Below are 115,343 nucleotides of genomic sequence, written 5' to 3' on the forward strand. Positions count from 1 at the left end.
ACGAATGCTCGTGCCTTGCATGCTTCTAATTATAATACAAAATAGGTTGTTTGGCTAAATTTAAATACTTAGCCTAAGAAACACTGGCTTTTATTATTCAGCAGCAGCGACTGTTTTGCTGTTTGCAACAAGGAAGTCGATTGCTTTGTTAATTTTAAGATCGCCTTTAAGACCTTCTAGGCTACCAAGTGCTTTTTTGATATTCTCTACATCCATTTTGTACATTTCAGCCATTTTTTCAATCTCAGCATTCACATCTTCTTCTGTTACTTCGATGTTTTCAGCTTTAACGATTGCATCAAGAGTTAGGCTTACACGAACTTGGTTTTTCGCTTCTTCTAACATTTGTCCTTTAAGAGCTTCTTCATCTTGTCCTGAGAACTGGAAGTATAACTCCATGTTCAAGCCTTGAGATTGAAGACGTTGTTCGAAGTCTTTCATCATGCGATCTACTTCGTTATTTACCATAACTTCTGGAATATCAACTTCCACGTTTGCAGACGCTTTTTCGATCACTGCGTCACGAATTGCGTTTTCTGCTTGGTGTTTTTTGTCATGCTCAAGGTTTTTCTTTGTTTTTTCTTTCAATTCAGCAAGTGTTTCAACTTCATCATCGACATCTTTAGCGAATTCGTCATCTAATTGAGGAAGTTCTTTTGTTTTGATTTCGTGTAATTTCACTTTGAATACAGCAGGTTTACCTGCAAGCTCAGCAGCATGGTATTCTTCAGGGAAAGATACTTCGACATCTTTTTCAGCTCCTGTTTCAAGACCAACTAATTGCTCTTCGAAACCAGGAATGAAACTATTAGATCCAAGCTCTAATGTATAGTTTTCAGATGCTCCGCCTTCAAATAATTCACCATCAACGGATCCTTCGAAGTCGATCACAACTGTGTCACCATCAGCTGCTTGTCCTTCTTCTTTTACTACTAGCTCAGCTTGACGTTCTTGAAGAGCTTTGATTTCGTTATCAACATCTTCGTCTGTTACTTCAGCGTTGAATGCTTCTACTTCAAGACCTTTGTATTCACCTAATTTAACTTCAGGTGCAACTGTTACACTCGCTTTGAAAATAAGGTTTTGGCCTTTTTCCATTTGTTCAATGTCAATTTCAGGACGATCAACAGGGTTGATTCCTGCTTCTTCAACTGCATTTGCATATGCATCTGGAAGAATGATATCAAGTGCATCTTGGTAAAGAGATTCTACACCGAATCTTTTTTCGAACATTTGACGAGGCATTTTTCCTTTACGGAAGCCTGGTACGTTTACTTGTTTTACAACTTTTTTGAACGCAGCGTCTAAACCTTCATTAACAGTAGCAACTTCTACTTCAACAGTTAATACGCCTTGATTACCTTCTTGTTTTTCCCATTTTACAGACATGTGTTTCCCTCCAAAAATCTATATACTAAAATGAATAAGCAATGGATGAATCTGCTATGCTATTCCTAACAAGCATCACCATACCCTGATTAAGCTAGGGCTCTGTTCGTTTCATAACAAAACGAGACATTACAACCCCTACATTATAACACAGGTTCCCTTCGTTTCAACAGCAATACATTAAATATTCCCATAAGAAAATTCTTCAATTGTATTAATTTGTAGGATTATTTCGTGCACAGAATCCGGACTTACTCCATATTGAACGGCTCTTTTATTGACGGTATTATCACCGGTTTGATACATCTCTGCCATAGTATGATAGGCGCAAGCCCAAATTGGAAAGGTGCTCGCATCCGGTGCAATTGGATACATGATAAATTGCTGCCTTTCTATGAGAGATGTAGCCATAGCCAATAATGATGGATTCTCTTGTTCTAATTGTCTTTCTACGAGGGATGTAACCGTTTTGAAAAAATCCGTATCTTTCATAGGTGGTATTTCTGTTGGAATGATGTCAATCTCTTTTTTGAGCTTTGTTACCCGTATTTTTTTATCATATTCCTGTTCTTGTAGAATGTGGAGTAATAGCGTCTTCAAAAAAGGATGTGCCGCAACGTCTAGCAGAAATTTCTGAACAGATGGCATAAAAACACGAATATTCGCTTCTGACAATCGACTGATATTCCTAAAAATTTCTTCGTCGGATTTTCCAACAAACCATTCGTCATCATAAAACTCTGCTTCCGTTCGTTTCTCTTCTTCGATTTCAGCAGACATATCTTCATTCTCTTCTAAAACTCTAGTACTAAACGCAAGCATATTTTTAAAGTGGTCAATTTTATCATGGGGTACTTGATTATCATCTAACAAAGCCTCGATTGTTATCACCATTTCTTCATGCTCGTTAAGTTGGAGTAAAACCATTAAATAGATACTGACGATCTGAAAATAGTCGCCAATTCCTTTATGTAGCACTTCTTTACACAAATCCCGTGCTTCTAGATAGCGTCCCATTTCGACAAAAGAAACGATTAAACCGACATTAACATCGGGATTCTCAGGATCTAGCTCTCTTGCTTGGCTGTACAATTCCGCCGCACGTTTGAACTCTCTTTTTTCGATATGTTCTATGCCCTTTTCCACAAGCCGACTGCCCAATTTAGGAAACGGAATAACATTTCCTTCTTGCTTTTGTTTCTTTTTTCCACCCATTGTATAACTCCGCCTGTCAATATATTTTCTAGCAAATAGTTTAGCATTGTTTTTATCACAATACAAAAATTAACTAAAAATTCATTAGCAAAAGAGGATGAATCATAGGAAACATCCATGAGCGTCTGCTCTAAAACTAAAACGATGAAAAAGGATCAGACTTCACTACAACTATACCGTTCAAAATAAGTGTTTGTAACACTCCATTGTAGGTATTTGTGCGAGTCTGATCCAATCGGCCATGCTAGGCAATTATTTCGTAGACATAACGTCTATTGTTTTTTCATATTTAGAAATTTGCTCGTCATATTGCAGGGTGATTGAGATCTCATCCCACCCATTCACTAGCATCTCTTTCCAATATGGGTGAATGTCAAAATCTGCAGCAAAATCAGCTGATCCGTAAACCTTTTGATTAGGTAAATCGATTGTGAATTCAACATCGGTATTTTTGGCTTCCTTCATTAAATAGGAAACTTCATCTGCAGAAAGAGCAATTGGCAGAATCCCGTTTTTCAAGCAGTTATTTTTAAAAATATCAGCAAATGAAGGCGCAATGACGATTTGAAAACCGAAATCTTGCAACGACCACGGTGCATGCTCCCTTGAAGATCCGCAGCCGAAGTTCTCACCTGCCACTAGAATGGAAGCACCCGCGGCTTCAGGCTGGTTTAACTCAAAGTCTTCGCGAAGCTCACCATTTTCATTATATCGCCAGTTGTAAAATAAAAATTCTCCAAAACCTGTCCGTTCAATTCGTTTTAAAAATTGCTTCGGAATAATCTGATCTGTGTCCACATTGTTCCGGTCTAAAACTGCCGGTTTTCCTCGGTATACCGTAATTGGTTCCATATTGCACCTCCTAAATTAATGTAATTGATGCATTGATGAGTTTTCTAAATTTCTGATATCAACAAACTTTCCATAAAGCGCCGCCGCCGCCGCCATTTCCGGGCTGACTAAATGCGTTCGTGCGCCAGCACCTTGACGACCTTCGAAGTTTCGATTGGACGTTGAGGCACAATGCTCTCCTGCTGGAACTGCATCTGGATTCATTCCTAAACACATGCTACAGCCCGAGTCCCTCCAATCAAAACCGGCTGACTTAAATACTTCATCAAGCCCTTCTTCCTCGGCTTGTTTCTTGACCTTTTGCGAACCAGGGACAACCATTGCCCGGACTCCCTTATGCACTTGTTTCCCCGAGATAACGTCTGCTGCTTTTCGCAAATCTTCAATACGTGAATTCGTACAAGATCCAATGAATACATGTTGGACCGGAATATCGGTAATCTGCATTCCTTCCGTTAACCCCATATATTCGAGAGCAAGTTGCAATTCTTTTTCCCCAACCGTATTACTAGAGCCAACAGGGATATTCTCATCCACAGCACTTGCCATGCCAGGATTTGTTCCCCAGCTAACCATTGGCGAGATTTGCTCTGCAGCAATGGTGATTTCCCTGTCATAGACTGCATCTTCATCACTAGCTAAGAGTTTCCACTTTTCAACATTCTCTTCAAACTCTTCGCCTGTTGGAACAAACTTTCTGCCTTGTAAGTAGGAGAATGTTGTTTCATCCGGGCTGACTAACCCAGCACGTGCGCCGCCTTCAATCGACATATTGCAAACAGTCATTCGTTCTTCCATCGACATATTTCGGAATACCTCTCCGCAATATTCAACAATATATCCATTCCCAAAATTCACGCCATACTTGGCAATTATGTATAAAATCACATCTTTTGCCGTTACACCAAATTTTAGTTTTCCGTTTACTTCAAGTTTTAACGTCTTCGGTTTTGTTTGCCATAATGTCTGAGTTGCAAAAACATGCTCCACTTCACTTGTTCCAATCCCAAAGGCAATCGATCCGAATGCGCCATGAGTTGACGTGTGGCTATCTCCACAAACAATGGTCATTCCTGGCTGTGTTAATCCCATTTCAGGACCGATAACATGAACAATCCCTTGATCCGGACTGTTCAAATCTGCAAGCTCAATTCCAAAATCACGGCAGTTTGTTTCAAGCGCCGTCAACTGTTTCAGAGCAACTTCATCTTCAATAAAATAACGATTGATTGTTGGAACGTTATGATCCATCGTCGCAAACGTCCGGTCAGGTCGTCTTACTTTCCTACCTTTCAACCTTAAACCCTCAAATGCTTGCGGTGAAGTGACTTCATGAATATAATGCAGATCAATATATAATAAGTCCGGTTTATTTTCCTCTTGATGAACGATATGTTGCTCCCAAATTTTTTCAATAATTGATTTCCCCACGCTTGCTCACCTCACAAAGTTTTTAATGTTTAGCTGTTATAATTTATGAAGAATAAGGATGGACCAGCGCTTAACTTAAACAGCTAACTAACATGATCTTTTAAAGTTAAGCTGGACAATGTGTAAAAACCTAAAAATGTGACAATCACTCCATCACTTAATTGGAGCTGGTTTTATGACTTTTATACATTCTTCCTTCATAAAATGATGCCGTTATTGCACCATTTATGTGACTTTTTTAAAATAGCTCAAAAAAGACTCTTCCTTCACCAAAAATGGCTGAAAGAAGGCTTAATTGAGCCGTCTTCTTTGTGAATCACATTTACTCATTAACATCCATCTTGCTTTAGATTGCTACTTCATTTAAAAGAGCAGCTTTGATTTCAGCAATCATTTCTTCAGTTGACAAGTTCTCTGTATTATTCCCAGCGATATCAATTGTTCTGAATCCTGAATCGAGTACAGAGTGAACAGCCTTTTCAACCGCTTCTGCTTCTTTCTCCATTCCAAACGACAACCTAAGCATAGATGCTGCTGAAAGAATCGTTGCAAGCGGATTTGCTACGTTTTTGCCAGCAATATCTGGCGCTGAACCATGGATTGGTTCGAATAAACTAGGTCCATCTACTGAAATTGATGCAGAGGAAAGCATTCCAAGTGATCCTGTTAGAACCGATGCTTCATCACTTAAAATATCCCCAAACATATTTTCTGTGACCACAACATCGAATTGTCTAGGATTGCGAATCAATTGCATCGCGGCATTATCCACAAGCATATGCTCTAATGTTACATCAGGATAATTCTTTGCCACTTCCTCTGCCGTTTCACGCCATAGTCTACTTGATTCAAGCACATTCGCTTTATCGACAGACGTGACTTTTTTCTGTCTTTGGCTTGCGATTTCAAAAGAAAGTTCAATGATTCTTCTCATTTCTTCTTTCTGGTAAAACAACGTATCAACGACTGCTTCCTTACCTTCAAAAACCGTACGTTCACTTGGTTTCCCGAAGTATAAACCTCCAGTTAACTCCCGTACAATAATAAAGTCCACGTCCTCAATAATTTCTTGCTTTAGCGGAGAGGCTTCTGACAAACTAGAAAAATAGCTGATTGGCCTCAGATTGGCATAAAGATTTAAATCTTTCCGGATTTTCAGCAACCCGCGTTCTGGACGTAAATGAGGGGGCCCTTTATCCCACTTTGGCCCACCAACTGCACCAAGAAGAATTGCATCACTTGATTTGCACAATTCAACGGTTTCATCAGGGAGTGGTAAACCTGTTGCATCAATGGCTTCCCCACCAATTTGGCCATATTCAAAGGTGAATTCATGCTCGAATCGTTCTGCAACAGCTTCGAGTATTTCAATTGCACCTCCCGTCACTTCTTTTCCGATACCATCCCCAGGCAACACTGCAATTTTCCTTTTCATCCTTCTCTCTCCTTTCTAGAGGATGTTCAAAAAATTAGATAAAGTATGTTTTTATCCTCTTTTTTGAACATAACTTCTCGCTGTTATTGTAGAACGGTATCTTTTTCACTCAAATAGATGATGCGATTTACTGCATTTAGATACGCTCTTGCAGATGCTTCTAACACATCCTGATGTAGGCCGCGCCCACTTGTTTCCATCCCACGATAACGGATTTTCACATACACTTGTGCTAATGCGTCACGACCGGCTCCTACGGATTGGATACGGTAGTCAAGCAGATTCACTTTATTGTCTAGACATCGTTCGAGCGTATTGTAAAGGGCTTCAATGCTTCCGGCACCTGTAGCTGCTTCTTGTATAAGATCTGTATTTCCATTTTTCAATGTAACAGTCGCCGTCGGGATTTGGTTCGTTCCATACGTAACCTGTAAGGAATCTAATTCAAAGAATCGATCATCCTTCGAAATTTTCTCTTCAAGAACAAGCGCTACAAGATCCTCATCTGTCATTTCTTTTTTCTTATCCGCTAATGCTTTGAATTGAACAAACAGACGGTTCATTTCTTCATCCGTTACGTACAATTTCAATTCATCCAGCCTATTTTTGAAAGCATGACGTCCCGAATGTTTTCCTAGCACTAGCACATCTGTAGACACACCGACTAGTTCAGGAGAGATAATTTCATAGGTAGATTTTTCTTTTAAATAGCCATCCTGATGAATACCAGATTCATGTGCATACGCGTTTCTTCCGATGATTGCTTTGTTCGGAGGAATGATCATACCTGTCAATTTACTGATCATATCGCTTGTACGTTTAATTTCATTAAGAGTCAGCCTTGTATTTGCTTGATAGTGGTCACTGCGGATATGTAGCGCTACTGCGACTTCTTCAAGCGCTGCATTCCCAGCCCGCTCGCCAATTCCGTTAATGGTACCTTCCACCTGAGTGGCGCCTGCTTCGATAGCAGCCAGTGAGTTGGCTGTAGCCATACCAATATCATCATGACAATGTGTTGATAATTGCACCTTATCAATAGAAGGAACATGATTACGCAGATACGTAAAGATCTCAGCATATTCCTTTGGAGTTGTATAGCCAACCGTATCTGGAATATTAATAATCCTTGCTCCGGCACCAATTACTGCTTCTACGATTTCAGCTAAATAATCAAGCTCTGTACGACTCGCATCCTCTGCCGACCATTGAACAAGCGGAAAGCGGCTAGCAGCATAAGCTACCGTCTGTACCGCACGTTCCACTACTTGTTCTTTTGAAAGCTTCAATTTATATTCACGGTGAATCGGTGAAGTAGCAATAAACGTATGCAATCTTGGCTCCGCACCATCTTTTAACGCTTCCCACGCTGCATCGATATCACTTTGCACCGCTCGCGCAAGCCCGGTTACCGAGCTTGTGCGAATTTTTCTAGCGATTTCTTGAACAGATGCGAAATCGCCTTTTGATGCTGCGGGGAATCCCGCTTCAATAATATCTACGCCTAATCTTTCTAACTGTAAGGCGATTTCTATTTTTTCAGAAAAATTTAGGTTCACACCTGCTGATTGCTCACCATCTCTAAGCGTAGTATCGAAAATATTAATTTTTCGCAACAGTCACCACCTCTTTCTTAGCTTTTTGTTGCTGTTGTACAAAAGGCATCATTGCGCGAAGCTTACGACCAACTACTTCAATTTGGTGTTCGTTTTCACGGTTATTGATTGCTGTGAATACTGGACGATTTGCTTGGTTTTCTAGAATCCAACCTTTAGCAAATTCGCCATCTTGAATATCTTTCAACACTTTTTTCATTTCTGCTTTTACGGTGTCAGTCACAACGCGTGGTCCTGAAACGAAATCTCCCCACTGAGCTGTATCCGAAATACTATAACGCATGTTTTCTAATCCGCCTTCGTACATTAAGTCGATGATTAGTTTCAATTCATGTAAACACTCGAAGTATGCAACTTCTGGTTGATAGCCTGCTTCTGTTAATGTTTCGAATCCAGCTTTTACTAATGACGTTAATCCGCCGCAAAGTACAGCTTGTTCTCCAAATAAATCTGTTTCTGTTTCTTCCTTAAATGTTGTTTCCAAACCACCAGCACGTAATGAACCGATTCCTTGAGCGTAAGCAAGAGCTAATTCTTGTGCTTCGCCAGTCACGTTTTGATAGATGGCAAATAATGCTGGTACACCTGCGCCTTGTTCGTACGTACGTCTTACAAGATGTCCAGGACCTTTTGGAGCAACTAATAGAACATCTACATCTGCTGGAGGAACGATTTGATTAAAATGAATGTTGAATCCGTGTGCGAAAAGTAATGCTTGACCAGCTCTTAGTACTGGTTGGATTTCTTCTTGGTATACTTTTGTTTGCATTTCATCTGGAAGAAGAATCATGATTACGTCAGCTTGATCTGCTGCTTCTTTTACAGAATAAACTTGGAAACCATCTTCTTCTGCTTTGTCCCATGACTTTCCTTTTCTAAGACCAATTACTACTTCAACACCGCTGTCGCGAAGGTTTTGTGAATGAGCGTGTCCTTGAGAACCATACCCGATTACTGCTACCTTTTTATTTGCTAAATACGTTTCGTTTGCGTCACCGTTATAATATACTTTTGTCATTTTTAATACATCTCCCTTTTTCTCATTAGTTGTTTTTTTCTGATTATTCAAGCTGTAATGTCCCTTTAAATATGTAGGGAAAGTAGCCTGTATATCCTTGCTTAATTCTATTTACTATTAGTTAGAAAATCCACCACTGATGGAAATTTCACTTTTATTAGACAATCGTGAAGCTTTTTACAACCGATTGTTTTTGTGTACCGCGCGGAAAGGCTGCTGTGCCGGTTCGCGCAAGTTCTTTTATTCCATAAGGCTTGAGCAATTCAATGAATGCTTCGACCTTATCGGATTCACCTGTAATTTGTATCGTGAGGCTATCTTTGCTAACATCAATGACCGACCCGCGAAATGGTTCAATTAAGGAATAGATCTCCGTACGGGTTTGGCTTGAAGAAAGTACTTTTACAAGAACCAGCTCTCTCGCTACTATGGATTGATTGCTAATATCTGTTACTTTTAAGACATCAATCTGCTTATTTAGCTGTTTGGTCATCTGTTCAATGACGTTCTCATCTTCAACATGAACAACTACGGTTATTCTTGAGACATTTTCTTGTTCAGACTGACCAACAGCGATGCTTTCAATATTATAGTTTCGTTTCGTAAACAAATTCGTAATTCGATTTAACACGCCAGGGCGATTGTTTACAGTTAGGGTTAGAATGCCTTTCTTCATAGCTTCACACCTACCATTTCATGCAGCCCTTTACCCGGCGCCACCATCGGATAGACATTTTCTTCAGGTTCTACGTCAAAGTCAATGAGTACAGGTCCTTTGATCGCAAGTGCTTCTTCAATTTTGGCACTAGCATCTGCTTCATTATCGACTTTGAAAGCTGGAATTCCATAGGCATCTGCTAATTTACTAAAGTCTGGTTGATAATCGAATTTACTGTGAGAAAAGCGTCCTTCATAAAACTCTGACTGCCATTGTCTAACCATACCTAGCGCATGATTGTTCACGATGATGATTTTGACTGGAAGGTTTAATTCAGCCATTACGGCTAATTCCTGACTCGTCATCTGGAATCCACCATCACCAACTACTGCAAAAACAGTTGCCTCAGGTTCTGCAATTTGAGCACCGACTGCTGCTGGTATACAAAACCCCATCGTTCCGAGTCCACCTGAAGTTACCCAAGCATGCGGTTTATTAAAAGGAAAATATTGAGCTGCCCACATTTGATGTTGACCAACATCTGTTACGACAATCGCATTACCATCTGTTTTTTCATGTAAAAGTTCAATGACTCTTTGCGGTTTCAATATATCCGACTCTCTGTTGTATACAAATGGGAATTCTTTCTTCCAGCCTTGCAATGTTTCAATCCACTCTGTAAGTTCTGGCTTCTTGCCGTCTTGGGCTATCAATTGTTCGAGCGCTTCTTTGGCACTTCCAACAACAGGAATCTTCGTCGGTACGTTTTTCCCAATTTCTGCAGGATCAATATCAATATGTGCAACCTTGGCGTTTGGCGCAAAAGTTGCCAAATTTCCAGTTAAGCGATCATCAAAACGGGCACCGATATTAATGAGCAAATCACATGTTGAGATTGCCATATTTGCGGCATAAATACCGTGCATGCCGCCCATTCCGATGAATAATGGATGGTCAGCTGGGAATCCACCAAGTCCTAAAAGTGTATGCACAACTGGAATTCCTTGTTGCTCCGCATATCGCAAAAGTTGTTCGGAGGCTTTTGCATGCAGAATCCCTGCTCCAGCTAAAATCACTGGCTTTTTCGAACTGCTCACTGCTTCTACTAGTTTCCTAATTTGTAAATAATTTGGTTGTGTAGTTGGCTGATAGCCTGGTAAATCCATTTCTGGTTCTTCACCAACTTTACCATCAATCGTTGCTACATCTTTTGGAATATCGATGAGTACAGGACCCGGCCGGCCGCTTGAAGCAATATAGAACGCTTCTTTGATAATGCGCGGGAGGTCTTCCGGTTTCCTTACTTGGTAATTATGCTTTGTGATTGGCGTTGTAATTCCAATCACATCCGCTTCCTGAAATGCATCTGTGCCGATAATGGATGTAGCAACCTGGCCAGTGAAAACGACTAAAGGAATGGAATCAATCATGGCATCTGCTAGACCAGTCACAATATTGGTTGCCCCTGGGCCAGAAGTAGCAATAACTACCCCAGGTTTTCCAGTAATTCGGGCGTACCCTTCCGCCGCATGAATGGAACCTTGTTCATGACGCGGTAGGATGTGTACCATGCCTGATCGATAAATTTCATCGTAAATCGGTAGAACAGCTCCACCCGGATATCCAAAAATGACTTCAACTTGTTCCTTTTTCAGGGCATCAATCAGAAATGCGGCCCCGCTCTTTACTTGTTGCTCCGCTTTACTGGCTGCTACCACTGCTTTTTCTGTCATTTGAAAAGACCTCCTTTACTTCTTTAGTGTTTAATCGTGGTCATGCTTTTACTCCCAAAAGGCTGAAGAACATATAAAAAGCCTCTCACCTCATTAAGCATGCCATTGCATTACTTAAGGGGTGAAAAGGCTATATATCCTATCCACGGTACCACCCTAATTCGCACAAAATACGTGCGCACTCTAAACAGATTTCACTCTGTACTGTATTTTGATAACGGGTGCTGGTTGGCACCCGTTCAGCCTTACTCGTACACTTTCAGGCTGAAACTCAGAGGTGAGTTCACCTTTTGGACATTACCGGCTCCCAGCTACCCGGCTCTCTGTAAATGTCTGCTCAAAAGACTACTTATCCTCATCAATGCTTTAACATGTTGAATTTTATTATTATATTACTCGCTAAAATTTGAGTAGTGACCAGCTATTTAAATTCTTGTAATTTTTAGAAGAATGTAAAAGCTGTTGTATTTGAAACTAATATTACGCTGATATTTAAGGAACGTCAATACCTTTTTCCTAATTATTTGACTATTCGATTTTATTAATTAAGTTGAATCCGCTTACATCATTGCTGTGACTTATTTTCTATATTAATAGAACTTTTGACCTTTTTAAAAAATTCAAGAAACATAAAAACAAGAATTTCTTTTTTGAAGAAAATTCTTGTTTTTACTTATAGATTCTTAGGTTGAACCAAATCTTTTTTACGATACACACTTAATACCAGACCGATAAGCCCCGCATTCAACAGAACCTGCACATTTCCCTGACTTATAAATGGAAGTGATACACTCATGATCGGAAATAGCCCAAATGACATCCCAAGATTAAACAAAACCTGGAAGGCAAAGAGACTTAAGGCGCCGATTACAAGTAACTTTCCGTATCCATCACGGACCGTTTTAACAACGATAAACATTCGCAGGATTAGCAAAAACAACGTGCCTCCTAACACAACTGCAAATGCCCAACCCAGGGTATAAGATAAAGAAATGAAAACAAAATCCGTTGTACTCGCCGGTAATGTCAAACCTGATTCTGGAAGTGGCTGCCCAAACCACCCTGTTCCATCTCGGAGTTCTTTGATTTTTACATAGTGATATCCAGATGAGTCTGCATATTTTTCAGGATGTAGATACGCCAATAAACGCGTTAGTTGATATTCCTTAATTCCAGAGGTAAACCAGGCATATAGCGGTATCGATGCGCCAATCACCAATGAAATTATATAAGACCAAATAACTTTCCTTTTCTTAAAATGACTTCCCCACAACATTACACCTGTGATAATCGTGAACATGCCAAAAACGAAAAGGTTTGGGGTTATTAGAATAAAATAGCTTGTAATTAGATACAAAATCGCGACCAGATACATTTTCATTTTTTTATTTTGGAAAAAGCCTGCCCATCCTAATAAAAAAAGTGGCAGTGTGATTGATATATCCGTTGAAAATGGTCCTAACACGAGAGTAGCACTTCCTTTTACCATATTTCCTGAAATGAGTGCAAATGAAATTATTCCCCAACCAATTATGAACCAGCCAATACCTAATTTTTGCAGTCTTCGATAATCAAAAAACATGAGGAATGCGGCGAAAGCAATCCCAATAAACGTTACTATGAACTTCTGAAGAAAGGCCATCGCCGTATGTTCAGATTCGAACACAAATATTGGCACCATTCCAAGAACAACGATAAACAAAAACAAGCCAATCATTTTCCAATCCACTTTCGGGCGGTGCAAACGATCCATTTTTTGCCCAAGGAGGATTGGACTCCCCATTCTTAAAACGGCCTTTTGTTCAGCTTCTTCATCATTTAATCCTTGTTTCTTTAGCACTTCTATTGATTGTTTCAAATGATTATTCAGTTCTACTTCAACGAGTTTCCTAGCTTCCGTGGAACGAATACTGCGCGATACTTCGGACAAAAACTTTTCTTTATTCATAGAATTATCCACCCATTACGGTTTGAAGAACAAATGAGGCCGATTCTTTTTTTGTCTCCGCTTTGCTCAACAGCTTCCGCCCTTTATCATGCAATTTGTATAACTTTTGCTCGGAAGTTCCCCAATATGCTTGTATGTACTCTTTTTGTTCTAAATCATGTAGTAATGCATACAACAAGCCTTCATGATCAGCGAACTTTATATTCCCTTTCCTCGTCAGAACGTCCATAATTTCAAAGCCGCTTTTTTCACTTTTCAACATTCTAAAAATCGCAAGAATGACTTCCTCTTCACCTGCTCCTTCATTTACAATGGCCTGACGAATATTTTTCTGATGTTTTTCTGAAAAATTCACGTTTGAAAAAACAGTAGTCTTCATCGCTTTTTTCAACTGTTTTAATCGATTTTCCATCCTGTTCCCTCCAAACTGTTCTTTAATATTTGTTTCGCCCTGCGCATCCTTGTTTTAATCGTGCTCTGACTGTTCCCTGTCATTTCTGCCAATTCTTTAATCGTAAGCTCTTGAAAATAATACAAATAAATCACTTCTCTGTACTTCACCGGGAGATTCATGACAGCATCTGCTAATACCTGATCCTCATCATTTTGAATAATATCTTGTTCCACATGATCTACCGCTTGAAAACCAGCATGATTTTCAGCGTCTAATTCGACTTGGCGATAATACCAGCTCTTCAAGTAATCCTTACAATGATTGATCGCAATCCGCCAAAGCCAAGTACGTATTTTCGCCTGTCCCCTGTATCTCGGCAGTGCTTGATAGCATTTCACGAAGATTTCCTGGGTTAAATCTTCTGCCAACGGAAGATTCTTCACATACGAATAAACAAGCTGCAAGATATCTTGTCCATACACCATCATGATTTCATCAAGCAGCGCGTCCTCTTCGCCATTTCGGAGAGCTTCTGCAACTAACTCCTTCACGTATCTCACCCTTTCTTTCTATACCTTAGACGATTTCATATAAAAATTAGTTTTATTTTGCGTGAATTTTTATATGATATTTTTGCAAAAACATCGAATTTTAATCTTAAAGGTCAAATGAAAATTACGAAACGGGAAACCTTAAATGTTTAAAGTTTCCCGTTTCTATTTCCCGCTAAATATTTTCTTTTTTAATAATCTTGTCCAATTTTGAATCCCTGTAGATTGATTACGTTACGACAAATTCAACGACAATTGGAGTTGCTGGATCTAATACATCTCCACCAGGAATCGTGAGCGTTGCAGTAGTAACAGATGAAGTATCTGCAGTCTGAACCATCGCGTTTATATAAAGGGTGTAATACGCAAATGAAGCTGGAAATGCTGTAGCAGCAGCACCTGCGTCAGTTGTAAATTCAGTTGCGTCTATTAAAAATGCCGCTCCTGCACCAGTTCCTGAACCAGCAGTAGCCGTAAATCTTCTACCAGCTATAAAAGGTTTGATTATGGCCATTTTTATTCACCTCCCTTTTCTTTTATACTCTAGTTAATGTGAAAAATTAAAAAAAAGGAAGAGCGCATGACCTAATAAAATCACACATTTATCTTCCTTCTTCTTGAGAGTAAAACTCAACTACTTCTAGAATGATTGAGGAGCCTTCGTAAATAATGTCGCCATTAGGAATAATTGTTAAAGTTTCACCACCGACAAGGTATGAATTCCCCGGCTGTAATATTCCATTAAGGTACAGATTAACGTAACTATTCTGACCTGTTGGAAATCCAGTAGCAGGCATCCCATCATCGTTTGTAAATTGATTCGCAGGAATCGTTTCAGGGGTCTCAATATCTGAGGTTACAATATAAAAATATCTTTCAACACTTGGAATGACGCTTCCTGTACCCGGAGGGCCTGGAGGACCTGCAGGACCGGGTATTCCCTGTGGACCCGGGATTCCTTGTGGTCCATCACACCCACAACAATCCCGACATCGATGACTACGTTCACATGTACAATTCGATCGATTCCCCTTATGTCTGCTATAACTTTTGTGAATAAAAGTATATCCCATCTTTTCACCCCTTTTATTTCAATTTATTCAGATAATCTTTGGGACGATTGGACAAATGGGCATTCTTTCTTATCCAATTGCCCTAATGACATCAAATATCAGAACCGTAAAATTCCAACAGGAGAAGACGCTTCTAGCCACCCCTTACTATTCCGATTTGTTTAAAGATTACGCCCTTTTATCAAGACCACTGAAACACTTAGGCCTTTTGATGAATGATTAAAGTTTTTTATGAAAAAGACGAATCTACTTTCGGTTTTTGAAGGTAGACTCGTCTTTTTTTGCTATATTTCCTTCCATTCGTTTTATCTTTCTTTTTAAATTCTTCATACAAGACTTGTTTTAGTATGCAGACTCTTAAACTGGCGAATTGCATCAAAACTTCTACTCTTCACATATTCACTACATGCGTTCTTTTCCTTCAACATACCGCTTTCAGCTGGCACCAGAAATATACAGATTAGAGGAACAATAGCGGAGAAACAGCATACATAAATAACAGGGGAAAAAATTTCATTTAGGAGTTGAGTATAGTGAAGACTCCATGGGTGAATTCGATAAAGATGCAGGAAATTATATCCAGACAAATAAACATTATTAATTCTTCTAGAGTTCAAATAAAACCTACTTCCACCTCCTGCGGTAAAAGCAAATATTTTACAGACATCAAAATTGATTGTCGACTATCAAATCATATTCCTAGCCTTTGTGTCTCAGATGAAAGCGACGAATTTAATGGAAATTCTCTTCCAGAAACAATTAAGAATTCATTTGACTCACCTGCGTGTATAAGTATTGAGCAACCTTTTGAAATCGAACCGGAAGCTAAAGATAATTCTGTTATGAACATAACCGAACCCACTAATGATCAGCAGAATTTTCAAGCCGACGTTAGCAAGTATTCTCCAACGGAGGTTACATTTGATTCAAACGATCCTTCTGGTTCCAACTTAGCTGATGAAAAACACAAGATTTTTAACAGGGTCGACATCGATGAGGACCTGTACGAGGATGATTCGCTTGTCGTTCCCGTACATGATTCACCCGTTGATAAAACGGAGGAAAAAAGTAATCAATCTAGCACTTCTTTGGATTTTGTAAATATTAGAGTTCCAGTTGTAGTTGGGGAATACAAAATAGATATTTGTTTAGAAGAAGCCGTATTGTTTGAGGAAAATATTATGTGGATTAACGTAATTTCCAATAAAGTTGTCCTATCAAATAGTAAGTTTATACCAACCCAATTTTCTGAACCATTAAAGAACGGGATGTCTAAAGCATTAAAAGGAAATTTATTTATAGAAGGATATATCATCCAAAACATTGAATATACAGCCGCTAATCAGGATCTTGAAACAGATCCACTTTACAAAGACGGAAAAATTTATTTAATGACAAAAAAAAGACCATTCTCCACTATTGTCGAAATTGATAATTTTCTCCATCCACCGGTATTTGGAGCGATTACTCAAAAAACATTTGACTTTTTTGACCCAAATAATAAAGAAGTCCCTCAAACTAACACTAAACTATTCAACAATGTAACGTATTATCCAGAGCAGCCATATTGTCGTTTAATTTTTTCGGAAATTCATGAACATACAAGTTTATCAGACACGGTTCATGAAAACTACAGCCATACTCCTATTGAGTCCGTTCAAGTAAATCCCATACACAAAAAAAAGGAATCAAATGAAAAGCAATTAACCCAGAAAACAGTGTTAGTTACATTCGTGCATTTACTACAAGAACAAAGTGTTCGAGTTAGATACGATAACGCTTAAAGGAAAAGGTTACTATAAGAACTCGCAAGTCCCATGGTTAGCTCCCGAAATAGAGGTATTAATCTAAGCCCAACGGCATTTAAAGCCTGAACACCTTCATCCATTGGAAAAATCAAGGCTATTAAATAAAAGAGGCCAAGCCCCTCCTTCAATTACCCATGCTAAAAATAAAATGCTGAATATAGTAATTTTGTATGGTAGTAAAAACTAGAAAATATTAGGGAGAGATTACTTTATGAGCGATAACCTCAATAATCAACCTTTACAACAAGTTAACCCACCTTGTCCAGTAACTTCGACAGAACAAATTCCATTAAGCGATCAAGCAACACCACTCGTTAGTATAGCAAGTACTCCAACTATTAAAATTCCGGTTGTAGTAGCAGAAAGAACATTACAAATTGTTGTAGAGGCGGATATTTCACTTACGCCAGCAGCGACGGAAATTAAAAGAGTTCATAAGAATGCATTTCTAAGTCAAGTCAAACTTGTGCCTGTTGAATTTGCTCCAATTGCCGGTACTAACTTCTTCAACGTAACAAGAGCTAAATTATTTGTTTCTGGATTCATTCGGAAAAATATTGAATATGCTTCAACCGAATGTAATGGAAATTTGTTTGATCGAATTGCAGATGTTCCGTTTTCCGGGTTCGCAGATCTTACAGCAGCGGACTTTATCATATTCCCAATTCTTGCTGGTTCTTCAGCTAACTCAGCTATGTTTCTAAATGAAGCAAATCAAGTAGCTCCACGTTTGGATAAATATTTCTTCCAGAACCTTGTGAACTATAATGAACAACCTTATGGTGAGTTAGTACGTGCCAACTTCTTTGAACTTGACTTTTCGCCAACTATGGTAGAACCTGAACAAGCGTTTAGCACTTTGCGTGAAAAAATTGTCATGGACCTTACGTTAAAAGTATTACAAATTCAACAAATTCAAGTTACTGGAAACCAAATAATTCCTGGCTCTACAACCGGAACTACTCTTGGTTAATATCTCTTGAACGATAAGTAAGCTTAGCTCTATTTCGATCATACCTCTCACCATCCTAAAAACTAGGTGTTTTTATTATAGAAAAACTTATAATTGACAGACCCATTTATTCGCAAATACCGTTTTTTTGAAATATTGAAAAATAAAACAAAAAAGACTGCTATACATCGGCCACTAAAGATTATTTCTGATCTTTAGAACCTTCATATAACAGCCTTTTTTCATTTAACGTCCCAGGAGAGATTCGAACTCCCGACCGACGCCTTAGAAGGGCGTTGCTCTATCCAGCTGAGCTACTGGGACATAAGATGTAATGACAAGATTTATTATAGTATGTAAGCGTTAGATAGTCAACACTTGTTATTGATTTATTTCAATCATCGTCTGAATAAAGCTGTCTCAAATTGAAAAGATTCGACCCAACAACTACTAAATAGCCTTTATATTACATGATCATGACACAATTTCCGGTACATAGAGTGTGAGATCAGAACCTTTTTGAGACAGCTTCCTTATTCATGATCTCAGGTAAATGTGTAAGTATTCCTTAATTCGTTTACTACATTCCCATAAACATCATAGAATTGGATCGTTGCTTTTTTTTGATTGAGTTCGAGGATGGCATAGGTTTTTTCTTTACGGTTTCTTGGCAGTCGTATGCTTCCTGGGTTAATATATAGTCTTCCGTCAATCATTTCAGAACCGGCGATGTGGGAGTGACCAAAGCAAATGATGTCGGCTTGCTCTTCCTCCGCTTTATAGGAAAGATTCATAACGGTCATTTTCACATTATACAAATGACCATGGGTGACCAGAAAGCGTAAGTCACCGATTGTTTCCACTGTATAATCTGGATAAGCAGGGTCATGATCGCAATTGCCTCTAACAGCTAACAACCCTTCCATAATTGCATCTGCTTTCTCTAACTCAGAATCGCCACAATGGATGAATACATCGACTTCAGCTTGGTGGCGGGCTTTTATTCTTTCAACCTCTGACGTGAGACCATGGCTATCACTCATAATCCCCACTTTCATCATTGAGTCGCTTCCTTTTCAAGAAAAGCATCTAATTTTCCTTCGAGTACATGTAGGGCATTGGCGCGGTGACTGATTTCATTTTTCTCATTGCTTTTGAGCTCAGCCATCGTTTTTCCTTTTTCTTTCACATAAAAAACAGGATCATAGCCAAAACCATTCGTACCCTTTGGTTCGTTTGTGATTCGTCCTTCCACAGAACCAGACACTGTAATTGTTTCTTGATTTGGAGATGCAAGCGCTAGTGCGCAATAAAATCTTGCCGTTCTTTTGTCTTCTGGCACATCCTTTAATTCGTTGAGAACCTTCTCTGTATTAGCCGCATCGCTCTTTGCCTCACCAGCGTAGCGTGCTGAATACACGCCAGGTCTGCCATCAAGCGTATCTACAATCAAGCCCGAATCATCAGCTATCACAAACTGCCCGAGCATTTTACTAATTGCTTCTGCTTTTAAAATTGCGTTTTCTTCAAAGGTAGTCCCTGTTTCCTCGACATCTGGGGCGTCTTCGATATCAAGGAGCGTCTGAACCTGAAATCCTCTTGAATGAAACAAGCTTTCGAACTCTTTTGCTTTTCCTTTATTTTTCGTTGCAATAATGACCGTTTTCATCCTATATCACTCCTGAATCACTGTAAGATTTTTTTACAAAGTGGTTGTTTTTTATGCCTAACTTGTTAATTAGTACTCCAAGTTAAACCATAATTAAAGTCTAACACAATTTCCTCTCTCATAATAATTCTAGCATTTAATGAAATCCCTTATCATCACAAACAAAAAAAGGTCTGCCAAAAGCAGCCCTCACACATTTATATCCTTCTATTAAAAACTGCCCGTATTCACTTTTGCAGGACGGCTTACGGGTTCAGTTAATGCTTTACCAGCTTCATCCACCAAACCGCCTTTTCCTTGTACAAGCACTTCCACGCTTTCAATGTCTTTTTGTTCTGTTAATGAAAGAACCAGTGCATCAAGAGCCTCTTTCGAAATCTTTCTTTCTTTGAAACTGCCTAGAATATTCTCATTGAAATCCAAGGTAACTTTTCCATCTTCAGTTTTCGGTTCGGCAATTAACGCAACATCATCCGTAAAACCTGAAAGCAGACTTGAAGCAAGTCCTGGTCCTTTTACCAGTTCATTGACAGCTGCCGTGATCGTGTCAGTATTCGATTCTTTGACCCTTTTTGTTACAGGAACATAATAGTAGCTACCATCTTCACCACCAATATAATACACAGTAAGCGGCATCGTATTAGAAACATCCGTAACATTAGATAAATCGAAGTTAATACCTACTGAACGATTCAATCCGTCTGAAATCGGTGTTTTGTTAACCGGCATTTCTTTCATTTCTGTGCCATTCAATTTTAATACCACTTTATCAACCGTATCAAATTGAGTTAATGTATAAGTGATGGCTTGGAGAATTTTTAATTCATCTTCTTTTTGATATGTAGCAAATTCCTTGGAAAAATCAGCGGTTGCTACACCTTCTTTAATATCAACACTTACATGTGTATCCGCAGGTATTACTGCTCTAAAGCCGTTTGGAAGCACCTCAGACACAGGTCCGTTGGCGACTAAATATTCAAGCGCTTGCTGAGCAACTGCTGTATTCGAAGGAAGTTCTAGCGTTTGTGGTACGACAAACCCGCTTTTATCAATCAAATACAATTCAGTTTTGATGGTTTTGGTTGCTTCTTCTTTACTGTCAGTCTTTGTTTCTTCCTTACCATTCACTTCTTTTAATCCTGCTTCATCATCTACTAATGTCACTCCTTCTGGCGGATCAATATTTGCTTTTTCTTTTTCACCGAACAGGCCGCAACCACCTAAAAAGAGCGAAGAAGCCAGAACAGTTGTGATAACTGATATTTTTGTTACGTGAGTCATGTTCAATCCCTCCCAGGACAGTTTGTACTACTATTTATACGAGCCATGGGAATTTATAGACCAATTTTTTTCAAAAAAAATAGGAGACGACTCATATGGGTCTGCCTCCTACAATATCAATCGTATTTAAACTGTTACCAATGTGACATGTCCAAATAGTTAGTCTGATCAATCAATTTTCACCGTTTGGACAGTCCCTATCTTTTCACCGATCCAACTATAGGCAATACTTTGGAATATTTCCTTAGATCCAGTCGTGAAAAATTGGTGTTTTGGTGTTTCTTTGCTTACATTCAACAGATTATCATGTTGTAGGATGACGCTCGCTTCACGTGCAGTCTCTTCACCAGATGAAATGACCTTCACATTCCTTCCCATGAACCGGCTAATTTCCGGCCCCAGTAATGGATAATGCGTACAGCCAAGAACGAGCGTATCAATGTTCGTTTTCTTTAAGGGCTGTAGCGTTTCAGCTATCACTTTTCTAGCGATCGGACCATAAAACTCGCCGCTTTCCACGATTGGAACAAACTTCGGACAAGCAAGGCTATCGACCTTCACTCGATTATTAATCATTGCAAGCGCGTGATCATACGCCTTACTCGTAACGGTACCATCAGTACCAATAATGCCGATATGTAAATTTAAGGATACCTTTAATGCCGCACGGGCACCCGGGTAGATCACACCGAGTACCGGAATCGGTAGTTCTGAACTAATTTCTTCGAGAGCTGCGGCTGTAGCTGTGTTGCATGCGATAATCAGCATTTTCATATCGTATTTCAAAAGATAACGCGTCATCTGCCAAGTGAAGGTTTTCACATCTTCCATTGGCCGCGGACCATACGGGCATCTCGCCGTATCCCCCATATATACAATATTCTCATTGGGCAGCTGACGCATAACCTCTTTCGCTACCGTTAAGCCACCGACTCCTGAATCCATTATGCCTATTGGTCGTTTCAATCATCTCGCCTCATTCTTATCGCATTTCTTGATGTAATTTAATTAAATTTTCTTTAAGTGTTATGATTTCTTCACTTGAAAAATTCACTAAAACGTCTTGAAGATACACTTGACGCTTTTTAATTACCTCATCTATTATCCGTTTTCCTTCTTCTAAAAGGTGAATTCTTACCACTCGACGATCTTTCTCATCCTTCACACGTTGGACAAGCTCATTTTTTTCCATGCGGTCAATCAAATCCGTCGTTGTACTGAAAGCCAAATACATCTTAGAGGAAAGCTCCCCTATTGTCATATCGCCTTCTTCTGACAACCACTGAAGAGCAATAAATTGTGGAGGTGTAATTTTATAATTATTTAACATTTCCCGGCCCTTTTGCTTAACCAAACCCGAAACATAACGCAGCTCTTTTTCAATTCTCGCCACATGCGCAACATGTGTTACTTCATCCATTTCTCACAGCTCCCAACCACTTATACAAAACTTTATTGTCTTTATTGTCTATGAAAAACAGGGAAATTTCAAGAACCATTCTTCACATACAAAACAAATATGGTATTAAAACGCCATCATTTACCATTAGTCATCTATTATGAAGCACGCGACACTCGCCTAATCACAATGATGGCGATGCGGAGCCGGTTTTTGAAATACTTTTTTATAAAGTGAAACTTCAATCAATGGGGGTTTTCTTCATCCTTCACTGATTGTTAGTTGAACCAATCGGGCTTTTACGGGCAGTTATCCCCCACCTACGCTCCTTCGATTCCTCTAAGCCTTGAGGTGGGGGTTTTACTGCCCGTTAATGCGGGATAAAGTAAGGATTTTTGTAAAGTAGATTGGCTATTTTAGTAAATCGCGAAACCCCATCCCCATGTCCTTCATACAAAAAAAATTAACAGCAATAACGAGCACCTTCTTGAATGTATTCATTCATTATTGTGCTAGAAATATCGCTGCTAACAGTTTGACAAAATGGTGCTCTTTAAGCTTTTATCAATCAACTCCGTATGAAATCGAGAATGTGTTAGAGCTTCAACTCTCCCATACGAAGGAGTTCAATGACTGCTTGGGAACGTCCTTTGACTCCAAGCTTTTGCATCGCATTTGAAATATGGTTTCGAACTGTTTTCTCGCTGATAAACAATTCCCCTGCGATTTCTTTCGTTGTCTTATCTTGAACTAATAGTTCGAATACTTCTTTTTCTCTTTTGGTGAGTAATGGCTTATGAGTGAATTCGTTCTCCTTCAAGTGTTGTAACCCTCCTTGCCTTCACCAGCATAAGAACCCGGAGTGGGTGTCTATTTAGTCTTGTTATAGTATGACAAGAGAGGGGGGAGAGTGACTGTTTCAAGGCTCGAATAGTGAATTTCTTTTATATTTTTTATTTGACCTAATTTTTGATTTTTAATCTGTATTAATCGGAATTGACCTTGGGTGTTTTATCGATCCAAATATGTACTTTAGAACCCACAATACCCTTTTAAATCAGTTGGCACCACAACTTCACTCTTCACAGTTGTTTCAAGAAATCAAAGTATCTTATTCTTTGTGAAGTGAATCAGTGACTGCAAATGACGAGTAATGATACTGGACTTTATTTGGATGCGTTTACCTATATTCACAAAAATTTAACGTTGCTTTAAAGTTTTTAATTTCACGAACACATTTTCTCAAATCAGTTAATCTAAGAAGCGTGCTGTAGCTAAATGAAGAAAAGCTAGATACCTAAGACATATTGTTTATTGTGAAATGGAAATTAGAACAGGAGAGAAAATCATGTATAAGAAGCAGAGAAACAGCATCCTTCAACTCGTTAGATTAATAGTTGGATTTATTACTTTAACTATTCTTTTATTGAATAGAGCAGATATTTATTATTACATACTTATTTTCATTCTCCCTATGATTTCGTCTATCATTATGGATCAGTTATTACCAGTATCAATAAAAAAGAAAAACCATAAACAACCAATTAAAACCAAAAAAACAGTCGACAAAGCAGCTCACAACCTATTAAGAACTGATCATGAAAATACTAAAAATGAGCCTTGGCGAAATGTCATGGCGTGAAGTTGAAAGGTTATGTTTTCTTTACTATAAAAGTAAAGGGTATAAGCCTGAATTAACAAAACAGGGAGCAGACGGAGGATTTGATTTGATCTACTATCATCCTCAAGATGGGAAGACAGCCGTACAGATTAAACATTATATACGTTCACAAAAGGAAATCAGCGTTAGTTTAATTAGAGAATTAGATGGTTCAAAACGGAATTATGGTTGCGCATTCGGTGAATTTATCACCACTTCTACCTTTACTAATCCAGCATCTGCCTAAGCACCAAGAGGAATGAATCTTAGAGACATTTACTGGTTCAATCGTGAAGTAATTCCATGGATGAAAAAAGAAACCGCGAAAAGAAAGTTAGCTTAATAAGACTTTTATCGATAATCAAAAGGATCAAACCCTTTAGGACAAGCATAAGAGTCTGATCTCGCACTCTATACACAGTTCTTAGTGGTACTTTCGTTTAGTATGAATTGTATATTGTGAATGTGGGGTCTTGACCCTTTCATTAGTAATCATTTAATAGTCCTAGACCCTAGCTAAAACGCTCTCATCTTCCGTTTCATTTCCTCGGTCCACTTTACCGATTTCCCCGTCTTCTTTGAAATTTGGACGATCGTTCCACGACCTGCAAGGCACACTTTTCCTTCCTTCGTCCCCATATAATGAATATCAACAGATGAATTTCCAATTCGGGCTGCTTTGACGTGAACATAGATTTCATCATCGAAAAACAATTGCTCAAGAAAGTCACATTGTAGATCGGCGACAACAGGGATTCTATCTCTCCCTTCGTGCAACCAATTCTGCATAAAACCAATGCTCTTAAAATATTCAATCCTTGCTTCTTCAAAATATGTAAACGGAACAGTATTATTTACATGTCCGAACATATCCGTTTCCGAAAAACGGATTTTAACCGGGTGTTTAAATTGAAAGGATGAAGCCCATTCTTCCATATTATCGATATATGATATTCTGCTCATTCTATTCGCTCCTTTCTGTGGAAAAGGGACGGAGCTTCGCAACATCAGCTCCGTACCGCCACCTTCATAATATGATAGAATTTAATTTTCATCGTTAGGTTGGGAGCAGACGCACATGAATGTTATTTATGAATGGTTATTCATTTATTCTACTGATAAATCATCTATTTAAAAAGCCTATTACTTTAATAATCCAAAAAAGCTAGATTACATCATCATCTTCTTCTAAAGGTTTTGCGTTTTTAGAATCAGCCTTCTTTTTCTTTATTATAACGTCACCTGTAACGATATCCTTCTCTTGTTTTTTTAAAGAAAGTAAAGCTGCCTGTCCATCACTAGGTGATCCATCGGAAAAATACATCGGAAAAAGTGAAAAAAACATGATATAGAAAGAGAAATAAATGAATTGGTACCAAAAAATAGAATTATTTAATACGTCCAAAAATATGAGTCCATTAATAATAAATATGCTGAATAGATTGAACAGCGCTCCTCCTAAATAAATCATCACACTTTTAAATGGGTGATCGACTTGTAATTTATCGAACTCGCAGTGTCCATTCCAAAAGTAGTATTTTTTTATATCCATTTTCAAAATTGAAAATAATTTATTCCCGCAACCGAGTGTAAGCTTTTTCCCTGTACCTCCAAATATCGCAGCACAAAATAGGTGACCGCTTAAGTGAATAAACGTGACAATCGGCATGATGAGAAAAAAAGAAAAAATGAATTTGGTAACATCTGCAAAATCAAACAAACAATTACCTCCTACAACGCAAATCTTTCTTTTTTGTTATACCATTCTCTACCCAGTGCCAATCGTAAATAACTGGAAAAATTTATTACGCATATTTTCCTATTTCGACGCATAAATAAAACACCCCGTAAATGTTAGTTTGGTGTCTAACATTTACGGGGCAGTTCAATTCCGGGTTCTTTTTTCACTATTTTTATTAAACTTGATCGCTTCCGAAGAAGTTACGGAACGATTGTAGGGTTGTATCACGGTTCAAGGAAGCGATTGAAGTCGTAAGCGGGATGCCTTTCGGGCATGATTGTACACAGTTTTGTGAATTCCCGCAGTTGGCTAAGCCTCCGTCTCCCATAATCGCATTAAGGCGATCTGAACGATTCATTTCGCCCGTTGGGTGCGCATTGAATAGACGTACTTGTGAAAGTGCTGATGGTCCAATGAAGTCTGAAGAGCTGTTTACGTTCGGGCAAGCTTCAAGGCACACACCACAAGTCATACATTTAGAAAGTTCATACGCCCATTGACGTTTCTTTTCTGGCATACGAGGACCTGGTCCAAGATTGTACGTTCCATCAATTGGGATCCACGCTTTTACTTTTTTCAATGAATCAAACATACGGCTACGATCCACTTGTAGGTCGCGAACAACAGGGAATGTGCGCATAGGACTTAAGCGAATCGGTTGTTCTAATTGGTCGATAAGTGCTGTACAAGACTGCCTTGGCTTGCCATTGATCACCATTGAACAAGCACCACAAACTTCTTCTAAACAGTTCATATCCCAAGAAATCGGTGTTGTTGTTTTTCCGTCAACCGTTACTGGGTTACGACGGATTTCCATTAGGGCAGAAATGACGTTCATATTTGGACGATAGTCTAATTCAAAAACCTCTATATATGGATCTGAATCTGGAGTATCTTGTCTTGATATTTCAAACCGTACTGTTTTTGTCTTTGTCTCAGCCATGCTTTTCTCCCCCTCTTTTTAGTGAGTTGTCGTATAGTCGCGTTTCCGTGGTGCAATTAACGAAACATCAATATCTTCGTAATAGAACTCAGGAGCTGAATTCGGACCAGTAAACTTAGCCATTGTCGTTTTCATAAATTCATCGTCATTACGTTCCGGGAAGTCCGGTTTGTAATGAGCACCGCGGCTTTCATTACGATTAAGAGCACCTATTGTAATAACCCGAGCTAATTGGAGCATGTTTTGTAATTGTCTTGTGAAAGAAGCTCCTTGGTTGCTCCATTTTGATGTATCTAAAATATTGATATTTTTATACCGTTCCATTAATTCGACAATTTTATCGTCTGTTGCTTGTAATCGATCATTATGACGTACAACCGTTACGTTATTTGTCATCCATTCGCCAAGTTCTTTGTGAAGAACGTAGGCATTTTCTGTTCCATCAAGCGACATAATGCTATCCCATTTTTCTTGTTCTTGCTTCACATAGCCATCAAACAAGGAAGATGGTAGTGATTCACTTGTTTTCTCAAGACCAGAAATATATTTAACAGCATTTGGTCCAGCTACCATTCCACCGTAAATCGCGGAAAGAAGGGAGTTCGCACCTAGACGGTTCCCACCATGCTGTGAATAATCACACTCACCTGCTGCAAACAAGCCTTTAATATTCGTCATTTGATCATAATCCACCCATAATCCACCCATTGAATAGTGAACAGCAGGGAAGATTTTCATTGGAACTTTACGTGGATCTTCACCCATGAATTTTTCATAGATTTCAATGATGCCGCCAAGTTTAATATCCAATTCTTTCGGATCTTTATGAGAGAGATCAAGATAAACCATGTTTTCTCCATTAATACCGAGCTTCATATTTACGCACACATCGAAAATCTCCCGCGTGGCAATATCACGCGGCACAAGGTTTCCATATGCCGGATATTTCTCTTCTAAGAAATACCAAGGTTTCCCGTCTTTATACGTCCAAACACGTCCGCCTTCGCCACGAGCCGATTCTGACATTAATCGAAGTTTATCATCGCCAGGAAGTGCGGTCGGATGGATTTGAATGAATTCACCATTTGAATAAATCGCGCCTTGTTGGTAAACAATAGAAGCAGCTGAACCCGTATTGATCATGGAGTTCGTTGATTTACCAAAGATGATACCTGGTCCACCGCTTGCCATGATGACCGCATCGCCTGGGAATGCTTTGATTTCCATTGTTTTCAAGTCTTGTCCCACAATCCCGCGGGCCACTTGTTCGTCGTCAATGACGGCCCCAAGGAATTCCCAGCCTTCATATTTCGTAACAAGTCCTTCTACCTCATAGCGGCGAACTTGTTCGTCCAATGCATAAAGCAATTGTTGGCCAGTTGTCGCCCCAGCAAATGCTGTACGGTGATGCTGTGTACCGCCGAAACGACGGAAATCTAGCAAACCTTCAGCCGTGCGGTTGAACATAACACCCATCCGGTCGAACATGTGAATAATCGATGGTGCTGCTTCACACATTGCTTTAACAGGCGGCTGGTTCGCTAAAAAATCGCCACCGTAAACTGTATCATCAAAGTGAATCAATGGGGAGTCCCCTTCACCTTTTGTATTTACTGCTCCATTTATGCCACCTTGTGCACAAACAGAGTGAGAACGTTTAACAGGAACTAACGAGAATAGATCTACCTGTTGTCCATGCTCAGCCGCTTTAATCGTAGCCATTAGCCCTGCTAGACCTCCACCGACGACAATAATTTTACCTTTACCCATTATTGCTCACTCCCTCATATCCGTTCAAAGCTTGTTAGCTTGCTCTGATTTATTCGAACCTTTTATACGAAAGCAAAAATTGCACGTAGCCCAATATAGCTAAGGACTAGGAATACAACTAATGTTATGTAAGTCATGATCTTTTGCGATTTAGGTGAAACAGTTAACCCCCAGCTTACCGAGAATGACCAAAGTCCATTAGCGAAATGGAAAACAGTTGAAAGAAGCCCTACAATGTAAAAAACAATCATGAATGGGCTTGAAAAAATCGTTGCCATCATGTCAAAGTTCACTTCAGCGCCAAGTGCGGCTTGAATTCTTGTCGTATACACATGCCAAATAAGAAAGATTAACGTTATAATTCCTGATACCCTTTGTAAAAAGAACATCCAGTTACGGAAAAAGTTAAATCTTCCCAAGTTGTTTTTAGCTGTAAAAGCGATGTAAATCCCATAAACAGCATGGAAAATCAACGGTAAATAAATGACAACAAATTCAACGACAATCTTGATTGGCGTGAATTCAATTAAATGTACCGCTGCATTGAAGGTATCCGCTCCTTTAGTTGCCATATAGTTGACTGTTAAATGGAAGATTAAAAACAGTCCAATTGGAACTACCCCAAGAAGTGAATGAAGCTTACGATTCCCAAACTCTCGATTTTGCGCCACAAAGTGCCCCCCCTTAATTTGTGAAACCCTCGCAAAGATAAAATCAATTCTCCCTTACCCCTGCATTTTCTAAATGTATGAAACTATTTAACAATCTTCTGACATGTCCATTTTACCCCTGTCTGATAATTGCGTCAAGAAAACGGATACAAGATTTCTTTTTTCAAAATAGAAATATTTTACTAGTTTTTTACCTTATTCACCTAAGTAAAATCCCATAAGCCACCATTTATCCAACAATTTAATTTTAGATTTTCCTATAAAAATTAATGCTTCAACTCACAAAACGTATATAATAGTTGTATAGAAAGTGGGGAATACAATGGAAAAAGAAGCTCAGGCTCTGCAAGAATTATCTGACAACACTGAAATGCATATCCCGATTTTTGGCTACGAGTTAATTAGAGAAATACTATTAAATGATATTTTAGGCAAAGATTCTCCCCATGTTCTATACTGGGCTGGAAAACAGTTGGCAAGGAAATTTCCGCTTCACAACATAGATGAAATCATTAACTTTTTCTCTAGTGCCGGCTGGGGGGACTTAACATTGGTCAAGCAATCCAAAGACGAAATCGAAATGACATTAACTGGGATAATGGTTGAAAGACGGTTTGATTTGAACACCGCATGTCACTTTCAACTTGAGACTGGATTTCTTGCTGAACAAATCAGCTTGCAAAAAAAATTCACAGCAGAAGGCGCCGAAGAAACGAAACGTCGCGCCCGCAGAGCTACGATATTCGTAAAATTAGATTTAAAAGACCCGATTGAGTAGATAAAGTGAAACTTCCATAAGTGGGGGGATTGACTTTCCGTTAATATGGGATAAGTAGATAAAGAGGATCGTTTAGCCATGCTTTGCATAGGTTTAACGATCCTCTACTCATTTTTTACGCTTTGACTGCCGTTCTTTCATCAAGTTGAAATTCCACATGCAATGTTTCAACAGCCTGAACCATATCTTTGTCTGGGATAACCGTAGAAACTTTGATTTCAGATGTGCTGACCATTTTCACTTGGATGCCTGCATCTGCAAGAATCGCAAACATTTTCGCTGCAACACCCGGATTAGAAACCATTCCCGAACCGACGATGCTCACTTTCGCTAAATTACTTTCCGTTTCAATTCTTTCAAACTGTAATTCTTTTTTATTACTTTCTAAAACCGTTAACACGTCACTTACGTCATCCTCTTTAATCGAGAATGTTAGATTCGTCGTACCAGTATCCGTAATGCTTTGGATAATAATGTCTACATTTAAGTGCTGCTCGGCAAGGGTTGTGAAAATGGTAGATAAAGAAGTTAACCTTCCAGTCAGTCCAAAAATGGTTACCCGTGTAATACTGTCTTCAAATGCAATCCCTCTAACAATTAAATTCTCTTCCATCGTTACTTCCTCCTCAATGATTGTTCCTTGTTCCTGTTCTATACTTGAGCGAACGACTAGCGGTATTCCATAATTCTTCGCAAACTCTACTGCACGTGGGTGAAGAACCCCTGCCCCAAGATTCGCCAATTCAAGCATTTCATCATAGGAAATCGCTTGTAATTTCCTTGCTGATTTAACAAAACGAGGATCTGTTGTGAACACACCTGTAACATCTGTATAAATGTCACAGCGTTCTGCTTTTAAAGCTGCCGCTAATGCAACAGCGGTCGTATCGGATCCACCTCGGCCCAATGTCATGATTTCACCGCTCGCATCCACTCCTTGGAAGCCCGCTACAACAACGATTTTCCCTACAGAAAGCTGTTCTTTGACCCGATTCGTATCAATATCCAAAATTCTTGCATTCCCATGAATCGATTCAGCTTTAATCCCAGCTTGCCAACCGGTAAAAGAAACCGCGTCATACCCAAGTTCTTGTAAAGCCATCGTAAGAAATGAAATCGTGACCTGTTCTCCAGTTGATAACAGCATATCCATTTCCCGTTTGCTCGGAGTGTTACTGATTTCATTCGCCATTCTAACGAGCTCGTCGGTCGTTTTGCCCATTGCCGATACAACGACAACAACCTCATTCCCAAGAGCCGCTTCTTCTATTACCCTAGTTGCTACATGCTTTATTTTTTCAATATTTCCTACTGATGTACCGCCAAATTTCTGCACGATTAATCCCACTTTGTGACACCCTTTCCAGCTGTTTTTTTGCAAACAAAAAAAGCAATGAGAATTATCTCATTGCTGTGGTAACGTAAATACATACGAATATCACAGTGAGATAGCCCTCCAGAACAAAATTGTTCTGACAATCTGCCATTTATTCAATGTCAGACCAGCAAAATCAAGCTATGAGACTTGATCGCTTCGGCGACTTCCCCTTTCAAGACTTTTCACAGAAGCTCATCCTTCTCCAAGTCTTTACTAATGAAACCCGCACCTCTATCAACACACGAAAAGCATAAGCACCTTGTTCAGCCTCAGGCAGAGCATAAGGCAAACAAGCTGTATGGAGAGCGATTTTCTCTCCATCAGATGGTTTCCTTATGACCTCAGACGGGCTAGGAGCTGTAGCTAGACAGTTAAATTTATTAAAGACGTACATTACTTTTAAAAATTAACTGTAGTATAGCATACCCCATTTTGAACAGCAAGATCATTCTTGCAATTTATTGACAAGCTCTTGAGCGACAGATCGTGGAATGCCTACCGCTTGAACTTCTTCTACCGTTGCTTCACGCATTTTCTTTACTGAGCCAAAATGTTTTAGAAGTAGTTTTTTTCGTTTCTCGCCGATGCCTTCAATTTCATCAAGCAAAGATTGAAAAGCATTTTTACCTCGCAGCTGGCGGTGAAAAGTGATGGCAAAACGATGCACCTCATCTTGAATCCGTTGTAGCAAATAAAACTCCTGACTCCTATGGTTAAGCGGGATAATCTCAAGTGGATTGCCAATCATCAGTTCAGATGTACGATGCTTTTCATCTTTTACAAGGCCTGAGAGCGGGACTTCTAGACCGAGTTCATTTTCTAAAATATCGCGAACTGCTTCAACATGCCCTTTACCGCCATCAATAATGATTAAATCTGGAAGCGGAAGTCCTTCTTTCAACACTCTCGAGTAGCGGCGACGAACTACCTCACGCATTGATTCGTAATCGTCTGGTCCTTTAACCGTTTTAATCTTGTATTTACGATATTCTCGTTTTTCAGGTTTTCCGTCGATAAAGACAACGAGCGCAGAAACAGGATTTGTTCCTTGAATATTTGAATTATCGAAAGCTTCAATTCTGTGCGGTGTATAAATGCCGAGCTGTTCTCCAAGCCTCTCCACTGCTTTAATCGTGCGATCCTCATCCCGGTCAATTAAAGCAAATTTTTCTCCCAGCGCAATGCTAGCATTTTTATTAGCAAGATTGAGTAATTCTTTCTTTTGTCCAATTTTCGGAGTAAGAATTTTAACCTGTAATAATTGCTCCGCTAATTGTGCATCTACTGATTCAGGTAGAAAAATTTCTTTTGGTTTGAAATGATTTGCCTTTGAATAAAATTGCCCCAGATATGTTAGCAATTCTTGATCAGGTTCATCGTATATCGGAAACAACGAGACGTCACGTTCAATCAATTTACCTTGACGAACAAAGAATACTTGTACACACATCCAGCCTTTATCATACGCAAAACCAAAAACGTCACGATCTGTATAATCATTGGACATCATTTTTTGCTTTTCCATCGTAACGACAATATGGGCGATTTGATCTCGATATTCCTTTGCCCGTTCAAAATCAAGTTCTTCAGCTGCCTCATGCATTTTATCAGACAACTCATTTTTAATTTCTTGATAGCCACCATTTAAAAATCGCGTAATTTCACCCATCATCGTTTTGTATGTTTCCTGTGGCACTTCTTTCACACATGGTGCGAGACATTGACCAAGATGATAGTATAAGCACACGCGATCAGGCAATGTATTACACTTTCTAAGCGGATAAATGCGGTCAAGGAGCTTTTTCGTTTCATTAGCCGCGATGACATTCGGATAGGGACCGAAATATTTACCATTATCTTTTTTCACTTTTCTGGTGATGATTAAGCGCGGATGACGCTCATTCGTCAGCTTGATGAACGGATACGTTTTATCGTCCTTCAGCATAATATTATATTTCGGATCATGTTTCTTGATTAAGTTTAATTCTAAAATGAGTGCTTCAATATTTGATGATGTAACGATATATTCAAAGTCTTCAATTTCATTGACGAGTCTAAGCGTTTTTCCGTCATGCGAGCCAGTAAAATACGAGCGAACTCGATTTTTCAGTACCTTGGCTTTACCGACATAAATAATCGTTCCCTGGCGATCTTTCATCAAGTAACAGCCGGGATGATCAGGAAGCAGGGCAAGCTTGTCCTTAATTCGCTGATTCATGTTCAACCTCCCAACCAATCAATCTACATAAAGTGTATAAAAGAAAAAACTCCAAGCCATAGACTTGAAGTTTCTTAAATATAAAAGAATTAAGCGTGTTTTGCAAGAAGTTCTGATAATGCTTCTTTCGGTTGGAAGCCAACCACTTTGTCAACAACTTCTCCATCTTTTAACACGATTAAAGTTGGGATGCTCATTACGCCGAATTTACCAGCAGTTTCTTGGTTTTCGTCTACATCCACTTTAACGATTTTCACTTTGTCACCAATTTCGCCATCAAGTTCTTCAAGAACTGGAGCAATCATTTTACAAGGTCCGCACCACGGTGCCCAGAAATCGGCAAGAACTAAACCTTCGTTTGTATCTGTTGTAAATGTTTGGTCAGTCGAGTGTACAATTGCCATAATATATGCCTCCTAATAAACTATATTTCTAAAACCAGTATACCATTGATAATGGGATGCTTACTATTATTTTGCTTCATTGCTAAGATACCCTTAACTTACGTATCTATTCGCAATATGATTCGTATAAAGTGAAACTTCAATCAGTGGGGAGTTTTCTTCATCCCCACCGATTGTTAGTTGAACCAATCGGGCATTTACGGGCAGTTATCCCCACGTATGCGTCTTCTATTCACCTAAGCCTTGAGATGGTTTTTACTGCCCGTTAATGCGGGATTAATTCTTAAAATAGCATCATCTGATTGCAAAAATCAAGACATCTGCTTGATGAGCAAATGTCTTTCAACGGAAGGGTCAGACCCTTTAGACGTTTAGTTTAAGTTTCTTACATTCTTCAATAAGTAATGGAACGACTTCAAATAAATCGCCGACAATACCGTAATCAGCAATCTTGAAGATGTTTGCTTCAGGGTCTTTGTTGATCGCGACGATCACTTTAGAGTTGGACATGCCCGCTAAATGTTGGATCGCCCCAGAGATACCGCATGCGATATAAAGATCAGGTGTGACCACTTTCCCTGTTTGCCCAATTTGAAGGGAATAATCACAATAGTCTGCATCACATGCACCTCGGGAAGCACCGACAGCTCCGCCAAGAACTTGAGCAAGTTCCTTCAATGGCGTGAAACCTTCTTCACTTTTTACTCCCCGTCCACCGGCAATGACTACTTTCGCTTCTGAAAGATCCACTCCGTCTGTTGCTTTTCTTACTACATCTTTGATAATAGCACGAAGGTCTTTAATCTCCACATGAAGAGAAGAAACATCACCGGTTCGACTTTCATCCTTCGCTAACGGCTCGATGTTATTCGGACGAATCGTTGCAAAGATGACTCCATCTGTTACAATTTTCTTCTCGAACGCTTTGCCTGAATAGATCGGACGAGTGAAGACTAGATTTCCGCCTGCTTCTTCAATGGATGTGACATCAGAAATAAGCCCTGAATTCAGTTTCCCGGCAATTCTGGGCGCAAGGTCTTTGCCAAGAGCTGTATGACCGAAAATAATTCCTTCCGGATTTTCCGCAGCAATGACTGCAAGAACTGCTTGTGCATACCCATCAGACGTATATTGAGCAAGTTTTGCATCTTCTACTGTAATGACGCGGTCCGCACCATATTGAATAAATTTATTTCCTAACGTTTGTATGTTTTCTCCTACTAAAACGCCGATTACCTCACCGCCATCTGCTACCAAATTAGCTGCGCCGATTGCTTCAAATGATACATTTCTCAAAGATCCTTCACGTACTTCACCTAATACAAGGACTTTTCTAGCCATTTAAAAAAACCTCCTGTAAGTCATTTATCCTGGTTTAACTATCCGGTAGTGGAAAACAAACCCCACTGATGGAAGTTTCACTTTATTGCTTGAATCGGGATCGTCGTTTTGATTTGCTGTTAAAAACTAAATCACTTTCGCTTCTGAGCGCAGGAGTTGTACGAGTTCTTTTACTTGCTCGTTCAGGTCACCACTCAGTACTTTTCCTGCTTCTTTTTTAGGTGGAAGGAAGATTTCAATCGTTTTTGTTTTTGCTGCTACATCGCCTTCTTCAAGTTCTAAATCATCCAATTCTAATTCTTCAAACGGCTTCTTTTTCGCTTTCATGATACCTGGAAGGGATGGATAACGCGGCTCATTCAAGCCTTGCTGGGCCGTAACCAATAATGGCAAAGACGTTTCGATGATTTCTGCGTCCCCTTCCACATCACGGGTAACGCTTACATTTACACCATCAATTTTAAGCTGAGTAATGGTCGTGATATAAGGAATGTTCAACTGTTCAGCAACTCGGGGTCCAACTTGGCCTGAGCCGCCGTCAATCGCTACATTACCAGCGATAATTAAATCCGCATCTTTATCCTTTAAATATTCACTAATAATTTTTGCTGTTGTGAATTGATCGCCATATGCTACATCTTCTTCAATATTGATTAAAACCGCTTTATCAGCGCCCATGGCAAGTGCTGTACGCAACTGCTTTTCAGCGAATTCGTTTCCAACAGTAACAACTGTTACCTCTCCACCTTGTGCATCGCGCACTTGGATCGCTTCTTCTACCGCATACTCATCATACGGGTTAATAATGAATTCAGCGCCGTCTTCATTGATTTTGCCGTTTGCTAAAGTAATTTTTTCTTCTGTATCAAACGTTCTTTTCAGTAATACGTAAATATTCAAAGGAATCCCTCCTGATTTTTTTAAAAATTAAGACTATTTTAGACGTTGTTCAAAAAGATCGGCCCATTTTTTATCCGCCTTTTTGAACAAGTCCGATTAGAAAAGTTTCATTACTTGCCTTTAAAAACAGCCTCTCTTTTTTCAATAAAAGCACTGATTCCTTCTTTGGCATCTTCAGAAACAAATATCTTACCAAAGCTTTTCGCTTCGTTTTCAATGCCTTTATAAAAACTCTCTGGCTTGGCATCGTTTAAAAGGTCAATCGCCGCTTTCAATGCGAGTGGGCTTTTCTGCGCAACTTTCTCTGCCAATTCCTTCGCTTTAGGCAAAAGCTCTTCATCTGAATAAGCATGGTTTGCCAACCCGTATTGAACAGCCTCAATACCCGTAATCGGTTCACTCGTAAACAGCATTTCAGCAGCCTTTGCAACTCCCACATAACGGGTTAGACGCTGGGTGCCACCAAAGCCAGGTACAAGTCCAAGCTGTAGCTCTGGTAAGCCGATTCTTGAATTTTCTGTCACTAAACGAATATGACAAGCCATCGCTAGCTCCAAACCTCCCCCAAGAGCTGCACCATGAATAGCAGCAATAACCGGTTTTGGATATCGTTCAATTTTCTCAAATACTTCTTGGCCATTTCTGGAAAGTTTCGTGAAGGCTTCACCACTACTTACACTTGTAAACTCTTTTATATCAGCACCCGCAGAGAAAAACCTTCCTTCTCCGTAGATCAGTACGCAACGAACTGCTTGATTCGTTACCAGCTCATCAAACAGCTGTGAAATTTCCTGGATGAGACTTGAAGAAAGTGCGTTCGCAGGAGCTCTTTGAATCGTAACGAGAGCAACATGATTTTCGATAGAATGGTTTAAAAATGCCATGATCATTCCCTCCTTAAACGTATAAATAATTATGTAAAAAACTTATAGAAATGTATGGTGCCGAGCTTCTTATTAAACGAAAGAATTCTACTTTTTAGAGCCACAACCGCCAAGTAATAGTTGATGGACCGATTCTGCAAGATCTGGCAAGGAATACTTTTGATCGTTCATTACCCAAGTTGTAGCCATTTCATCAATTGTTCCAAAAATCATCTGCCTTGTTAGTCTGACATCCAAATTTGAAAGAAACTCACCGTTCTCTTTTCCTTCAATGATAATCGTGTCTACGATCTGTAAATAGTCTCGTAGCACATCATTAATCCTCTCTCGGAGTTCAAGATTGGACTGCCGTAATTCAAGCTGGGTGACAATGGCCAAGTTCGCATCACTTGCAAGAATTTGAAAATGTTTTCTGATCATTACAAGTAATTTCTCCGCCGCACTCATCGTTTCCTTTATTTCCTCTTCAATTTGTTCCACAAAATAACCCATTTTTTCATAGAATAATGAAATTAAAATGTCTTCTTTGTTTTTAAAATAAAGGTAGATTGTACCGTCAGCAACACCTGCTTGTTTGGCAATTTTTGAAACTTGTGCTTGATGATAGCCATTCTGTGCAATTACAACAACAGCAGCATCTATGATTTGTTTATACTTTGGTCTATTTCGGTTCACTGAACTTCTCCTTATCATTTCAGATATGAATGAATATTCATTCATATTTTCATAGTAGAGTGAATGACCCTACCTGTCAAGGAGAAATATTCATTCAAACGCCGCTTCATGCTGTTACTTTTGTCACTGAAAAAGGACAGACCCCGCAACAACTAAATACAGTATAAGATAAGTGTACGAAACACTGCACACTGATTATTGAGTACGAGGTCAGACCACTCGATTTTTCATTCATATTTGCACTTGTGTCATTGGCTAAACAGAAGCCAATCATTAGGCTTTCTTATGTTCATCTTCACTCCATTTCTTCTTTTCTTCTTCAATAAGAGCCCGACGCAAAATTTTTCCTACTGCTGTTTTTGGTAGTTCTTTGCGGATTTCATATACGCGTGGTACTTTGTATGCCGCGAGATATTTTCTTGCGAATTCATCTAACTCCTCATCCGTAACCGAAGCTCCTTCTTTCAAGACGATATAAGCCTTCACGGTTTCACCACGATATGGATCAGGGACACCTGCGACAACAAGTTCTTGAATATCTTCATGCTCATATAACACTTCTTCAATTTCACGCGGATAAATATTAAAGCCACCAGCAATAATGACATCTTTTTTCCGGTCAACTACATAAAAATAACCCTTTTCATCCATATATCCAAGATCGCCTGTAAGAAGCCAACCATTTCTGAATGTTGCTTCTGTTTCTTCTGGTCGGTTCCAATAGCCTTTCATCACTTGAGGACCTTTAATGGAAATTTCACCGATTTCCCCTACTGGCACAGGCTCTCCTGTTTCCAAAGAAAGAATCGCAGCATCTGTATCCGGCCATGGCAATCCAATGCTCCCTTTAACACGGGGTTCATCCCAGATTAGATTGGCATGTGTAACAGGTGAAGCTTCTGATAAGCCATAGCCTTCTACTAATTTTCCACCTGTGACCCGTTCGAACTGCTCTTGGATTTCTACGGGCAAAGCAGCCGATCCACTAATACATGCATCAATCGAAGATAAATCATACTTTCCGATATCAGGATGGTTCAACAAGCCAATATAAATGGTGGGTGCTCCAGGAAACGTGGTCGGCTTTTCTTTGTGAATCGTTTTGAGCGTTTTTTCAGCATTAAAATTGGGCATTAAAATCATTTGATAGCCTTGTACAACGGACAAAAGCATGACTGTGGTCATCCCATACACATGGAAAAATGGGATAATGCCGAGAACCTTTTCTTTCCCTCGCCCCCCTTTGTACAACCATGCTTTACACATCTCCGTGTTCGCTAGTAAGTTTTTATGCGTCAACATGACTCCCTTCGGAAAGCCAGTTGTGCCACCTGTATATTGCAATAATGCGATGTCATTTTCGAAATCCGTTTCTACGGCTGATTCTTGCGGTACGCTTGTTTTCATAATTTCTTTTAATAAATGATGGTTGCCGCTATGCTCGACTTTAACAACGAGTCCGTATTGTTTTTTCTGAATAAATGGATAGATAAGATTTTTCGGGAAGGGCAAATAATCTTTGATGGTGGTTATAACGATGTGTTTAAGATCGGTTCTTTTGGCAATGGACGAAACTCGAGGGAAGAGAATGTCCAGTGTTAAAATAAATGTCGCTCCAGAATCGTTTAGATGATACTCAAGCTCTCGTTCCGTATAAAGCGGGTTCGTTTGAACAACGACCCCACCAGCCATAAGCGTTCCAAAGAAACCAATAACAACTTGCGGACTATTTGGTAGCATAATGGCCACCCGCTCTCCCTTTTCGAGCCCAATATCTTGTAGGTATGCGGAAAATTTAAGAGCTGATTCATAAAGTTCCTTATACGTCATCTCTTTTCCTTCAAAGTGAATGGCTATCTTATCGGAGAATTCTTCTGCGGATTGTTTTAAAAATGAGTGCAGTGGTTTTTCTGTGTATTCAAGTGACGTAGGAATAGTAGCTGGATACATATCTTGCCATGGCTTATCATTCATCCAATTCCTCCTTTTTAAAAAACAGAAAATTTAAATTATTATCCTCTATTATAATATACCTGACAATGAGTCACAATTCCTTCTAATATAAAATAATGATACAAATGAAGGTGGACATGCTATTTTTCCACTAATGAACATAGTATGAGGTTGAATAGATTTTTGCGTGGATGTTTACTCACATATATTAAGAAAAAAGCAAACGAAGGAGGAACATTCCATTCACAAAGACTAAAAAAAAGGCAGACTTTATGAATAGATAAACATTGACTTCTAAAAAATATTCCTTTAGAGTGGATTTGCAAACTAAATATCCTCGTTAGGTGAGGCTCCTGTGTTGGAGATATGCTACTGCCCAAAAATGTCGAAAGACGCCAATGGGTCAACAGAAACTATCGACATAAGGTGGTTTTTAATGTAGCTGGCGATTGTCCTATGCCACACAGTGCTAAAGCTCTACGAATGGAGGAACAGATTGACTGTCATGTATTTGTCATGCAGACAATGTACATATAGTACCGTGTGTGACACCTTCATTTGTAATGGAGGTGTTTTTCATTTATGGATCAGGAAAACTTCTAGAACGAGGATTTTATGCGCTTATAGTTTTCTAATCAGGAGGTGAGTAGAATGGATAACGATGCAGAACCCTACTCGAAGCATAAAAATCAAAGAAATACAAAGAGTATGAAAGATGCTTATCAAACCATCTTCTTACCTTTATTAGATCGCCCGAGGAGAACTATCGTTTACTCCTCAAAAAAGGAGTGGCAAAAAGATGATAAAAGACATGACAGAAGACCAACTAGCGCTTCAAATCATAAAAGTATTAAAAGAAGGCAAAAGAAATGAATTTCAAGCAATAATAGAAGAACTTCAACCTTACGATATTGCACGAATTTTTGAGGGGCTTCCAGAAAAACATCATACTCGGTTTTTATTGTTTCTTACATCGGAACAAATCGCTGAACTCATTCAGGAAGTTGAAAAAGTACATCAATTAAAAATCCTTACTAAATTAGGAATTGAAAAGTCCGGTCAAGTAATGGATCTAATGGAAAATGATGATTTAGCTTCACTGTTAGAGAACCTATCTCCTGATAAAATTGAAGAACTTCTTTCAGGTATGAAACAAGAAGAATCGAAAATCGTTCAACATATCATGAACTATCCTCCTGAAACGGCAGGTCGAATCATGACAAACCGGTTCGTGTGGATTCCTCAACACTATACAGTTCGTGAATCCGTTGATAAACTTAAAATATTTGCAGAGTTCTCGGGAACGATTAACTATCTGTATGTCATTGATCATGATAAAAAATTAGTAGGTGTTGTCTCCTATCGAGATTTAATCATAAGTGATGAATATGAAAAGATTCAAGATATTATGTATAGCCGTGTGATCTCCGTTCCGGCTTCTGCTGACCAAGAAGAAGTCGCTCGTATTATCGAGCGTTATGACTTTGTATCCGTTCCTGTAGTCGAAAAAAATCATGAATTAGTAGGAATTGTAACTGTTGATGATATTATTGATGTTGTTATTAAAGAAGCAAACGAAGACATTGAGAAACTGTCAGCATCGGGTAAAGCGATCGATTTTGACACGTTGGCACATGTGGCCGCGTATCGTCGACTCCCTTGGCTTATTTTACTTTTATTTATCGGTTTAGTGTCTGGAACGATTATTAGTAGTTTTGAAGAAACATTATCCAAAGTAGTTGCACTGGCCTACTTTATGCCCATGATTGCTGGGATGACGGGTAATACAGGTACACAATCTTTAGCTGTTGTTGTAAGAGGTCTAGCTACTAATGATACGGATCGAGGAGTTGTTTTCAAACTTATTTTGCGAGAATTGAACGTTGGATTAATCATCGGCATTACTTGCGGCATCTTAATTTCGATTATTGCTTTAATTTGGCAAGGAAATCCTGTTCTAGGGTTAGTAGTTGGAAGTTCATTATTTATGACTCTCATTATTGGAACTTTAGCTGGGACGATTATTCCGCTAATATTATATAAATTTAACATCGACCCCGCTATCGCTTCTGGTCCATTAATTACAACACTAAACGATATCCTATCACTACTGATTTACTTTGGTATTGCCACCATGTTTATTTCGAAATTGATGTAAAATTAAATTTGTTAAAAAAGGGTCTGACCTCACACTTTATACCTGTTTATAGTGTTATTTACACTTCACATAAACAAAGTATAGTAATGGGGTCTGACCCTTTCTTTATGTGATTTAACCACTTACTACCATATAAATAATTCCAATGACAAGAAAGGTTCCGCAGCAAATAAATAAGATTTTCGCAAGTCTTTCCAACATTTCAACTTCTTCCCTTCTCTAAGACTTATGGAATCCCTGCTCCAATGACAAAGGACAAGCCGATGGAAATAATCATCGCCAGTAATCCGACTGCGCGATTGTCATTTTCAATTTCTTCATCGATTTTAAAGCCTGGGGTTAAAAACTCGAAAATGAAATAGCCGAGTAATAGCAGAACAAATCCGTAAACACCCCAGCCAATCATCGTCAATAAAGAATCGTTGTGAATAATGGAGTGGCGAAAAACGTTGGATATTCCAAATATTTTTCCGCCTGTGGCCATCGCGACAGATACGTTGCCATTTTTAATTTCTTCCCAATTTTTATACTTGGTTACCAACTCAAATACGGCTAAAAACAATACAATACATAAAATGACAACACTATAATAAGCAGTCGTATACACATATTCATTTCCCCAGATTTTTTCCATTCAACTTCTCCTGATTCGCCCTTATTTAAATTCGACGACTGTAACTCCTGTTCCGCCTTCACCCGCTTCGCCAAAGCGACTGCGTTTAACCGAGCGATGGTTTTTCAAATATTCCTGAACCCCTTGTCTTAGCGCACCTGTTCCTTTGCCATGAATGATGGATACACGAGGATAGCCTGCAAGTAGGGCATCATCAATATACTTCTCAACTCTTGATAAGGCATTTTCATAGCGTTCACCGCGAAGATCAAGTTCTAAGCTTACATGATAGTCCTTGCCTCTTACCGTTGATAGTGGCTTTGCCATTTTTTCCGGCTTTGGCGCACCAATCAGCTGAATATCTGCTTCGTCTACCTTCATTTTCATGATGCCAATTTGTACTTGCCATTCTGTATCGGAAACTTTCTCGATTGCGTGCCCTTTTTGCCCAAAAGAGATCACTTTTACTTCATCACCTGGTTGAATCGTTCTAGGGGCTTTTTTGACAATTTGCTTGGACGTTTTCTTGATAACTGGTGTTGCTTCCTCCAAACGTTTTCGCGCTTCAATCAATTCGTGTTCCTTAATGTCGGCACTTTTCTCAAGTCGCATCTTTCGCAAATCGGCAATGATTGCTTCCGCTTCTTTTTTCGCTTGTTCAATTAAATCGGCTGCTTTTTCTGCCGCTTTCTCCATCAGCGAATCTTTTTCTTGATGATACTCCAGCGTTTCTTTTTGCAGCTCATTATGCAGTTTTTCGGTTTGCTTTAGATAATCTGCTGCTTCCCTTGCATCCTCTTCAGCTTGTCTTCTACTTTCTTCTAGTGAGGCAATCATACTCTCCACTTTATTCGTATCAGCGCCAATATGACTGCGCGCATGATTAATCACTGCATCATCCAATCCGAGCCGCTTTGAAATTTCAAATGCATTACTACGTCCAGGCACGCCGATCAATAACTTATAGGTCGGTCTTAGTGATTCCACATCAAACTCGACACTGGCATTGATGACCCCTTCATGGTCATAGCCATATGCTTTTAATTCCGGATAATGGGAAGTCGCAATGACTCTTGCCCCGCGCTTGTAGACTTCATCAAGGATGGAGATGGCAAGTGCCGCACCTTCCTGTGGATCTGTTCCAGAACCAAGCTCATCAAATAAGACAAGACTTTCATAATCCACATACTTTAAAATATCGACAATATTGACCATGTGAGAAGAAAACGTACTTAAGCTTTGCTCAATGGACTGTTCATCACCAATATCCGCAAACACATGCTTGAATACAGCGACTTCCGATCCATCCAAAGCAGGGATTTGCAAGCCTGATTGAGCCATTAATGTTAAAAGCCCAATTGTTTTAATCGTTACGGTTTTCCCCCCGGTATTCGGCCCGGTAATCACAATCGTTGTAAATTCATCACCTAAGTAAATATCGTTTGCTACCACTTCATCAGCAGGAATAAGCGGATGTTTTGCTTTTAATAGTTTAACTCTGCCCTCATCATTCAAAGCAGGCTTCGAACCTTTAATTGCCTTCGCATAACGGGCTTTTGCAAAAATGAAATCGATTTGCGCGAGTACCTTTACATTGACGAGTAAGTCATGCGTATGCTCGCCAACCGCTTGTGATAATTCCACAAGAATACGCTCAATTTCCAACTGTTCTTTCAACCTTGCTTCTTGAAGTACATTATTTAGCTCAACAACCACTTGCGGTTCTATGAATAAAGTCTGCCCTGAAGAGGACTGGTCATGGATGATTCCGCCGTAATTACTGCGATATTCTTGTTTAACTGGAATAACAAATCGATCATTTCGAATCGTAATAATCGCATCGGAAAGCATTTTCTGAGCATTAGAAGAACGAATCATGCTTTCTAATTTTTCACGTATTCTGCTTTCGTTTGTGCGCAGTTGATTTCGTATCGTTCTTAATTTATCACTAGCTGAATCTAGGACTTCTCCATTCTCTCCAATGCAATAGGAAATTTGCTGTTGCAATTCAGGCAGAGGAAGCAATGTTTCCATATAGCCATTTAGGTTTGGCAAACTAAATTCGTTTTCAAGTAATTCTTCAAAAAAGCGACCAAGAATTCGGCCTGCACGAATGGTGCTGGCGATTTCCATTAATTCATGAGGGCTGAGCATCCCACCAATTTGTGCCCGTTTGGCATGTGGTCGAATATCAAATATTCCACCGAGTGGGACATTTCCCTTCCTACGAAGTACATTTGCTGCTTCATCTGTTTCTTCCTGCCAGTTTGTCACCTGGGTAAGGTCTGTAGAAGGGGCGAGCTCAGCCGCCTTTTCTTTGCCGATTGCAGAAGAAGCATATTTCAATAGCTGTTCTTTTATTTTATCAAATTCCAATGTTTTCAAAACTTTCGAATGCATGGAGTTGTAGTCCTCCCTTTTCATGTGCGTCAATTAATCATTTCTGTTTAAAAAGGCAAGTAGTTCTTCTGGTTCTTTTACGTTTAAGACGGAAGAAAGTTTCACCCAGCCTTTTTTCGCTGAAGAGACGCCTACTGCCATATGTTCAAGCATATCAAAATTATGTGCGTCCGTATTAATCACGATCGTTACACCCGCTTCTTGTGCTTTTCTTAAATAAGGAGAAGCAAGATCTAATCGATTCGGATTGGCATTCAGTTCTAGTGCGGTGTTTGTTTTTGCCGCGAGTTCGATTAATTGGTCCATATCGACTTCATAGCCAGAACGTTTCCCAATCAAACGACCTGTTGGATGGGCAATGATATCCACATGGGGATTTTCCATCGCGTTTCTTAGTCGTTCCATGATCTTCTCTTTCGATTGTGAAAAACTCGAATGAATCGAAGCAATGACAAGATCCATTTCGGCAAGCAATTCATCCTCATAATCGAGAGATCCATCAGGCAAAATATCCATTTCGATTCCTGATAGGATAGTAATATCATCATATTTATCGTTTAAAGCATGAATGATCTCTTTTTGTTCCCGTAATCGTTCAGCTGTTAAGCCGTTGGCAACTTTTAAATATTGAGAATGATCGGTGATCGCCATATATGTATAGCCCTTAGCACGGCACGCTTCAACCATCTCTTCAATGGAATAAGCTCCATCACTCCAGGTTGTATGCATATGGAGATCCCCTTTAATATCTCCAAGGGAAACAAGTGGTTCTTTATCGTTGTACCCTTCCACTTCTGTTCCATCTTCACGAATTTCCGGTGGAATGAACGGCAGATTGAAATGAGCGTAGAAGGCTTCTTCTGAATCAAAGGTGAGTATCTCACCTGTCTCCGTATTTTCAACGCCATATTCACTAATTTTCTCACCACGGTCTTTCGCTAACTGACGCATTCGCACATTATGGTCTTTCGATCCGGTAAAATGGTGCAGCGTTGTAATAAATTCAGCATCTGTTACAATCCGAAAATCAACCGACACATCATATTGGTAATCAAGTGTTACGGACACTTTCGTATCACCTGCCGCAATGACATGTTTAATGGCAGGCAAGGAAAGTAGTTGCTCCTTCACCTTCACAGGGTTGTTCGATGAAATAATGAAATCAATGTCTTTAATCGTTTCTCTCATGCGACGGATGCTCCCTGCTCTCGAGAAGCGAATGATATCTGTCATGTTTTCAAGCGATGTCTCAATATCCATTGCTATTGGCATCATGAAAGCAAGTGGAAGCCGGTCAGGTCGTGAACCTGCTTCAGCAATCGAAGTAAGAATCTTTTCTTCCGTCTTCGCGCCAAACCCGGAAAGATCCCGGACTTTTCCTTCTTCGCATGCTACCTTCAGCTCTTGTATATCCCGAATTTGCAGTTCCTTATGTAGCTTGGCAATTTTTTTGCCACCAAGTCCTGGAAGTTGCAACAATGGTACCAATCCTTTTGGCACCTGTTCCTGCAGTTCTTCTAGAACAGTCGATTTCCCTTCATTAATATATTCCTCAATCACAGCAGCAGTTCCTTTACCAATTCCGCTTAATTCCGTAAAATTACTTATCGATGATAAACTTCGATCGTCTGTTTCAAGTGCAGCTGCCGCTTTTCTAAACGCTGATACCTTAAATGGATTTTCACCCTTTAGCTCCATATAGATTGCTATTTTCTCTAATAGTTTAATGATGTCTTTTTTATTGATTGACATGGTTCCTCACCTTTCCAACGCGAATTCTTAAAAAAAGATGACACTAGGCCATCTAAAGAACTTGCAGCCTTTATCCCGGTTAACAGGCTGTAATATCCCCATAAATCATTCAATAAAGTAAAAAAATGTTAATCGTTAGGATAAACAGCCTGTAAATCCCCGATTGGTTCAACTAACCATCAGTGGGGAACTACACCCCACTGATGGAAGTTTCACTTTATGCAGCTACATATTGAAACCACAACTCTGTTACTTTCCCCGAAAGATAGGGGGTATTTTTTACGATGAGATCCGCCATGAACGAGCCATTCATCGCGTCCTGAACATTGGCCATTGGCAGTAATGCAGCTATGTATAATAGAATAAACATGATAAGATATACTTCAGCAAAACCTAAAATCGCACCAGCCCATCGATTCAACTGCTTCAAGATTGGTAGGTTCGATATGAAGTCCAACATTGAGCCAAATAGCTGCCAAACTAACTTCGTAGCGAAGAAGATGATCGCAAATGCAATTGCACGGTAATAAGCTTCTTCAAGGTTTGCTTGACCGATAAACATATTCATTGTTTCTGAATCACCGCTCAAAGATGGGAACGGAATCCATAAAGTTAGTTTCGGAGCGAGTTCATCATAGTACGCATAAGCCGCGGCAAAAGCCACAAAAAAGCCCGTCAAATGAATGAGCTGTAAAATGAACCCCCGTCTCAAACCAACTAAAAATCCAATTAAGAGAATGGCCAAAATCGCCAAGTCTAACATGTACTCAGTCCTTTACTTTCTTTAATTCCAGTTCTAGCTGGTATATTTCGTCTTTTATTTTTATATAATCATTCATAGCATTCACAGCTGTCAATACAGCAAGCTTACTTGTATCTAAATAAGGATTCTTGGAGTTGATCTCACGCATCTTATCATCCACCATCGAAGCAACTAATCGAATATGGCCTGAACTCTCCTCACCCACGATTGTATATTGCTGTCCATATATATCAACTGTTATCCTATTTTTATTTTCACTCGACAAGCTGATGCCTCCAATCTGAAAAATCCTAATTTCTATCATATCATGAAGTTTTCTGTCATGAAAGCAAGAAAGGCGGAAGATGCCTGATTATCGGTGACAAGCAAATGGCGAGCAAGCTGATGGGAGTGCCCTTCTCCCCAACAGCTTGATTGACTTTTGACCTCGAGCCGATGGCACCTGGAGCCGGACAAATAGAAAAGCGGAGGCACGCGAAAGAGATCGTAGGTCTTAACAAACAAAATACACAATGATCTTATATATATAAAAATATAAAGAATTGGAGTCTTTACTTATGTCGAATGTTGTATTAACACTTTCCACCGCTCAAATGAACAAAATGAAGGGACATTACCAAACTTCCCTATCTGATAAAACACCGCCAGGAAGTATTTTTATGGCTAAACCGGCGCAGTGTACGGTGACTGCCTATAAGTCGGGGAAAGTCCTATTCCAAGGTGCATCCGCAGAAGTTGAAGCAAAGAAATGGTCTAGCGACGCAAAAGCTGCGACTCCTGCTGCTAAAAAAAAGACTTCTGTCACCCTGCATCGTTATTCACCACCTGCTCATATCAGTACCATGTCTATAATCGGCTCTGATGAAGTTGGCACTGGCGACTACTTCGGGCCAATTACGGTCGTCGCTGTTTATGCAAAAAAAGAGCAGCTAACTCTATTAAAAGAATTAGGCGTTCAAGATTCGAAAAATCTAAAAGATCCGCAAATCATTGACATTGCCAAGCAGATTAAAGATGTTGTGCCATTTTCCCTGCTCACATGTGACAATCCGAAGTACAATGCCTTGCAAGCTCGCGGTATGTCACAAGGAAAAATGAAAGCTTTACTGCACAACCAAGCGATTAAGCATGTCATTAATAAGATTTCACCCGAACAGGCAGAAGCTGTTTTCATTGACCAATTTGCCCAACCCGATGTGTTTTTTAACTATTTAAAGGGACAAGAACTGTTTCAAGCGGAAAATACTTATTTGAGCACGAAAGCAGAAGGCATTCACCTTAGTGTTGCAGCAGCTTCCATTTTAGCACGCTATGCATTTGTGAAGCATTTTGACAAATTGAGTGAAAAAGCTGGATTCAAAATTCCCAAAGGCGCAGGCCACGCAGTAGATGAAGCAGCAGCACGGCTTATTCATGAAAAAGGGATTGATGCGTTGAATGAATTTACGAAGGTTCATTTTGCTAATACGGAAAAAGCAAAGGCATTGTATCGGAAGAAATATTAATAGAGGGTAGTTCCCAGCTTTTAGGGCTGGGCCTTTTATTTTTGAGATTTTACTCACTAACACTTGAGATAGTAACCAATTCATACTGTTTTTTATTCAGCTTTTACTGTAACCATGAAGTTTGATAAAAAAGCAAATAGAAAAAGCTTGTTTTGAAAAAAGATGGATCAAAACAAGCTTTTAATTAAATTGGATCATTCTCTACCTGTGTTGTTGAACAATTGCACCCTTTTCTGGAATAACTACTAAATATGACCTCTGTTTTAAAATCAATTAATTCTTTTCAACTAACAGCCCGTTAACATAATAAAAGTTTATCTATTTTTTAATCCATTCTTCTGCCAAAACCCCATAAACAACGTGATCAACATAATGGTCATATAGCCATTCTGCTTGTCTAATAGATCCTTCATTTACAAAGTTCAATTTTTCGGGAATACTTCTACTTTTCTTATTATCAACCGCAGCCCTAATCTCAACTTTATTAAGGTTTAACTCAGTAAAAGCATAATCAGTCAATGCTTTCGCCACCTTGGTCATAATTCCATTTCCTTGGTATTCTTCGCCAAGCCAATAACCGATATATGCTGTTTTGTTTGACCAATTTATGCTATTGTAACCTGCAACTCCAACAATTGTCCCTTTAAATAAAATAACTGTATTCAAGCTCTTATTTTCAGCGAAACCCTTTAAAGTTATTTTGATAAACTCTATTGTTTCTTCAAGTTTTGTTGTAGTATTTAGCCAAGGAAGCCATTCTCTAAGATATTCTCTTGAATTATTTGTTAATTCAAAGACCTTTTCCCCATCTCTTATATCCATTAGTTTTAAAGATAAGTCCTCATCAATTTTATGTACAAACATAATATACCTCCAATTGGTTTATTATGAATTTTAACATACTTCTCCTAAAGGAGATTATGTTATTTAGTTCAGTGAGCGTTACTCAATTAAATGCCCTTTTGCGGAGTAACATACTTGAGTTTTACAACATCGACCAGAACAAAAAAAGTGGAAATTAATACAGATTTTTAATCAAACTTGATTATACATCATCGAACTATATTCATAATCCACATTTACTTTTACTCACTACTTTGCTACTTTTACTAATCAACTTTGGGTAATTAGTTACACACAACTCCTTCCTTAAAACAACAAAGCAGCCTTCATTCGGAAGGCTGCTTTGTTTACAATTATCCTCTTAATTCAGCGCCAGCTTTTTCTTTCACCGCTGCTAATACTTTTTCATGTGCTTTCGTCACATCTTCGTCAGTTAGCGTGCGCTCTGGGTCGAAATATTTCAACGAGTACGCAAGAGATTTCTTACCTGGTTCCATGCGTTCGCCTTCATATAAATCAAAGACACTTACTTCTTTAAGAAGTTTTCCGCCTGCTTCTGCAATGATTTTTTGGATATCGCCCGCAACGGTTGTTGCATCTACAACAAGAGCAATATCACGTGTAATCGATGGGAAACGTGGAATTGCTCTGTATTGGATCGGTTCAACAGCCGCTTCAGCCATTGCTTTGAAAGATAGTTCAAAAACATACGTTTCTTTCAAATCAAGCTCTTTTTGGACAGTTGGATGAACTTGACCGATGAAGCCAATTACATCGCCATTCAGCAAGACTTCTGCCGTACGTCCCGGGTGCATGCCTTCTTTTTTAGATTGCTGGTAATCGATTTGCTCTGTCAATCCTAGTGTATCGAATAATGCTTCAAGCACGCCTTTTGCTACGTAAAAATCAACTGATTTTTTCTCGCCTTGCCATGGGTTTGATTCCCATAGACCTGTTATCGCGCCAGCTACATGTTCGCGTTCTTCAGGAAGTTGTTCTCCATCTTGTTTCAAGAAGACAGAGCCGATTTCATAAAGAGCTAGTGAATCAAGCTGACGGGCATTATTGTATTTCACGACTTCCAATAGTTGAGGAACAATGCTTAGACGAAGCTGGCTACGTTCCTCACTCATCGGCATCGCCAATGCAACAGACCCACGAACGTCCAATGCATATTGAGTCGCTTTATTCTTGCTTGTTAATGAGTAGGTGATCGCTTGATAAAGCCCAGCACCTTCAAGCGTACGGCGTGCTTTGCGGCGTTTTTGCTGATAATCAGTCAAATGGCCTGGTGTAACCGTTCCAGTTGGCAGTGTTGTTGGGATATTATCATAGCCATACATACGAGCTGCTTCCTCAACTAAATCGGCTTCGATCGTAATATCACCGCGACGGGTCGGTACAATTACGGTAAATGTCTCATTATCTACTGAAACTCCGAATTGCAAACGAGTGAAGATCGACTCGACTTCAGAAACCGTCATGCTTGTTCCGAGCAATTTATTAATTTTTTCAAGAGTAATTGAAATGACAGTTGGTTCGATTGTCAGTGTATCGACTTCAACAGACCCTTCTAACACAGTGCCACCAGCATATTGGCTGATTAACTGTGCAGCACGTTCTCCCGCTTCTCGAACGCGATTCGGGTCAACGCCTTTTTCGAAACGAGCGCTTGATTCACTGCGTAACGCATGGTCTTTTGATGCTTTACGGACAACGGTTCCAGCAAAATAAGCCGCTTCAATGATGACTGTTGTTGTATCGTCCTGCACCTCAGAATTCGCTCCACCCATTACACCAGCAATCGCAACTGGCTCTGTTCCGTTTGTAATGACAAGATGATCGCTTGCAAGTTCACGTTCTACATCATCTAATGTCGTAATTTTTTCAGCAGCATGCGCTTTACGAATGACTAATTCTTTTGAACCTAGACGATCATAATCAAATGCATGGAGTGGTTGTCCGTATTCAAGTAGAATATAATTCGTGATATCGACGACATTGTTATGTGGACGAATGCCCGCTGCCATCAAGCGTGTTTGCATCCATAGTGGTGATGGTGCAATTTTCACATCTTTAATGACTTTCGCAACGTATAATGGATTATCTTCAGATGCTTCCACTTTTACTTGAATGAAATCTGTTGCTTTTTCAGCGCTTGCTTCTTTGGTGATTTCCGGCCATTTTACTTCACGACCTAAGATGGCACCTACTTCATAAGCAACACCAAGCATGCTCAAACAGTCCGAACGATTCGGTGTCAAACCTAATTCAAGTACTTCATCGTCAAGTCCTAAAACACTAAGCGCATCTTGACCGACTTCTACATCATTCGGGAAGACGAAAATTCCTGTGGCATAATCTTTTGCAATCAATCTTGATTCAATGCCAAGCTCTTGAAGTGAACAAATCATGCCGTTCGATTCTTCACCGCGTAATTTCGCTTTCTTAATTTTGAAATTGCCTGGAAGCACAGCCCCAACCGTTGCGACTGCCACTTTTTGTCCTTTATCAACATTCGGCGCACCGCAGATGATTTGAACCGGGCTTTCACCACCAACATCGACTAAACATTTATTTAGTTTATCGGCATTTGGGTGCTGTTCACGTTCTAGTACGTGGCCAATGACTACCCCTTTAAGACCTTCACTTTTCTTTTCTACTCCTTCAACCTCGATGCCGCTTTTGGTAATCTTATCTGAAAGCGTTGTTGCTGTCACGCCAGAAAGATCGACATAATCCTGTAGCCATTTATATGAAACAAACATGGATAGCTCCTCCTTTTAAAATAATTTAAGATTCGTGGCGATTAAATTGCGTTAAGAAACGGGCATCATTTGTATAGAAGTGACGAATATCGTCTACACCGTATTTCAACATCGCAATACGCTCTACACCAATCCCGAACGCAAACCCAGAATATTTCTTCGAGTCGAATCCTGCCATTTCCAAAACATTTGGATGAACGATTCCACCACCGAGTACTTCGATCCAGCCTGTTCCTTTACAAACGCTGCAACCTTTTCCGCCGCAAATTTTACAAGAAATATCAATTTCAACCGATGGCTCTGTAAATGGGAAGAAGCTTGGACGCAGACGAATTTCCCGTTCTTTGCCGAATACTTGCTTCGCAAACACTTCAAGCGTTCCTTTTAAATCACTCATTGAGATGTTTTCGTCAATCACTAGTCCTTCAATTTGCATGAATTGATGCGAGTGAGTCGCATCATCATTATCACGACGATATACTTTACCCGGACAGATAATTTTTACTGGCCCTTGCCCTTTATGCTTTTCCATTGTTCTTGCTTGAACTGGAGATGTATGAGTTCGCATCAATGTTTCTTCTGTAATATAGAAAGAATCTTGCATATCACGCGCTGGATGGCTCTTTGGTAAATTCAACGCTTCAAAGTTGTAGAAGTCTGTTTCAACTTCCGGACCTTCCGCAACCGTGTAGCCCATTCCGATGAATAAGTCTTCCACTTCTTCAATGACACGCGTCAACGGATGATGATTCCCTTTATTAACCGGACGTCCCGGTAATGTTACATCAATTTTTTCAACAGCAAGTTTGGCATTGACAGCTGCCTCTTCAAGCACTTTTTGCTTTTCTTCAATTTTTGAGGCAATCTCTTCACGGACAACATTCACTAACGCTCCCATTTTCGGGCGCTCTTCAGCGGAAAGCTTGCCCATTCCACGTAATACTTCCGTGATTGGTCCTTTTTTTCCTAAATATGCGACACGAATATCATTCAATTCTTTTAATTCGGAAGCTTGGGCAACCTTTTGCAACGCTTCTGCTTGCAGTTCTTGTAAACGTTCCTGCATCATGTCTCCTCCTTTATTGTTTAAAATTAAACACAAAAAAACCCCATCCCTAGAAAGGGACGAGGTTTATGTATCGCGGTACCACCCTTATTAGCGCCCAATAAATAAGCACTCACTTCATAGCAGATAACGGCTTTTTGCCGGTGCAGCTTTCAACAGGTTTATCTGTATCCCGATGCCGACTCAAGAGGTGAATTCACATCATCATAATCATAAAAATGCTTGCAGTCTAAGGCATTTTCTTCCTGAATGAATGATACGATGCTACTCTTCTCTGTCATAGTCTTTTTCATTATGAAATTTAGCTTTAATTATAATATAAAACAACCCGAGATTCAAATTCAAATTTATTCTACAACTTTTCGATCCGGAATCCGAGTTTGCGCGCCGGACTTGCCTCTGATCGCGAGTTTCAACTCGAATTGCGGCCGGCCAGTCACCTTGAATCACGCCAGCTTCTCATCAGTTAGTGCCGGAACCCTATTTCCGTAAGTGATACATCAAGATCCCCGCTGCGATCCCCACGTTCAACGATTCGCTTTTCCCGAAAATCGGAATGTAGAGATTTTGCGTCGTTTGTGCTAGCAATTTTTTGTCAACACCTTGTCCTTCATTGCCTACAAGCAGAGCAAATGTTTCCGACTTTTCTACTTGATCATAGGAAACTGCTTTTTCTAAGGCAGTGCCATAGACCGGAATATTCTGTTCCTTCAATGCACCGATGATTTCTGTTAGGTTTCCTTTGAGGACAGGCATATGAAAAATACTTCCTTGAGTCGAGCGAATCACTTTAGGATTATAAGCGTCCACACAGCCTTCCCCAAGAATAACCGCATCAATCCCTGCTGCGTCAGCTGTTCGAATCATCGTCCCAATATTACCTGGATCTTGCACAGCATCGATTAACAGCACTTTTTTCGGTGAAAGGTCTTCGAAACGGATCCTTTTTTGATCACAGATGGCGGCAATTCCTTGTGGTGTTTCTGTATCGGAAATCGCATGCAACACTTCACTTGTCACATACGTAACTTCTGTTCCTTCTAATTTAAATTTCCCAGGAATAACAGCTTCAATGCTGACAATCACTTCACGAACAATATCGCCTTCTTTTAGTGCTTCTTCAACAAGATGAAACCCTTCGATCAGGTATGTACCTGTTAGTTCACGCTCTTTTTTCGTTAATAATTTCTTCCATTGCTTTACTTTTTGATTTTTGACGGACTCAATATATTTCAAGGTAAACGCTCCTTCATTTTTCACTAGATCTTATTATAACTCATTTCGCCCTTTGCTACATATTTTGAGTTGATTTGTTTCATACTAAAGAAGTGGACAATTATGGTGATGGGAGGGTTCAATATGAACTTGAATTTAAGAAATGCAATTATTCACAACGTAGCAGGGAATACACAGGATCAGTTAGAAGATACGATCGTCGACGCCATTCAAAATGGGGAAGAAAAAATGCTACCTGGACTTGGTGTGTTGTTTGAAATCATTTGGCAACATGCATCAGAGGAAGAGAAAACCGAAATGCTGCAATCTTTAGAAACTGGTTTAAAAAAGCAATAGCCGTTACTTGGCTATTGCTTTTCTTTCGCTTATAAATGATCGGTATTAATCCGATTCTGAAAATATTCATCTTTCATGATTGGGTTATCATCCTCATCCAATTGCACATTTCCGGCTTCTTTTATCTCCGTTTCGAGGTTTTTTTGAACCGTTGACGCTGTCCTTTTTTTCTTGACCATTATTCTTCCTCCTTCAAATAGATGAAATTTGAAAGTGTCTTATAATTATCTATTCCCGAAACATCATTCTTTAAACATATCAGCCGTTTTCAAATTGTGGACAGACAACTTATTAATCAATTTCGGGTCGTACGCTAAACAACAAAAAACAGGAAGCCCGAAGGCACCTGCTTTGTTCAGCATCAAATCTTAGCCAAAGGTAATCGCATCAACCGTTTTGCGATCCAGCTTTTTAATGACTTCTACAATTAATTTAACCGCGTTTTCATAATCGTCACGGTGGAGCATCGCCGCATGTGAATGGATGTAGCGAGTCGCAATCGTAATCGCAAGCGCTGGAACACCATTTGCCGTTACATGAATCGATCCCGCATCTGTTCCGCCTCCAGGCATTGATTCATATTGATATGGAATCTTCATTTCATCAGCCGTATCTGTTACAAGATCACGAAGTCCTTTATGAGAAACCATACTTGCATCATAAAGGACGATTTGCGGTCCTTCCCCCATTTTACTTAGCGCTTCTTTATCCGTAATTCCAGGCGTGTCCCCAGCAATCCCGACATCAACCGCAAAGCCGATGTCTGGCTGAATTTTAAACGTGGATGTTTTGGCACCGCGTAAGCCGACTTCTTCTTGAACCGCTCCAATCCCGTAAACAATATTTGGGTGTTCGGTTTCTTTTAATTGCTTTAAGACATCAATGGCAATCGCACAGCCAATTCGGTTATCCCAAGCTTTGGCAAGGAGCATCTTCTCATTATTCATCACAGTAAATTCGAAATACGGCACGACCATATCTCCGGGTCTTACTCCCCATTCCTCTGCTTCTTCCTTGCTTGATGCGCCGATATCAATGAACATATCTTTAATATCTACAGGTTTTTTTCTTGCTTCAGGACTTAAAATATGTGGTGGTTTTGAACCTATTACTCCAGTCACATCGCCTTTTCTTGTCACGATTGTTACACGCTGGGCGAGCATGACCTGTGACCACCAGCCACCAACTGTTTGGAAGCGTAGAAAGCCTTTTGAATCGACTTGGGTGATCATGAAGCCCACTTCATCTAAGTGGCCAGTTACAATGATTTCTGGCCCACCTTCTTGGCCTGTTTTCTTCGCAATCAAGCTACCTAGATGATCTGTCGTCACTTCATCAGCAAAAGGGGCGATGTATTCTTTCATGATTTGACGGACTTCCCCTTCATTGCCAGCAATTCCTCTTGCATCCGTTAAACTTTTTAGCATCGTTAACGTTTCATCTAAATGAGTCATTGTTATTCCTCCTTATGTATGGACACTATTCTTTATTATAGTACATCACCATTCATTTCACGCATTAATACCCTTGTTTCTGCCGATCATAATTGATTTGATTTTTCTCGACATACGCCTGTTCCACGTCTTCTCCAGAAAAACCAAGCATATTCCCGAGAACGAGATAATCTGCAAACATGGTCTCATAGTTTTCCTGAGATTGTTCCATGCTAAATGATTGAATAGAAGCATATATGTTCAGAAATTGAGCCGTTACATCATTCTCTTTACTAGATTGCCCTACTTTCACGTCAACGCTCGTTATCGGCAAATTACAGCCAATGCCAAGCGAAAGGATAAAGTGAACGCCATCTACATATTCAGCTAAAATGAGTTTTTGTTCCGATGGACCCTTTAGGCTCCAAAACTTGAAGCAACGTGTTTCATTTGCTAATTCACCCAACTCAACGAATAAAGCAAGGATTTTTTTATCAATTAGGTCTTCTGCATGGAGATTGTGCTTTTCTTGTATATGCCGATCAAGTGATTTTTGCATCTCAAATAGTTTTGTGATATTCATGATTCGTTCCAACTTTCATAAGTGGTTTGATTGAAGGTCATGGGGCGGGGCTTCGTGACTTATTAATATAGCTAATATTCTTTATAGGTTAGCTTATAATATTTAGTAAGTACACCAAAATCCAGCTCCGCACCGCCACCATTGTAATTAGGTGAGCTTCGCGTGCTACATGATGATCCTTCAGGGGCAAATGTGGCGTTGTAACGCCATACAGATTTTGTATGGTTTTACTATAGCATATTCCCTGAACGAGATACCTTTTTTATTATGAAACAAAACGAAAGATATGCGAAGCGTTACGAACTACGGAGGTTTCTGCTGCCATTATACAACTTCAAGGACTTTCTAAGCTTGTGTAAAAAAGTGTATAACTATCTGTCATTATATTGTATAGTTAATGCTTGATTACTAATAAAGTGAAACTTCCACCAGTGGGGATTTTCCTCATCCCCCACTGGTGGTTAGTCCCGTTCTACTGTCGCTAAGATCTTCGCTAACGCTTCGATCAATCGACAGTACGAACCCGATTGGTTCAACTAAACCTTTGAAGATCACAAAGGTAAGTTTCACTGTATCTCACCAATTGGACCTTTACGGGCAGTTTGATCCCCACCTATCTTCTTTTGCATGCTCAGAATCTTGATGTGGGGGTCTTACTGTCCATTAAGCGTGGGACAAAAGTGGGCAAAACTAGCCAATGACTTTAAACTAAAGGCTACAACAATATGGAGTGATTATATGAGTAAAGCTAAAGGTGGAACAGGAAGAGGTACTGACAAGAAGGGCTGGAATCGTTGGAAAGCTGGTGCCAACAAAGCCAAGAGTGCCAAACCTTATAGTAGTAAAGGTGGTAAAAAGTCGGTTTCAGCAAAAGACCAATAATAAAAGTGAATAGCAACTGCTGATCTGACAGATGACGTTCTATACGATTACAAAAAAAGACCTAGTATGGTCTTTTTTCGTTTAAAGCAGATTATACTGTTTTCGAATCATTTCCATCACATTGTTCAAAATCTCTAGATCTTGCTGATTCTTCATTAAGAGTATCCCGCCTTCAATCATGGCAACGATGGCTTGAGCACTTTTTTTACAATCTGTTGTCGAATCTAATTGATTTTCTTTGATCATTTCCGCCAATGCAGCTTCTACCTCAGACACCCACTTGTCGAAAAACTCTTTAATTTTCATTCGAAATGTTTCATCGTGCTCGCTCATCTCAATCGCTAAATTACCAACAGCACAGCCAAATTTACCTTTCGTTTCAGTATGAGAGGCAAGATTCCAATCAAGCATTTTGTTTAATCTTGCCTTCGCTTTTTCCTTTGAATGAAGGATTTCATTTATCAACTGTTGATCTAGATCTTGAATTACGTCTTCTACAACAGCTAGTCCAAGATCATATTTCGATGAAAAATAATGATAAAATTGCCCTTTGCCAATCGAAGCTGCTTTGAGAATATCAGAAATTGAAGTGGCTTGGTATCCTTTAGAATGAATAATCCCTCTTGCGATCGTAATAATTTCTTGCTTTTTAGACATATATTCACACCTTTTTCGTTGTTTAATCTTAGATGATGTACTTCACTATTTAATTCAATAATTTATTCCCCATAGCTTTGAATTAAATTGGCGATATGGGCATACGCTCCGCCTGCAAGTAAAGCTGAAGTAACGAGCACTGCTTCTGATAATTCCTCTTTAGTGGCGCCAAGTTTTTCCGCATTTTTAGCATGAACATCAATACAATATGGACATTGTGTCGCATGTGCAACAGCTACAGCAATGATTTCTTTGAATTTGGCACTTAACTTACCTTCTTTCATTGCTGTTGCACTAAATTTAGAGTACGCTTTAAAACCTTCAGGAGCTCCTTTTTGCAATTGACCGAGCTTTTTAAGGTTAGACCGATTATATAATGAATCACTGGCTTCTTGACTTAGAGCATTATCGATATGTGTGCTATGCGTTACTGCTCCTCCAGCCTCAATACCAGATACGACAAATACAGCTTCAACTAGTTCTTCAAGTGTCACACCTACAGCTTTGGCTTTTTTGGTATGGCTATCGATACAATACGGGCATTCTGTGACATGTGCAATCGCCACTGCGATGATTTCCTTTTCCTTAATTGACAGCGCACCTTCTTGAAAGACCGTACTGTTAAATTCAGAAAAGGCCTGTAATTGTTCAGGAGCTAAATCTTTTACTTGATTTAAGTTTCTTAAATTTTCTTTTTGATAAAAATTCATGCTCAACATCCTCCCTATTTGTGCACAGTAATTTATACCTACCATTTGGTACAACTTTAGTGTAACATGGTTAGCGATCTACCACAAACAATTTTATCCATTTTTTAAACGAGTAAACTTTAATCGAAATTAGTGAAACTTTTTTCTTGTCCATACGTAAATAAGGGAAAATGTATGAGGAGGAATCTCCATGGTATTGTTCATTCGCCTGCTTTTGTTCGCTTTGATTATTTTTCTCATTTATACTGTGATTAAATATATCGTCAGTCCAAAGCGGAAATTGGAGCTCGCACAGGAACATAGTAAGTTTTTCTTTCTAGATGATCCGAACAACATCCAAAAAAACTTTGTTGTGACGTATAAAGGAGTTCTATTTGAAGGTGAAAAATATCTCGGGACAACTGTACAAGCCTTTGAAGTCATTTCAATTTTCATCTGGCCAAGAAATACGAGCTTGTTAAAAGGAATGGAACGCAAGGATTTTCAATTTATTGAATCAGAGGTAAAAAAAAGGTACCCACAGGCCATTATTGACTGGAAAAGTCCGATTAAGGAATTTTTGGAATAGAAGAGATGGTAATTCGAGGATCAAGTGAAACTTCAAACAGTGGGGGTTTCTTCATCCCCCCTGATTGTTAGTCCCTTACGAGATAAAGATAAATACCTGTACAACGAAAAAAAGGAAATATGCTTCTCACTCATATTTCAGCTTGGCAAATTAAGTTGCCATGAAACACCGAACTTATCGACAATCCAACCAAACTTTTTACTAAAAGAATAATCATCTAATGGCATTAAAACGCCACCGCCCTCGGTTAAACTTTCATAAAGTCGGTCAATCTCCTCTTCTGAATCACATGTGATATACATTGAAATTGAAGGAGTAAACGTAAATTCATGTGAAACAACACTATCAATACACATAAATTCTTGCCCTTTTATCGTAAACGTAGCGTGCATGACACTGCCTTCTTTCCCCGCTTCATTTGCACCATAGCGAGAAATACTCGTTATTTCAGACTGCTTAAACAAAGTCGTATAGTAATTCATCGCTTCTTCTGCAGTTCCTTCGAACATTAAAAACGGCGTAACCTTTTCCATAATGAACAACTCCTTATTTTTAGATATTTTAATATCAAGTTTACTTTACTACAGAGCGCAAAAAAATAAGCGTTGGGAGTCCCAAAGCTCATTTTCCGAAGTATTATTGTACATTCAAGAAAGACATCTAACCGAATCCGTCACTTCATCTTTAGTTTCCTACTTGAAAAAATTCCTGCCATTTAATCACTGTTTGTTTTTCTCTCATTAAATAGACTAATAACGTGAATGAACATAGGATAAGGACAATGAGTGTCGGACTAAATGCACGGATATAATGACCGAACACTGTATAGAAGAAGGCGAGTGGGATATTGGTTGTAAAGGAGGCTGAAGCATATGCTCTCCATCCCTTTTTCAATTCCATTAAGCAAAGAGACAGCATATGATAATGGACAAAAGGGATCAGACGAAGCACAGTGATTTGTTTGACATTGAGTTTTCGGTGCCCAAACAGTTTATTTTTCATTTTAAACAAGCGCGCCGTCAATTTTGGAACTTTGCGACTTACTCCGTAAAAGACAAGACTAGATAACGTGAGACCAATGATCGAATAAATCGTCCCGGCAAGTGGACCAAATAATAACCCGCCCGTCATACAAACGACTGCAACGGGAATAAATAATACCTGCCTTGCCACATGAAATAGAATAAAGATCACTGGCGCAAATATTGTCCCTGACTGAATAATACTCACGAGCATAACGAGTTCTTGATTCATAATGGGAATCCCCTCTCTGCTGCTTCGTCCTGCTCTTACAAGCATATACGTTTCCCCTACCACATATGACAATTTATGTATTCCAATCTGTTTAGTGTAAACTCCTCAGTTTCACATACCTTTAGACAGCAGCAAAAATCAATGGCTTTATTTTAAGAACCAGTAAGCTACCATCACCACTTGAACAATCATTAAAATTGGAAATCCCCGTTTAAAAGAAACATGCTTCGTTTTATGGCGGTAATGTTTCATCCCTACATAACCGCCTGTTGCGCCTCCAAAGAAAGCTAACAGCCACAATGTTTGTTCACTGATACGATACTCACGGTTGCGAGCTTTTTTCTTGTCATGTCCCATTGTAATATATGTTGCCACATTGATTGCCAACAAATAAATGATAAGTGCAGTTTCCATTTCTTGCTCCCCTCCCCTAAAACAAAAGCCACTCTCGAAGTCCGAGAATGGCTGTTTTAGATCAATTTGATCTTATTTGTCTAAATGTTGTTTTGCAGCGTCTGCAAATTGAGCAAATGCTTTATCGTCAGCAACTGCTAAGTCAGCAAGCATTTTGCGGTTTACTTCGATACCAGCAAGCTTTAGACCGTGCATTAAACGGCTATAAGAAAGACCGTTGATGCGTGCAGCAGCGTTGATACGTGTAATCCATAATCTACGGAAATCACGTTTTTTGTTACGACGGTCACGGAAAGCATAGTTTCCTGACTTCATAACTTGTTGGTTAGCTACTTTATATAAAGTATGTTTAGAACCATAGTAACCTTTAGCTAATTTTAATACCTTTTTACGACGCTTGCGAGTAACAGTACCGCCTTTTACACGTGGCATGTTATTTCCCTCCTATTTAACTCGATAAATCGAACTTATTTAATATTGTCTAGCATATGACGAATACGTTTGAAGTCACCTTTGCTTACAAGACCAGCTTTACGTAGTTTACGTTTAGCTTTAGTGGATTTGTTAGCAAATAAATGGCTTGTGTAAGCGTGTGAACGCTTAAGTTTACCGGATCCAGTTTTCTTGAAACGCTTTGCAGATCCGCGGTGAGTTTTCATTTTAGGCATAAGGTATTCCTCCTCATTACAGTTACTTTTCGATTTTTGGTGCTAAAACTAAGAACATGCTTCGTCCGTCCATTTTCGGATGCGATTCAATTGTCGCAACTTCTTTGCAAGCTGCAGAAAAACGATCCAATACACGTTGTCCAATTTCCTTATGGGTAATTGCGCGTCCTTTAAAACGGATAGAGGCTTTTACTTTATCGCCTTTTTCAAGGAATTTAATTGCATTGCGAAGCTTTGTGTTAAAATCATGTTCATCAATTGTTGGGCTCAAACGAACCTCTTTCAAGCTGATGACTTTTTGATTTTTACGTGCGTCTTTTTCTTTCTTTTGTTGCTCGAAGCGGTGTTTTCCGTAGTCCATAATCCGGGCTACCGGAGGCTTTGCATTCGCAGCAACTATAACTAAATCAAGATTTACACGAGCGGCAATTTCCATCGCTTCGAATTTTGTTTTAATTCCAAGTTGCTCTCCGTTTTGGTCGATAAGTCGAACTTCACGGGCGCGGATGCCCTCATTTACCATCGCGTCTTTACTAATAGTTAGCCACCTCCAAGGATATTTAGCGAATACAATCGTTTGGGCTAAAAGAAAGAATACACACGTTTAGGTTATCCTTTCGCTCCATGATTTGTATTTGCATTATTAAACAAACAAAAAAGTGCGGATGCAATTACACCCACACTGATAGACTAAGTAGAATAAATCCAAATAATCAAATCATGACCTACCGACAGCATACTGCGTCAATTAGGTGAGAAGCGGGTGCTTCTTCTTTTACTCAAAACCTTGTATTCAATTTACCTTAGAAAATATAACATAAACACTAATGATTTGTCAAATGCTTAAATTGCTTTTCAACAACAAAAATTATCTTATCAAATTTCCAATAATTTTGCAATACATTTCTTCGAAATATTTTAAACAAAGGGTCAGACCCTACCCCACTGGTGGACCTATTCCAAGAACTCCCCGCTAATTTTGTTGATTTATGTTCTCAGCTTTTTTCTTATCGATCGATTCCCAGACAAAAAAGACAAGCCAAAACAGCATGACTGGAATAATCGCCCACTGCCGATAATCCGGAAGCAGTAACAAAATAATCGTTGCAAGGAATGTAGGACCAAAAAGGGTGGTAAATTTCTTCTTTTGATTCACACGAACAACTTCTAGTATACCATATTATAACCTACATAGTAGTCCATAAATGGCGGCTACACAAATAATCTGCATCAAAAAAATAATCAGGTCAGAGCGTTCCGCATACAAAATAAGATAAGAAGGGTCAGACCCCGCATTTTTTCTCCCACTTAAGAAAAGCTGGATAGCGTACGAGATCAGACCCTTCTATTTAGCGATTTATTTCGGCTTTAATAGCTTTCACGAAGTCTTCGAATGAAACTGTTTCGGATTTTTGTTCGCCGTATTTACGAACGTTTACGCTGTCTTCTTTTACTTCGTTATCACCGACAACGAGCATATACGGAATTTTTTGCATTTGTGCTTCACGAATTTTGTAGCCAATTTTCTCGTCTCGTGTATCAAGGTTGACACGGATCCCTGCGGCTTTTAGCTTATCTTGAACCTCTTTTGCATAATCAAGATGTACGTCAGGAGAAACTGGGATCACCTGCGCTTGAACTGGTGATAGCCATGTTGGGAAAGCCCCTTTATATTCTTCGATTAAGAATGCAACAAAACGTTCCATTGTAGATACAACGCCACGATGAATAACAACAGGACGATGTTGTTTACCATCTTCACCCACATAGTTTAAATCAAAACGTTCCGGTAGTAAGAAGTCTAATTGAACAGTTGACAATGTTTCATCTTTACCTAAAGCAGTACGAACTTGAACATCAAGCTTAGGACCGTAGAATGCTGCTTCGCCTTCTGCTTCGTAATAATCAAGACCAAGATCATCCATCGCTTCCTTCAGCATACCTTGTGCTTTTTCCCACATTGCATCGTCATCGAAATACTTCTCTGTATCTTGTGGATCACGATAGGAAAGACGGAAAGAATAATCGTTTAGATCAAAATCTTTGTACACTTCAAGAATTAAGTTGACTACACGTTTAAATTCTTCTTTAATTTGATCAGGACGAACGAAAATATGTGCATCATTTAAAGTCATCCCGCGAACACGCTGCAACCCTGATAGAGCCCCAGACATTTCATAACGGTGCTGTGTACCGAGTTCTGCAATTCGGATCGGCAGTTCACGATAGCTATGAATGCTATTTTTATAAATCATCATATGATGCGGACAGTTCATCGGACGCAAGACGAGCTGTTCATTATCCATATCCATAACAGGGAACATGTCTTCTTGGTAGTGTTCCCAGTGTCCGGAAGTTTTGTAAAGATCGACACTTCCCATAACTGGAGTATACACATGATCATAGCCAAGACTCGCTTCTTTATCGACAATATATCGTTCGATCACTCGACGGATTGTAGCACCTTTTGGAAGCCATAACGGCAGTCCCTGGCCGACCAATTGGTTACTTGTAAATAGGCTCAATTCTTTTCCTATTTTACGGTGGTCACGCTCTTTCGCTTCTTCAAGCAAACGCAGGTGTTCAGCCAGGTCTTCTTTTTTGAAGAAAGCTGTTCCGTAAATACGTTGGAGCATCTTGTTGTCGCTGTTTCCTCGCCAATAAGCGCCAGCAATACTTAGCAATTTGAATTCTTTAATCTTCCCTGTTGACGGTACATGAATGCCACGGCATAGATCGAAGAAATCACCTTGTTCATAAATCGTTACTTGTTGATCAGCTGGAATGGCATCAATCAACTCCAATTTATACTCGTCACCAATTTCCTTAAAACGTGAAATAGCTTCATCACGACTCACTTCAACACGAGTGACTTCAAGATTTTCATTGACAATTTTCTTCATTTCTTTTTCTATTAGCGGCAAGTCTTCTGGTGTTAGTGATTCTTCAAGATCAACATCATAGTAGAATCCACCTTCAATAACCGGACCAACACCGAATTTAGCGTTTTTGAATAGACGTTTAATCGCCTGTGCCATTAAGTGAGCTGTACTGTGACGAAGAACTTCTAGTGCTTCTTCACTGTCAACCGTCACAATCGCAATCGAACCATCTGCTTCAATTGGACGTTTTAAGTCATACATTTCACCATTATATTTACCTGCGATTGCCTTTTTTCGTAACCCTGGACTGATAGATGCTGCGATATCATCTGTTGTTGTGCCTTTGGCAAACTCCTTCACTGCTCCGTCCGGGAAAGTTATTTTCACTACTTCTGACATACTCGTTCACTCCTTAGATTTGTCGTATTCTTGCGGAAAACACAAAAAAGCCCGCCCCTGTATAAAAACAGGGACGAGCTTAATAATCATTATTTAACCCGCGGTTCCACCCTCGTTTCACTCAGCTTTTCATAGCCAAATGACACTCGTAGCTTGGTAACGGCAGCTTCCCGTCAGCTAATAGTTGCGTTTACACGCGTTCCTAACTGAAGTTTAGAGGTGGTAAGTGTTCTGTTCGTGTTAGGAAGCTCTCAGCTTTGCATTCCCTCTCTTTAAAACCGAAATGTAAGAATACCCATGTCCTCATCATTACTTTTCATTTATAATAAATGTTAGTATGTAGGAAATTATATCGGGTTATTCAAAGAAAATCAAGGATTGCTAAAAATAAGTTCATGAAGTTTCTTAAAATTAGCTATGAGTACCTCTGAAAGATTGAACTGGCCGAATAACGGTCCGTTCTTCAAACACACGTCGAATCGTTTGAATAAGCCCATCTTCCGCCTCATCGGTATAGACGTATAATCGCTCTGGCGCAATCGAAATAAGCGGTGCGAGTGCAGTTGAATCGATATAGATCGGATATCCTCCCAATAATCTTCGATCCATCATTCTCTGGAAGTCTTCTTTTTCCAACTTGCGAAAAGATTCATCAAAAAAAGCAAAGCTTTCTTGATGTACTAGATGGATGGTTGGTAATTGACACTGCCGCTTATTAAGAAAGTCACGTAAAGTGGCAATAAAGCTTTGATAATCTTGCTCAAGTTTATACTCATCAATCGCTAGCCCTGCATAATGCTCCAAATATTCAAAGAACTCCTTCAACCGAAACATAGCAATTGATTCAAACGAAAAGGACTTCTCTTCAGTTAGCACGACTTGAATAGCTTCAGCAATCGCGGCTTTTGCCTCCTTAAACCCTTTACTTGAATCCGCCTTCATCTCTCCTTCAACGATAGAAGAGGCAATGTCAAGAATCGCATCCACTTCTTCCTGTTCTTCAAATAAAAATTTTTCACGAATCGTTTGCTCAAGTCCATCTCTCAGCTTTTCTTCTATTAAAAACGTATAAAACACATCACTTAATAACCGATGAATGTCGACCAAATGCCGCTCTTCTAACGTAACAACGATCCCTTTTTCAGAAATAAATTGTATATATGAATGCAGTTCTGCCCCTAAAGGGTGGACAGATACGAATTGGAGCCATTTATGTGCTTCTGTATCATCTTGAAAATAGATATGTACCAACGATACCCCCCCTATACGAAACGCTTTGTTTCTATGTATATGGGATAAGCCTATTTTTTAGAAGTAAACCTTAAAGGAAAATCAAGTGATTTTCCTTTCAAAACCCAAACGGCGTTAAAACGCCACCATTTACCATAAAGTGAAACTTCAATCAGTGGGGGTTTTCTTCATCCCCCACTGATTGTTAGATCTTCGCTTTCGCTTCAATCAAACGACAGTACGAACCCGATTGGTTCAACTAAATGAAGAGCACAGCGGTAAGTTTCACTGTATCTCACCAATCGGGATTTTACGGGCAGTTCCCCCCCACCTACACTTCTTCAATTCCTCAAGCCTTGAGGTGAGGGTTTTTACTGCCCGTTAATGCGGGATAAAGGATTAATCCTGTCGCACGCTAATAAAAAAGGGTCTGACCTCACACTCTATATACCGTTTATCGGATCATTGGCTTGTCTCCAAACGATATATAGTAGATATGGGGGCTGACCCTTTTGTTTTCATATAAAACCGATATGGCGTTAATACGCCACCATTTACTATGAAGGACCAATCATTGTAACACACTACACTCGCCTAATCACAATGGTGGCGGTGCGGAGCCAGCATTTTGGTTCCTTTCTAAATAAAATCAGTATCCCTGATAAAGTGAAACTTCCATCAGTGGGGGTTTTTTTCATCCCCACTGATGGTTAGTTGAACCAATCGGGGATTTACAGGCTGTTTATCCCCCATCTATTTATTTCTTGATTCTCTCATAAAAATTGAGATGGGGGTTTTACAGCCTGTTAAACCGGGATAAATGGTTTGGCTATATTAGTAAGTTGCTCAGACCCGCCCCGTGTCCTTCATACGAAATCAATGTCTTCTGTTTTTTCCTTTTAATAAAAATGGTTCTGCTAAATATTTAATTCGCTCCATGACTCTAGCCGCTTTGACTTCTTCCTTCTCGCCGCGCTGTGAGAACGTTAAATGTGTCTGCATTTCGGTAAAGTTAAAATTAGACGTAAAAAAAGTCGGCAAGTTCTCAAGCATTCTGAATTGCAAAATAGGGCCGATTACCTCATCCCTACCCCAGCTTGTCATGGACTCTGAGCCAATATCATCAAACATAAGGACCGGCGCTTTTTTAGCCATGTCGATCTTGTCATTAAACGTATTGTCCGTGAATGATCCTTTCAATTCCCTTAGAAAATCTGGAACATACACAAGTAATGAAGAAATCTCCTTCTTAGCAAGTTCATTGGCAATCGCGCCAAGCAGATACGTTTTCCCAACGCCAAATTCCCCATACAAATATAAGCTTTTCTGCTTTTCTCCTGGCTTATAATCCATAATAAAAGCCATCGCTTTCTCCACCGCATCAATTCTATTCTCAGATGCATCACTACGGTAAAAATCTTCCATTGTTGCTGTAAGAATGTCTTTGGGAACATAGAGACTTTGAATCAACTTCTCTAATTTCCGCTTTTTATCATCCCTGACCTTACGCGGACAATCCTCATAATTTAGATCAATCATATTGCGTCGAATAACAAGCTTTGGATGGAAGCCTGGTAATAAATTTACACACTCACCTAGGCTCGGGCACTTTTGGCACTGCTTACTTTGAGTGGTAAATTCATACAACTTCATTACGCTCTTATCTAGCATTTCTTCTGAAATCTGCGAGCTGTTTTCATTCAAAAACAGACGAATCTGCTCATCACTAAGCACTTCTTTTTTCAACTCTTCATATTGCTTTCTGAACTTACTTGTATTAGTCGTCTTGCTAAAGGCATTGTTGATTCGTTCCATGTATGCCTCACCCCCTGTCTTTCAAAATTCCTAATGATTCTTCAATCTTGCGTAGCCGTTCCGCTGATTGATCATTCAGTTTCGTTTCCGTTTCTGTTTCTGTTTTCTTTTCTTTTTCACTGTTTTTCTCTTTATTCAGCCACTCAGGAACAACTTCCGTTCGAGTCGCTTTTCTCGTTGCCGTTTTGCCTTCTTTTTTCGTTTTGGCCCATTCTTGATATTGACGATGTTCATTTTTGGCGAGCTCCATTGCAGCCTTAACAGTTATTACTTTTTTCCTTGTCCAATGGGAGGCAATTTTCTCCATATAGGCTTTCGTTAGCTTCATATCGGTTTTCAACATCACATATTCAATTAACACATTTACAACACCAGGGTTTAATTTTTGATTAAAAAGAATTCCCTCGATAATTTGCAAATCAGCCTTTGTCGGTTCAGCTCCACCAGAAAGCTGTTTGAGTCGCTCTCTTGGTGAAGTCGTTTCAAGATGTCTTATATATTCTTCTTCCTTTGTTTTCGGCTCACTCTTTTGTGTTCGATTTCGCTCTGGCTGCACGCGGTCCATTAAAGTCGGCAATTGATTTTGCGATTCAATTTGGTACCAATCCCGCGCAGCTTTCCGTAATGTTTCGATATCAATTTCATTGTTGATATCAGCAGCACTAATGACGAGCTTTTGCATATCTAATACATCAATCCCATACAAAAACGAAAGCTTGGCAATCGTCTCTTGAACATTCGGCGTGAAAGCTTTACGAGTGATTTGAGATGGTTTTACCCCAGAATACAATAAATCGAAATTAAAGTCTTCCTTAAACCCTTCAAGTTCTTTGCCATCCTGTCGACCGATAAAACGTTTTTCTGGTTCAAGATTTAATTCTTCTTCGCCTTCATCTGACACATACAAAGATGTCTGTTGATCCGATACAAAAATATCAGTAAAACTCTTCGTGACTTGTTCATATTCATTGGTTGGCATCTCTTCATCACTAAAAAAATTCTTCAAACGATTAAAATGGACCTTACCTATTTTTTTAAACAAATAGATATTCAACATCCCATCATTGAAAAATTGCTTTGGTGTTGATGGTGGATTCAGTTCATAGATGAATTGTTTTCCTTCTTCTGTTTTTTTTCGGTACACATTCAACAGACCGATTCCTTCTAATTTATTCCTTGCATGATAGATTTCATTTAAGTTCAAGTCCATGGTGTTCATTAAGTTGTAATGCAAAGAAGATTGGGACCAAAGTCGATTCTCTTCCAACTCACTCCATAATGTCATGTATAAACTAGTGCAAATCGGACCAATAAGTGGTTGATACAGCAACGTCATTACTTTACGGTCATAATCGTTGAGCAACCCTGTCGATGAAACGGTATATCGATCAACAGGAAGCAATTCCTGCCAAGTGTTAGACATCTTCCTTCAGACCCTTTCTTATAAAGTGAAACTTCAATCAGTAGGGGTTTTCTTCATCCCCTACTGATTGTTAGTTGAACTAATCGGGCTTTTACGGGCAGTTATCTCACCTACCTTCTTTGATTCCTCTAAGCCTTCAAGGTGGGGGTGTTACTGCCCGTTAATGCGGGAGAAAACCTGTATGCGTTAAAAGTCCACCATTTACCACGAAAGATAATTCATGCAGCGCGCTACACTCGCCTCATCACAATGGTAGCGGTGCGGTGCCGGATTCTGGGGTACTTTCTATAATAAAATAAGTCTACCTACTAAGTAGAGAGCTTATTTGTAAGTCGCGAAGCCCCGTTCCCATGTCCTAAAAGCTAATATGCTCGACCTATAACTAGAGAATGTAAGCCGCTTACGCTAGACATGAAAACTCATAAAAAAACGGATATATATTGAATGTAAGTGCTAAGGTTTCATTGGATACAGAATAGTAATGTACCATTCTGTCGCGTAAATCTCAATACTAGCGTGGTAATTATAGACCTTCGTAAACATTCAATATATCGGTAGTGAAAAAAGAGCCAAAGTAAATTTCCCCTTAGCTCTGATTTCGCTCTTTATCTATTAAGTCCTTTAACTCGTCAATAAATACATTAATATCCTTGAATTGGCGATACACAGAAGCAAAGCGGACATATGCGACTTCATCAACTGTTGCAAGCTTATTCATGACCATTTCACCGACTAAATCACTTTTCACTTCAGAAGCGGCTTCGTTTCTTAGTTCCTTTTCAATAGAGCTCGTAATATCTTCTAATTCTTTGAGAGGAACAGGGCGTTTCTCACAAGCCCTAATTAAGCCACGAAGAATTTTGTCAGAACTGAATTCTTCACGTGTACCATCTTTTTTTACAACGATGAGCGGCGTTTCTTCCACTTTTTCAAATGTTGTAAAACGGTAGCTACATTTCTCACATTCTCGCCTACGACGAATTGAACGACTTTCATCGACTGGTCGCGAGTCAAGCACTCTCGTTCCATTATATTGACATGACGGACATTTCATCGTTAATCAGCTCCGTATTATGTAGTATACTCGATAAAGTGAAACTTCCATAAGTGGGGTTTTTTCACTGATGGTTAGTCCCGTTCTACTGTCGCTAAACCTTCGATAAAGCGACAGTACGAACCCGATTCAATGAATCACAGACTAAGTACGCCGCGTCCTGCGGCAACGTCTGTGTGACCCACATCCTGTGCGCCTCAACTAAACCTCTGCGCAACTCTCGGTAAGTTTCACTGTATCTCACCAATCGGGGTTTTACTTCAAAAAGCGAGACGACTGCCCAGCCTCGACAAGCATTACAGCTTATGATCTCGAGAGGCTAGGAGCCGCAGCTAGATTAGGCTGTTTACCCCGTCTTTTTTTTTCGATGCTCTCATAAAAGTTGAGTAGGAGGTAGTACAGCCTGTTAAACCGAGATAACGCTGCCGTTTTGGAAAATTACTTTTTATCCAATATTAACGGGCAGCAAGACACCCACTAATAGATGTTTCTCACTTTAGATATAACCATCTTATATAAAACTTCCTACCAGCACAAGAGCATTCGTTCAAACTCTTGTCCCACTATTTGGTACGGATGGATGGTAGCTTTTGGTCGAGAGCATCATACGCCACAAGAATCTGTTTTTTAAGTGCCTTATTAATTCCCATCGGTGACCATTTTTCTGTTGATACAGTAAAGTCAACGGCTGTTTCTAGTGGTCTGACCGTGATAATTGTAATAATGATGTCTAGACGCGGTGACTGTTTGGAATGGATAAGAATCTCCCCGTGCTCTTTAGAAACTGATTTAATCTCATAATGTTGTTTATTGCTGAATACTTCTTCAACACCACGTAGCGTTTGTTCAAACTTACTTTTATAATAGCGTGTTTGCAGTTCTGTATCATGATGATGTTCACTCGATTCACATTGCTGACTATATCGATTCGTAAACGTTTTCAACCAACCCATACTTAAATCATCCTCTTATCCCTTTTTACCTTTTATTATACACGAGATCAAAGTAAAACTCATTGAAAACTAATACCTTATCAGAACAAAAGCACAAGCGCCTTAGAATGAAACATATTGTCATGTATAAAATCAAAAAAGAGATGCATCATTTGCATCTCTTGTACTCTCGGTATTATATAGCACTGACTTCGCTTTTTTTCACTGAAACAGGACCCATTCCTCGTGGAAGTTCCATGTTTTCGCGAGTTTCTGCATTCAATGCGTCTGCAATATAATTCGCAGCAACATTCGGATTTAAATCGCCACATGTATACACATCAATGCTAGCATAACCGTGTTCCGGAAAACTATGAATAGTTAAGTGTGACTCAGAAATAATGACGACTCCGCTAACTCCCTGCGGTGCGAATTTATGAAAAGCTACTTCACGTACCTCAGCACCTGATTTCAACGCAGCATCTACAAATACTCTTTCAATATAATCCATATCATTTAGTTTTTCAAAGTCACAGCCCCAAAGCTCTGAAATTACATGTCTACCCATTGTTTCCATCTACTCTTCCCCCTTTTACATGATTAAGAATTCTGTAGAATATGATTCTACAAACAACTACCACGGGGGAAAGTTAGTCCAAAGAGGTCCTAACCCTTTAAGTAGCCACTATGGACTCTTATTCAAGAAGTTCACGATTGTTAGTATACTTCGTTTCAAAAAAATTTGCAACAGCGTTTTTTTATTTTATTCAAAAATTTAAATTCCGTGTAAGCTTGATTGCAGTTCTTTCTAACAACCTTTTATTTCAAATCTTATGGAAGTTGTTCAAAAAGTCCGGTTAAAGAGGAAAACAAGCTAACGACCTACTGCATATTGGTCGCTAACTTATTTTATTTTCTGTATGTTGATGAAGATCTTCAAAACTTTTAAAAAGAATTACTTTTTTAGTGTCCTCTCAATAACTCGGCACTTTTTTAGCTATGTATAAAACAAACTAGCTTACATACCGACCATCACTTTTGAAAGGCTTTTCATTTCTAAACCTACAAATTTCACAAGGTCCACAACGCGAGTCGAATAACCCCACTCATTGTCATACCAGGCTAATACTTTAATTTTTCTATGATCCATGACCATCGTCGATAAGCCGTCAATCGTTGCCGACTGTGGACTTGTATTAAAATCTATAGACACGAGCGGTTCCATCGAAATTTCAAGAATTCCTTTAAGTGTACCTTCTGAAGCTTTACGGAAGGCTTCGTTTACTTCTTCCACAGTCACATCACACTGAACGTCTACAACAAGGTCCACGAGCGACACGTTTGGCGTTGGTACCCGGAGCGCCATGCCATGTATTTTCCCTATTAATTGCGGCAACACAAGTGACAGTGCCTTTGCAGCACCTGTGCTTGTCGGGATAATACTTTGTCCGCAAGCGCGAGCACGTCTTAAATCCTTATGTGGATTATCGAGATTTTTTTGATCATTTGTGTAAGCGTGTACAGTCGTCATCAAGCCGTTTTCAATGCCGAACTGTTCATCTAGAATTTTTGCAACAGGGGCCAGACAATTGGTTGTACATGAAGCATTTGAAATAATAAAATGTTGATTAATATCAAGCACATCTTCATTAACACCCATGACAATTGTGACATCTTCATTTTTTCCTGGTGCTGTTAAGACCACTTTTTTTGCACCCGCTTCGATATGAAGTGCTGCTTTCTCACGATTATTAAATTTCCCAGTTGCTTCAATGACGATATCTATATTTAATTTCCCCCACGGAAGCTGCTTTGGATCACGGTTATTAAGCAATTGAACACGGCGACCATTTACGATAATGGCATCCTGTTCCACCGTTACATCCCCTTCGAATTTCCCATGAATTGTATCATACTTAATTAAATGTGCTAACGTTTCAGCTGGATAGCTTGCATTAATTGCCGTTACAACAAGATCATTATCTAAAATAGCCTGACGAAAAACCATTCTCCCAATTCTTCCAAAACCATTAATCGCGATTCTTGTACTCATAGCTCTACCTCCCGAATTAACGTTATACTTTTTATCGTAATATTAAAATTAGTATAACATAATTACGTTGATTGTGTTAATTAAATTCTGATTTTTCTAATATTCACTTTGCCTTATCATCATAAATCAGATTTCACCCACAAAAAGCTATACTATATAAGCAATCTTGATTTCACCACTTATCCGAAATGTAGATAAAGACAGAGATCATTTATTCAACATATATAATCAAAAAAAGAAGCTTTTTTAAGCCTCTTTTTCCATTACTTATATAACTTCCCACTGTGCCAAAACCTGCTTTACTTGTTTCATTGATTCTAGCAGCGATCCATTATTATTTATGACGACATCGGCCAGTTTTTTCTTTTCTTCTAGCGGCATTTGCGAATCGATTCTAGCTTTAGCGTCTACCGCACTTAAACCATTACGTTTTATTAAACGTTCAAGTTGGATCAGCTCATCCACATAAATCAGAATCGTTTTATCTACCATATGCGTTAAATTACTTTCAAACAAAAGAGGAATATCCATGAATAGAACATTTCCCCCCAACGCGAAGGCCGTTTCTTTTTGCTGAAGCATTCTTTTTCTTACAGCTGGATGAACAATTCCATTAAGCATTTGCCTTTTCTTTTCGTCATGAAAAATAATACTGCCAAGTTTAGCGCGATCTATCGAATCATCCGGTAGAAGAAGTTCTGAGCCAAATGCCTTGATGATTGCGTGATAAGCTTCTTGCCCAGGTTCGACCACTTCTCTTGCGGCAATGTCCGCATCAATGATTGTAAAACCTAACTCTTCTCGAATAAATTGACTAATACTGCTTTTACCACTTGCAATACCGCCTGTAATTCCGATTACCTGTCCCATACCCAACCCCTATTTCAATAAGAGGATATTCAAAAAGTCCGGTAAAAATAGCTGTCGAATTGCTTCAAAGCTCTGTCTCTCCGGTCCTCACGTATTACTGCATACACTCCGGTCCTCTCAAGATGCGCTCCTCGAACTTCTCGGCTCTTTTTATCCTCCTTTTTGAACACGCACTATAATTATAATTTACAAAGACCAATAATGATTAATAAAACACCTGGTAAGTAGGACAAATGCTGGACAACTTTATTTGAAGAAAGTAATTTACCACTTTGCAAGCCGCTCCATAAGAACAATGAGCTCATCAAAGCAATGCTAATCGAAAGAATGAATGGAGAAACGCCAAGCATCGCGGCTCCAATACCTGCCCCAAATGCATCAAGGGATAATGCAAAACCTAAGACTATTGCTTCTACTCCAGTAATCGTACCTGATTTATCAAAATCTGCATTCATCGGCTTTTGTAAAATATTAATCGCTACTCCTAATGATTTGATTTCAAAATTAAAGAGTATTTTCTCAGTATCATGCGTTTGCTCTTCCTCAACACGCTTTTTCGAACGAAAATACTGAAATAAAATCCAGCTCCCGAGTAAAATTAAGATCAAGCCACCTGTTTTTCCTGCTGCTTCTACAGAGACAAACCTCGTAATAAAATCACCAATTATCATCGCCATGCCTACACTTAATGCCGAACAACACGCAATGACTGCAATTGATTTAAATGGAAGTCTCATTTTCCTCATGCCAAAAGTCATTCCAACACCAAAACCATCCATGCTAACCGCAAATGCAAGAATTATTAATTGTAGCCACATCGAAACGTATGCCCCTTCCATTCAAGCTAGAATAGTATATGGATGGGGCATATCCAATGTGTATTTACCTATATAAATTTACTTTGAATGAAACGGCTGACATGTAGGACAAATATGAGTACCTCTGCCACCTACTTTAAGTTTTTCAAGGGTTGTATTGCATCGTTTGCACGCTTCTCCTTTTCGATCATACACGAATAAGTCAAGCTGGAACATGCCCATTTGGCCTTGTGAATTGATGTACGAACGAATCGTACTACCACCTTTATTAACAGCTTCTGATAAAGTAGCAATGATTTCACGATGCAGGCGAGCTATTTCTTCTTCTGACAAGGATGAAGCAATTCGCTCCGGATGAATACCTGCTCGGAACAAAGACTCGTCCACGTATATATTCCCGATTCCAACTACAACTGTTTGATCCAGTAAAACCATTTTAATTTTACGATTTGTTTTCCTTAGCTTTGCAGTGAGATCGTCAATCGTAAATTCACGAGACAACGGTTCTGGACCTAAATGTGCAAGTGGAAGTTGATTCATTTCTTCGCCTTTTGCAAACAAATGCATCGTGCCGAATTTCCGAACATCCCGATATCGTAGTTCCGTGCCATCCGTGAAGGAAAAAATAACATGGGTATGTTTATCATACGGTTCCGCTTTCGCATAGACACCATATTTCCCTTCCATTCTTAAATGTGAAACCATCGCATAATCGTCAAGCTGAAAAATAAGAAATTTCCCACGGCGATGGATTTCATGAATCGTTTGTCCTTGTAAGGCATCTTGAAATTGCTCGACTTGTTCGGGAGCTTTAATGATTTTCGGCCAAAATACTGACACATCACGGATCTCCTTACCAATCACAAGTTCCTCTAATGTGCGCCTAACCGTTTCAACCTCAGGAAGCTCTGGCATTACTTCTCCCCCTTTTTAATTCCTTATTTGGTTAATACTAATAAATACAATGAAATACGGCAAACCAAGTTGATCCGCCCTTAACCAAGTCGCTTCCGCTTTTCTTATTACTTTGCATCAAACCATGTCGGACCATACGAGTAGTCTACTTTTAACGGAACGTTTAGCTCAATTGCGCGTTCCATTTCTTCTGGTACGATCTTCATTAGGATTTCAATTTCTTCCGGCGGCGCTTCGAAGATTAGTTCATCATGTACTTGAAGAAGCATTTTTGTTTTTAAATTTTCCTGTTCAATTCGGTCCACCATATTAATCATCGCAAGTTTAATAATATCCGCGGCGCTCCCTTGAATCGGTGTATTCATTGCAGTCCGTTCTGCAAAGCTTCTTATATTAAAGTTTTTGCTCGTGATTTCTGGAATATAGCGACGGCGGTTTAAAAGCGTATTAACATATCCTTTTTGATTCGCTTCAAATATGCTTTCATGCATATATTCCTGTACCCCTGGAAAGCTCTTTAAATATTTCTCAATAAATTCTCCCGCTTCTTTCCGAGTAATACCAAGACTTTGAGATAAGCCATAGTCGCTAATTCCATAGACGATTCCAAAATTAACAGCTTTCGCTTGACGTCGCATATTTGAAGTCACTTCGTCTTTTTCAACATGAAACACATCCATCGCTGTTTTCGTGTGAATATCCATATCAGAGCGGAACGCTTCAATCATCGCTTGATCATTGGCGATATGCGCAAGTACCCGCAATTCGATTTGCGAATAATCAGCCGCAAAAATAAGCCAGTCTTTTTCTGATGGAATGAATGCTTGTCTTATTTTTCTTCCTTCTTCTAAACGAATCGGGATATTTTGCAAATTGGGATCTGTTGAGCTTAATCGCCCTGTTTGGGTTAATGCTTGATTGAACCTTGTATGAACCTTATCTATCTCTGAAAAACTAACCACCTTCAACAAGCCTTCAACATAAGTAGATTGTAGCTTAGCAAGCTGACGATAATGTAAAATTTCACGAACGACTTCATGCTTACTTTCCAGTTTTTCCAAAACATCTGCTGAAGTTGAATAGCCTGTTTTCGTTTTCTTCATTACCGGTAGCTGAAGCTTTTCAAACAAGATCACACCTAGCTGTTTAGGCGAATTAATATTGAATGCCTCACCAGCCAATCTGAAGATTTTTTCTTCAATAGCTTGCAAGCGTTGCGTGAGCTCTTGTCCCATATCCATCAGACGCGAGACATCGACCTTTATGCCTTGTAATTCCATATTGGCAAGAATGATCGAAAGTGGTAATTCTAAATCAGTCAATAATGCATACTGCTCGTTTTCCTCAAGACCTGTAATCATTTCATCTTTTAATGCTAAAATTGCCCTCGCTTTTCGCCCTAAGAAATCACATAAGGCATCTTGGTTAGGAATCTGACGTTTCGCCCCTTTTCCATAAAAAGTTTCATCAGGTTGAAGCATTGGTCGCTTTTGAGCTTTGGCAATGGCTGCAACATCCACAACCGATTCTGCCGGATTGAGTAAGTAGGCTGCTAGATATAAATCGAATTCAATTCCTTTTAAATCAATCCCTCTTCTACTCAGCGAAACAATCGAGCGTTTTGCATCATAGACGAATTTCTTATACGACTCATTTTCTGCCCAGCTTTTAAAGATCTCTGAGTGGATGGCCACATCACCATGGATATAAAAATTCCCCTTTTCATTCGCAAGGCTAATGCCAACGATATCTCCACGATGATAATTATCATCTAGAATTTCGATATAAAGGGCCGTTTCCTCTGTCAACATTTCTTCAGTAATCTCTTTGACCAACTCAATATCCATCGCTTCTTGAACAATGTCTTCATCAGGATTTGCAACATCTAATTTATCAAGCAATGTGTTAAATCCGAGCTCTTTATATAAAGGAGCGATTTTTTCCTGATCCACTCCATTGTATACCGTATCATTTAGTTGGATTTCAATCGGTGCTTCGCGCGTAATGGTAGCTAGCTCCTTACTTAGTACGGCAAGCTCTTTATGTTCTTCAATTTTTTCTTTCAGTTTGTTTCCGCTAACTTGATCAATGGATTGCAACAGGTTTTCGACTGTTTGAAACTGATGAAGCAATTTAAGCGCCGTTTTTTCTCCTACACCAGGAATTCCAGGAATATTATCAGAAGCGTCTCCCATTAGACCCTTCATATCAATAATTTGAATGGGTGTGATGCCGTATTTTTCTTGAATATGTAAAGGGGTGTATTCTTCAATGTCGGTAATGCCTTTTTTCGTAATGCCAACCGTTGTGGCTGACGAAGATAATTGTGTTAAATCTTTGTCCCCAGAGATAATCTTAATTTCAAAGTCTTCTTTTTCAGCATGAAGCGATAAAGTACCGATAATATCGTCCGCTTCGTAGTTCGCAAGCTCATAACGAGAAATTCCGTAAGCATCAAGAAGCTCCCTGATAAACGGAAATTGCTCAGACAGTTCTGGCGGTGTTTTCTGGCGGCCACCTTTATATTCTTTATACGACTCGTGGCGGAAAGTCGTTTTCCCGGCATCAAACGCTACAAGTACATGTGTTGGCTTTTCTTCCTCCAAAATCTTATTTAACATCATCGTGAATCCATAGATTGCATTCGTATGAACTCCTTTATCATTATTCAACAACGGCAAGGCAAAAAAAGCTCGATACGCAATACTGTTTCCATCAATAAGCACTAATTTATTACTCAAACTAAGAATCCTCCTTTTACAAAAATACTGGATTTCAAAAACCAATTCTATAGTCAATTATCTTGTTTTTTTATTTAAAAAAACCGTTCTTCCCATCTCTATATTCTACCACGAGTAGATATGAATACTCCCCACCTAAAACACTAACGCATTTTTGAGAAAGGGGTTTCTGCCGTGTCGATGTATTCTCATAAGATTCCTAAGTGAACCTGAACGATTAACGAGCAGTGGAGCTGTCACATTGGCAGTCTACATACGCCCAGACCCTCTATCCCATTGGTCTTGCCGTTGGGACTTCTTTTAAATAATAATTGATTTTGGATTCCAAACATTCACCGTTTCAATATTGAAATCATTTTCTTTTGTGAACCTCAACAACGCTTTTTTCAAAATATTCGCTGCACCATTTATATCTGCATTGATTAACCAATCACGACCTGTACGATACAACCCTCTTTTAATTCGCTTACCTGAGAAGTGTTTTTTACCAACACCTTTCCCATAAGTCGGAATATCGTCACCATCAAGAAAACTAGCTTTGGATGTATAGGATTCCTCAGTAACAATCACCTTAATCCCGTGTTGAGCAGCTTTGTATTCAATCATGCTGATAAATAAACTGTGCGGGATACTAACGAAAGATTGGTTGTTGCGTTTACTGATGTTAATGTTTTGTTTCCATTCTTTGTTTTGCCCAATAATGATCGTGTTGGTGTTTTCTTCTAACGCAATTTTTATAACTTCTGAACTTGCCTTATGAAAAATATCTTTACTTTTTAAGTGTCTTATTTGATGTAATTTTTCTAATCGTTCAGAAGTGAAAGGACCTTCATTAATTTGTTTTCCTTGCCTTAAAACTTCAAGAAGGTGTGCTTTCTTTTTGTTGTAATACTGATTAACGGATTTGACGTTTTTGCCCTTTACTAATATCGGTTCACGACCTGTATTCGTAACAATGGTTGCAAGATTATCAATTCCTAAATCGACACTCATGTATCTATTATTATCATCTAATTCAATTTTTTTAGCAGCAACATCCATCACTAACTCTACAACATACTGGTTGTATTTCGGAATACCCCTTACTTGTTTTAGCTTTCCTTCTGAGAAACCTAGTTTCCCTATGTTTAGTCGTTCTTTTGTTTTAGGAAACTTCAAGAACTTTTTGTCTTTAATCACACAATCTTGGTTCGTGAAAATAACTTCTTTTTTGGTTGTGCGACTATATTTAGGAATTCTTGGTCTCGCTTTGTATTTGGTTGGATTTTGCTTATAATCTGTTGAACTAGCATAAAATGATTTCCAGTTTTGAAACACAACTTTCATTACTGATTGACTTGATTGCGCCGGTAGGGAACGATAATCTTTTTGCGAAATCAACTTAAACAAAGCGTCCAAAAAGTTATAATCTACGTAAGGTTCTTCTTTAGATGGCTTTATAAAAAGATTACATTTAACTTCTTTTCGTTTTTCTTTTGGTCTTGATTTTTGTTTTTCAATGTTTTTTTGATAAACAGATAACTGAACATCATTCATCTTATCAAATGTATTATCAATCTTGTCTAGAACTTCCTTTTGTAAGGGTTGTAATTCTTTGTTTTGCGTGAGTCCTGTGTAAACTTGTCGTATGTAAAAGTTAGTTGTGTTATGCATATTTTTTGCATTTTGAGTCATTTCTTGAAAATACGCATGCATACGATGTCCTTTTTTAATCCAAATTTGGTGAGTTTTATAATTCTTTTCTTCATTTCCCGTTGTCATGTTTTCTCACCTCCTTAATAACATTATACCAAACGTACGTTTGTAAAAACCACTAATACAATTTGTTTTTTAAAACAATCTAAAAAGCACCAATTTACTCCCCTCCTTAATTTTTTTCAAAAATTTGAGGAAGGGAGTGAACTGGTGAAAATGATAGAAAGATAAATGAACGATTACTTCTGAAATTTATTATTTAGTGTTTCCCATCAACAGACTTGCATATGGAGAATTGGCTGGCAGAATAATAACCGTATCATCGCCAATCGTTTTTTTATACGATTCAAGTGTTCGATATAAGCTGTAAAATTCAGCATCCTTAGAGAAAGAAGCATTGTATACTTTCGCTGCTTCCGCTTCCCCTTGGGCGCGAATGATATCGGCTTCTGCCTTTGCAGTCGCTAAGAGCTCAGTAACCTTTCTGTCTGTATCGGCCATGATACGGTTCTTATCTGCGTCACCTTTTGAAAGATATTGCTGCGCGGTTGATTCACGTTCTGAAATCATCCGTTTGAACACAGATGCTTCGTTCTCCGCTGGCAAATCGGTCCGTTTAATTCGAACGTCTGTCACTACAATTCCGTAATTCGAGTCATTAAGAAGCTCGTTTACTTTGTCCGTCATTCGATCATTCAGGCTTCCTCTTGAAGACTTTTCATCATTGATGATTTCATCGTAATTCAATTGACCAAGTTCGGTGCGGACAACGGAATAAATGAATTCTTCCATTCTTGCTTCAGCACTTTCAATTGTTCTTGCATTGGTAATCATTTTCTTCGGATCTTCAATTCTCCAAACCGCATAATTATCGATCATGATTCGCTTTTTATCTCTTGTATTAATCTCCGCTTCTGAAACATCGTATCCCATTTGATACTTCGGCAACGTTGTCACGCTTTGGATAAAAGGGATCTTCACCTTTAAACCTGGCGTCTTATCAATACGAACAACCTCTCCGAATTGACGGACGACTCGATATTCCCCTTCCTTCACAACAAACACATTACTAATAAAGATAAGAAATAATAGAAGTAAAATTACGAAGAAAATACCGACTCTTACATATCCTCTCCACGGTCCAAGGCCTTTACGACTATTTAATTCGACTACTTTATCACTCATTTTGCTCCCTCACTTTCAGCTGGTGCTTTTGGCTGTTCTTTTTCAAGGGCACGGATCGGGAAGTATTTCATCGTATTCCCGTCATCATTCATAATATAGATCTCTGCATTTGGAAGGACTTGCTCAAGCGTTTCAATCACTAAACGTTCTCTTGTAATATCTGGGTTATTTTTATATTCTGCATAGAGCTTATTAAAAACAGCTACATCCCCACGGGCACGCTCGGTTCTGGCAGCTTTTTCTCCTTCTGCTGCGGAATTAATCGCTGCAATTTCCCCTTTTGCTTCATTCATTCTCTGATTTTCATATTTTTTCGCTTCATTATTCTTCGTGTTCATCGTTTCACGAGCGTCCGTAACATTTGTAAAAGCTTTTCGAACTTCTTTATTCGGAAGCTCAACATCCTGAAGCTTAACAGCAAGGACCGAAATCCCGATATCATATTTTTCAATCAGGTGGGAAAGCAGTTCTCTGACATTTGCTTCAATTTCAGCTTTTCCAGACGTTAGTGCATCATCAATCTTCGAGTTGCCGATAATGCTGCGAAGTGCCGCAGATGTTGAATCATATAAAAGTTCGTTCGGGTCATCGACGTTATATAAATATTTCTCGGGATCAGTTATTTTCCATTGAACGACTAAATCCGCGAGCACAATGTTTTCATCACCGGTAATCATTTTCGTTTCTTTCGGAAAATCTTCCACTACACCATCTTTATCGGTATAGCCAAATTGTAGGCTGAATGTTTCCTTTGATACTTTCTCAACAGATTGAATCGGCCAAGGCATTTTCACATGTAATCCAGGTTCAGTAATCGTTTCATCCACTTTTCCGAAGGTTAAGATCACCGCTTGGTCTGATTCATCAACGGTATACCATGTAGTAATCGCCAAAATTCCTAATATGATAATCAATAGAGTCAATCCAGTTGTTATGTAAATCTTTTTTAAACTCACCATCGAAACCCCTCCTTTATTCTCTCTCTTCTTATGTACGATAAATATTGGAAAAGGATTCATTATTTTCATAATTTTATTATCTCTTACTATTTCGCATGAAGGACACGGGCCCCTCCATTGTGATTAGGTGGATGTATCTTGTTAACGCTTACACATTTTGTATAAAAGCCAAAAAAGACGAGGACATGGGGTTGTCCTCGTCTCATCTGCTCCCTGGATGATGGGGTTTTCTAGTTCATTGTAACCTTTAATTATAAACGGGATGTAATAGAATTGTTAAAATGATGTAAATTATGATTTCCCCATCAACGAATATGTTTCTTTAAAAGAACTGTAAACGTCGTTCCTTTCCCAGGGCAGCTTTCAACCGTTATTTTCCCTTTATGAACTTCCAAAATATGCTTCACAATAGCTAAACCGAGTCCTGTTCCCCCAGAGTCCCTACTTCTTGCCTTATCCACTCTGTAAAAACGCTCAAATATCCGCGGCAATTCTTTGCTTTCGATTCCAATGCCATTATCATGAACAACTACCCGAACATTGTCCGCGTCTTCTGATGCTTCAATCTTTACTTCGCCTTCACTTGTTGTATAATTTAGTGCATTCGTAATAAGATTGATAAAAATTTGTTTAATTCGATTCGCTTCTCCCTCAACCCATAAAGAAGGGCTCTTACTTTCAAGGACCAACCTAATATTCTTTTCTTCTGCTTTACCATAAAGCATCGCGATGGATTCTTCAAGAATGGTACTAACATTCACAGACTCAATTTGTAAAACAAAATCTTGCTGCTCAATTTTGGATAGATCCAACAATTCTTGAATAAGCTCTTGAAGGCGATCGCTTTCACTTAAAATGATCTTTAGAAAATCATATAAGGCTTGTTCGTCCTTTAAAGCGCCGTCCAGCAGGGTCTCCGAAAACCCTTTGATAGAAGTGATTGGCGTTTTCAACTCATGCGACACATTCGCCACAAAGTCTTTCCGCATTTGTTCTAATTTTTTTAATTCAGTAATATCATGGAAAACAATAATAATTCCCTTCCACTCATCATTTTTTACAATGATCGGCGCTCCGTACACTTCAAAATGTTTTCTTTCAATAGTAAGTGGAATTAACACTTGACGTTTGATGCTTTTTTCCGTCATGAAAATTTCTTCAATAATCGCAATAATCTCTGCAGATGGAATCACTTCATAATAAACTTTGTACAATAAATCAGTATCTTCCATATTAAACTGTTGTTTATAGGCAAGATTCGTCATCGTAATATGCCCTTTATGATCGATTTGCAACACGCCACTACCAATATTTTCAATCAGTGTTTCCAGACGATCCTCATGCAAATCTCTGGCAATTTGCAATTCTTGAAGATTTCTCGCCAAAATATTTAACGATTTACTAAGCACGCCTATTTCATCCGAACTCCGCTCATAGGTTCTTGCCCGATAATTTCCTTCTGCAAGCTCAATCGCGGTTGTCGCCGCCGCCTCAATAGGACGCGAGTATCTAGAAGCGATTTTGCTCGCAAACATGGTAATAATACATAGCGACGCGATAAGGCTTATCGTTAAAATCCACCATATTTGACTGTTCACTTGATCGATTGCTTCTATTTCATTACTTAATACAGCTGCACCCTCAATCGAGCCGTCTTTTTGTATCGTTTTATAAAAATATTGCAGACTCTTAGGCCCCTCTACAAATCCACTCTGCTTATCTCTATCTAATTGATTAGTGATGCTTTTCAGCATATCTTCGTGACGTTCGGGATGATTATTTCGGTTTACATTGTCATCGTAAAGAATCGTTCCATCATTCCTGATAATTGTGAAATTGGCATCATGTAGATTGGCCAAGTCTTCTGTTTTTCCTTGTTGAATAAATTCAGAAATTCCCCCGTTTTCCTGAATATACTTGGCGATAAAAATGGTTTCTCTTTCCATTCTTTCATTAAATGTATTGACATAGTAATTTTTGAAAACTTGTCCGAGCAGTAACCCCTCTGCCAGAAGAACAATAATGATCAAGCTGATAATTGCCACTAACAGCTTTGTCTTGAATTTGGTCATTCCGGTTTCGGCTCCTCAAGCTTATACCCTAAACCACGTATTGTTTTAATATAAATCGGCTTTCTTGTATCTTCTTCTATTTTTTCTCGAAGATGGCTAATATGTACATCGACAATCCTCGTATCTCCCGCAAAGTCGTAATTCCAGACTGCACTTAGTAGCTGGTCTCTTGTTAAAACTCTTCCCTTATGCTGTGCAAGATACAGTAATAATTCAAATTCCTTTGGAGTCAGCTCAAGTAATCTCCCCTTAAAAAAAGCTTCATAACGATCATGGTAAATTTCTAATTCATTAAGTTTCAGAACATCTTCACGTTCGTCATTCGATTCTCCAGCTTCCTGACTGATTTGTGATCTTCTAAGAATCGCTTTAATTCTTGCGACCACTTCTCTTGGACTAAACGGCTTTGTCATATAATCATCTGCACCAAGTTCCAATCCTAATACTTTGTCAAACTCATCATCTTTCGCTGTCAACATTAAGATTGGCACCATTATTTTTTGCTGGCGCAGTTGCTTACAAACTTCTATCCCATCTAGTTTTGGAAGCATTAAATCCAGAATAATTAACTGTGGTTTTTCGGCAATTGCCCGATTTAACCCTTCTTCTCCATCTAAAGCGGTAATCACGGAATAACCTGATTGCTCTAAATTATATTGTAGTAACGTAACAATGGATTTTTCATCATCCACTACGAGAATTTTATTAGACATAGCTTCCTCCCGAAAATATATTACCCCGCGACTCACAATGAGCCGACTCATCCATCTTCATTATAATTTAAAATAAGAAAAAGAGTAAGAGTAATATTAAGTGAAACTTCAATCAATGGGGGTTTTCTTCATCCCTCACTGATTGTTATGGTTTTCCGGGCAGTTTCTCCCCTACCTATGCTTCTTCGATCCATCTAAGCCTTAAGTGGATAAAAAGATGTCCATAGGTAAGGTTCCGACCAGACCACTACTAACATAACGCAAAGCGAGAAACAATATAGTAGTAGCGTAAGGTTGACCTTCCTGAGACATCCTGCTCATCATCTTTTTAGAAACTTTCCAAAACACTGCCGTCCATTCCTTTAATTTGGCTAGGGGGACAAACCTTTATTCTACCTTCTAATATACAAATTCCTTCATCGTTTTCTCCTACAACTTCTATTACCATTTCATTTTCATTAACATTCACTTCTTTTACTTCAAATAGAAACTTGATCGTTTCATAATGATAGACCGGATTTGGCAATTTGATATGATGGGACAAAATATGGCTTCCTGGACCTGGAAGATATTTGGAGACAGCTGAAGTGACCATACCGATTAGCATAATGTGAGGCACAAGTGGTTTTTTGAAAGTAGTCTGCGCGGCATATTCATGTTGAATATATAAGGGGTTTGCATCATTCGTTAATCCTAAATATAACAATAAATCTTTGTCTTCCATTTTCTCAGTGAGCGTCAGCTTTTCGCCTTCTTGGATTTCTTCAATTTTTCTACCAAGCTTTCGTTTCTTAAGCAACATAATGTTGACCTCCGTCAGATTTGAAAAAACTGTCCAAGAAGAGAGAGGTGAACGAATGGCACTCATATTCTCTCGCTTAGACAGCTTTTTATAATATATACTTTAGAAATTATTGAAGAATCGCCATAACATTGCGAACAGAATCAACAGATTTAGAAAGTGCTGCTTTTTCATCTTCTGTTAATTCAAGTTCAATGATTTGTTCAATTCCGCCTGCACCAAGAACCGTAGGCACACCAAGATAAATTCCTTCAAATCCATATTCTCCTTCAAGATATGCAATCGACGGAAGAACACGGCGTTGATCTTTCAGAATAGCCTCTGCCATTTCTACAAGAGCTGCCGCTGGTGCATAATAAGCACTACCGTTTCCAAGAAGGTTTACGATTTCTCCGCCGCCTGTACGTGTACGAGCAACGATTGCGTCTAAACGATCTTGTGGAATAAGGGTTTCTAACGGAATTCCGCCTGCATATGAGTAGCGAACAAGAGGAACCATATCGTCACCATGACCACCTAGAACGAAGCCAGTCACGTCTTTAACAGACAAGTTCAATTCTTGGGCAACGAATGTACGGAAACGTGCCGTATCAAGAACGCCTGATTGACCGATGACACGTTCTTTCGGGAAACCTGATTCTTTGTATACCGTATATGTCATAGCATCAACTGGGTTTGTTAAAACGATTAACGTTGAATTTGGAGAGTATTTTACAATTTCTTTCGTAACAGCTGTCATTACTTTTTGGTTAGTCTGTACTAAATCATCGCGACTCATACCTGGTTTACGAGCAATCCCAGCAGTAATGATGACAATATCAGAATGAGCAGTGTCTGCATAATCAGAAGTACCTGTAATTTTTGCATCAAATCCAAACACAGGGCTTGCTTCTAGCATATCTAACGCTTTCCCTTTAGTCGGATTTTCCATTTGCGGAATATCTACTAATACAACATCACCCAATTCTTTTTGTGCAGCAAAAAACGCCGTTGTCGCTCCTGTAAAACCGCCACCGATGACAGAGATTTTTTTACGTTTTGACATGGAGATCTCCCCTTCCCTATGTAAAAATTATCATTTACTTCCCTTATCCCTGTTGCACGAATAAACTTCTTGGAAAAGAAGCCGGTATATTCCGGCCTCTTCTCTAAAGAAGCGTTCTATCGAAAATTATAGGTTTTTAATTAGTTCATCAGCGAATTCCGAACATTTCACTTCAGTAGCACCGTCCATTAGGCGGGCAAAGTCATAAGTTACAACTTTAGAAGCAATTGTTTTTTCTACCGAAGCTGTAATGCTCGCAGCAGCTTCCGTCCATCCAAGATGTTCAAGTAATAGCACACCTGAAAGAAGAACAGAAGAAGGGTTCACTTTATCAAGTCCTGCATATTTCGGAGCAGTACCGTGAGTTGCTTCAAAAATAGCATGTCCAGTTTCGTAGTTGATGTTCGCTCCAGGAGCAATCCCAATTCCGCCAACTTGAGCAGCAAGCGCGTCAGAAATGTAGTCTCCGTTTAGATTCATTGTAGCGACTACATCAAATTCTTTCGGACGAGTTAGAATTTGTTGTAAGAAAATATCAGCGATCGAATCTTTTACGATGATCTTACCTTCTGCTTCAGCAGCAGCTTGCGCTTTATTTGCCGCATCTGTTCCTTCAGCTTCTTTAATGCGATCATATTGATTCCAAGTGAATACTTTATCACCGAATTCTTGTTCAGCTATTTCATAACCCCAATTTTTAAATGCACCTTCTGTGAACTTCATAATATTCCCTTTATGTACTAAAGTTAATGAAGAACGGCCTTCTTTAATTGCGTAGTTAAGAGCCGCACGTACAAGACGTTTTGTTCCTTCTTCAGAAACTGGTTTAATTCCAATACCTGACGTTTCAGGGAAACGAATTTTGTTTACACCCATTTCATTTTGAAGGAAGTCAATTAGTTTTTTAACTTCATCAGATCCTTTTGCATATTCAATCCCCGCATAGATGTCTTCTGTGTTCTCACGGAAAATGACCATGTCCGTATCTTCTGGACGTTTAACAGGTGAAGGAACACCATCGAAATAACGAACTGGACGAAGGCATACGAAAAGATCAAGCTCTTGACGCAAAGCAACGTTCAATGAACGAATTCCACCACCGATTGGCGTAGTAAGCGGTCCTTTAATCGCAATCAAATACTCGCGAATTACATTCAGTGTTTCTTCTGGAAGCCATTCTCCTGTTTGATCAAATGCTTTTTGTCCAGCCAATACTTCTTGCCAAACAATTTTTTTCTCGCCGTTGTAAGTTTTTTCAACAGCCGCGTCTAATACACGAGATGCTGCTGCCCAGATATCTGGACCGATTCCGTCCCCTTCAATAAAAGGTACAATTGGGTTGTTTGGTACACTTAGTACACCATTTGTTACTGCGATTTTTTCACCTTGTGTCATGTCTAATTACCTCCGATTCAATATCAAAGATTAGCAGGGCCATATTGATTGCCTCTAACCTTTATTCCTACCATTTATTAATTTACTACAAATTCACATAATAATAAAAAAATACTACCTTATCTTTTTTCAATTGGCACATATTTTTGCATACCAGGTCCCGTATAGTCTGCACGAGGGCGGATTAGACGGTTGTTAGAGTATTGCTCGAGAATATGAGCGATCCAGCCAGAAGTACGGCTGACTGCAAATATTGGTGTAAATAAATCATGATCAATGCCAAGACTATGATATACAGAAGCTGAGTAGAAATCTACGTTTGGCGGCAGATTTTTTTGAGTTGTGACCAGTTCTTCAATCTTAATGGACATCTCATAATACTCCGGCTGTCCGGTAATCTCCGTTAATTTCTTAGACATCTCGCGCAAATGCTTAGCACGCGGATCACCTTTACGGTATACGCGGTGACCAAAGCCCATGATTTTCTCTTTATTATCTAATTTAGCTGTGATATATGACACTGCATGATCAACAGAGCCAATTTCAGTCAGCATTTTCATAACTTGCTCGTTTGCTCCGCCATGAAGCGGTCCTTTAAGCGCACCGATTGCAGCAGTTACGCCAGAATAGATGTCAGATAACGTAGCTACGCATACACGGGCAGTGAATGTAGATGCGTTTAATTCATGATCTGCATGAAGTACAAGTGCTTTATTGAATGCTTCCACTTCAATTGCGGAAGGTTCTTTTCCACTTAGCATGTATAAGAAGTTGGCTGCAAAGCTTAAATCTGTGCGCGGTGCAACTGGTTCTAGTCCTTTACGTACACGTGCGAATGCTGTTACAACTGTTGGAATTTGTGCTTGAATACGGATGGCCTTACGGTAGTTCGCTTCATCACTCATTACGTCTGATTCATCATCATATAGACCTAATAATGATATGGCCGTACGAAGCGCTCCCATTGGATGAACTTTATCGATTGGATATGTTTTAAAATGATTGAGAACTTCAGCTGGGATAGCCGCGTTATCTGCCAACTGTTTTGTAAGTTCTGCTAATTGGTTTGTTGTGGGGAGACTTCCGTGCCAAAGTAAGTAAATAACTTCCTCAAATGTCGCATTCTTAGCTAGATCATCGATGTCGTATCCTGCATACGTTAACGTATCATCTATAATCGAGCTGATCTTTGAAGTCGTTGCTACGATGCCCTCTAGACCTTTTGTTGCTGTCATACAAAACCTCTCCTTTTCTTAAATATCCCCTTTGACTGCATGAAATATAGCGCTTCCAATAAAAATTGAGCTTAACCTAGCCAATATGTATTTTAGAGAGTAAGAGCTTTTAAATGATAGATACCATTATAAACTATCATTAATAAACAATGAAATGAATACTTTCAACCCCCCCTAAAATAATACAATAAAGCTCTCAATTAAGCGATCGCCCAGTTAATTGCAAACTAAAAATTGATAAAGTAGATAGAATACATAATAACATTCCATCTATTCCTGAAACTCTATCAGAGAGCAATTATAGTATTATTATAAACAATTTTCAGATTTTTGGGAATGGAAAGTACTTAAATTGTGAAAAAAATATTATTTTATTAGAAAAATACAAGGTTTGCAGAAATTATTTCACCCATATAAAAGACACCCCTAAGAAAAGGAGAGACGCAAGCAATGACTTAATACAGAATAAGGAAATTTAGAGAGTCAACCCAATTGCTGCATCTCCTCTGAGCTTATTTAATAAATTGGACGAGCTGCATGCACAAATAGGCAATCCCCGCTCCAATCAGCGGTCCTACTGCGACACCTTTGAATAAAGCAACTGCTAGTATTGTTCCGAAAACAAGGGCAACGGTAATATGTGGATCATTGGCCAATAGAACGACACCGTTCTTTGCAATGAGAGCGACCGCTATTCCTGACGCAAGGGCAATCCAAGCATAAGGAGATTTCAAAGCATCCAGTAGCTCCTTAAACCCGATTGATCCGTTTGCAATCGGAACTAAAACGGCAATCGTGATCACCGTGACACCAAGATTTATTCCTTTTGCAGAAAGATAGGGAAATATCTTTGTATCCAATCCCGTCATTTTCAGGACTAGTAAAAATCCTGCCGCGACCATCAGCGATGAGTTTTTAGCAAGCAGGCCAATTCCTAATAAAAGTAGTAAAAATATGATTGCTCCATTCATGGTTGTCCTCCTAATATGCACTTTATTTAATATCTCAGCATAACAAAATACTAAGGAATATTCCTACAAATCTGTGACTTTTTCATTTTTCTGAATTATTCACAACTTTAACTTTCTTTTCCATCTTTCAAAATGTACAATTATAGTATATGGAACTTTTAGCAGCGAGAACGCACTTCCTATTTACCCGAAATAATCATGTTTTGACGGAAGGTGAGGCTTTTGAATCCGGTTTATCTACAACGGTTTATCCGCTTCTGTGTTGTAATAGGAGCAACAATGCTTGGCGGTTTCGTTTTGTTCTATTTATCAAAATATACATACCCTTTTATTATCGCAATGATTTTTGCCTTTTTTATGAATCCCCTTGTAAGCTTCTTTGAACAAAAGGCGAAAATACCAAGAGGTATCGCTGTTTTTCTCTCTCTACTGCTCATTCTTTCCGTCTTTGCAGGTTTCATTACATTATTAATTGCTGAAATCGCTTCAGGTGCAAACTATCTAGCTAAAGTCGTTCCAGGCCATTTAGAAACGGTCATCCAATTTATCGAGGAATTTATCGCCGGTCAGCTTCTTCCCTTATACAATCAAAGCGCCACGTTATTTAATAATCTCGATGGACAACAACAAGATACGATTCTTTCCAACATTCGCAACCTTGGTGATAATCTAGCTACATCGGTAGGTAGTTTTATTCAAAAATCCCTCTTAAACATCCCAGCATTCATTGCCTGGTTTCCCAACGCAGCCACTGTCTTAGTTTTTTCTTTGTTGGCAACCTTTTTCATCAGTAAAGATTGGAAAAAGCTTGCTCATTTTAGTAGCAAAGTACTTCCACCTAGAATTTTGCTCGGAACAGGCAAAGTAACCAATGATTTGAAAGGGGCATTATTTGGTTTTATTAAAGCACAGTTCACTCTTATTTCATTAACGACTGTCACGATATTGATTGGCTTGCTTATTTTGAAAGTCGAATATAGCATCACGATTGCCTTAGTTTCCGGTTTAATTGATATCATTCCCTACTTAGGGACAGGGACCGTCTTTATTCCATGGATTGCGTACGAAGTGATTATCGGAAATTATCACCTGGCAATTGGACTTATCGTCGTGTATGTCATCGTAGTTGTCCAACGTCAATTAGTTGAGCCGAAAGTTCTGTCATCCAGTATCGGCATTGATCCACTTGCCACACTCGTCGCTTTATTCGTAGGATATAAATTAATTGGCTTTCTCGGACTGATTGCAGGTCCCGTTGTTCTTGTGATTATCAACACTCTCCATCGTGCCAATGTATTTAAAGAAATTTGGCGTTTCGTTGTTGGGAATGATCGACCAAGAATTCGGTGAAAATGGACATGAAAAGAGGCTGATCAATTCAGCCTCTTTTTCTCTATTGCTTTTCGTTCTTATGACTGCCGTTTGGCATATTCAATTTCATGTATCGAAGATTTTATTCTGGCTTAACTAATCCCCACTGATGGAAGTTTCACTTTATCTAATAATCGTCACTTTTCCTCGGTTCATACGGTGCATTCGGTTTCTAATATATCTAAAAATACCAGGTTTAATAAGTGAACGTGTGAATGGTAACACTAACAATAGACCGATCAAGTCAGATACAAGGCCTGGTAGCAGTAAAAAGAGACCGCCTAGTAAAATACATATTCCGTCTACAATTTCAAATCCGGGAACTTCACCATATTTCATTTGTTCCTGAGCTTTTTTCAATGTTTCGATCCCCTGTTTTTTTGCCAATAAAACACCGACAATTCCAGTGCCTATCACCAAAACAAGCGTTCCGCCAACACCTATTATTTTTCCAGCCATTAAAAGGACGACAATTTCAACAACGGTAAGTGCAAGTAAACTAGATATTATATACTTCAAATAACATTCCTCCAGCACAGTCCATTTTTGGTGTCTGTAGGTTTATTATACTGTAAATGAGATGAAATATTAACTATAACTACTCACAGATGTCTCAAGTAAAGGATCAGACCCCGCAACAACTAAATACAGTATGGGACAAGTGTAAGAAACACTACATTCTGATTCAGAGTACGAGGTCAGCACCTAGACCCTCATTCATCAACTAGAAATCGTTGTAGAAACAGGCTCACCATCTTCTCGTACACGAAGCAACAAGATACCCCCTATGACAAATAAGATAATCAGACTGAAGACGCCACTATTTGTATTGCCAGTAATTTGAGCGGTCGCCCCAACTAACACTGGGCCTATTATGGCTGCGAATTTACCGAAGATATTATAAAAACCAAAAAATTCATTGGAAGATTCTTTTGGAATTAGCTTAGCAAAATAAGATCGGCTCAAGGCTTGCACGCCGCCTTGTGATGTCCCGACAAGCATCGCAAGAATCCAAAAATCGAGTGCGGTCTCTAAGAAATAGGCGTAAATACAGATGAAGATATAAACTAGAATTCCAACTGCAATCATTCTTTTTTCATTAAATCGACCAGACAGCTTTCCAAACAGCATCGAAAAAGGAGCCGCAATGATTTGAGTAACGAATAAGACAATTAAAAGTGTCGTAGCATCGAGCCCTAAATCAGACCCATATGCTGTAGACATCGTAATAATCGTATGCACGCCATCAATGTAAAAGAAATAAGCCAAAAGGAAGAGAAATAAGGCACGATACGCTTTGATATTTTTCAAAGTGAGGAACAGTTTTTTAAAGCTCGTTGCGACAGGATGTCGTACACGGTCCACATAATATTTCTGTTCCACGTTTTTCAGCATTGGAATGGTGAATAGCCCCCACCATAAAGCTGTAATAACAAAGGCAATCTGGCTAGCTACCGTCACAGAAATCGGCATGATTTCTTGTTGGGCTAAAATAATGAAAGCGATGCTGATAACGAATGGAATTGTACTGCCAATATACCCTAATGCATATCCATTCGCAGAGACTCGATGCATTCTTTCTTTGTCTGTAACATCGACAAGAAAAGCATCATAAAAGATATTCGCTCCCGCAAAGCCGATGGACGTCAATATAAAACATCCCAATAAAATAAGCCATTGATTATTTGGAACGACGGATAACATCAATGTGAAAATTACACCTAATGATGCGAAAAAAGTAAAGAAACGTTTTTTAAAGCCTTTAAAGTCGGCGATCGTTCCGAGTAACGGTGCCAAAATCGAGACTAAAAGTGTAGCAATTGAATTAGCATATCCCCAATAGGCAGTCGATGAAGATGCCGCAATACCAGCTTCACTCGCAGATGCTTTAAAATACAAGGGAAAGATCGCTGTGACGACAACAATCGAATACGCCGAATTTGCCCAATCATACAAGGCCCAACTTCTTTCGGGTGTGGACATTTTCCCCATACATATACCTCCTATTTACTGACTACGCTATAGTAATTGTTAGGACTTGCTGATCATCTAAAGCGGATAAGCAATCCAATGGAGAACAATCACGCTCTTAGTCACAGCCACGATAAAATGGATTCCTCCAATGTAAATCTTCTTCCTTCTATTATAATTGTACTATTCAGAAAAATAATTATCAGACTTTTAATCATTTATTTACAATTAATTATGATTCATTTACAAACGGAAGTTTTTTTGTAAATCACCTAATAAAAATGCCTATTTTTACCTAAATAACCTTTAAATTATGATAAGCTACAATTAGAGGTGAGATCAATGAACGCTAAGCCAATCTATGTTGAAATTGATATCGATTCAGAGATGGACAAGCTATGGGAGGCAACACAAACGCCAAGCCTTCACGAGCAATGGGATCTTCGATTTTCTTCCATTACCTATTTACCAAGTGAAGAAAATGAGCCGCAGAAGTTTTCCTATAAAACAAAAATCGTGCCTGGATGGAGTATTGAAGGCTGGGGCACGACTGTAGGATCACATTCTGGGAAGGACGGGTCAAGAACATCATCATTACACTTTGGAACAGATGATTCAATTTCCATCATTAAAGAAGGCAAAGGCTATTGGCAGTATAAGCAAAAAAAAGATTCCATTACTTTCTTAACTCAGTATACATATAATGTGAATTTTGGTCGTATTGGTCATGTCTTCGATCGTTTTCTATTTCGGCCACTGATTGGCTGGGCGACTGCACTTAGCTTTGACGTGCTGAAAAGATGGCTTGAAAAAGGGGAAACACCGACGACACAATATATTCGTTTTTTTAGCAGTTGGTTGATTTGCTTTCTTTTCTTTATCGTCTGGACGTATCATGGACTGATTCCGAAATTACTCTACAAACATCCAGAGGAATTATCGATGATTCAAAAAGGACTGCCATTCATTACAAATCAAGCAGAGTGGACAGTCATCTTCATTGGAATTTTTGAAGTACTCTTTGGTTTCATTTGGCTGTTTTATCAAAACAAACGCAAGCTTTTTGGTCTACAAATCATCATTTTTCCATTGCTTACTTTCGGAGCAATATTGGCTGAGCGAGATTATTTAATTCACCCTTTTAATCCACTCACCTTCAATTTGAGTTTACTCACGCTTTCCATTATTGGATTTCTACTAAGAAAAGATATCCCTTCTGCTACAAGTTGTAAGCGACAAAGAGAAAGAGATTAGGAGATTAGCATGTCTATATATAAAAAAGTACTTGGAAATGAATTTAATGCACTCCATCCTATGCTGCAAAAGCGGTATGATATTTCTGCAAAAAAATCGTTTCAAGCATACGGTGTAATGAAAACGATAAAAGGTGGACCAAAATGGCTTTACCCTTTTTTCTTGTTGGGGATAAAATGGAAGCTATTATTCCCAGAGCACGGTCAAAGCATTCCTTTTTCAATTGTGAATACGGCTCAAATTGGAAAAAATGGTGAAGAACAAATTCATTGGGAACGTATTTTTTATTTTGAAGGGAAGAAACGATTTTTCAATGCACTCATGAGTTTGGATCATGAACGACTTGTTATTAAGGATTATTTAGGGGAGCCTAGCCGTGTTTACTCGGATCTTTCGTTTCATGTTTCACAAAATGGAGAAGTACGAATTGAATCACAAGATCAACGTCTTGTTTTGGAATCGCTAGAAATCCCTGTGCCAAGGTTTTTACAAGGGCTAGCAACCGTAACGGAGGCATATATAGAAGAGCGGAAAGTCTTTTCGATAAAAGTTACGGTGCGTAATCCGTTAATCGGCCGGCTTTTCGCGTATGAAGGAGAATTTACACCAATTGAACATTCTTAAAACCTTACTGCCGATTACTCTATTCTTACTTGTCCTTATTTTCAGTAAAGGTCCATGGCATGTATTATTGTTAACCGTAGCACAAATTGTCTATGTGCCCCTTACTTTAAAGCTAATCATGATTAAAGGAGATTGGTTTTCGAAATTTTATCCCTATATTTCAATCCCTGCTTATCTGTCCATTGCCCTCATCCAACTCATAACAAATACCGAATGGGACGTTTTGTTTGCAGCGATTTACTTATTGTTTATCTTTGTTGTTGCTTTATATGGTTTAGGTCGTTTCTTAATGAATGGCTTTACGCATATAGAGGAATTTTCGATTAATATGGCAATGATTTATTTAGCAATGGGCGGCTCTTGGTTTTTTGCTTCTACAGCCAATATCGACACTGGATTTACGCCCATGCTAACATGGCTAACGGCGATTCACTTTCATTATTCCGCCTTTTTACTGCCGGTTTTTGTCGGTTTTCTAGGGAGAGTCTATAAACCGCGTTCATATAGTCTGATTGTAAGCCTCATCCTCCTTGCTCCTATGATTGTGGCTCTTGGTATTACTTTCTCAACAGTGATTGAACTTCTATCGGTTATCGCGTATATGATCGGAATTTATGGGCTGATTCACGTATCCTGCCGAGCACCATTTTCAAGATCATTACAGAAGGGGCTCGTCTGCTTATCTTTTGCGGCTTTAGGCATAACGATATTATTTTCCTTATTGTATGCTTCAGGAAATCTATTTGGCTCTCATTCTATCAGCATCGACTTCATGCTCCGTTTTCACGGTATTGTTAATGCTATTGTATTTGCTTTAACAGGCATTGTCGGCTGGTCACTTTCCATTCCTTCAGCAAAGATAATAAAATGGACATTTCCAATCAGTAAGATCAGGGGAAAGCGTGTAATTGGCGAAAGCATCCTTGCTGAAATCGTGAAAAACAACCAATATCAGGGGTTAGTTAATGATATGAGTTTGTACGAACCAGACATCAACCGTCAAACATTAGCACCTAGAATCGTTGATTTTTATGAAAACACGAATGATTACAGATTATTTGCTAAAGTTAAATGGCAAGCATGGTTTAAGCCGTTTGCCATTATCTATCGATTAATAAGTAGATCTGTTAAACAAATCGATCTGCCTCTTTCAAGTCGGCAAATCGAAATGACAGGTGAAATCCAAGCGATTAGCGAAGACAAGGATGGACGCACTAATACGAGAGCCTGGGTTCGGAAAATCAATGGAGAGGTCGTCTTTGTCGCTCTTTATTCATCCCATGAAAAGGACAATAGAACCTACATGAATATTTCCCTGCCACTACCATGGTCGGCAATGATCGGCATTCTTGAGCTAAACCAAATTGGTAACGAATTGCAGCTATCAAGTAAAAAAGTTCAGACACCAAATGCTGATTCTGGCATCTATGTAGCCATCAAACATTGGCTAGTAAAACTGCCAATTGAAGAACAATTTCATGTTAAAGAAACTATAGACGGCATCCTTGTCGCCAATCATATCATGTGGATTTTTTCCATCCCTTTTTTAAAAATTGAGTACCACATTTACCATAGGTAAACGTTTATAAGTAGTTGCAGCATTCAGTGAAAAGACAAACTAAAGGGCCAGCTCTCACAGAATGTGAGGGCTGACCCTTTAGTTTGTCTTTTTAGTACGAATTAAAGTACGCTTGCTTGACCTTCATAAACAACGCCGCGGCTAGCATCAACTGTTACGTGTTGACCATCCTTAAAGATCGATGTTGCGTTATCCGCTCCTACAATCACAGGAATTCCTAAATTCACACCTACAACTGCTGCGTGGCTAGTTAATCCGCCTTCTTCTGTAATAAGAGCTGAACATTTTTCAATAGCAGGCATCATATCTCGATCAGATCCAATTGTTACGAGAACAGATCCTTCTGTTACTTTTTCAAGTGCTTCTGCTGCCGTTTTTGCAACGACTACGTTCCCATTTGAAGTTTTGCGGCCAATCCCTTGAGCTTTAAGAAGAACTTCGCCCAAAACATGAACCTTCATCAAATTCGTAGTCCCTGCTTCACCAACTGCACCTGCAGTAATTACAACAAGATCGCCATGTTGAACTAGTCCAGAATTTAAGCTTACTTCAACAGCATTTTCAAGCATATCATCCGTTGTTTCACATTGTTTTCCGACTTGTGGGTAAACACCCCAAACAAGTGCTAATTTACGTGATACATGCTCATCGAATGTAACAGCAATAATCGGTGCTTTTGGACGATATTTAGAAATCATACGTGCTGTATGACCGCTTTCTGTTGGTGCAATGATTGCGCCAGCATCCATATTCAGTGCTGTATGAGCTACTGATCGGCCAATAGCATCTGTAACTGTACGTTTACTGTCTTTACTTCTTTGCGATAAAATATCTTGGTAGTTAAGAGCAGTTTCAGCACGTGAAGCAATATTATGCATCGTTTGAACAGCTTCAACTGGGTAAGTTCCTGCTGCCGTTTCACCAGAAAGCATGATAGCATCTGTACCATCGAAAATCGCATTGGCCACGTCACTTGCTTCTGCACGTGTCGGACGTGGGTTACGTTGCATAGAATCAAGCATTTGCGTTGCCGTAATAACCGGTTTTCCAACCATATTACATTTTTTAATTAATTGCTTTTGAACGAGTGGCACTTCTTCCGCAGGGATTTCAACACCTAAATCTCCCCTTGCAACCATTAAACCATCAGAAACTTCTAAGATTTCATCGATATTATCGACGCCTTCTTGGTTTTCAATTTTAGGAATGATTTGAATCGAACAATCTTTATTTTTTTGTAGCAATTCACGAATTCCCAGTACATCTGATGCTCGGCGAACAAATGAAGCCGCAATGAAATCAACATCTTGTTCAACTCCGAAAAGAATGTCACTTTCATCTTTCTCAGTCATTCCTGGAAGATTTACGGATACGCCTGGTACGTTTACGCCTTTTTTATTTTTCAGCGTTCCTGTGTTCAAAATTTTTGTATGTAGTTCCTTATTCGTATGATCAATTTCCGTTACTTCAAGACCAATTAAACCATCATCCAATAGAATTTTTGAACCGGCTTCAACGTCGTTAATTAAGCCTTCATATGAAATGGAGAACTTTTCTTCTGTACCTAAAACTTCTGTCATAGATACGATAATGTTTGAACCAGCTTTTAATTCAAGCGCGCCGTTTTCCATACTATGCGTACGGATTTCAGGTCCTTTTGTATCTAATAAAATCGCTACAGGTTTTCCTGTTGTTTTAACCGCTTCACGAATGTTTTTAATTCGAGCTCCGTGTTCCTCGTGATCTCCATGGGAAAAATTCAGACGAGCCACGTTCATACCAGCTTCAATCAACTGGGTTAATTTTTCTACACTTTCACTTGCTGGACCGATCGTACATACTATTTTGGTTTTACGCATGTTGATTCTACCCCTCCTGTTATTAACTAAAAATTAAATCGATAATTCTTCTGAAAGTTTATACATCTTTTGATCAATTTTATGATTTTTAACTAACGTTTCATTGATATCATAATTGACCAATTGATTCGCAACGATTCCTACTGCTCGACCGCCTTGACCATCCATCAAAAGTTCCACAGCAAGTGCTCCTAATCTACTTGCTAACACACGGTCATTTGCTGTTGGTGAACCTCCACGTTGAACATGGCCTAATACGGTTAACCGAGTATCAAAACTCGTGATTCTTTCAATTTCTCTGGCAATATCTACAGCACTTCCTACACCTTCAGCAACAATGATAATACTATGCTTTTTACCACGTTCTTGTCCACGCTTTAATTTTGCGGTTAATTCATCTATGTCATGCTGGTGCTCTGGACATAGAATGGTTTCTGCACCACCGGCAAGACCTGCCCATAAGGCAATATCTCCAGCGTTTCTACCCATTACTTCGACTACATATGTTCTTTCATGGGAAGTTGCCGTATCACGAATTTTATCAATCGCATCAATGACTGTATTCAGTGCTGTATCAAAACCAATTGTGAAATCTGTACCAGGAATATCATTATCAATCGTACCCGGTACACCTACACAAGGATAGCCTCGTTTTGTCAAAGCCTGTGCACCTTGATACGAACCATCACCACCAATGACAACAAGACCCTCGATGCCATGCTTCTTCAATTGTTCAATCCCTTTTAACTGGCCTTCTTCTGTTTTAAATTCCAGACAGCGAGCTGTACGTAGCATTGTTCCGCCACGATGGATGATATCGCCAACAGAGCCAATTTCCATCTTGCGAATATCTCCTTCAATTAACCCTTGATAGCCTCGAGAAATCCCATACACTTCAATATTATGATATATCGCTTTCCGAACAACTGCACGAATTGCTGCATTCATTCCTGGAGCGTCTCCACCACTTGTAAGTACACCAATTTTCTTCAAATTCTATCACCTCTTTAACATGTCTCATTTACTAATTTGAATAGAATTTGTTACCTATTCATTATTAGTAGCTCAATAATTCAAGACTACATGATTTCGCTTATAAATTGAAGTAAAAGATACCCCAACAATCCATTTTAGAATAGTTATCTTCGTTCGTAAACTATTTTTGTGCCATTCTTCATTATTTCCTAATTAATTAAAAATAATAAGCACTTTCATCATATACCACATTTAAAAGAACGAAATTTTCATAATATTCTATGTCGCTTCAAAGAATTACTGCAGAAACTTTCTATGAAATCAGCAAAATAAAACTCGCCTGTTTTATTCGGCGAGTTTTCAATCGATCCATCATCAATCGAAAAAGCAATACAAGAAAATTATGAACTTCTCCAGGTTTAACTAACCATCAGTGAAAAATCCACTGATGAAAGTTTCACTTATCTAGACTTAATTTGATCAAGATTTCGTTCTTCTTCTATTTCGTATTGCCCAATTTTTTTATATTTCATGTATCTTTGATCAACGATTTCACCTGTTGAAAGCGGCAATAATTCATTTAATGAACGTTTCAAGCTATCTTTAATGGCTGTTGCTTGATCTTTTAAATCATTTTTATGAGCGCCGCCCTTAGCTTCTGGGATAATCTCATCAACAATGCCAAGACTGAATAAGTCTGGTGCAGTAATTTTCATCGTTTCAGCCGCTCGCTTTGCTTGTGAGGCGTCTTTCCAGAGCAATGCTGCTGCCCCTTCAGGTGAGATAACGGAATACGTTGAATTCTCAAGCATAAGAATTCGATCGCCTACACCAAGTGCAAGTGCGCCGCCGCTTCCACCTTCTCCTATAACAATACAAATAATTGGCACTTTCAAGCCAGCCATTTCGAAAATATTTTTCGCAATCGCTTCGCTCTGCCCACGTTCTTCCGCAGCTTTTCCGGGAAAGGCACCTTTTGTATCAATAAAACAAATGACAGGACGGTGAAACTTCTCAGCCTGTTTCATTAGTCTCAATGCCTTACGATAGCCTTCAGGATGAGGCATACCAAAATTCCTTCTGATATTTTCTTTCGTATCCTTACCACGTTGATGGCCAATAACTGTTACAGGAATTCCTTCGAATGTGGCAATCCCACCAACGATTGCTTCATCATCACCATAATAACGATCTCCATGCAACTCTAGAAAGTCACTGAATACTTGTGGAATATAATCCAATGTAGTTGGTCGGCCAGGATGTCTTGCTACTTGAACTCTGTCCCAAGGCTTCATATTTTTATAAATATCGTCTTGTAGGCTTTCCAAACGTTTCTCGAGTTTTTGAATTTCAGCTGTTAAATCAACATCTGCCGTTTCTGTTAACTCTTTAAGCTCATCAATTTTTTTTCGAAGATCCGTAACTGGGCGCTCAAATTCTAAATCACCTATCATACCCATTCACCACCTGGAACATGGATTTTCAATATATTCACTAGTTTTTCTTTTAATTCAGTCCGAGAAATAACGGCATCTAATTGACCATGCTTCATCAAAAATTCTGATGTTTGAAAATCCTCAGGTAGCTCTTCATGGATCGTTTGTTCAATAATTCGACGACCAGCAAAGCCAATCAACGCTCCAGGTTCTGCCAGATTTATGTCTCCTAACGAGGCAAAACTCGCAGAAACACCACCGGTTGTCGGATGCGTCATAATTGATACGATTAGTCCGCCATCCTCACTGAACATTTTTAAAGCAGCACTCGTTTTCGCCATTTGCATAAGACTTAGGATGCCTTCTTGCATACGTGCGCCTCCTGATGCCGTGAAAATAATGAAGGGAATGTGTAATTCGCCTGCTTTTTCAATCGCTCTTGTTATTTTCTCGCCAACAACTGAACCCATGCTGCCCATACGGAAATGTGAATCCATGATGGCAACTGCCACATCATAGCCTTCAATTTTCCCTGTACCTGTGACAACCGCTTCATTCATATTTGTTTTTCGTTTATCTTTTTCTACTTTCTCCAAATAATCTGGAAAGTCGAGCGGATTAACTGACAGCATATTTCGGTCTAATTCAGTAAAGCTGCCAGCTTCAAATAAACTTTCGATTCGTTCATATGCAGTCATTTGGTGATGATACCCGCAATGAATACAGACTTTATTATTTTTTTGAAGCTCTTTTGTGTACATAATTTTTTTACATCCGGAACATTTGGTCATTAACCCTTCCGGTACATCTTGTTGATCACGATCAGACGGTATCGTGGCATATTTCTTCTTTTTAGTTTTCGTAAAAAGATCTTTAAGCAAGATGAATCCTCCCTTACCGGCAATTCTCTGCCCCTTATGCATGTCCTCTACTTTAGCAGAGGCTGAATGAAAATCTTGTCATTCATTATTTGATATTTTTCTGATATTCTTCAAATAATGAGAAATCGCTTGATTTGTATTCCGTTCTATCATCAAATGGACAAATGAAATGTATGAATCATATTCAATTGCTTCGATTACTTGATTCGCAGCTCTTGCATAGCTATTCACGATCGTCCATATTCTTTCCATTAAAAAGTTGCTATTTAAAGCAACCAACTTAGTGAAAAATTCATCATCACTAAATTCTTGTTCAGTTGCCCAGATTAGAAAATGCTGCAATTCTTGTTCAGATGTAGACAAAATCACATTTCGGATACAATTGGTCTCTAAATACTCCTTCGTTTCAGCCAAATCCTGTTTCACCTTTGGATCTTGCAGAAAAAAGGTACCTAATAGCTTAATGAGATTGTGATCCTGGTAATCTCTAATGAATGTGCCTTCTCCCCTGCGAGTTTCAATTAACCCAAGAAGTTCCAGTGCCCTTAAAGCCTCACGAATGGAAGATCGACCCGCCTTGAGGCGCTCTGATAATTCACGTTCAGAAGGAATCTTATCTCCAGAAACTAGATCATCTGATTCTATCATTTGCCTAAGCTTCTCGACAATCTCTAGATAAAGCTTTGTTGAAGGTGTTGATTTGTTCAACTCATTCATTCTTCACTCTTTCCAATAATGGCAAGCCTTCTCGTTTTTTTCTTCACGTCTTCTGGATCTACTTTTTTTCTCGCTACACCTGTTTCCATCGCGGCTTTCGCAACAGCAGCTGCCACTTCTGGCGCTACCCTTTCATCAAAAGCAGCAGGAATCACATAATCGGGTTGAAGCTCCTCTTCCTTAATTAAACCAGCGATCGCTTCAACGGCTGCCTCTTTCATTTTTTCATTGATATGCGTCGCACGGACATCTAATGCTCCGCGGAATATTCCAGGAAATGCAAGGACATTATTGACTTGGTTCGGAAAATCAGAGCGGCCTGTTCCGACGACTTTTGCTCCAGCTGCTTTAGCAAGTGCCGGCATGATTTCTGGATCCGGGTTTGCCATCGCAAAAATGATCGGATCCGTATTCATTGAAGCGACCATTCTTGAGTTAAGTGCACCTGCAACCGACACACCAATAAATACATCGGCACCCTTGATTACCTCTTCAAGTGGTCCTTCGACTTTAAAACGGTTTGTCACTTGTGCAACTTGATCTTTCACGTCATTCATGCCATATTTGCGTCCTTGAAAAATAGCGCCTTTGGAATCACACATAATAATGTCACGAACTCCATAATTATATAAAAGTTTAATAATAGCAATTCCAGCAGCTCCAGCACCACTTGCCACTACTTTAATTTCTGTCATGGACTTACCTACGATTTTTAGAGCATTAACAAGACCTGCCACTGTTACGATTGCTGTTCCATGTTGATCATCATGAAAAACTGGAATATTCGTTTCTTTCTTCAGTCTTTCTTCAATAACGAAACAATTGGGAGCTGCAATATCCTCTAGATTCACTCCGCCAAACGTAGGTTCAAGAAGTTTTACTGTTTCTATGATTTTTTCAACATCCGTAGTTTTTAAACAAATAGGGAATGCATCGACACCGGCGAAACTCTTGAAAAGGAGTGCTTTACCTTCCATAACCGGCAAAGCTGCTTCAGGTCCAATATTCCCCAAACCAAGCACAGCTGTCCCATCGGAAACGACAGCTACCATGTTTCCCTTCATTGTATAATCATATACAGTTTCTGGTTTGTCATAGATTTCTTTGCATGGCTCAGCAACACCTGGTGAATAAGCTAAACTTAAATCTTTCGCATTTCGCACCGGGACTTTTGAAACCATTTCAAGCTTTCCCTTATGGACACTATGCATATGCAGCGCTTCTTCTCTTAATGTCAATGTATTCACTCCTTGAACTAGTTCGGATAGAATTAGGCAATTTTCCCATACATTTTAAGTGGTCTGACCACATTAGGCTTCTTACAATATAACATATCCAGTACTGATGTAAACATTTATTCTTGTTTTAGAATGACGTTTTCTTTTCCGATAATTCCCTCTAATTGCTTCATTAATGCCTCGTTTGGCGTGACCCAATCCCATAAAGAAAGTTGAACATAACGGTTTTCGCTTTCATAATACAGCATGACTTTTGCCATTCCTTTGTGCTTGACCAATGTCTGTTTAATTTTCCTAAGTGTATCATTTGTTTGTTTTTCTTTCGGGATCTTAATAAATAAACGCGAGGTCGATTCTGCTTTCATTTCTTTCAAGACATCTAATGGGTACACTTCATCAATAATCATTTGTGTTTTCCCATTACGTTCCTCGATGCGGCCTTGAATCATGACGATGCCCTCATTTATTAAGTTCTCTGAACATGTTTTATACACATTTGGAAACACAACCGCTTCTAACTCACCCGCCTCATCATTTAGCCCTAGAAACGCCATCACTTCACCTTTCTTCGTACGAATGGCCTTCACAGAAGAGATATAAACCCCAATTAGCACTTTATTCTCTTTTTTAACAACAGCTTCGTCAATGGATACAGCCCCAAAGTATCGAAAGAGAACTTTATATCCTATGACTGGATGATCGGACAAGTACAAGCCAAGAGCCTTTTTCTCAAAAATAAGCTTATCTTCTAATCGAATGGGATCAACTTGAACATATTTCGGTTTGAGTGAGAACTCGCTGTTAAAGAATAAGTCAAAATCTCCATCGTTTGGATTGACTAACTCAGAATGGTTAATGGCTACATCAAGGCTTGCAAGTAATGTTGCCCGGTCCACCTCAAATTCGTCAAATGCCCCAGCAAGTATAAGCATTTCAATGACTTTACGGTTCACAACGCTCATGGAAACACGCAAGCAAAAATCAAAGATATCCTGAAAGGTTTTTTCTTTCCTAGCTGCAAAAATTTCCTTCAGTATCGCTCCGCCGACGCTTTTGATTGCAGCAAGACTATAGCGGATCCCATCCTTCTCCGATGTAAATGCGTAAAAACTTTTATTAATAGAAGGAGGAAGGATGACCATTTCTTTCTTCTTCGCTTCCCTAATGTATTGGGCGATTTTATCATCATTGCCAATGGCAGATGTCAACAGTGCTGCCATAAAGTATGTCGGGTAATGGGCTTTCAAATAAGCGAGCTGGTAGGCAATGAAACTATAGGCAACCGCATGGCTTCTTGGAAATCCATAGTTTGCAAAGCGGACGATCATATCGTAAATGTCATGTGCAATCTCTGCCCGATATCCCTGCTTTACAGATCCACTTACAAAATGATTTCGCTCTTGATCAAGAATTTCCTTTTTCTTTTTTGAAACAGCTCTACGTAAAAGATCTGCCTCGCCCAATGAAAACCCGGCAAGTTTAGATGCAATTTGCATAATTTGCTCTTGGTAGACGATAACACCGTATGTATCTTGCAAAATGTCTTGTAAATCATTGTGCGCATAGTCAATAGGTGCCAAACCATGCTTCCGTTCAATGAAAAGCGGAATATTATCCATAGGACCAGGGCGATACAAAGCATTTACGGCGACAATATCTTCAAATCGAGACGGCTGTAAACGTACGAGTACTTTCGTAATACCTTCTGATTCAAATTGGAAAATTCCAGTTGTCTCACCTTTACTTAAAAGGGCAAACGTCTTCTCATCCTGAAGAGGAATGGTAGCCATATCGATTTTGCGCCCTGTCCCTTTCTTGATTGATTTGATGATATTGTCAATAAGCGTTAAATTGCGCAGACCGAGAAAATCCATTTTCAACAGACCAATTTCCTCGAGCACATCCATTGGAAACTGAGTCAGATGGATGCCATCATGGCCTGCTTGGATCGCGATGTTTTCTGTTAGTGGCTGATCACTTATCACAACACCAGCCGCATGGGTCGATGTATGTCGCGGTAGTCCTTCGAGCTTTATCGCCGTATCATACAAACTTCGGTTAAGCTCACTCGAATCGACAAATTCGCGTAACCCTTTTGACTCCGCATACGCTTGCTTTAACGTAATCCCAAGTTTCGCAGGTATTGTTTTCGAAAGTGCTTCCTGCTCTTTCGAATTCAACCCGAATACCCTTCCCGTATCGCGGAGAGCGGCTTTTGCAGCAAGCGTCCCAAAGGTAATAATTTGGGCAACATGAAGTGCTCCATATTTCTGAGCCACATAGGCAATCACTTCATCACGACGATTATCTGGAAAGTCAATATCAATATCCGGCATCGTTACCCGCTCTGGATTTAAAAAACGTTCGAATAAAAGACGATGCTCAATCGGATCGACATTGGTTATCGATAAAACATACGCAACCATTGAACCTGCAGACGACCCCCTTCCAGGCCCTGTCAGGATTCCTTGCTTTTTGGCAAATTTCATAAAATCCCAGACGATGAGAAAGTAATCACTAAACTTCATCGTTTTAATAACCTGAAGCTCGTAATGCAGACGTTCAACATATTCACTAGGCATATCTGGTCTTTTCTGTTTCAGCCCTTCTAAGCAAATTTTCACCAGCATGTCAGCAGCCGTTAGATCATTCGGAACAGGGAATTTGGGCAATAACGAACGATGGAACGGGATTTCTACATGACAGCTCTCTGCAATTTTTATTGTGTTTTCTAGGATGTCTGGTACATCACGAAAAAGCTCGGTCATTTGCTCGGCATTTTTTAAGTAGTATTCCTGTGAAGGCAATGTCATTCTGTCTTCATCAGAAAGCTTGCTGCCATTTTTTATGGCAAGCAACACTTCTTGGGCTAACGCATCGTTTTTTTCTAAATAAAAAACAGGATTCGTTGCAACAACAGCGATATTGATTTCTTTAGCAAACGTGACGATCCGACTATTCTCTTCGTCTTGTCCCACTGTCAAAAGGCGTTGTAAAGACAGATAAAAAGAGTCCATCCCAAATATCCGTTGATACATGGCAACTGATTCTTTCGCTTCCTCTATTTTCCCTTCTGCGAGCATAGATTCAATCTTGCCTTCATTACCAGGGGAAATGGCAAGTAAGCCAGCTGAATACGCCTTGAGCCATTTTATCGGCAATCCTGTCTGTGACTTTGTTTGAATCGCGGAGCTTATTTTGAGCAGATTGGAATAGCCTTGGTTATCTTTGGCAAGTAACAGGAGCGGAAAGGAAGCTTCATGTTCATCTAATATATCTGCAATCAAGCCTATGATCGGTTTGATTCCTTGTTTCAGACATTCTTTATAAAAATAAGGTGCCCCGTACATGACATTTCTATCGGTCAACGCTAAGCTCGTAAATCCATTCGCCTTTGCTTTTGATACGAGCTCGTTTAATTTAATCGTGCTTGTTAGCAAGCTGTAAGCACTTTGTATATGAAGGTGAATACACACGTTTCTCTCCCACCTTTATCAAGCATCTTTTCTTTATAGTATAGTGCTAAACTGACAAAAAGAAAATTCGTTCCATTCCGTACGCATAAAGTGAAACTTCAATCAGTGGGGGTTTCTTCATCCCCCACTGATTGTTAGTTGAACCAATCGGGCTTTTACGAGCAGTTGTCCCCCACCTACGCTTCTTCGATTCTTCTAAGCCTTGAGGTGTGGGGGTCTTACTGCCCGTTAATGCGGGATAAATCCTAAGTTGACACATATTAGCTGTCTGAACAATGCTCTTAAAAATTTTTTCTTTATCATATCAGGTTTACTCTGTCCATATAAATAAATATGAAGAATTAAACGTATAAGGGTGATGGAAATGAAAGAAGCTTTTTTCCCTGCATTTATTAACAGTTATTTTATTTCTCTCGGCGTATTACTTGGAGGAGCATTAATTGGCGGGCTGGCAGCATTTTTCACCGGACAAGCACCTTTGACGATCATTAGAAATCTTGCGGGTTCATTACGGATTTGGGCAATTATCGCGGCCATCGGCGGAACTTTTGATACAGTCTATTCATTTGAACGTGGCATGTTTGAGGGAGCAACCAAGGATATTTTCAAGCAATTTCTCCTGATTCTTTCGGCAATGGGTGGTGCCAAGACCGGATCATTACTAATTATGTGGTTTACACAAGGTGAGATTTCATCATGAGGATTCCCCCGCTTTATCGAAAATCTACTTGGCAACGCTTCTTTGTCGGTGTAGTCATTGGAGCGCTGATCAGCTGGTTTGTTTTTCTATATATGCATGGCGTACTTCAAGAAAAACAAATCAATAAAATTCATAGGCAAAGTCAGACCATTCATGATATGTCGGCTAAAATTGAAATATGGGAAAAAGATTATAATCGATTGAATAAAGAAGCTGAGAAAAAGCTTCTGATTGAAGATGTGAAGGTAGTTGTTTTAAACGGCAAGCAATATCACCTTGATTTACTAAGTGTGGCTGAGGCGGAAGATGTCATTGAAGACGATTTAACCTCTTTGATCGCAAAAGAAGTTGAAACCGTTTATAAAAGCAAAAACCTTTTGAAAAAGTCGGTCGAAAACAAAGTCATTGAAATAAACAAGAAAAGCTACCGGCTTGAAGTCGTTGAAATTTTCTTCTACACGACGATGAATATTGAAGTAAAGCTACACCGACAATAAAGTGAAACTTCAATCAGTGGGGTTTTTTTCATCCCTCACTGATTGTTAGTCCCGTTCTAGTGTCGCTAAATATTCGATAAAGCGACACTACGAACTAAGGTTCAATGAATCACAAACTAAGTGCGCCGCGTCCTCATGTCTTCGTCTGTGTGACCCACATCCTGTGGGCCTCAACTAAACCTTTGAAGACCACAAAGGTAAGTTTCACTGTATCTCACCAATCGGGCTTTTACATTAAAAAGCGAGGCGACTGGTACAAAAAGAACGTCTCCTAAGATCGCTCACGTCCTGTGAGCAACAGAGACACCATCACATCCTGTGATAGTCCGACAAGCATAAGATGGAATACGGCGTGGCGTAGTTTGCCACAGAGTATTACAGCTTATAACCTCGAGGGGCTAGGAGCCGCAACTAGATTACGGGCAGTTGTCCGCCACCTACGGCGCTTCTTCGATTCCTCTAAGCCTTGAGGTGGGGGTCTTGACTGTCCGTTAATGCATGATTTGAAAAGGGTCAGACCCTTTTCAAATCATGCACCATCTTAGTGACTATTAAGGACAACCGCTTCTAAGTCGCGAATAACATCTTCTGCTTCATTCCAACTATAAATCGAAGCTCCAGCCGCCATTGGATGTCCGCCACCATTGTAACGCTTCGCAACTCCGTTTATAACGGGACCTTTAGAACGCAGTCGAACCCGGATTTCTTTTTCTTCCTCAATGAAAAACACCCATGCCTTAAGCCCTTTAACTGAGCCTAGCGCGCTAACAAGCAATGAGGCATCAGCCGGCGTCGCATCAAATTGATGTAGAATTTCCTTCGTAAGCACCATTTTCCCAACACCGCTTGTGAGAATTTCAAAATGCTGCAGTACATAGCCGTTCAAGCGAACAATCTTTTCTTCCACATCGTACATTGCTGTAAACAGCTCAGGTCTGCTGAATGCATAATGAATCAGCTCACCTGCGTAGAGGAACGTTTTTTCAGACGTGCTTGGATATAAAAAGCGCCCCGTATCTCCTACCATTCCTGCAAACAGTAATCGGGCAGCTTCATCATTCATTTTCAACCCTTTGTCTTTTCCAAACAAATAAAACTCATAAATCATTTCACTTGTCGAACTTGCACGCGTATCCACCCAAAGCAAATCTCCATACTTGTCATCATTCGGATGATGATCGATTTTGATCAATTTGTCGCCTAAACGATAGCGTTTATCACAAATTCGTTCCACATTGGCCGTATCGCATACAATCACAAGCGCACCCTTATAAATATCATCAGATATCGTATCTAATCTTCTTAAATAATTCAGCGATTCTTCTTCCTCACCAACCGTGTAAATATTTTTCTCTGGAAAAGAAGTTTTTAGAATTTCTGCTAGCCCTCCCTGTGATCCGTATGCGTCTGGATCAGGCCGAACGTGGCGATGGATAATAATCGTTTGATATGCTTTTATTTCTTCTAAAATTTCTGCAGTCATTAGATTCTCCTTTATTACCTGTCATGTATGATGACATCTGTCTTATCCTACTACATAATTTATTCTCTCCACCTAGTCAAAATCCCTTCATTCAGTATGTAGTATAGGGGATTAAGGTGGAAATCTAGCATTGAAACCGTTACAATAAAAGAAACTTTCTTTCTAGGAATAACATTTTAATGAAAAAGCAGAAAATTGGAGGATTAAGACGTATGATAGCACTTGTAGCGATTATTTTGGTTTCTCTTGCTTTTTATGTGTTTTATAAAATTAAATCATTTCGAACTCGTTTGCCCATGGAGAAAAAATGGCTGAAAGGCAAATCGTCCATAGCATTGGGAGCATTCGTTGCCACTTACGGAATCAATCAGCTCATTTTATTTCACACGACTACGACATTTATTATTGGCGCAATTTTTATCGTCATTGGCGGAATAAGCATTTGGGGCGGATTTAAAGTATACAAGCATTTTTTGCCGCTAGCGATTGAAGAAGCAGAGCAAAAGACTAGTACCAGCAATTGAAGGTAGAAAAAGGATGTCCCATAACGAAAAGGTCAGACCACGAATCATGATATACAGGTCAAATGAAGCGTAATGTCATTATGAACTGTGTATAGATTGTGTAGTCAGACCCTTTTTTAGGACATCCTTTTTTTAACAGAAAAAGGATACGTTTTTTCTATGGACTTTGATAGCCTACGCTTTTCTTATAAGTTATGACCTATCAAGTAATTGGCATGTCATTATCGCTTTACCGACCAATTTCCCTTCATTGAATACTTCTACATCCACTTTACCGAATTTTCGGCCTACTTCAAGAACGCGCGGATGAATCGCTAGCACGCTATCCATTTGAACTGGTTTGATGAAGTAGATCGTCATATTCTCTACGACCAAATCGCCCCGTTTATAGCTTCTGAGTGCTCGGTTCGCGGAATCTGTTACGAGTGTTGTAAAAACGCCTGTTGAAATCGTTCCTAAATAATTGGTCATTTGCGGTGTCACTTCATACTGATAGATTTCTTCACCTTTGCCCCCGCTACCATTCATGACAAGCTGACTAGTAATCGTATCATCAATCGTTTCGCCAACTTGTGGCTGCCTTTGACTCATTTGCAATGCTTTTAGAACGTCTTGACGAGTGACTATTCCTTGAAGCACATGATGATCATTAACGACAGGTAGTTGTTCGATGCCTTCCCAAACCATCATGTGCGCAGATGAAGCAACACTTGTTTTCATACCGACCGTCATTGGATTCTTCGTCATGACTTTATCAATAGCCACTTCTTCTTCTTGTGCCAAAACGTCCTTTGAAGTAATCATGCCTTGCACTTTCATATTGGAGTCCACAACAGGAAATCTACTATGCTTTGTATCTCGATTAAGCTTAAGCCAATCGCTAATTTTATCACCCATTTTTAAGAAAGTCGTTTCATGAACAGGCATTAAGATATCTTCAACAAGCAGGATTTCTTTTTTTATTAATTGGTCATAAATGGCCCGGTTAATCATCGTGGCTACAGTAAACGTGTCATAGCTTGTGGAGATAATTGGAAGCTGCAGCTTGTCGGCGATCTTCTTCGTATCATCTTCCGCATCAAATCCACCAGTAATTAATACTGCAGCTCCTGCCGTCAATGCTTGATCATGTGCCTGAGACCGATTCCCAACTATTAATAAATCGCCAGGTCCTGTATATCGCATCATCGCCTCAAGCTTCATCGCACCAATCACGAATTTATTCAATGTTTTATGAAGACCTTCGCGTCCGCCCAATACTTGTCCGTCCACTATATTGACAACTTCAGCAAAGGTCAGTTTTTCAATATTCTCTTTCTTCTTTCTTTCAATCCGAATCGTGCCAACTCGTTCGATTGAGCTGACATATCCTTGGTTCTCAGCTTCCTTAATGGCTCGGTATGCTGTCCCTTCACTCACGCTTAAAGCCTTCGCAATTTGACGTACGGATATCTTTTTACCGACTGGAAGTCCATCTATATGTTTTAAAATTTGCTCATGCTTCGTTGCCACGCTCTTCACCCTTTTCCAAATCTTCCTACTTTCATTATAAGGTGAATGTACGAGCTATTCAAACGCAACTATTGATAATAATGAATTCTTTTCGTTGTTTTCATAGATTGCTTGTGCTTTTTTCCTTTTTTCGGGGAATATAAGATGCCTGTTAAATTCCCGGCAATCGCAAACAAAGCAAACAGCAACCAAGCACCAGCAAACAGTGACTCCAATCCGCCAGCTTGTAGCGAGAGTCTTGGTACCGCATAGTACAGCATAACACCACATAAAAGCAAACAAAGCAATAATCTTTGTTTCATGAAAATCCCTCCCCCCTGTTCCTTGCCTACATTGTATGCAAGGCAAGCTCGAAAAAGAAGGAAAGGAATTCCTAAAACCAAATGTCTCGTCCAAAAAATTATAAAGTGAAACTTTGTTTGAAAGAATTAAAGCTCGATATAATCTCCCGGCTCAAGCAATTTTCCTTTGCCTGCATTTAGTAAATCGAGAAACTTCTGCGGATCCTGCTTGATTGGTGGAAACGTATTATAGTGAATCGGCACAACCTGCTTCGCCTGTAAGTATTCGGCCGCCAGTGCTGCATCTTCAGGTCCCATTGTAAAATTATCACCAATGGGCAAAAGGGCAAGATCAATTGGATGGCGTTCACCAATCAACTTCATGTCGGAAAACAATGCAGTGTCTCCAGCGTGATAAACCGTTTTTCCTTCCGCTGTAAACAAGACGCCACTAGGCATACCAAGATATATAATCTGTCCGTCATTTGTGATAAAGCTATTGCTATGAAAGGCAGTTGTCAACTTTACTTGACCAAATTCAAACTCATAAGCCCCACCAATATTCATGCCATGTGTCCGTTCGACACCTTGTGTGCCAAGGTAATGAGCCATCTCAGCTGAACCAATCACAAGTGCATCGTGTTTTTTGGCTAGCTCCACTGTATCACCAAGATGATCCCCATGCCCATGTGTCAAAATGATGACATCAGGATTAACGTCCTCTACTTTCAAATCGGTCTGTCCGTTTCCATTAATAAAAGGGTCAAACAAAATCGTCGTCCCCTTCGTTTCGATCTTCACTACTGAATGTCCGTGAAAAGATACTTTCAAAATAAAAACTCCCTTCGTACCTATATTTTTAAATATTCTAATTCCTCAATCAAGTCCCTTTCTCCTTTTAAAAAATGACTATTCTTAAATAGATGCCCTTCTTTCAAGATCGTAAACCTCATTTTCCAAACGACTTTTCCTATTCCAAAATAGTTTACTTTGCTTTTTTTTATTGATAAGGTTTATGAATAGGATTTAATATGATCTTACTACTGGAGGCATTAAAAAAATGAATACAAAATTAACTGAATTAACCCAATGGTTACAAATAAGTGGACTGGATGCTGCTTTGATTACGGCACCAGATAATGTGTTTTATTTGAGCGGCTTCTTGAGCGACCCTCACGAAAGACTGCTTGCATTAGCTGTTTTCCAAGAGGCTGAACCAATCCTTGTTTGCCCTAAGATGGAAACTGAAGATGCGAAGCGTTCAGGTTGGACAGGGGAAATTATCGGCTACACGGATATTGAAGATCCTTGGGAAGAAATCAAACTTGCGGTAGGCCGTCGTTCTGTGAATGTAAAAAGACTGGCCATTGAAAAAGAACATTTAAATGTGGAACGACTAGAAAAAGTCCAAATG

108 protein-coding genes, 1 tRNA gene, 2 riboswitches and 3 other annotated features (1 of these 114 cut by a window edge) are annotated in these 115,343 nt (G+C 39.3%); of the genes, 19 read left to right on the forward strand and 90 right to left on the reverse strand.

What is annotated here, in order from left to right:
- Window positions 1–93: 93 nt before the first annotated feature.
- The 14 genes from tig to AC1MGI_RS19890 form a co-directional block, all read right to left on the reverse strand.
- Window positions 94–1,389, reverse strand: a complete 1,296-nt coding sequence (tig, locus tag AC1MGI_RS19825; protein ID WP_480347253.1) for a trigger factor — start codon at window positions 1,387–1,389, stop codon at window positions 94–96.
- Window positions 1,390–1,569: 180 nt separating this feature from the next.
- Window positions 1,570–2,604 (reverse strand): tetratricopeptide repeat protein, encoded by a 1,035-nt coding sequence (locus AC1MGI_RS19830; RefSeq protein ID WP_480347255.1) that lies wholly within the window; start codon window positions 2,602–2,604, stop codon window positions 1,570–1,572.
- A 252-nt stretch (window positions 2,605–2,856) separates the two neighbouring features.
- Window positions 2,857–3,456, reverse strand: a complete 600-nt coding sequence (gene leuD, locus AC1MGI_RS19835; RefSeq protein WP_480347256.1) for a 3-isopropylmalate dehydratase small subunit — start codon at window positions 3,454–3,456, stop codon at window positions 2,857–2,859.
- Window positions 3,457–3,471: 15 nt separating this feature from the next.
- A complete protein-coding gene (gene leuC / locus AC1MGI_RS19840) occupies window positions 3,472–4,887 on the reverse strand; it encodes a 3-isopropylmalate dehydratase large subunit (protein ID WP_480347258.1) in 1,416 nt (471 codons plus the stop codon).
- A 346-nt stretch (window positions 4,888–5,233) separates the two neighbouring features.
- Window positions 5,234–6,322, reverse strand: a complete 1,089-nt coding sequence (gene leuB / locus AC1MGI_RS19845; protein ID WP_480347259.1) for a 3-isopropylmalate dehydrogenase — start codon at window positions 6,320–6,322, stop codon at window positions 5,234–5,236.
- 83 nt (window positions 6,323–6,405) lie between these two features.
- Entirely contained in the window at window positions 6,406–7,938 is a 1,533-nt protein-coding gene (locus tag AC1MGI_RS19850) for a 2-isopropylmalate synthase (protein WP_480347260.1), read from the reverse strand.
- Window positions 7,925–8,956, reverse strand: a complete 1,032-nt coding sequence (ilvC, locus tag AC1MGI_RS19855) for a ketol-acid reductoisomerase (protein ID WP_480349886.1) — start codon at window positions 8,954–8,956, stop codon at window positions 7,925–7,927. The genes AC1MGI_RS19850 and ilvC overlap by 14 nt, the downstream gene beginning before the upstream one ends.
- 157 nt (window positions 8,957–9,113) lie before the next feature.
- Window positions 9,114–9,632, reverse strand: a complete 519-nt coding sequence (ilvN, locus tag AC1MGI_RS19860; RefSeq protein WP_480347263.1) for an acetolactate synthase small subunit — start codon at window positions 9,630–9,632, stop codon at window positions 9,114–9,116.
- The gene (gene ilvB / locus AC1MGI_RS19865; RefSeq protein ID WP_480347265.1) at window positions 9,629–11,347 is read right to left on the reverse strand and encodes an acetolactate synthase large subunit; all 1,719 of its coding nucleotides are present in this window, start codon (window positions 11,345–11,347) and stop codon (window positions 9,629–9,631) included. The genes ilvN and ilvB overlap by 4 nt, the downstream gene beginning before the upstream one ends.
- A 114-nt stretch (window positions 11,348–11,461) precedes the next feature.
- Window positions 11,462–11,718 (reverse strand) — a binding site (T-box leader).
- A 302-nt stretch (window positions 11,719–12,020) separates the two neighbouring features.
- Complete coding sequence (locus AC1MGI_RS19870; protein WP_480347266.1) at window positions 12,021–13,295, reverse strand: FtsW/RodA/SpoVE family cell cycle protein; 1,275 nt, start codon at window positions 13,293–13,295, stop codon at window positions 12,021–12,023.
- A gap of 4 nt (window positions 13,296–13,299) precedes the next feature.
- The gene (locus AC1MGI_RS19875; RefSeq protein WP_480347268.1) at window positions 13,300–13,707 is read right to left on the reverse strand and encodes a PadR family transcriptional regulator; all 408 of its coding nucleotides are present in this window, start codon (window positions 13,705–13,707) and stop codon (window positions 13,300–13,302) included.
- A complete protein-coding gene (locus AC1MGI_RS19880; RefSeq protein WP_480347270.1) occupies window positions 13,692–14,240 on the reverse strand; it encodes a sigma-70 family RNA polymerase sigma factor in 549 nt (182 codons plus the stop codon). Before AC1MGI_RS19880 ends, AC1MGI_RS19875 begins: the two co-directional genes overlap by 16 nt.
- Before the next feature lie 229 nt (window positions 14,241–14,469).
- A complete protein-coding gene (locus AC1MGI_RS19885; RefSeq protein ID WP_480347272.1) occupies window positions 14,470–14,754 on the reverse strand; it encodes a DUF4183 domain-containing protein in 285 nt (94 codons plus the stop codon).
- An 88-nt stretch (window positions 14,755–14,842) separates the two neighbouring features.
- Complete coding sequence (locus AC1MGI_RS19890; protein ID WP_480347273.1) at window positions 14,843–15,313, reverse strand: DUF4183 domain-containing protein; 471 nt, start codon at window positions 15,311–15,313, stop codon at window positions 14,843–14,845.
- Window positions 15,314–15,876: 563 nt separating this feature from the next.
- Here AC1MGI_RS19890 and AC1MGI_RS19895 point away from each other — a divergent pair.
- Both AC1MGI_RS19895 and AC1MGI_RS19900 read left to right on the forward strand, forming a co-directional pair.
- Window positions 15,877–17,097, forward strand: a complete 1,221-nt coding sequence (locus AC1MGI_RS19895; protein ID WP_480347275.1) for a DUF7852 domain-containing protein — start codon at window positions 15,877–15,879, stop codon at window positions 17,095–17,097.
- Between the two features lie 235 nt (window positions 17,098–17,332).
- On the forward strand, window positions 17,333–18,094 hold the full coding sequence (locus AC1MGI_RS19900; protein ID WP_480347277.1) for a CsxC family protein: 762 nt from the start codon (window positions 17,333–17,335) through the stop codon (window positions 18,092–18,094).
- A gap of 229 nt (window positions 18,095–18,323) precedes the next feature.
- Here AC1MGI_RS19900 and AC1MGI_RS19905 read toward each other — a convergent pair.
- The 7 genes from AC1MGI_RS19905 to AC1MGI_RS19935 all read right to left on the reverse strand — a co-directional run bounded on the left by AC1MGI_RS19905 (window position 18,324) and on the right by AC1MGI_RS19935 (window position 23,242).
- A tRNA-Arg gene (locus tag AC1MGI_RS19905) sits at window positions 18,324–18,397 on the reverse strand.
- A 221-nt stretch (window positions 18,398–18,618) separates the two neighbouring features.
- Entirely contained in the window at window positions 18,619–19,131 is a 513-nt protein-coding gene (locus AC1MGI_RS19910) for a metallophosphoesterase (RefSeq protein WP_480349888.1), read from the reverse strand.
- On the reverse strand, window positions 19,131–19,742 hold the full coding sequence (locus AC1MGI_RS19915; RefSeq protein ID WP_480347278.1) for an XTP/dITP diphosphatase: 612 nt from the start codon (window positions 19,740–19,742) through the stop codon (window positions 19,131–19,133). Before AC1MGI_RS19915 ends, AC1MGI_RS19910 begins: the two co-directional genes overlap by 1 nt.
- 210 nt (window positions 19,743–19,952) lie before the next feature.
- Entirely contained in the window at window positions 19,953–21,023 is a 1,071-nt protein-coding gene (locus AC1MGI_RS19920; RefSeq protein ID WP_480347281.1) for a GerMN domain-containing protein, read from the reverse strand.
- Window positions 21,024–21,191: 168 nt separating this feature from the next.
- Complete coding sequence (gene racE, locus AC1MGI_RS19925; RefSeq protein WP_480347283.1) at window positions 21,192–21,989, reverse strand: glutamate racemase; 798 nt, start codon at window positions 21,987–21,989, stop codon at window positions 21,192–21,194.
- A gap of 16 nt (window positions 21,990–22,005) precedes the next feature.
- Window positions 22,006–22,443 (reverse strand): MarR family winged helix-turn-helix transcriptional regulator, encoded by a 438-nt coding sequence (locus tag AC1MGI_RS19930; RefSeq protein ID WP_480347285.1) that lies wholly within the window; start codon window positions 22,441–22,443, stop codon window positions 22,006–22,008.
- 574 nt (window positions 22,444–23,017) lie between these two features.
- Window positions 23,018–23,242: a helix-turn-helix domain-containing protein gene (locus AC1MGI_RS19935; protein WP_028392149.1), complete on the reverse strand. Its 225-nt coding sequence runs from the start codon at window positions 23,240–23,242 to the stop codon at window positions 23,018–23,020.
- A gap of 528 nt (window positions 23,243–23,770) precedes the next feature.
- Between AC1MGI_RS19935 and AC1MGI_RS19940 the strand changes: the two genes are divergently transcribed.
- On the forward strand, window positions 23,771–24,064 hold the full coding sequence (locus AC1MGI_RS19940; RefSeq protein WP_480347286.1) for a hypothetical protein: 294 nt from the start codon (window positions 23,771–23,773) through the stop codon (window positions 24,062–24,064).
- Window positions 24,051–24,329: a restriction endonuclease gene (locus tag AC1MGI_RS19945; RefSeq protein ID WP_480347287.1), complete on the forward strand. Its 279-nt coding sequence runs from the start codon at window positions 24,051–24,053 to the stop codon at window positions 24,327–24,329. Before AC1MGI_RS19940 ends, AC1MGI_RS19945 begins: the two co-directional genes overlap by 14 nt.
- 269 nt (window positions 24,330–24,598) lie before the next feature.
- Here AC1MGI_RS19945 and AC1MGI_RS19950 read toward each other — a convergent pair whose 3' ends face one another.
- The 5 genes from AC1MGI_RS19950 to AC1MGI_RS19970 form a co-directional block, all read right to left on the reverse strand.
- Complete coding sequence (locus AC1MGI_RS19950) at window positions 24,599–25,045, reverse strand: acyl-CoA thioesterase (protein WP_480347288.1); 447 nt, start codon at window positions 25,043–25,045, stop codon at window positions 24,599–24,601.
- 202 nt (window positions 25,046–25,247) lie between these two features.
- Window positions 25,248–25,802: a hypothetical protein gene (locus AC1MGI_RS19955; RefSeq protein ID WP_480347290.1), complete on the reverse strand. Its 555-nt coding sequence runs from the start codon at window positions 25,800–25,802 to the stop codon at window positions 25,248–25,250.
- 196 nt (window positions 25,803–25,998) lie between these two features.
- Window positions 25,999–26,766, reverse strand: coding sequence for a succinate dehydrogenase iron-sulfur subunit (gene sdhB / locus AC1MGI_RS19960; RefSeq protein WP_062177014.1), 768 nt, complete (start codon window positions 26,764–26,766; stop codon window positions 25,999–26,001).
- Window positions 26,767–26,784: 18 nt separating this feature from the next.
- Entirely contained in the window at window positions 26,785–28,536 is a 1,752-nt protein-coding gene (gene sdhA / locus AC1MGI_RS19965; protein WP_480347292.1) for a succinate dehydrogenase flavoprotein subunit, read from the reverse strand.
- 62 nt (window positions 28,537–28,598) lie between these two features.
- Entirely contained in the window at window positions 28,599–29,207 is a 609-nt protein-coding gene (locus AC1MGI_RS19970) for a succinate dehydrogenase cytochrome b558 subunit (RefSeq protein WP_062177008.1), read from the reverse strand.
- 322 nt (window positions 29,208–29,529) lie between these two features.
- Between AC1MGI_RS19970 and AC1MGI_RS19975 the strand changes: the two genes are divergently transcribed.
- Window positions 29,530–29,985, forward strand: coding sequence for a YslB family protein (locus AC1MGI_RS19975; protein WP_480347294.1), 456 nt, complete (start codon window positions 29,530–29,532; stop codon window positions 29,983–29,985).
- A gap of 115 nt (window positions 29,986–30,100) precedes the next feature.
- On the opposite strand, the gene AC1MGI_RS19980 is transcribed toward AC1MGI_RS19975, so the two are convergent.
- The 8 genes from AC1MGI_RS19980 to AC1MGI_RS20015 form a co-directional block, all read right to left on the reverse strand.
- Window positions 30,101–31,333: an aspartate kinase gene (locus AC1MGI_RS19980; RefSeq protein WP_480347296.1), complete on the reverse strand. Its 1,233-nt coding sequence runs from the start codon at window positions 31,331–31,333 to the stop codon at window positions 30,101–30,103.
- A 93-nt stretch (window positions 31,334–31,426) separates the two neighbouring features.
- Window positions 31,427–31,605: riboswitch (Lysine riboswitch) on the reverse strand.
- A 203-nt stretch (window positions 31,606–31,808) separates the two neighbouring features.
- Window positions 31,809–33,581 (reverse strand): excinuclease ABC subunit UvrC, encoded by a 1,773-nt coding sequence (gene uvrC, locus AC1MGI_RS19985; protein ID WP_480347298.1) that lies wholly within the window; start codon window positions 33,579–33,581, stop codon window positions 31,809–31,811.
- Window positions 33,582–33,670: 89 nt separating this feature from the next.
- Window positions 33,671–33,985, reverse strand: a complete 315-nt coding sequence (trxA, locus tag AC1MGI_RS19990; protein WP_062176996.1) for a thioredoxin — start codon at window positions 33,983–33,985, stop codon at window positions 33,671–33,673.
- 363 nt (window positions 33,986–34,348) lie between these two features.
- On the reverse strand, window positions 34,349–35,326 hold the full coding sequence (locus AC1MGI_RS19995) for an electron transfer flavoprotein subunit alpha/FixB family protein (protein ID WP_480347300.1): 978 nt from the start codon (window positions 35,324–35,326) through the stop codon (window positions 34,349–34,351).
- A gap of 126 nt (window positions 35,327–35,452) precedes the next feature.
- On the reverse strand, window positions 35,453–36,226 hold the full coding sequence (locus AC1MGI_RS20000) for an electron transfer flavoprotein subunit beta/FixA family protein (RefSeq protein WP_480347302.1): 774 nt from the start codon (window positions 36,224–36,226) through the stop codon (window positions 35,453–35,455).
- 110 nt (window positions 36,227–36,336) lie between these two features.
- Window positions 36,337–37,110 carry an enoyl-CoA hydratase gene (locus AC1MGI_RS20005; RefSeq protein ID WP_480347304.1) on the reverse strand — a complete coding sequence of 258 codons (774 nt, stop codon included), beginning with the start codon at window positions 37,108–37,110 and terminating at the stop codon, window positions 36,337–36,339.
- Window positions 37,111–37,197: 87 nt separating this feature from the next.
- A complete protein-coding gene (locus tag AC1MGI_RS20010) occupies window positions 37,198–37,785 on the reverse strand; it encodes a TetR/AcrR family transcriptional regulator (RefSeq protein ID WP_480347306.1) in 588 nt (195 codons plus the stop codon).
- Between the two features lie 273 nt (window positions 37,786–38,058).
- Window positions 38,059–39,759, reverse strand: a complete 1,701-nt coding sequence (locus tag AC1MGI_RS20015) for an AMP-binding protein (RefSeq protein WP_480347308.1) — start codon at window positions 39,757–39,759, stop codon at window positions 38,059–38,061.
- 308 nt (window positions 39,760–40,067) lie between these two features.
- Window positions 40,068–40,234, forward strand: a riboswitch (M-box (ykoK) riboswitch).
- Between the two features lie 155 nt (window positions 40,235–40,389).
- Between AC1MGI_RS20015 and AC1MGI_RS20020 the strand changes: the two genes are divergently transcribed.
- Both AC1MGI_RS20020 and mgtE read left to right on the forward strand, forming a co-directional pair.
- A complete protein-coding gene (locus tag AC1MGI_RS20020) occupies window positions 40,390–40,611 on the forward strand; it encodes a hypothetical protein (RefSeq protein ID WP_480347310.1) in 222 nt (73 codons plus the stop codon).
- Entirely contained in the window at window positions 40,538–41,896 is a 1,359-nt protein-coding gene (mgtE, locus tag AC1MGI_RS20025; RefSeq protein ID WP_480347311.1) for a magnesium transporter, read from the forward strand. Before AC1MGI_RS20020 ends, mgtE begins: the two co-directional genes overlap by 74 nt.
- Window positions 41,897–42,122: 226 nt before the next feature.
- Here mgtE and AC1MGI_RS20030 read toward each other — a convergent pair whose 3' ends face one another.
- From AC1MGI_RS20030 to zapA, 5 genes are all read right to left on the reverse strand, one after another.
- Window positions 42,123–42,530: a DUF350 domain-containing protein gene (locus AC1MGI_RS20030; protein ID WP_480347313.1), complete on the reverse strand. Its 408-nt coding sequence runs from the start codon at window positions 42,528–42,530 to the stop codon at window positions 42,123–42,125.
- A 21-nt stretch (window positions 42,531–42,551) separates the two neighbouring features.
- On the reverse strand, window positions 42,552–44,909 hold the full coding sequence (locus tag AC1MGI_RS20035; RefSeq protein ID WP_480347315.1) for an endonuclease MutS2: 2,358 nt from the start codon (window positions 44,907–44,909) through the stop codon (window positions 42,552–42,554).
- Between the two features lie 33 nt (window positions 44,910–44,942).
- On the reverse strand, window positions 44,943–46,661 hold the full coding sequence (gene polX, locus AC1MGI_RS20040) for a DNA polymerase/3'-5' exonuclease PolX (protein WP_480347316.1): 1,719 nt from the start codon (window positions 46,659–46,661) through the stop codon (window positions 44,943–44,945).
- 217 nt (window positions 46,662–46,878) lie between these two features.
- The gene (locus tag AC1MGI_RS20045; RefSeq protein WP_480347318.1) at window positions 46,879–47,424 is read right to left on the reverse strand and encodes a CvpA family protein; all 546 of its coding nucleotides are present in this window, start codon (window positions 47,422–47,424) and stop codon (window positions 46,879–46,881) included.
- A 4-nt stretch (window positions 47,425–47,428) separates the two neighbouring features.
- Window positions 47,429–47,689, reverse strand: coding sequence for a cell division protein ZapA (gene zapA, locus AC1MGI_RS20050; protein ID WP_062176962.1), 261 nt, complete (start codon window positions 47,687–47,689; stop codon window positions 47,429–47,431).
- Window positions 47,690–47,981: 292 nt separating this feature from the next.
- Here zapA and rnhC point away from each other — a divergent pair, with 292 nt between their 5' ends.
- Window positions 47,982–48,929 carry a ribonuclease HIII gene (gene rnhC / locus AC1MGI_RS20055; protein WP_480347320.1) on the forward strand — a complete coding sequence of 316 codons (948 nt, stop codon included), beginning with the start codon at window positions 47,982–47,984 and terminating at the stop codon, window positions 48,927–48,929.
- Window positions 48,930–49,247: 318 nt separating this feature from the next.
- On the opposite strand, the gene AC1MGI_RS20060 is transcribed toward rnhC, so the two are convergent.
- The 4 genes from AC1MGI_RS20060 to AC1MGI_RS20075 all read right to left on the reverse strand — a co-directional run bounded on the left by AC1MGI_RS20060 (window position 49,248) and on the right by AC1MGI_RS20075 (window position 54,842).
- Window positions 49,248–49,793: a GNAT family N-acetyltransferase gene (locus AC1MGI_RS20060; protein ID WP_480347322.1), complete on the reverse strand. Its 546-nt coding sequence runs from the start codon at window positions 49,791–49,793 to the stop codon at window positions 49,248–49,250.
- Window positions 49,794–50,125: 332 nt separating this feature from the next.
- The gene (pheT, locus tag AC1MGI_RS20065) at window positions 50,126–52,540 is read right to left on the reverse strand and encodes a phenylalanine--tRNA ligase subunit beta (RefSeq protein WP_480347324.1); all 2,415 of its coding nucleotides are present in this window, start codon (window positions 52,538–52,540) and stop codon (window positions 50,126–50,128) included.
- A 25-nt stretch (window positions 52,541–52,565) separates the two neighbouring features.
- Window positions 52,566–53,606, reverse strand: a complete 1,041-nt coding sequence (gene pheS / locus AC1MGI_RS20070; protein ID WP_480349889.1) for a phenylalanine--tRNA ligase subunit alpha — start codon at window positions 53,604–53,606, stop codon at window positions 52,566–52,568.
- Window positions 53,607–53,658: 52 nt separating this feature from the next.
- Window positions 53,659–53,896: a binding site (T-box leader), on the reverse strand.
- A gap of 190 nt (window positions 53,897–54,086) precedes the next feature.
- Window positions 54,087–54,842 carry a TrmH family RNA methyltransferase gene (locus AC1MGI_RS20075; RefSeq protein ID WP_480347326.1) on the reverse strand — a complete coding sequence of 252 codons (756 nt, stop codon included), beginning with the start codon at window positions 54,840–54,842 and terminating at the stop codon, window positions 54,087–54,089.
- Window positions 54,843–54,965: 123 nt separating this feature from the next.
- Here AC1MGI_RS20075 and sspI point away from each other — a divergent pair, with 123 nt between their 5' ends.
- Entirely contained in the window at window positions 54,966–55,178 is a 213-nt protein-coding gene (gene sspI, locus AC1MGI_RS20080) for a small acid-soluble spore protein SspI (protein WP_480347327.1), read from the forward strand.
- Between the two features lie 29 nt (window positions 55,179–55,207).
- On the opposite strand, the gene AC1MGI_RS20085 is transcribed toward sspI, so the two are convergent.
- The 3 genes from AC1MGI_RS20085 to AC1MGI_RS20095 all read right to left on the reverse strand — a co-directional run bounded on the left by AC1MGI_RS20085 (window position 55,208) and on the right by AC1MGI_RS20095 (window position 57,194).
- On the reverse strand, window positions 55,208–55,357 hold the full coding sequence (locus AC1MGI_RS20085; protein ID WP_480347329.1) for a hypothetical protein: 150 nt from the start codon (window positions 55,355–55,357) through the stop codon (window positions 55,208–55,210).
- A 189-nt stretch (window positions 55,358–55,546) separates the two neighbouring features.
- A complete protein-coding gene (locus tag AC1MGI_RS20090; RefSeq protein ID WP_480347331.1) occupies window positions 55,547–56,632 on the reverse strand; it encodes a M42 family metallopeptidase in 1,086 nt (361 codons plus the stop codon).
- Window positions 56,633–56,696: 64 nt separating this feature from the next.
- Window positions 56,697–57,194 (reverse strand): dUTP diphosphatase, encoded by a 498-nt coding sequence (locus tag AC1MGI_RS20095; protein ID WP_480347333.1) that lies wholly within the window; start codon window positions 57,192–57,194, stop codon window positions 56,697–56,699.
- A gap of 738 nt (window positions 57,195–57,932) precedes the next feature.
- Here AC1MGI_RS20095 and AC1MGI_RS20100 point away from each other — a divergent pair.
- The gene (locus AC1MGI_RS20100; RefSeq protein WP_400624530.1) at window positions 57,933–58,076 is read left to right on the forward strand and encodes a DUF3934 domain-containing protein; all 144 of its coding nucleotides are present in this window, start codon (window positions 57,933–57,935) and stop codon (window positions 58,074–58,076) included.
- Between the two features lie 81 nt (window positions 58,077–58,157).
- Here AC1MGI_RS20100 and AC1MGI_RS20105 read toward each other — a convergent pair whose 3' ends face one another.
- Together AC1MGI_RS20105 and AC1MGI_RS20110 are read right to left on the reverse strand one after the other, a co-directional pair.
- Window positions 58,158–58,733: a TetR/AcrR family transcriptional regulator gene (locus tag AC1MGI_RS20105; protein WP_480347335.1), complete on the reverse strand. Its 576-nt coding sequence runs from the start codon at window positions 58,731–58,733 to the stop codon at window positions 58,158–58,160.
- 62 nt (window positions 58,734–58,795) lie between these two features.
- A complete protein-coding gene (locus tag AC1MGI_RS20110) occupies window positions 58,796–59,443 on the reverse strand; it encodes a carboxymuconolactone decarboxylase family protein (protein WP_062176931.1) in 648 nt (215 codons plus the stop codon).
- 190 nt (window positions 59,444–59,633) lie between these two features.
- Here AC1MGI_RS20110 and AC1MGI_RS20115 point away from each other — a divergent pair, with 190 nt between their 5' ends.
- Window positions 59,634–60,011: a sigma-w pathway protein ysdB gene (locus AC1MGI_RS20115; protein ID WP_480347337.1), complete on the forward strand. Its 378-nt coding sequence runs from the start codon at window positions 59,634–59,636 to the stop codon at window positions 60,009–60,011.
- A gap of 137 nt (window positions 60,012–60,148) precedes the next feature.
- Here AC1MGI_RS20115 and AC1MGI_RS20120 read toward each other — a convergent pair whose 3' ends face one another.
- From AC1MGI_RS20120 to AC1MGI_RS20260, 29 genes are all read right to left on the reverse strand, one after another.
- Entirely contained in the window at window positions 60,149–60,544 is a 396-nt protein-coding gene (locus tag AC1MGI_RS20120; protein WP_480347338.1) for a VOC family protein, read from the reverse strand.
- Window positions 60,545–60,695: 151 nt separating this feature from the next.
- Window positions 60,696–61,310 (reverse strand): TVP38/TMEM64 family protein, encoded by a 615-nt coding sequence (locus AC1MGI_RS20125; RefSeq protein ID WP_480347340.1) that lies wholly within the window; start codon window positions 61,308–61,310, stop codon window positions 60,696–60,698.
- A gap of 102 nt (window positions 61,311–61,412) precedes the next feature.
- Entirely contained in the window at window positions 61,413–61,679 is a 267-nt protein-coding gene (locus AC1MGI_RS20130) for a DUF1294 domain-containing protein (RefSeq protein ID WP_480347342.1), read from the reverse strand.
- A 72-nt stretch (window positions 61,680–61,751) separates the two neighbouring features.
- Complete coding sequence (rplT, locus tag AC1MGI_RS20135) at window positions 61,752–62,111, reverse strand: 50S ribosomal protein L20 (protein WP_480347344.1); 360 nt, start codon at window positions 62,109–62,111, stop codon at window positions 61,752–61,754.
- 35 nt (window positions 62,112–62,146) lie between these two features.
- Window positions 62,147–62,347 (reverse strand): 50S ribosomal protein L35, encoded by a 201-nt coding sequence (gene rpmI / locus AC1MGI_RS20140; RefSeq protein WP_049682546.1) that lies wholly within the window; start codon window positions 62,345–62,347, stop codon window positions 62,147–62,149.
- A 22-nt stretch (window positions 62,348–62,369) separates the two neighbouring features.
- Window positions 62,370–62,870, reverse strand: a complete 501-nt coding sequence (gene infC / locus AC1MGI_RS20145) for a translation initiation factor IF-3 (protein ID WP_480347346.1) — start codon at window positions 62,868–62,870, stop codon at window positions 62,370–62,372.
- 124 nt (window positions 62,871–62,994) lie between these two features.
- Window positions 62,995–63,128, reverse strand: a sequence feature (ribosomal protein L20 leader region).
- Window positions 63,129–63,320: 192 nt separating this feature from the next.
- The gene (locus AC1MGI_RS20150; RefSeq protein ID WP_480347348.1) at window positions 63,321–63,503 is read right to left on the reverse strand and encodes a hypothetical protein; all 183 of its coding nucleotides are present in this window, start codon (window positions 63,501–63,503) and stop codon (window positions 63,321–63,323) included.
- Window positions 63,504–63,696: 193 nt separating this feature from the next.
- Window positions 63,697–65,628, reverse strand: a complete 1,932-nt coding sequence (gene thrS / locus AC1MGI_RS20155) for a threonine--tRNA ligase (protein ID WP_480347350.1) — start codon at window positions 65,626–65,628, stop codon at window positions 63,697–63,699.
- Between the two features lie 411 nt (window positions 65,629–66,039).
- The gene (ytxC, locus tag AC1MGI_RS20160; protein WP_480347352.1) at window positions 66,040–66,879 is read right to left on the reverse strand and encodes a sporulation protein YtxC; all 840 of its coding nucleotides are present in this window, start codon (window positions 66,877–66,879) and stop codon (window positions 66,040–66,042) included.
- 855 nt (window positions 66,880–67,734) lie between these two features.
- Complete coding sequence (gene dnaI, locus AC1MGI_RS20165) at window positions 67,735–68,673, reverse strand: primosomal protein DnaI (RefSeq protein ID WP_480347354.1); 939 nt, start codon at window positions 68,671–68,673, stop codon at window positions 67,735–67,737.
- A 7-nt stretch (window positions 68,674–68,680) separates the two neighbouring features.
- Window positions 68,681–70,096 (reverse strand): replication initiation and membrane attachment family protein, encoded by a 1,416-nt coding sequence (locus tag AC1MGI_RS20170; protein WP_480347356.1) that lies wholly within the window; start codon window positions 70,094–70,096, stop codon window positions 68,681–68,683.
- 586 nt (window positions 70,097–70,682) lie between these two features.
- Complete coding sequence (gene nrdR / locus AC1MGI_RS20175) at window positions 70,683–71,150, reverse strand: transcriptional regulator NrdR (RefSeq protein ID WP_480347358.1); 468 nt, start codon at window positions 71,148–71,150, stop codon at window positions 70,683–70,685.
- 563 nt (window positions 71,151–71,713) lie between these two features.
- Complete coding sequence (locus AC1MGI_RS20180) at window positions 71,714–72,103, reverse strand: hypothetical protein (protein ID WP_480347360.1); 390 nt, start codon at window positions 72,101–72,103, stop codon at window positions 71,714–71,716.
- A gap of 175 nt (window positions 72,104–72,278) precedes the next feature.
- Window positions 72,279–72,659 (reverse strand): adenosylmethionine decarboxylase, encoded by a 381-nt coding sequence (gene speD, locus AC1MGI_RS20185; RefSeq protein WP_062176897.1) that lies wholly within the window; start codon window positions 72,657–72,659, stop codon window positions 72,279–72,281.
- Window positions 72,660–73,100: 441 nt separating this feature from the next.
- Window positions 73,101–74,135 (reverse strand): glyceraldehyde-3-phosphate dehydrogenase, encoded by a 1,035-nt coding sequence (locus AC1MGI_RS20190; RefSeq protein ID WP_480347362.1) that lies wholly within the window; start codon window positions 74,133–74,135, stop codon window positions 73,101–73,103.
- Between the two features lie 267 nt (window positions 74,136–74,402).
- Entirely contained in the window at window positions 74,403–75,005 is a 603-nt protein-coding gene (coaE, locus tag AC1MGI_RS20195) for a dephospho-CoA kinase (RefSeq protein WP_480347365.1), read from the reverse strand.
- 179 nt (window positions 75,006–75,184) lie between these two features.
- The gene (gene ytaF / locus AC1MGI_RS20200; RefSeq protein WP_062176889.1) at window positions 75,185–75,823 is read right to left on the reverse strand and encodes a sporulation membrane protein YtaF; all 639 of its coding nucleotides are present in this window, start codon (window positions 75,821–75,823) and stop codon (window positions 75,185–75,187) included.
- A gap of 78 nt (window positions 75,824–75,901) precedes the next feature.
- Window positions 75,902–76,738: a DNA-formamidopyrimidine glycosylase gene (mutM, locus tag AC1MGI_RS20205; RefSeq protein WP_480347367.1), complete on the reverse strand. Its 837-nt coding sequence runs from the start codon at window positions 76,736–76,738 to the stop codon at window positions 75,902–75,904.
- 107 nt (window positions 76,739–76,845) lie between these two features.
- Complete coding sequence (gene polA / locus AC1MGI_RS20210; RefSeq protein WP_480347369.1) at window positions 76,846–79,479, reverse strand: DNA polymerase I; 2,634 nt, start codon at window positions 79,477–79,479, stop codon at window positions 76,846–76,848.
- A gap of 300 nt (window positions 79,480–79,779) precedes the next feature.
- Window positions 79,780–81,240 carry an RNA-guided endonuclease InsQ/TnpB family protein gene (locus tag AC1MGI_RS20215; protein ID WP_480347371.1) on the reverse strand — a complete coding sequence of 487 codons (1,461 nt, stop codon included), beginning with the start codon at window positions 81,238–81,240 and terminating at the stop codon, window positions 79,780–79,782.
- A gap of 189 nt (window positions 81,241–81,429) precedes the next feature.
- A complete protein-coding gene (gene hflC / locus AC1MGI_RS20220; RefSeq protein WP_480347372.1) occupies window positions 81,430–82,359 on the reverse strand; it encodes a protease modulator HflC in 930 nt (309 codons plus the stop codon).
- Window positions 82,356–83,318: an FtsH protease activity modulator HflK gene (hflK, locus tag AC1MGI_RS20225; RefSeq protein ID WP_480347373.1), complete on the reverse strand. Its 963-nt coding sequence runs from the start codon at window positions 83,316–83,318 to the stop codon at window positions 82,356–82,358. Before hflK ends, hflC begins: the two co-directional genes overlap by 4 nt.
- Window positions 83,319–83,623: 305 nt before the next feature.
- Window positions 83,624–85,390: a two-component system histidine kinase PnpS gene (pnpS, locus tag AC1MGI_RS20230; protein ID WP_480347377.1), complete on the reverse strand. Its 1,767-nt coding sequence runs from the start codon at window positions 85,388–85,390 to the stop codon at window positions 83,624–83,626.
- The gene (locus AC1MGI_RS20235; protein WP_480347378.1) at window positions 85,387–86,103 is read right to left on the reverse strand and encodes a winged helix-turn-helix domain-containing protein; all 717 of its coding nucleotides are present in this window, start codon (window positions 86,101–86,103) and stop codon (window positions 85,387–85,389) included. The genes pnpS and AC1MGI_RS20235 overlap by 4 nt, the downstream gene beginning before the upstream one ends.
- Before the next feature lie 328 nt (window positions 86,104–86,431).
- Window positions 86,432–86,908 carry a MaoC/PaaZ C-terminal domain-containing protein gene (locus AC1MGI_RS20240; RefSeq protein ID WP_480349890.1) on the reverse strand — a complete coding sequence of 159 codons (477 nt, stop codon included), beginning with the start codon at window positions 86,906–86,908 and terminating at the stop codon, window positions 86,432–86,434.
- A 106-nt stretch (window positions 86,909–87,014) separates the two neighbouring features.
- Window positions 87,015–87,950, reverse strand: coding sequence for a malate dehydrogenase (gene mdh, locus AC1MGI_RS20245; protein ID WP_480347380.1), 936 nt, complete (start codon window positions 87,948–87,950; stop codon window positions 87,015–87,017).
- 126 nt (window positions 87,951–88,076) lie between these two features.
- Entirely contained in the window at window positions 88,077–89,345 is a 1,269-nt protein-coding gene (gene icd / locus AC1MGI_RS20250) for an NADP-dependent isocitrate dehydrogenase (RefSeq protein ID WP_480347381.1), read from the reverse strand.
- Window positions 89,346–89,464: 119 nt separating this feature from the next.
- A complete protein-coding gene (gene citZ, locus AC1MGI_RS20255) occupies window positions 89,465–90,580 on the reverse strand; it encodes a citrate synthase (RefSeq protein WP_480347383.1) in 1,116 nt (371 codons plus the stop codon).
- A gap of 512 nt (window positions 90,581–91,092) precedes the next feature.
- Window positions 91,093–91,551 (reverse strand): DUF441 domain-containing protein, encoded by a 459-nt coding sequence (locus tag AC1MGI_RS20260; RefSeq protein WP_480347385.1) that lies wholly within the window; start codon window positions 91,549–91,551, stop codon window positions 91,093–91,095.
- A 222-nt stretch (window positions 91,552–91,773) separates the two neighbouring features.
- Between AC1MGI_RS20260 and ytvI the strand changes: the two genes are divergently transcribed.
- On the forward strand, window positions 91,774–92,901 hold the full coding sequence (gene ytvI, locus AC1MGI_RS20265; protein ID WP_480347387.1) for a sporulation integral membrane protein YtvI: 1,128 nt from the start codon (window positions 91,774–91,776) through the stop codon (window positions 92,899–92,901).
- Between the two features lie 144 nt (window positions 92,902–93,045).
- Here ytvI and AC1MGI_RS20270 read toward each other — a convergent pair whose 3' ends face one another.
- Together AC1MGI_RS20270 and AC1MGI_RS20275 are read right to left on the reverse strand one after the other, a co-directional pair.
- A complete protein-coding gene (locus AC1MGI_RS20270) occupies window positions 93,046–93,441 on the reverse strand; it encodes an FxsA family protein (RefSeq protein ID WP_480347389.1) in 396 nt (131 codons plus the stop codon).
- Between the two features lie 201 nt (window positions 93,442–93,642).
- Window positions 93,643–94,914 carry an MFS transporter gene (locus AC1MGI_RS20275; protein ID WP_480347390.1) on the reverse strand — a complete coding sequence of 424 codons (1,272 nt, stop codon included), beginning with the start codon at window positions 94,912–94,914 and terminating at the stop codon, window positions 93,643–93,645.
- Between the two features lie 321 nt (window positions 94,915–95,235).
- On the opposite strand from AC1MGI_RS20275, the gene AC1MGI_RS20280 reads away from it, so the two are divergent.
- From AC1MGI_RS20280 to AC1MGI_RS20290, 3 genes are read left to right on the forward strand one after another with little or no spacing between them, the layout of a single operon-like run.
- The gene (locus AC1MGI_RS20280; protein ID WP_480347391.1) at window positions 95,236–96,147 is read left to right on the forward strand and encodes a DoxX-like family protein; all 912 of its coding nucleotides are present in this window, start codon (window positions 95,236–95,238) and stop codon (window positions 96,145–96,147) included.
- A gap of 9 nt (window positions 96,148–96,156) precedes the next feature.
- Entirely contained in the window at window positions 96,157–96,771 is a 615-nt protein-coding gene (locus AC1MGI_RS20285; protein ID WP_480347393.1) for a DUF4166 domain-containing protein, read from the forward strand.
- Entirely contained in the window at window positions 96,758–98,350 is a 1,593-nt protein-coding gene (locus tag AC1MGI_RS20290; protein ID WP_480347395.1) for a YndJ family protein, read from the forward strand. The genes AC1MGI_RS20285 and AC1MGI_RS20290 overlap by 14 nt, the downstream gene beginning before the upstream one ends.
- A 101-nt stretch (window positions 98,351–98,451) precedes the next feature.
- Here AC1MGI_RS20290 and pyk read toward each other — a convergent pair whose 3' ends face one another.
- From pyk to dnaE, 7 genes are all read right to left on the reverse strand, one after another.
- On the reverse strand, window positions 98,452–100,209 hold the full coding sequence (gene pyk, locus AC1MGI_RS20295; RefSeq protein WP_480347397.1) for a pyruvate kinase: 1,758 nt from the start codon (window positions 100,207–100,209) through the stop codon (window positions 98,452–98,454).
- A 33-nt stretch (window positions 100,210–100,242) separates the two neighbouring features.
- A complete protein-coding gene (pfkA, locus tag AC1MGI_RS20300; protein WP_480347398.1) occupies window positions 100,243–101,202 on the reverse strand; it encodes a 6-phosphofructokinase in 960 nt (319 codons plus the stop codon).
- A gap of 443 nt (window positions 101,203–101,645) precedes the next feature.
- Window positions 101,646–102,638, reverse strand: a complete 993-nt coding sequence (gene accA / locus AC1MGI_RS20305) for an acetyl-CoA carboxylase carboxyl transferase subunit alpha (RefSeq protein ID WP_480347400.1) — start codon at window positions 102,636–102,638, stop codon at window positions 101,646–101,648.
- Window positions 102,635–103,501: an acetyl-CoA carboxylase, carboxyltransferase subunit beta gene (gene accD, locus AC1MGI_RS20310; RefSeq protein WP_480347402.1), complete on the reverse strand. Its 867-nt coding sequence runs from the start codon at window positions 103,499–103,501 to the stop codon at window positions 102,635–102,637. Before accD ends, accA begins: the two co-directional genes overlap by 4 nt.
- 78 nt (window positions 103,502–103,579) lie before the next feature.
- The gene (locus AC1MGI_RS20315; RefSeq protein ID WP_480347404.1) at window positions 103,580–104,218 is read right to left on the reverse strand and encodes a FadR/GntR family transcriptional regulator; all 639 of its coding nucleotides are present in this window, start codon (window positions 104,216–104,218) and stop codon (window positions 103,580–103,582) included.
- Entirely contained in the window at window positions 104,215–105,456 is a 1,242-nt protein-coding gene (gene ystJ / locus AC1MGI_RS20320) for an NADP-dependent malic enzyme (RefSeq protein WP_480347405.1), read from the reverse strand. The genes AC1MGI_RS20315 and ystJ overlap by 4 nt, the downstream gene beginning before the upstream one ends.
- A gap of 116 nt (window positions 105,457–105,572) precedes the next feature.
- Window positions 105,573–108,932 (reverse strand): DNA polymerase III subunit alpha, encoded by a 3,360-nt coding sequence (gene dnaE, locus AC1MGI_RS20325; RefSeq protein ID WP_480347407.1) that lies wholly within the window; start codon window positions 108,930–108,932, stop codon window positions 105,573–105,575.
- A 358-nt stretch (window positions 108,933–109,290) separates the two neighbouring features.
- Between dnaE and ytrH the strand changes: the two genes are divergently transcribed.
- Window positions 109,291–109,632 (forward strand): sporulation membrane protein YtrH, encoded by a 342-nt coding sequence (gene ytrH, locus AC1MGI_RS20330; RefSeq protein WP_062176819.1) that lies wholly within the window; start codon window positions 109,291–109,293, stop codon window positions 109,630–109,632.
- The gene (ytrI, locus tag AC1MGI_RS20335; RefSeq protein ID WP_480347409.1) at window positions 109,629–110,129 is read left to right on the forward strand and encodes a sporulation membrane protein YtrI; all 501 of its coding nucleotides are present in this window, start codon (window positions 109,629–109,631) and stop codon (window positions 110,127–110,129) included. The genes ytrH and ytrI overlap by 4 nt, the downstream gene beginning before the upstream one ends.
- A 541-nt stretch (window positions 110,130–110,670) precedes the next feature.
- Here the strand turns inward: ytrI and AC1MGI_RS20340 are convergent.
- On the reverse strand, window positions 110,671–111,612 hold the full coding sequence (locus AC1MGI_RS20340; RefSeq protein ID WP_480347411.1) for a DHH family phosphoesterase: 942 nt from the start codon (window positions 111,610–111,612) through the stop codon (window positions 110,671–110,673).
- A gap of 179 nt (window positions 111,613–111,791) precedes the next feature.
- Between AC1MGI_RS20340 and AC1MGI_RS20345 the strand changes: the two genes are divergently transcribed.
- Window positions 111,792–112,136 (forward strand): YtpI family protein, encoded by a 345-nt coding sequence (locus tag AC1MGI_RS20345; RefSeq protein WP_480347413.1) that lies wholly within the window; start codon window positions 111,792–111,794, stop codon window positions 112,134–112,136.
- 192 nt (window positions 112,137–112,328) lie between these two features.
- Here the strand turns inward: AC1MGI_RS20345 and AC1MGI_RS20350 are convergent, their stop codons facing one another.
- The 3 genes from AC1MGI_RS20350 to AC1MGI_RS20360 all read right to left on the reverse strand — a co-directional run bounded on the left by AC1MGI_RS20350 (window position 112,329) and on the right by AC1MGI_RS20360 (window position 114,760).
- Window positions 112,329–113,648, reverse strand: a complete 1,320-nt coding sequence (locus AC1MGI_RS20350) for a DRTGG domain-containing protein (RefSeq protein WP_062176808.1) — start codon at window positions 113,646–113,648, stop codon at window positions 112,329–112,331.
- Between the two features lie 68 nt (window positions 113,649–113,716).
- The gene (locus tag AC1MGI_RS20355) at window positions 113,717–113,950 is read right to left on the reverse strand and encodes a hypothetical protein (RefSeq protein ID WP_062176807.1); all 234 of its coding nucleotides are present in this window, start codon (window positions 113,948–113,950) and stop codon (window positions 113,717–113,719) included.
- 126 nt (window positions 113,951–114,076) lie between these two features.
- A complete protein-coding gene (locus AC1MGI_RS20360; RefSeq protein WP_480347415.1) occupies window positions 114,077–114,760 on the reverse strand; it encodes a metal-dependent hydrolase in 684 nt (227 codons plus the stop codon).
- Between the two features lie 229 nt (window positions 114,761–114,989).
- Here AC1MGI_RS20360 and AC1MGI_RS20365 point away from each other — a divergent pair, with 229 nt between their 5' ends.
- A protein-coding gene (locus AC1MGI_RS20365) for a M24 family metallopeptidase (protein WP_480347416.1) crosses the window boundary here: on the forward strand, window positions 114,990–115,343 show its beginning. Its footprint extends 744 nt past the window's final position; only the first 354 of its 1,098 coding nucleotides appear in the window; the start codon lies at window positions 114,990–114,992; its stop codon lies off the right edge, out of view.

The sequence above is a fragment of the Peribacillus sp. BM1 genome (assembly GCF_056679975.1).

Bases quoted from the DNA above. Each gene is read 5' to 3' on its own strand.
- tig (WP_480347253.1), bottom strand. From the start codon at position 1,389: ATGTCTGTAAAATGGGAAAAACAAGAAGGTAATCAAGGCGTATTAACT.
- AC1MGI_RS19830 (WP_480347255.1), bottom strand. From the start codon at position 2,604: ATGGGTGGAAAAAAGAAACAAAAGCAAGAAGGAAATGTTATTCCGTTT.
- leuD (WP_480347256.1), bottom strand. From the start codon at position 3,456: ATGGAACCAATTACGGTATACCGAGGAAAACCGGCAGTTTTAGACCGG.
- leuB (WP_480347259.1), bottom strand. From the start codon at position 6,322: ATGAAAAGGAAAATTGCAGTGTTGCCTGGGGATGGTATCGGAAAAGAA.
- ilvC (WP_480349886.1), bottom strand. From the start codon at position 8,956: ATGACAAAAGTATATTATAACGGTGACGCAAACGAAACGTATTTAGCA.
- ilvN (WP_480347263.1), bottom strand. From the start codon at position 9,632: ATGAAGAAAGGCATTCTAACCCTAACTGTAAACAATCGCCCTGGCGTG.
- ilvB (WP_480347265.1), bottom strand. From the start codon at position 11,347: ATGACAGAAAAAGCAGTGGTAGCAGCCAGTAAAGCGGAGCAACAAGTA.
- AC1MGI_RS19870 (WP_480347266.1), bottom strand. From the start codon at position 13,295: ATGAATAAAGAAAAGTTTTTGTCCGAAGTATCGCGCAGTATTCGTTCC.
- AC1MGI_RS19875 (WP_480347268.1), bottom strand. From the start codon at position 13,707: ATGGAAAATCGATTAAAACAGTTGAAAAAAGCGATGAAGACTACTGTT.
- AC1MGI_RS19885 (WP_480347272.1), bottom strand. From the start codon at position 14,754: ATGGCCATAATCAAACCTTTTATAGCTGGTAGAAGATTTACGGCTACT.
- AC1MGI_RS19890 (WP_480347273.1), bottom strand. From the start codon at position 15,313: ATGGGATATACTTTTATTCACAAAAGTTATAGCAGACATAAGGGGAAT.
- AC1MGI_RS19895 (WP_480347275.1), top strand. From the start codon at position 15,877: ATGCAGGAAATTATATCCAGACAAATAAACATTATTAATTCTTCTAGA.
- AC1MGI_RS19900 (WP_480347277.1), top strand. From the start codon at position 17,333: ATGAGCGATAACCTCAATAATCAACCTTTACAACAAGTTAACCCACCT.
- AC1MGI_RS19910 (WP_480349888.1), bottom strand. From the start codon at position 19,131: ATGAAAGTGGGGATTATGAGTGATAGCCATGGTCTCACGTCAGAGGTT.
- AC1MGI_RS19915 (WP_480347278.1), bottom strand. From the start codon at position 19,742: ATGAAAACGGTCATTATTGCAACGAAAAATAAAGGAAAAGCAAAAGAG.
- AC1MGI_RS19920 (WP_480347281.1), bottom strand. From the start codon at position 21,023: ATGACTCACGTAACAAAAATATCAGTTATCACAACTGTTCTGGCTTCT.
- AC1MGI_RS19930 (WP_480347285.1), bottom strand. From the start codon at position 22,443: ATGGATGAAGTAACACATGTTGCGCATGTGGCGAGAATTGAAAAAGAG.
- AC1MGI_RS19940 (WP_480347286.1), top strand. From the start codon at position 23,771: ATGTATAAGAAGCAGAGAAACAGCATCCTTCAACTCGTTAGATTAATA.
- AC1MGI_RS19945 (WP_480347287.1), top strand. From the start codon at position 24,051: ATGTCATGGCGTGAAGTTGAAAGGTTATGTTTTCTTTACTATAAAAGT.
- AC1MGI_RS19950 (WP_480347288.1), bottom strand. From the start codon at position 25,045: ATGAGCAGAATATCATATATCGATAATATGGAAGAATGGGCTTCATCC.
- sdhB (WP_062177014.1), bottom strand. From the start codon at position 26,766: ATGGCTGAGACAAAGACAAAAACAGTACGGTTTGAAATATCAAGACAA.
- sdhA (WP_480347292.1), bottom strand. From the start codon at position 28,536: ATGGGTAAAGGTAAAATTATTGTCGTCGGTGGAGGTCTAGCAGGGCTA.
- AC1MGI_RS19975 (WP_480347294.1), top strand. From the start codon at position 29,530: ATGGAAAAAGAAGCTCAGGCTCTGCAAGAATTATCTGACAACACTGAA.
- uvrC (WP_480347298.1), bottom strand. From the start codon at position 33,581: ATGAATCAGCGAATTAAGGACAAGCTTGCCCTGCTTCCTGATCATCCC.
- trxA (WP_062176996.1), bottom strand. From the start codon at position 33,985: ATGGCAATTGTACACTCGACTGACCAAACATTTACAACAGATACAAAC.
- AC1MGI_RS19995 (WP_480347300.1), bottom strand. From the start codon at position 35,326: ATGGCTAGAAAAGTCCTTGTATTAGGTGAAGTACGTGAAGGATCTTTG.
- AC1MGI_RS20005 (WP_480347304.1), bottom strand. From the start codon at position 37,110: ATGGCATTTTTAAACCATTCTATCGAAAATCATGTTGCTCTCGTTACG.
- AC1MGI_RS20015 (WP_480347308.1), bottom strand. From the start codon at position 39,759: ATGAATGATAAGCCATGGCAAGATATGTATCCAGCTACTATTCCTACG.
- AC1MGI_RS20020 (WP_480347310.1), top strand. From the start codon at position 40,390: ATGGATAACGATGCAGAACCCTACTCGAAGCATAAAAATCAAAGAAAT.
- mgtE (WP_480347311.1), top strand. From the start codon at position 40,538: ATGATAAAAGACATGACAGAAGACCAACTAGCGCTTCAAATCATAAAA.
- AC1MGI_RS20030 (WP_480347313.1), bottom strand. From the start codon at position 42,530: ATGGAAAAAATCTGGGGAAATGAATATGTGTATACGACTGCTTATTAT.
- AC1MGI_RS20035 (WP_480347315.1), bottom strand. From the start codon at position 44,909: ATGCATTCGAAAGTTTTGAAAACATTGGAATTTGATAAAATAAAAGAA.
- polX (WP_480347316.1), bottom strand. From the start codon at position 46,661: ATGTCAATCAATAAAAAAGACATCATTAAACTATTAGAGAAAATAGCA.
- AC1MGI_RS20045 (WP_480347318.1), bottom strand. From the start codon at position 47,424: ATGTTAGACTTGGCGATTTTGGCCATTCTCTTAATTGGATTTTTAGTT.
- rnhC (WP_480347320.1), top strand. From the start codon at position 47,982: ATGTCGAATGTTGTATTAACACTTTCCACCGCTCAAATGAACAAAATG.
- AC1MGI_RS20060 (WP_480347322.1), bottom strand. From the start codon at position 49,793: ATGTTTGTACATAAAATTGATGAGGACTTATCTTTAAAACTAATGGAT.
- pheT (WP_480347324.1), bottom strand. From the start codon at position 52,540: ATGTTTGTTTCATATAAATGGCTACAGGATTATGTCGATCTTTCTGGC.
- pheS (WP_480349889.1), bottom strand. From the start codon at position 53,606: ATGCAGGAACGTTTACAAGAACTGCAAGCAGAAGCGTTGCAAAAGGTT.
- sspI (WP_480347327.1), top strand. From the start codon at position 54,966: ATGAACTTGAATTTAAGAAATGCAATTATTCACAACGTAGCAGGGAAT.
- AC1MGI_RS20085 (WP_480347329.1), bottom strand. From the start codon at position 55,357: ATGGTCAAGAAAAAAAGGACAGCGTCAACGGTTCAAAAAAACCTCGAA.
- AC1MGI_RS20090 (WP_480347331.1), bottom strand. From the start codon at position 56,632: ATGACTCATTTAGATGAAACGTTAACGATGCTAAAAAGTTTAACGGAT.
- AC1MGI_RS20095 (WP_480347333.1), bottom strand. From the start codon at position 57,194: ATGAATATCACAAAACTATTTGAGATGCAAAAATCACTTGATCGGCAT.
- AC1MGI_RS20100 (WP_400624530.1), top strand. From the start codon at position 57,933: ATGAGTAAAGCTAAAGGTGGAACAGGAAGAGGTACTGACAAGAAGGGC.
- AC1MGI_RS20105 (WP_480347335.1), bottom strand. From the start codon at position 58,733: ATGTCTAAAAAGCAAGAAATTATTACGATCGCAAGAGGGATTATTCAT.
- AC1MGI_RS20110 (WP_062176931.1), bottom strand. From the start codon at position 59,443: ATGAATTTTTATCAAAAAGAAAATTTAAGAAACTTAAATCAAGTAAAA.
- AC1MGI_RS20115 (WP_480347337.1), top strand. From the start codon at position 59,634: ATGGTATTGTTCATTCGCCTGCTTTTGTTCGCTTTGATTATTTTTCTC.
- AC1MGI_RS20120 (WP_480347338.1), bottom strand. From the start codon at position 60,544: ATGGAAAAGGTTACGCCGTTTTTAATGTTCGAAGGAACTGCAGAAGAA.
- AC1MGI_RS20125 (WP_480347340.1), bottom strand. From the start codon at position 61,310: ATGCTTGTAAGAGCAGGACGAAGCAGCAGAGAGGGGATTCCCATTATG.
- AC1MGI_RS20130 (WP_480347342.1), bottom strand. From the start codon at position 61,679: ATGGAAACTGCACTTATCATTTATTTGTTGGCAATCAATGTGGCAACA.
- rplT (WP_480347344.1), bottom strand. From the start codon at position 62,111: ATGCCACGTGTAAAAGGCGGTACTGTTACTCGCAAGCGTCGTAAAAAG.
- rpmI (WP_049682546.1), bottom strand. From the start codon at position 62,347: ATGCCTAAAATGAAAACTCACCGCGGATCTGCAAAGCGTTTCAAGAAA.
- infC (WP_480347346.1), bottom strand. From the start codon at position 62,870: ATGGTAAATGAGGGCATCCGCGCCCGTGAAGTTCGACTTATCGACCAA.
- thrS (WP_480347350.1), bottom strand. From the start codon at position 65,628: ATGTCAGAAGTAGTGAAAATAACTTTCCCGGACGGAGCAGTGAAGGAG.
- dnaI (WP_480347354.1), bottom strand. From the start codon at position 68,673: ATGGAACGAATCAACAATGCCTTTAGCAAGACGACTAATACAAGTAAG.
- AC1MGI_RS20170 (WP_480347356.1), bottom strand. From the start codon at position 70,096: ATGTCTAACACTTGGCAGGAATTGCTTCCTGTTGATCGATATACCGTT.
- nrdR (WP_480347358.1), bottom strand. From the start codon at position 71,150: ATGAAATGTCCGTCATGTCAATATAATGGAACGAGAGTGCTTGACTCG.
- AC1MGI_RS20180 (WP_480347360.1), bottom strand. From the start codon at position 72,103: ATGGGTTGGTTGAAAACGTTTACGAATCGATATAGTCAGCAATGTGAA.
- speD (WP_062176897.1), bottom strand. From the start codon at position 72,659: ATGGAAACAATGGGTAGACATGTAATTTCAGAGCTTTGGGGCTGTGAC.
- AC1MGI_RS20190 (WP_480347362.1), bottom strand. From the start codon at position 74,135: ATGAGTACAAGAATCGCGATTAATGGTTTTGGAAGAATTGGGAGAATG.
- coaE (WP_480347365.1), bottom strand. From the start codon at position 75,005: ATGGGACAGGTAATCGGAATTACAGGCGGTATTGCAAGTGGTAAAAGC.
- ytaF (WP_062176889.1), bottom strand. From the start codon at position 75,823: ATGTGGCTACAATTAATAATTCTTGCATTTGCGGTTAGCATGGATGGT.
- mutM (WP_480347367.1), bottom strand. From the start codon at position 76,738: ATGCCAGAGCTTCCTGAGGTTGAAACGGTTAGGCGCACATTAGAGGAA.
- AC1MGI_RS20215 (WP_480347371.1), bottom strand. From the start codon at position 81,240: ATGACAACGGGAAATGAAGAAAAGAATTATAAAACTCACCAAATTTGG.
- hflC (WP_480347372.1), bottom strand. From the start codon at position 82,359: ATGAGTGATAAAGTAGTCGAATTAAATAGTCGTAAAGGCCTTGGACCG.
- hflK (WP_480347373.1), bottom strand. From the start codon at position 83,318: ATGGTGAGTTTAAAAAAGATTTACATAACAACTGGATTGACTCTATTG.
- pnpS (WP_480347377.1), bottom strand. From the start codon at position 85,390: ATGACCAAATTCAAGACAAAGCTGTTAGTGGCAATTATCAGCTTGATC.
- AC1MGI_RS20235 (WP_480347378.1), bottom strand. From the start codon at position 86,103: ATGTCTAATAAAATTCTCGTAGTGGATGATGAAAAATCCATTGTTACG.
- mdh (WP_480347380.1), bottom strand. From the start codon at position 87,950: ATGTCAAAACGTAAAAAAATCTCTGTCATCGGTGGCGGTTTTACAGGA.
- icd (WP_480347381.1), bottom strand. From the start codon at position 89,345: ATGACACAAGGTGAAAAAATCGCAGTAACAAATGGTGTACTAAGTGTA.
- citZ (WP_480347383.1), bottom strand. From the start codon at position 90,580: ATGACAGCAACAAAAGGTCTAGAGGGCATCGTAGCAACGACTTCAAAG.
- AC1MGI_RS20260 (WP_480347385.1), bottom strand. From the start codon at position 91,551: ATGAATGGAGCAATCATATTTTTACTACTTTTATTAGGAATTGGCCTG.
- AC1MGI_RS20275 (WP_480347390.1), bottom strand. From the start codon at position 94,914: ATGGGGAAAATGTCCACACCCGAAAGAAGTTGGGCCTTGTATGATTGG.
- AC1MGI_RS20280 (WP_480347391.1), top strand. From the start codon at position 95,236: ATGAACGCTAAGCCAATCTATGTTGAAATTGATATCGATTCAGAGATG.
- AC1MGI_RS20285 (WP_480347393.1), top strand. From the start codon at position 96,157: ATGTCTATATATAAAAAAGTACTTGGAAATGAATTTAATGCACTCCAT.
- pyk (WP_480347397.1), bottom strand. From the start codon at position 100,209: ATGCGTAAAACCAAAATAGTATGTACGATCGGTCCAGCAAGTGAAAGT.
- accA (WP_480347400.1), bottom strand. From the start codon at position 102,638: ATGATAGGTGATTTAGAATTTGAGCGCCCAGTTACGGATCTTCGAAAA.
- AC1MGI_RS20315 (WP_480347404.1), bottom strand. From the start codon at position 104,218: ATGAATGAGTTGAACAAATCAACACCTTCAACAAAGCTTTATCTAGAG.
- ytrH (WP_062176819.1), top strand. From the start codon at position 109,291: ATGGAAATGAAAGAAGCTTTTTTCCCTGCATTTATTAACAGTTATTTT.
- ytrI (WP_480347409.1), top strand. From the start codon at position 109,629: ATGAGGATTCCCCCGCTTTATCGAAAATCTACTTGGCAACGCTTCTTT.
- AC1MGI_RS20340 (WP_480347411.1), bottom strand. From the start codon at position 111,612: ATGACTGCAGAAATTTTAGAAGAAATAAAAGCATATCAAACGATTATT.
- AC1MGI_RS20345 (WP_480347413.1), top strand. From the start codon at position 111,792: ATGAAAAAGCAGAAAATTGGAGGATTAAGACGTATGATAGCACTTGTA.
- AC1MGI_RS20355 (WP_062176807.1), bottom strand. From the start codon at position 113,950: ATGAAACAAAGATTATTGCTTTGTTTGCTTTTATGTGGTGTTATGCTG.